General features: G+C 40.4%; 108 protein-coding genes, 1 tRNA gene and 1 pseudogene (2 of these 110 cut by a window edge). 58 read left to right on the top strand and 52 right to left on the bottom strand.

All coding sequences use genetic code 11. From position 1 onward, the window contains the following. Nucleotides 1-4,014, top strand: the 3' portion of a protein-coding gene (locus A33Q_RS21540) for a leucine-rich repeat domain-containing protein (RefSeq protein WP_016255041.1). Its footprint begins 708 nt before the window's first position; the window shows 4,014 of its 4,722 coding nt (coding positions 709-4,722); the start codon falls outside the window, past its left edge; it ends in the stop codon at nucleotides 4,012-4,014. Further along, nucleotides 3,992-4,498 (top strand): hypothetical protein, encoded by a 507-nt coding sequence (locus A33Q_RS09885; RefSeq protein WP_009034417.1) that lies wholly within the window; start codon nucleotides 3,992-3,994, stop codon nucleotides 4,496-4,498. The genes A33Q_RS21540 and A33Q_RS09885 overlap by 23 nt, the downstream gene beginning before the upstream one ends. Before the next feature lie 24 nt (nucleotides 4,499-4,522). Here A33Q_RS09885 and A33Q_RS22420 read toward each other — a convergent pair whose 3' ends face one another. Then, complete coding sequence (locus A33Q_RS22420; protein ID WP_009034416.1) at nucleotides 4,523-4,726, bottom strand: hypothetical protein; 204 nt, start codon at nucleotides 4,724-4,726, stop codon at nucleotides 4,523-4,525. A 130-nt stretch (nucleotides 4,727-4,856) separates the two neighbouring features. Between A33Q_RS22420 and A33Q_RS09875 the strand changes: the two genes are divergently transcribed. Both A33Q_RS09875 and A33Q_RS09865 read left to right on the top strand, forming a co-directional pair. Next, the gene (locus A33Q_RS09875; protein ID WP_235062792.1) at nucleotides 4,857-5,420 is read left to right on the top strand and encodes an REP-associated tyrosine transposase; all 564 of its coding nucleotides are present in this window, start codon (nucleotides 4,857-4,859) and stop codon (nucleotides 5,418-5,420) included. Nucleotides 5,421-5,691: 271 nt separating this feature from the next. Continuing rightward, nucleotides 5,692-5,934 carry a hypothetical protein gene (locus A33Q_RS09865; RefSeq protein ID WP_009034413.1) on the top strand — a complete coding sequence of 81 codons (243 nt, stop codon included), beginning with the start codon at nucleotides 5,692-5,694 and terminating at the stop codon, nucleotides 5,932-5,934. 79 nt (nucleotides 5,935-6,013) lie between these two features. Here A33Q_RS09865 and A33Q_RS09860 read toward each other — a convergent pair whose 3' ends face one another. Then, complete coding sequence (locus tag A33Q_RS09860) at nucleotides 6,014-6,217, bottom strand: hypothetical protein (protein WP_009034412.1); 204 nt, start codon at nucleotides 6,215-6,217, stop codon at nucleotides 6,014-6,016. Between the two features lie 677 nt (nucleotides 6,218-6,894). On the opposite strand from A33Q_RS09860, the gene A33Q_RS09855 reads away from it, so the two are divergent. The 3 genes from A33Q_RS09855 (at nucleotide 6,895) to bglX (ending at nucleotide 14,592) form a co-directional block, all read left to right on the top strand. Further along, on the top strand, nucleotides 6,895-9,774 hold the full coding sequence (locus A33Q_RS09855) for a glycosyl hydrolase 115 family protein (RefSeq protein WP_009034411.1): 2,880 nt from the start codon (nucleotides 6,895-6,897) through the stop codon (nucleotides 9,772-9,774). A 346-nt stretch (nucleotides 9,775-10,120) separates the two neighbouring features. Beyond that, nucleotides 10,121-11,998, top strand: a complete 1,878-nt coding sequence (locus A33Q_RS09850) for an outer membrane protein assembly factor BamB family protein (protein ID WP_009034410.1) — start codon at nucleotides 10,121-10,123, stop codon at nucleotides 11,996-11,998. A 302-nt stretch (nucleotides 11,999-12,300) separates the two neighbouring features. Continuing rightward, the gene (gene bglX / locus A33Q_RS09845; protein WP_009034409.1) at nucleotides 12,301-14,592 is read left to right on the top strand and encodes a beta-glucosidase BglX; all 2,292 of its coding nucleotides are present in this window, start codon (nucleotides 12,301-12,303) and stop codon (nucleotides 14,590-14,592) included. A 111-nt stretch (nucleotides 14,593-14,703) separates the two neighbouring features. Here bglX and A33Q_RS09840 read toward each other — a convergent pair whose 3' ends face one another. The 20 genes from A33Q_RS09840 to A33Q_RS09745 all read right to left on the bottom strand — a co-directional run bounded on the left by A33Q_RS09840 (nucleotide 14,704) and on the right by A33Q_RS09745 (nucleotide 33,531). After that, the gene (locus A33Q_RS09840; protein WP_009034408.1) at nucleotides 14,704-14,979 is read right to left on the bottom strand and encodes a hypothetical protein; all 276 of its coding nucleotides are present in this window, start codon (nucleotides 14,977-14,979) and stop codon (nucleotides 14,704-14,706) included. Next, nucleotides 14,976-16,292 (bottom strand): hypothetical protein, encoded by a 1,317-nt coding sequence (locus A33Q_RS09835; RefSeq protein ID WP_152527400.1) that lies wholly within the window; start codon nucleotides 16,290-16,292, stop codon nucleotides 14,976-14,978. The genes A33Q_RS09840 and A33Q_RS09835 overlap by 4 nt, the downstream gene beginning before the upstream one ends. Before the next feature lie 6 nt (nucleotides 16,293-16,298). Continuing rightward, a complete protein-coding gene (ric, locus tag A33Q_RS09830) occupies nucleotides 16,299-17,021 on the bottom strand; it encodes an iron-sulfur cluster repair di-iron protein (protein WP_009034406.1) in 723 nt (240 codons plus the stop codon). 39 nt (nucleotides 17,022-17,060) lie between these two features. Further along, a complete protein-coding gene (locus tag A33Q_RS09825) occupies nucleotides 17,061-17,492 on the bottom strand; it encodes an RrF2 family transcriptional regulator (protein WP_016255038.1) in 432 nt (143 codons plus the stop codon). Between the two features lie 89 nt (nucleotides 17,493-17,581). Then, nucleotides 17,582-18,496 carry a bifunctional molybdenum cofactor biosynthesis protein MoaC/MoaB gene (gene moaCB, locus A33Q_RS09820; protein WP_009034404.1) on the bottom strand — a complete coding sequence of 305 codons (915 nt, stop codon included), beginning with the start codon at nucleotides 18,494-18,496 and terminating at the stop codon, nucleotides 17,582-17,584. A 330-nt stretch (nucleotides 18,497-18,826) separates the two neighbouring features. Further along, the gene (locus A33Q_RS09815; protein ID WP_009034403.1) at nucleotides 18,827-19,273 is read right to left on the bottom strand and encodes a molybdenum cofactor biosynthesis protein MoaE; all 447 of its coding nucleotides are present in this window, start codon (nucleotides 19,271-19,273) and stop codon (nucleotides 18,827-18,829) included. A gap of 165 nt (nucleotides 19,274-19,438) precedes the next feature. Next, nucleotides 19,439-20,002, bottom strand: a complete 564-nt coding sequence (locus A33Q_RS21535) for an HNH endonuclease (protein WP_009034402.1) — start codon at nucleotides 20,000-20,002, stop codon at nucleotides 19,439-19,441. A 489-nt stretch (nucleotides 20,003-20,491) separates the two neighbouring features. Then, nucleotides 20,492-21,577 (bottom strand): HesA/MoeB/ThiF family protein, encoded by a 1,086-nt coding sequence (locus A33Q_RS09805; protein WP_009034401.1) that lies wholly within the window; start codon nucleotides 21,575-21,577, stop codon nucleotides 20,492-20,494. 3 nt (nucleotides 21,578-21,580) lie between these two features. Then, the gene (locus tag A33Q_RS09800; RefSeq protein WP_009034400.1) at nucleotides 21,581-21,808 is read right to left on the bottom strand and encodes a MoaD/ThiS family protein; all 228 of its coding nucleotides are present in this window, start codon (nucleotides 21,806-21,808) and stop codon (nucleotides 21,581-21,583) included. Between the two features lie 39 nt (nucleotides 21,809-21,847). Beyond that, complete coding sequence (locus A33Q_RS09795; RefSeq protein ID WP_009034399.1) at nucleotides 21,848-23,350, bottom strand: MFS transporter; 1,503 nt, start codon at nucleotides 23,348-23,350, stop codon at nucleotides 21,848-21,850. A gap of 41 nt (nucleotides 23,351-23,391) precedes the next feature. Beyond that, the gene (gene mobA, locus A33Q_RS09790; RefSeq protein WP_009034398.1) at nucleotides 23,392-23,979 is read right to left on the bottom strand and encodes a molybdenum cofactor guanylyltransferase; all 588 of its coding nucleotides are present in this window, start codon (nucleotides 23,977-23,979) and stop codon (nucleotides 23,392-23,394) included. Next, a complete protein-coding gene (locus A33Q_RS09785; protein ID WP_235062791.1) occupies nucleotides 23,976-24,731 on the bottom strand; it encodes a sulfite exporter TauE/SafE family protein in 756 nt (251 codons plus the stop codon). Before A33Q_RS09785 ends, mobA begins: the two co-directional genes overlap by 4 nt. Further along, complete coding sequence (locus tag A33Q_RS09780) at nucleotides 24,715-25,890, bottom strand: molybdopterin molybdotransferase MoeA (protein ID WP_009034396.1); 1,176 nt, start codon at nucleotides 25,888-25,890, stop codon at nucleotides 24,715-24,717. The genes A33Q_RS09785 and A33Q_RS09780 overlap by 17 nt, the downstream gene beginning before the upstream one ends. Before the next feature lie 458 nt (nucleotides 25,891-26,348). Then, complete coding sequence (gene moaA, locus A33Q_RS09775) at nucleotides 26,349-27,329, bottom strand: GTP 3',8-cyclase MoaA (protein WP_014772543.1); 981 nt, start codon at nucleotides 27,327-27,329, stop codon at nucleotides 26,349-26,351. A 7-nt stretch (nucleotides 27,330-27,336) separates the two neighbouring features. After that, a complete protein-coding gene (locus A33Q_RS09770) occupies nucleotides 27,337-27,591 on the bottom strand; it encodes a DUF6755 family protein (protein ID WP_009034394.1) in 255 nt (84 codons plus the stop codon). A gap of 5 nt (nucleotides 27,592-27,596) precedes the next feature. Further along, a complete protein-coding gene (locus A33Q_RS09765) occupies nucleotides 27,597-28,109 on the bottom strand; it encodes a QcrA and Rieske domain-containing protein (RefSeq protein WP_009034393.1) in 513 nt (170 codons plus the stop codon). A 12-nt stretch (nucleotides 28,110-28,121) separates the two neighbouring features. Beyond that, complete coding sequence (locus A33Q_RS09760) at nucleotides 28,122-28,694, bottom strand: 4Fe-4S dicluster domain-containing protein (protein ID WP_009034392.1); 573 nt, start codon at nucleotides 28,692-28,694, stop codon at nucleotides 28,122-28,124. 12 nt (nucleotides 28,695-28,706) lie between these two features. Then, on the bottom strand, nucleotides 28,707-30,938 hold the full coding sequence (locus A33Q_RS09755) for a molybdopterin oxidoreductase family protein (protein ID WP_009034391.1): 2,232 nt from the start codon (nucleotides 30,936-30,938) through the stop codon (nucleotides 28,707-28,709). Nucleotides 30,939-30,962: 24 nt separating this feature from the next. After that, nucleotides 30,963-32,018: a hypothetical protein gene (locus A33Q_RS09750; protein WP_009034390.1), complete on the bottom strand. Its 1,056-nt coding sequence runs from the start codon at nucleotides 32,016-32,018 to the stop codon at nucleotides 30,963-30,965. A gap of 172 nt (nucleotides 32,019-32,190) precedes the next feature. Next, nucleotides 32,191-33,531 (bottom strand): MFS transporter, encoded by a 1,341-nt coding sequence (locus tag A33Q_RS09745; protein WP_009034389.1) that lies wholly within the window; start codon nucleotides 33,529-33,531, stop codon nucleotides 32,191-32,193. 159 nt (nucleotides 33,532-33,690) lie between these two features. Here A33Q_RS09745 and queD point away from each other — a divergent pair, with 159 nt between their 5' ends. Both queD and A33Q_RS09735 read left to right on the top strand, forming a co-directional pair. Continuing rightward, the gene (gene queD / locus A33Q_RS09740) at nucleotides 33,691-34,098 is read left to right on the top strand and encodes a 6-carboxytetrahydropterin synthase QueD (RefSeq protein ID WP_009034388.1); all 408 of its coding nucleotides are present in this window, start codon (nucleotides 33,691-33,693) and stop codon (nucleotides 34,096-34,098) included. Next, complete coding sequence (locus A33Q_RS09735) at nucleotides 34,061-35,107, top strand: COX15/CtaA family protein (protein WP_200862456.1); 1,047 nt, start codon at nucleotides 34,061-34,063, stop codon at nucleotides 35,105-35,107. The genes queD and A33Q_RS09735 overlap by 38 nt, the downstream gene beginning before the upstream one ends. A gap of 11 nt (nucleotides 35,108-35,118) precedes the next feature. Here A33Q_RS09735 and A33Q_RS09730 read toward each other — a convergent pair whose 3' ends face one another. Together A33Q_RS09730 and A33Q_RS09725 are read right to left on the bottom strand one after the other, a co-directional pair. Then, nucleotides 35,119-35,598, bottom strand: a complete 480-nt coding sequence (locus A33Q_RS09730; RefSeq protein ID WP_235062790.1) for a CHY zinc finger protein — start codon at nucleotides 35,596-35,598, stop codon at nucleotides 35,119-35,121. Between the two features lie 261 nt (nucleotides 35,599-35,859). Then, nucleotides 35,860-36,087, bottom strand: coding sequence for a hypothetical protein (locus A33Q_RS09725; protein WP_009034385.1), 228 nt, complete (start codon nucleotides 36,085-36,087; stop codon nucleotides 35,860-35,862). A gap of 346 nt (nucleotides 36,088-36,433) precedes the next feature. On the opposite strand from A33Q_RS09725, the gene A33Q_RS09720 reads away from it, so the two are divergent. Beyond that, nucleotides 36,434-36,931, top strand: coding sequence for an SH3 domain-containing protein (locus A33Q_RS09720; protein ID WP_160169348.1), 498 nt, complete (start codon nucleotides 36,434-36,436; stop codon nucleotides 36,929-36,931). 422 nt (nucleotides 36,932-37,353) lie between these two features. On the opposite strand, the gene A33Q_RS09715 is transcribed toward A33Q_RS09720, so the two are convergent. Together A33Q_RS09715 and A33Q_RS09710 are read right to left on the bottom strand one after the other, a co-directional pair. After that, nucleotides 37,354-37,668, bottom strand: a complete 315-nt coding sequence (locus A33Q_RS09715; RefSeq protein WP_016255034.1) for a hypothetical protein — start codon at nucleotides 37,666-37,668, stop codon at nucleotides 37,354-37,356. Nucleotides 37,669-37,672: 4 nt separating this feature from the next. Further along, nucleotides 37,673-38,308, bottom strand: a complete 636-nt coding sequence (locus A33Q_RS09710) for an HPP family protein (protein ID WP_040490300.1) — start codon at nucleotides 38,306-38,308, stop codon at nucleotides 37,673-37,675. 60 nt (nucleotides 38,309-38,368) lie between these two features. Between A33Q_RS09710 and A33Q_RS09705 the strand changes: the two genes are divergently transcribed. Beyond that, on the top strand, nucleotides 38,369-38,833 hold the full coding sequence (locus A33Q_RS09705) for a hemerythrin domain-containing protein (RefSeq protein ID WP_009034380.1): 465 nt from the start codon (nucleotides 38,369-38,371) through the stop codon (nucleotides 38,831-38,833). Between the two features lie 150 nt (nucleotides 38,834-38,983). Here the strand turns inward: A33Q_RS09705 and A33Q_RS09700 are convergent, their stop codons facing one another. The 4 genes from A33Q_RS09700 to A33Q_RS09685 form a co-directional block, all read right to left on the bottom strand. Next, nucleotides 38,984-39,574 carry an SCO family protein gene (locus A33Q_RS09700; protein WP_009034379.1) on the bottom strand — a complete coding sequence of 197 codons (591 nt, stop codon included), beginning with the start codon at nucleotides 39,572-39,574 and terminating at the stop codon, nucleotides 38,984-38,986. Between the two features lie 7 nt (nucleotides 39,575-39,581). Beyond that, nucleotides 39,582-40,370, bottom strand: coding sequence for a formylglycine-generating enzyme family protein (locus tag A33Q_RS09695; protein WP_009034378.1), 789 nt, complete (start codon nucleotides 40,368-40,370; stop codon nucleotides 39,582-39,584). Beyond that, nucleotides 40,367-41,845 carry a copper-containing nitrite reductase gene (nirK, locus tag A33Q_RS09690; protein WP_009034377.1) on the bottom strand — a complete coding sequence of 493 codons (1,479 nt, stop codon included), beginning with the start codon at nucleotides 41,843-41,845 and terminating at the stop codon, nucleotides 40,367-40,369. Before nirK ends, A33Q_RS09695 begins: the two co-directional genes overlap by 4 nt. Before the next feature lie 166 nt (nucleotides 41,846-42,011). Next, a complete protein-coding gene (locus tag A33Q_RS09685; RefSeq protein ID WP_016255031.1) occupies nucleotides 42,012-42,674 on the bottom strand; it encodes a Crp/Fnr family transcriptional regulator in 663 nt (220 codons plus the stop codon). A 242-nt stretch (nucleotides 42,675-42,916) separates the two neighbouring features. Here A33Q_RS09685 and A33Q_RS09680 point away from each other — a divergent pair, with 242 nt between their 5' ends. The 10 genes from A33Q_RS09680 (at nucleotide 42,917) to A33Q_RS09635 (ending at nucleotide 53,025) form a co-directional block, all read left to right on the top strand. Next, nucleotides 42,917-43,357: a c-type cytochrome gene (locus tag A33Q_RS09680; protein WP_009034375.1), complete on the top strand. Its 441-nt coding sequence runs from the start codon at nucleotides 42,917-42,919 to the stop codon at nucleotides 43,355-43,357. Nucleotides 43,358-43,471: 114 nt separating this feature from the next. Beyond that, nucleotides 43,472-44,827, top strand: a complete 1,356-nt coding sequence (locus tag A33Q_RS09675; protein WP_009034374.1) for a cbb3-type cytochrome c oxidase subunit I — start codon at nucleotides 43,472-43,474, stop codon at nucleotides 44,825-44,827. Between the two features lie 130 nt (nucleotides 44,828-44,957). Further along, nucleotides 44,958-45,737: a CbbQ/NirQ/NorQ/GpvN family protein gene (locus A33Q_RS09670; RefSeq protein WP_009034373.1), complete on the top strand. Its 780-nt coding sequence runs from the start codon at nucleotides 44,958-44,960 to the stop codon at nucleotides 45,735-45,737. Nucleotides 45,738-46,065: 328 nt separating this feature from the next. Continuing rightward, a complete protein-coding gene (locus A33Q_RS09665; RefSeq protein WP_009034372.1) occupies nucleotides 46,066-47,832 on the top strand; it encodes a nitric oxide reductase activation protein NorD in 1,767 nt (588 codons plus the stop codon). A gap of 1 nt (nucleotide 47,833) precedes the next feature. Beyond that, the gene (locus A33Q_RS09660) at nucleotides 47,834-48,799 is read left to right on the top strand and encodes a DUF438 domain-containing protein (RefSeq protein ID WP_009034371.1); all 966 of its coding nucleotides are present in this window, start codon (nucleotides 47,834-47,836) and stop codon (nucleotides 48,797-48,799) included. After that, a complete protein-coding gene (locus tag A33Q_RS09655) occupies nucleotides 48,790-49,377 on the top strand; it encodes a cytochrome c oxidase subunit 3 (RefSeq protein WP_009034370.1) in 588 nt (195 codons plus the stop codon). The genes A33Q_RS09660 and A33Q_RS09655 overlap by 10 nt, the downstream gene beginning before the upstream one ends. Nucleotide 49,378: 1 nt before the next feature. Next, nucleotides 49,379-49,624, top strand: a complete 246-nt coding sequence (locus A33Q_RS09650) for a cytochrome C oxidase subunit IV family protein (RefSeq protein WP_009034369.1) — start codon at nucleotides 49,379-49,381, stop codon at nucleotides 49,622-49,624. Nucleotides 49,625-49,698: 74 nt separating this feature from the next. Next, nucleotides 49,699-50,136, top strand: a complete 438-nt coding sequence (locus tag A33Q_RS09645; protein WP_009034368.1) for an RrF2 family transcriptional regulator — start codon at nucleotides 49,699-49,701, stop codon at nucleotides 50,134-50,136. A gap of 70 nt (nucleotides 50,137-50,206) precedes the next feature. Further along, complete coding sequence (locus A33Q_RS09640; protein ID WP_009034367.1) at nucleotides 50,207-52,555, top strand: nitric-oxide reductase large subunit; 2,349 nt, start codon at nucleotides 50,207-50,209, stop codon at nucleotides 52,553-52,555. A gap of 20 nt (nucleotides 52,556-52,575) precedes the next feature. After that, entirely contained in the window at nucleotides 52,576-53,025 is a 450-nt protein-coding gene (locus tag A33Q_RS09635; RefSeq protein ID WP_009034366.1) for an OsmC family protein, read from the top strand. A gap of 50 nt (nucleotides 53,026-53,075) precedes the next feature. Here the strand turns inward: A33Q_RS09635 and A33Q_RS09630 are convergent, their stop codons facing one another. After that, the gene (locus A33Q_RS09630; protein WP_051394841.1) at nucleotides 53,076-53,798 is read right to left on the bottom strand and encodes an anaerobic ribonucleoside-triphosphate reductase activating protein; all 723 of its coding nucleotides are present in this window, start codon (nucleotides 53,796-53,798) and stop codon (nucleotides 53,076-53,078) included. Continuing rightward, nucleotides 53,746-56,049: pseudogene (locus tag A33Q_RS09620) on the bottom strand (ribonucleoside triphosphate reductase). Before A33Q_RS09620 ends, A33Q_RS09630 begins: the two are co-directional and overlap by 53 nt. Nucleotides 56,050-56,311: 262 nt before the next feature. Between A33Q_RS09620 and A33Q_RS09615 the strand changes: the two are divergent. From A33Q_RS09615 to A33Q_RS09565, 11 genes are all read left to right on the top strand, one after another. After that, nucleotides 56,312-56,911 carry a uracil-DNA glycosylase family protein gene (locus A33Q_RS09615; RefSeq protein WP_009034362.1) on the top strand — a complete coding sequence of 200 codons (600 nt, stop codon included), beginning with the start codon at nucleotides 56,312-56,314 and terminating at the stop codon, nucleotides 56,909-56,911. A 98-nt stretch (nucleotides 56,912-57,009) separates the two neighbouring features. Beyond that, the gene (locus A33Q_RS09610; protein WP_040490309.1) at nucleotides 57,010-58,815 is read left to right on the top strand and encodes a hypothetical protein; all 1,806 of its coding nucleotides are present in this window, start codon (nucleotides 57,010-57,012) and stop codon (nucleotides 58,813-58,815) included. 387 nt (nucleotides 58,816-59,202) lie between these two features. Beyond that, entirely contained in the window at nucleotides 59,203-60,300 is a 1,098-nt protein-coding gene (locus tag A33Q_RS09605) for a hypothetical protein (RefSeq protein WP_009034360.1), read from the top strand. Between the two features lie 17 nt (nucleotides 60,301-60,317). Beyond that, nucleotides 60,318-60,758, top strand: a complete 441-nt coding sequence (locus tag A33Q_RS09600; RefSeq protein ID WP_009034359.1) for an RrF2 family transcriptional regulator — start codon at nucleotides 60,318-60,320, stop codon at nucleotides 60,756-60,758. Between the two features lie 460 nt (nucleotides 60,759-61,218). Beyond that, complete coding sequence (locus tag A33Q_RS09595; RefSeq protein WP_009034358.1) at nucleotides 61,219-62,052, top strand: MotA/TolQ/ExbB proton channel family protein; 834 nt, start codon at nucleotides 61,219-61,221, stop codon at nucleotides 62,050-62,052. Nucleotides 62,053-62,110: 58 nt separating this feature from the next. After that, nucleotides 62,111-62,440, top strand: a complete 330-nt coding sequence (locus tag A33Q_RS09590; protein WP_009034357.1) for a hypothetical protein — start codon at nucleotides 62,111-62,113, stop codon at nucleotides 62,438-62,440. Next, the gene (locus A33Q_RS09585; protein ID WP_009034356.1) at nucleotides 62,440-63,081 is read left to right on the top strand and encodes an ExbD/TolR family protein; all 642 of its coding nucleotides are present in this window, start codon (nucleotides 62,440-62,442) and stop codon (nucleotides 63,079-63,081) included. The genes A33Q_RS09590 and A33Q_RS09585 overlap by 1 nt, the downstream gene beginning before the upstream one ends. A 1-nt stretch (nucleotide 63,082) precedes the next feature. After that, nucleotides 63,083-63,544 (top strand): ExbD/TolR family protein, encoded by a 462-nt coding sequence (locus tag A33Q_RS09580; RefSeq protein ID WP_009034355.1) that lies wholly within the window; start codon nucleotides 63,083-63,085, stop codon nucleotides 63,542-63,544. Nucleotides 63,545-63,615: 71 nt separating this feature from the next. After that, nucleotides 63,616-64,938 carry an MFS transporter gene (locus A33Q_RS09575; protein WP_009034354.1) on the top strand — a complete coding sequence of 441 codons (1,323 nt, stop codon included), beginning with the start codon at nucleotides 63,616-63,618 and terminating at the stop codon, nucleotides 64,936-64,938. Then, complete coding sequence (locus A33Q_RS09570; protein WP_009034353.1) at nucleotides 64,931-66,403, top strand: bifunctional ADP-dependent NAD(P)H-hydrate dehydratase/NAD(P)H-hydrate epimerase; 1,473 nt, start codon at nucleotides 64,931-64,933, stop codon at nucleotides 66,401-66,403. The genes A33Q_RS09575 and A33Q_RS09570 overlap by 8 nt, the downstream gene beginning before the upstream one ends. Nucleotides 66,404-66,505: 102 nt before the next feature. Beyond that, a complete protein-coding gene (locus A33Q_RS09565; protein ID WP_009034352.1) occupies nucleotides 66,506-67,753 on the top strand; it encodes an MFS transporter in 1,248 nt (415 codons plus the stop codon). A gap of 49 nt (nucleotides 67,754-67,802) precedes the next feature. Here A33Q_RS09565 and asnS read toward each other — a convergent pair whose 3' ends face one another. After that, nucleotides 67,803-69,254, bottom strand: a complete 1,452-nt coding sequence (gene asnS / locus A33Q_RS09560; protein ID WP_040490308.1) for an asparagine--tRNA ligase — start codon at nucleotides 69,252-69,254, stop codon at nucleotides 67,803-67,805. 192 nt (nucleotides 69,255-69,446) lie between these two features. Between asnS and rpoN the strand changes: the two genes are divergently transcribed. Together rpoN and A33Q_RS09550 are read left to right on the top strand one after the other, a co-directional pair. Beyond that, nucleotides 69,447-70,904, top strand: coding sequence for an RNA polymerase factor sigma-54 (gene rpoN / locus A33Q_RS09555; RefSeq protein ID WP_040490299.1), 1,458 nt, complete (start codon nucleotides 69,447-69,449; stop codon nucleotides 70,902-70,904). Further along, nucleotides 70,905-71,522 (top strand): phosphatase PAP2 family protein, encoded by a 618-nt coding sequence (locus A33Q_RS09550; protein ID WP_009034350.1) that lies wholly within the window; start codon nucleotides 70,905-70,907, stop codon nucleotides 71,520-71,522. 95 nt (nucleotides 71,523-71,617) lie between these two features. Here A33Q_RS09550 and A33Q_RS09545 read toward each other — a convergent pair whose 3' ends face one another. Next, nucleotides 71,618-72,787 (bottom strand): baeRF7 domain-containing protein, encoded by a 1,170-nt coding sequence (locus A33Q_RS09545; protein ID WP_009034349.1) that lies wholly within the window; start codon nucleotides 72,785-72,787, stop codon nucleotides 71,618-71,620. 126 nt (nucleotides 72,788-72,913) lie between these two features. On the opposite strand from A33Q_RS09545, the gene A33Q_RS09540 reads away from it, so the two are divergent. Then, entirely contained in the window at nucleotides 72,914-73,222 is a 309-nt protein-coding gene (locus A33Q_RS09540; protein ID WP_009034348.1) for an HPF/RaiA family ribosome-associated protein, read from the top strand. Between the two features lie 32 nt (nucleotides 73,223-73,254). Here the strand turns inward: A33Q_RS09540 and A33Q_RS09535 are convergent, their stop codons facing one another. The 3 genes from A33Q_RS09535 to rnr are packed head-to-tail and all read right to left on the bottom strand — an operon-like array spanning nucleotide 73,255 to nucleotide 77,048. After that, nucleotides 73,255-73,884 (bottom strand): rhomboid family intramembrane serine protease, encoded by a 630-nt coding sequence (locus A33Q_RS09535; protein WP_009034347.1) that lies wholly within the window; start codon nucleotides 73,882-73,884, stop codon nucleotides 73,255-73,257. A 10-nt stretch (nucleotides 73,885-73,894) separates the two neighbouring features. After that, nucleotides 73,895-74,881, bottom strand: coding sequence for a polyprenyl synthetase family protein (locus A33Q_RS09530; protein WP_009034346.1), 987 nt, complete (start codon nucleotides 74,879-74,881; stop codon nucleotides 73,895-73,897). Next, the gene (rnr, locus tag A33Q_RS09525) at nucleotides 74,856-77,048 is read right to left on the bottom strand and encodes a ribonuclease R (protein WP_009034345.1); all 2,193 of its coding nucleotides are present in this window, start codon (nucleotides 77,046-77,048) and stop codon (nucleotides 74,856-74,858) included. The genes A33Q_RS09530 and rnr overlap by 26 nt, the downstream gene beginning before the upstream one ends. A gap of 156 nt (nucleotides 77,049-77,204) precedes the next feature. Here rnr and A33Q_RS09520 point away from each other — a divergent pair, with 156 nt between their 5' ends. Further along, nucleotides 77,205-77,696, top strand: a complete 492-nt coding sequence (locus tag A33Q_RS09520) for a hypothetical protein (protein ID WP_009034344.1) — start codon at nucleotides 77,205-77,207, stop codon at nucleotides 77,694-77,696. 4 nt (nucleotides 77,697-77,700) lie between these two features. Here A33Q_RS09520 and A33Q_RS09515 read toward each other — a convergent pair whose 3' ends face one another. The 4 genes from A33Q_RS09515 to lipB form a co-directional block, all read right to left on the bottom strand. Beyond that, entirely contained in the window at nucleotides 77,701-78,861 is a 1,161-nt protein-coding gene (locus A33Q_RS09515) for an ATP-binding protein (RefSeq protein WP_009034343.1), read from the bottom strand. Between the two features lie 404 nt (nucleotides 78,862-79,265). Then, the gene (locus A33Q_RS09510; RefSeq protein WP_009034342.1) at nucleotides 79,266-80,015 is read right to left on the bottom strand and encodes a 3'-5' exonuclease; all 750 of its coding nucleotides are present in this window, start codon (nucleotides 80,013-80,015) and stop codon (nucleotides 79,266-79,268) included. A gap of 74 nt (nucleotides 80,016-80,089) precedes the next feature. Beyond that, nucleotides 80,090-80,491, bottom strand: a complete 402-nt coding sequence (locus A33Q_RS09505) for a hypothetical protein (RefSeq protein WP_009034341.1) — start codon at nucleotides 80,489-80,491, stop codon at nucleotides 80,090-80,092. Nucleotides 80,492-80,879: 388 nt separating this feature from the next. Beyond that, nucleotides 80,880-81,593 carry a lipoyl(octanoyl) transferase LipB gene (gene lipB, locus A33Q_RS09500; protein ID WP_009034340.1) on the bottom strand — a complete coding sequence of 238 codons (714 nt, stop codon included), beginning with the start codon at nucleotides 81,591-81,593 and terminating at the stop codon, nucleotides 80,880-80,882. A gap of 109 nt (nucleotides 81,594-81,702) precedes the next feature. Here lipB and A33Q_RS09495 point away from each other — a divergent pair, with 109 nt between their 5' ends. Continuing rightward, nucleotides 81,703-82,059 (top strand): YraN family protein, encoded by a 357-nt coding sequence (locus tag A33Q_RS09495; protein ID WP_009034339.1) that lies wholly within the window; start codon nucleotides 81,703-81,705, stop codon nucleotides 82,057-82,059. A 53-nt stretch (nucleotides 82,060-82,112) separates the two neighbouring features. After that, the gene (locus A33Q_RS09490; protein ID WP_160169347.1) at nucleotides 82,113-82,571 is read left to right on the top strand and encodes a hypothetical protein; all 459 of its coding nucleotides are present in this window, start codon (nucleotides 82,113-82,115) and stop codon (nucleotides 82,569-82,571) included. A gap of 34 nt (nucleotides 82,572-82,605) precedes the next feature. Here the strand turns inward: A33Q_RS09490 and A33Q_RS09485 are convergent, their stop codons facing one another. From A33Q_RS09485 to A33Q_RS09465, 5 genes are all read right to left on the bottom strand, one after another. Then, entirely contained in the window at nucleotides 82,606-83,577 is a 972-nt protein-coding gene (locus A33Q_RS09485) for a c-type cytochrome (RefSeq protein WP_009034337.1), read from the bottom strand. A gap of 98 nt (nucleotides 83,578-83,675) precedes the next feature. Further along, nucleotides 83,676-85,235: a LuxR C-terminal-related transcriptional regulator gene (locus tag A33Q_RS22520; protein ID WP_009034336.1), complete on the bottom strand. Its 1,560-nt coding sequence runs from the start codon at nucleotides 85,233-85,235 to the stop codon at nucleotides 83,676-83,678. Between the two features lie 686 nt (nucleotides 85,236-85,921). Then, nucleotides 85,922-86,003, bottom strand: a tRNA-Leu gene (locus tag A33Q_RS09475). Nucleotides 86,004-86,073: 70 nt separating this feature from the next. Beyond that, nucleotides 86,074-86,367, bottom strand: coding sequence for a putative quinol monooxygenase (locus tag A33Q_RS09470; protein ID WP_009034335.1), 294 nt, complete (start codon nucleotides 86,365-86,367; stop codon nucleotides 86,074-86,076). Continuing rightward, a complete protein-coding gene (locus A33Q_RS09465) occupies nucleotides 86,364-87,152 on the bottom strand; it encodes an SAM hydrolase/SAM-dependent halogenase family protein (RefSeq protein WP_009034334.1) in 789 nt (262 codons plus the stop codon). Before A33Q_RS09465 ends, A33Q_RS09470 begins: the two co-directional genes overlap by 4 nt. A 104-nt stretch (nucleotides 87,153-87,256) precedes the next feature. Between A33Q_RS09465 and A33Q_RS09460 the strand changes: the two genes are divergently transcribed. The 13 genes from A33Q_RS09460 to A33Q_RS09400 all read left to right on the top strand — a co-directional run bounded on the left by A33Q_RS09460 (nucleotide 87,257) and on the right by A33Q_RS09400 (nucleotide 99,293). Next, nucleotides 87,257-88,252: a PhoH family protein gene (locus A33Q_RS09460; protein ID WP_009034333.1), complete on the top strand. Its 996-nt coding sequence runs from the start codon at nucleotides 87,257-87,259 to the stop codon at nucleotides 88,250-88,252. Next, a complete protein-coding gene (locus tag A33Q_RS09455) occupies nucleotides 88,203-88,652 on the top strand; it encodes a GNAT family N-acetyltransferase (protein WP_009034332.1) in 450 nt (149 codons plus the stop codon). Before A33Q_RS09460 ends, A33Q_RS09455 begins: the two co-directional genes overlap by 50 nt. Nucleotides 88,653-88,807: 155 nt before the next feature. Then, entirely contained in the window at nucleotides 88,808-89,347 is a 540-nt protein-coding gene (locus A33Q_RS09450) for a hypothetical protein (RefSeq protein ID WP_009034331.1), read from the top strand. A gap of 90 nt (nucleotides 89,348-89,437) precedes the next feature. Then, complete coding sequence (locus tag A33Q_RS09445; RefSeq protein WP_009034330.1) at nucleotides 89,438-91,399, top strand: ComEC/Rec2 family competence protein; 1,962 nt, start codon at nucleotides 89,438-89,440, stop codon at nucleotides 91,397-91,399. Nucleotides 91,400-91,472: 73 nt separating this feature from the next. Beyond that, a complete protein-coding gene (locus A33Q_RS09440) occupies nucleotides 91,473-92,249 on the top strand; it encodes an enoyl-CoA hydratase/isomerase family protein (RefSeq protein WP_009034329.1) in 777 nt (258 codons plus the stop codon). Nucleotide 92,250: 1 nt separating this feature from the next. Continuing rightward, complete coding sequence (locus A33Q_RS09435) at nucleotides 92,251-94,161, top strand: RecQ family ATP-dependent DNA helicase (protein WP_009034328.1); 1,911 nt, start codon at nucleotides 92,251-92,253, stop codon at nucleotides 94,159-94,161. Next, nucleotides 94,162-94,755 (top strand): hypothetical protein, encoded by a 594-nt coding sequence (locus tag A33Q_RS09430; protein WP_009034327.1) that lies wholly within the window; start codon nucleotides 94,162-94,164, stop codon nucleotides 94,753-94,755. A 1-nt stretch (nucleotide 94,756) separates the two neighbouring features. Then, nucleotides 94,757-95,308: an NUDIX hydrolase gene (locus tag A33Q_RS09425; RefSeq protein ID WP_009034326.1), complete on the top strand. Its 552-nt coding sequence runs from the start codon at nucleotides 94,757-94,759 to the stop codon at nucleotides 95,306-95,308. 18 nt (nucleotides 95,309-95,326) lie between these two features. Continuing rightward, on the top strand, nucleotides 95,327-95,767 hold the full coding sequence (locus A33Q_RS09420; RefSeq protein ID WP_009034325.1) for an acyl-CoA thioesterase: 441 nt from the start codon (nucleotides 95,327-95,329) through the stop codon (nucleotides 95,765-95,767). 131 nt (nucleotides 95,768-95,898) lie between these two features. Next, nucleotides 95,899-96,519 (top strand): tetratricopeptide repeat protein, encoded by a 621-nt coding sequence (locus A33Q_RS09415; protein WP_200862458.1) that lies wholly within the window; start codon nucleotides 95,899-95,901, stop codon nucleotides 96,517-96,519. Continuing rightward, the gene (locus A33Q_RS09410; RefSeq protein WP_009034323.1) at nucleotides 96,519-97,481 is read left to right on the top strand and encodes an L-threonylcarbamoyladenylate synthase; all 963 of its coding nucleotides are present in this window, start codon (nucleotides 96,519-96,521) and stop codon (nucleotides 97,479-97,481) included. The genes A33Q_RS09415 and A33Q_RS09410 overlap by 1 nt, the downstream gene beginning before the upstream one ends. A gap of 86 nt (nucleotides 97,482-97,567) precedes the next feature. Continuing rightward, nucleotides 97,568-98,767 carry a phosphoglycerate kinase gene (locus A33Q_RS09405; RefSeq protein WP_009034322.1) on the top strand — a complete coding sequence of 400 codons (1,200 nt, stop codon included), beginning with the start codon at nucleotides 97,568-97,570 and terminating at the stop codon, nucleotides 98,765-98,767. A 187-nt stretch (nucleotides 98,768-98,954) separates the two neighbouring features. Next, entirely contained in the window at nucleotides 98,955-99,293 is a 339-nt protein-coding gene (locus A33Q_RS09400; protein ID WP_009034321.1) for a hypothetical protein, read from the top strand. Between the two features lie 43 nt (nucleotides 99,294-99,336). Here A33Q_RS09400 and A33Q_RS09395 read toward each other — a convergent pair whose 3' ends face one another. Continuing rightward, entirely contained in the window at nucleotides 99,337-101,670 is a 2,334-nt protein-coding gene (locus A33Q_RS09395) for a glycoside hydrolase family 3 protein (RefSeq protein ID WP_009034320.1), read from the bottom strand. A gap of 197 nt (nucleotides 101,671-101,867) precedes the next feature. Here A33Q_RS09395 and A33Q_RS09390 point away from each other — a divergent pair, with 197 nt between their 5' ends. Then, nucleotides 101,868-105,323: a ThuA domain-containing protein gene (locus A33Q_RS09390; RefSeq protein ID WP_009034319.1), complete on the top strand. Its 3,456-nt coding sequence runs from the start codon at nucleotides 101,868-101,870 to the stop codon at nucleotides 105,321-105,323. Nucleotides 105,324-105,402: 79 nt separating this feature from the next. On the opposite strand, the gene A33Q_RS09385 is transcribed toward A33Q_RS09390, so the two are convergent. From A33Q_RS09385 to A33Q_RS09370, 4 genes are all read right to left on the bottom strand, one after another. Then, nucleotides 105,403-106,152: an NIPSNAP family protein gene (locus A33Q_RS09385; protein WP_009034318.1), complete on the bottom strand. Its 750-nt coding sequence runs from the start codon at nucleotides 106,150-106,152 to the stop codon at nucleotides 105,403-105,405. A 6-nt stretch (nucleotides 106,153-106,158) separates the two neighbouring features. Next, a complete protein-coding gene (locus A33Q_RS09380) occupies nucleotides 106,159-106,542 on the bottom strand; it encodes a transmembrane 220 family protein (RefSeq protein WP_009034317.1) in 384 nt (127 codons plus the stop codon). Between the two features lie 112 nt (nucleotides 106,543-106,654). After that, entirely contained in the window at nucleotides 106,655-107,590 is a 936-nt protein-coding gene (locus tag A33Q_RS09375) for a hypothetical protein (protein ID WP_009034316.1), read from the bottom strand. A 75-nt stretch (nucleotides 107,591-107,665) separates the two neighbouring features. Beyond that, nucleotides 107,666-108,568, bottom strand: a complete 903-nt coding sequence (locus A33Q_RS09370) for a mechanosensitive ion channel family protein (RefSeq protein ID WP_009034315.1) — start codon at nucleotides 108,566-108,568, stop codon at nucleotides 107,666-107,668. Between the two features lie 159 nt (nucleotides 108,569-108,727). Here A33Q_RS09370 and A33Q_RS09365 point away from each other — a divergent pair, with 159 nt between their 5' ends. The 4 genes from A33Q_RS09365 to A33Q_RS09350 are packed head-to-tail and all read left to right on the top strand — an operon-like array spanning nucleotide 108,728 to nucleotide 113,387. Continuing rightward, nucleotides 108,728-110,269 carry a bifunctional GNAT family N-acetyltransferase/carbon-nitrogen hydrolase family protein gene (locus tag A33Q_RS09365; protein WP_009034314.1) on the top strand — a complete coding sequence of 514 codons (1,542 nt, stop codon included), beginning with the start codon at nucleotides 108,728-108,730 and terminating at the stop codon, nucleotides 110,267-110,269. Then, nucleotides 110,217-110,822 (top strand): KdsC family phosphatase, encoded by a 606-nt coding sequence (locus A33Q_RS09360; protein WP_316929410.1) that lies wholly within the window; start codon nucleotides 110,217-110,219, stop codon nucleotides 110,820-110,822. The genes A33Q_RS09365 and A33Q_RS09360 overlap by 53 nt, the downstream gene beginning before the upstream one ends. A gap of 2 nt (nucleotides 110,823-110,824) precedes the next feature. Continuing rightward, nucleotides 110,825-111,667, top strand: coding sequence for a 3-deoxy-8-phosphooctulonate synthase (gene kdsA / locus A33Q_RS09355; RefSeq protein ID WP_009034312.1), 843 nt, complete (start codon nucleotides 110,825-110,827; stop codon nucleotides 111,665-111,667). A gap of 43 nt (nucleotides 111,668-111,710) precedes the next feature. Further along, complete coding sequence (locus A33Q_RS09350) at nucleotides 111,711-113,387, top strand: L,D-transpeptidase family protein (protein ID WP_009034311.1); 1,677 nt, start codon at nucleotides 111,711-111,713, stop codon at nucleotides 113,385-113,387. Between the two features lies 1 nt (nucleotide 113,388). Here the strand turns inward: A33Q_RS09350 and A33Q_RS09345 are convergent, their stop codons facing one another. Continuing rightward, complete coding sequence (locus tag A33Q_RS09345) at nucleotides 113,389-114,084, bottom strand: murein L,D-transpeptidase catalytic domain family protein (protein ID WP_040490306.1); 696 nt, start codon at nucleotides 114,082-114,084, stop codon at nucleotides 113,389-113,391. A gap of 266 nt (nucleotides 114,085-114,350) precedes the next feature. Here A33Q_RS09345 and A33Q_RS09340 point away from each other — a divergent pair, with 266 nt between their 5' ends. Continuing rightward, nucleotides 114,351-114,764, top strand: a complete 414-nt coding sequence (locus tag A33Q_RS09340) for a 6-pyruvoyl trahydropterin synthase family protein (RefSeq protein ID WP_009034309.1) — start codon at nucleotides 114,351-114,353, stop codon at nucleotides 114,762-114,764. Next, on the top strand, nucleotides 114,721-115,343 hold the 5' portion of the coding sequence (folE, locus tag A33Q_RS09335; RefSeq protein ID WP_040490298.1) for a GTP cyclohydrolase I FolE. The gene runs 73 nt beyond the window's last position; 623 of the gene's 696 nt are visible here — the first part of the coding sequence; its start codon is at nucleotides 114,721-114,723; the stop codon falls past the right edge of the window. The genes A33Q_RS09340 and folE overlap by 44 nt, the downstream gene beginning before the upstream one ends.

Here is a 115,343-nt window from a genome sequence, read left to right as displayed (position 1 = left end):
AACGATATGTCAGGAACACTGCCTGAAAATTTGGGTAACCTCACCAAGTTGACCCATTTCTATATCAATCGAAACTCCTTTACAGGTCCAATACCTTCATCAATAGGGAACATGACCAATATACAGGAACTGTACCTGTATTCAAATCAATTATCAGGTCATATTCCTCCTTCAATCGGTAATCTAACCGAATTGACGGGGTTGCATTTAAATGTAAACCAGCTAACGGGTCCTATTCCCTCGAGTTTAGGTAATCTCAAAAAACTGATGTACCTGTGGTTGTCAGATAATCAGCTCTCCGGGCAGATACCAGGAACAATGGGGGGGATGACCCAACTGAGTTCTTTTTATATCCAAAGAAACAACCTATCCGGTAATCTGCCTGCTTCGTTGGGAAATCTTTCCAATCTTTGGAGATTCAGGGTGGATGGGAACGATATACATAGCAGGATACCGGAAACATTTGGAAACCTGCTTAACCTAAGAGACTTGTATTTGGACAACAATAGGCTGTATGGGATAATCCCTCCTGGACTTTGTAATCTGCCGCATCTGAATGTACTTACCCTCCATAACAACAATCTGGAAGGCGATATTCCCAATTGTCTCTATGACAGGAATATGTGGTCATTTACTGTCAGGTATAACCATTATTTCTGGGAGAATTTAACCTATGCCAGGCAAAAAGTAGGGGATTACTTCCAGTATGCTCCCCAGATCCTTCCCGGTGGAATTGATTCACTTTATGTGGTGCCGGGATCCCAGCTCACCCTTACTGCAAATGACGGCAATTATCAGGGTACTCCTTCGACCTACCGATGGAGAAAAGACGGGGTGCCTCTACATGATGCTTCTTCGGCCCATAAATCTATCACCATAAACTGCCTGTCCATACCAAACCAACCTTGCCATTCTGAGTGTGAAGGCATGTATACGGTAGAAATCAGGAACACGGATTTTCCTGGACCTTTTCTCGACGGACAGGGGCCCCGGATCGCAATAGTGCCCGGAACTGAAGTGAGGGTCTGCACCGAATACCAGTTGGATCCTGAGTTCAATCCCTGGCTGGCAGGTCTTGTTTTTGAGAGGCCCTGGATTGAAATTGTAGCCCAGTGTATGGCCGAGCAGGAGGTTGTAATAGAAAAAATACGGGAAGCTGTAGTGGCCCGGATTGAAAAGACATGGCTGGAGCGCTATTATGACAGCGGGACAACACAGTGCCTGGACGGGGCAGAAGAAAGCCTGACCATGACGGTGATCAATAAAGAGTACCACTATACCCTGTATTACTACGACCAGTCAGGCAACCTGGCACAAACCGTACCGCCAAAAGGGGTTAAGCCACTTAGTACGGCCCAGGTAAATCAGGTTATATCAGGGACTTCACTATATCCGTCCCATGAGCTGGTGACCAGCTACCGTTACAACAGCAAGAACCAGCTGGTATATCAAAACAGCCCCGATGGAGGGGAGGGTAGATTCTGGTATAATGCCATCGGTCAGCTAAGGCTATCCCAGAATGCACGGCAACAGAACTCCAACCAATACAGTTACACCAAATATGACCCAATCGGAAGGGTACTCGAAACAGGTGAATTGATGTCAACGGATCCACTGGATTCACTTGTTTCCCGTATCAGAACCCCGGACTTTCCGCAAAGACCCGTCTATACCTGTACTGACATTACCTTGACCGGCTATGACCGGGAAAAGAGCGGAACCAGCCCTTATCTGGTACAGGAGAACCTTCGAGGCAGGGTGAGCTGGACAGCCCAGCTTGAAAAGGGGAAATCGGATACACTGATGACGGTGTATAGCTATGACCCACATGGCAATGTTAAGACCCTACTGCAATATATTCCCGGGATGGCCCCCAAGAAGACCGAGTACCAATATGATCTGGTAAGCGGCAATGTAAACTATGTGGCCTATCAGCCTGGCACAACCGAACAATTGATCCACAGGTACCGCTATGATGCGGACAACAGGATTGAGCAGGTATTGACCAGTACCGACGGACATGTCTGGTCCATAGATGCCACTTATTACTATTACCCCCATGGACCGCTGGCCAGGGTAGAGCTGGGTGAGCACAAAGTTCAGGGGTTGGACTATTACTACACCCTGCAGGGCTGGCTGAAAGGGGTAAACATGCCTGGGGGAGGAGATCCCGGTGCTGATGGAATCGGCAGCAAGCGGACAGGAAAGGATGCCATAGCCTTTGCCCTGGGATATTTCAATGGAGACTGGACCCCGATCACCTCAACGGTGGTCAGGACAGACACGAGGGATGCCCTCTGGTCGAGGACTTCCACGATCAACTCCAATACAGGACTCTTCAACGGAAACATCACCTGGATGAATACCGAGCTGGCTGGTTCGCAGGATACGTATGATATGCAGGCTATGGTCTATAAATATGATCAGCTGAACCGTATTGTCCAGTCCAGAAGCTTAAGAGAATATACCACCAGCTTTGTGAGCAGGACAGCAGCCGCTGCAAAGGCCTATGATGCTACCTATACCTATGATGGGAACGGAAATTTACTTACCTTACAGCGCAGGAATGGGGCAGCAGCCATACAGGACAATTTTACTTATGGCTATTATGCGAATTCCAACAAACTGAGGCAGACGGCCTCAGCACAGGGTAACAACTATGAATATGATGCCATCGGAAATCTGATAAAAGATGTGGCAGGAGGGGTGACCAACATTGAATGGACGCCTTCAGGCAAAGTCCGTAAAGTGACCAAGTCATCAGGTTCTCCTATCGAATTCCGTTATGATGCCTCCGGAAACAGGGTGGAAAAGAAACAGGGTTCAAACATAACCAGATATATCCGGGATGCATCAGGTAACGTGATGGCTGTTTATCAGGATGATACGCTGTCAGAACGTCCGGTCTACGGATCTTCCAGACTTGGGAACGTAGCCAATGCTTCCGCTCCGGGTTACCGAACGGTAGGTCACAAGCAATATGAGCTGAGCAACCACCTCGGCAATGTACTTGCCGTGGTGTCAGACCGCATCCATATGAATGGAGACAGTACTTGGGCAGAAGTGCTGAGCAGGACTGACTATTACCCCTTCGGTCTGGAAATGACAGGTAGGACGGAAAGTAGTGGGTATAGGTATGGCTTCAACGGCAAGGAAAAAGACCCAAGCGGACAGTGGGGCAATCAGAGTCACTACGACTACGGCTTCAGGATCTATAATCCGGAGATTGGGAAGTTTTTGAGTGTTGACCCGTTGGCGGACCATCCGAAGCAGATTGGAATGTCTCCTTATAGTGCCTTTTGGAATAATCCAATACGATACAATGACCCTGATGGAAGGTGTCCCGAATGTGAGGAAAATGTAATAGACCCCACGGACGGTCAGAGCTATACATCCACGGGAGGTGCTGAATATAGTTTTGGCAACGGGGAGTGGACACGTAACGGAGGCATGCTTGATGAAGTCACTGTTACAGCTTCTAGGTCTGGGAACGAAGGGATGAGTTTGAATAGTCCGTCCCAATTTGGAGGGGGAGTGAACTTGGGTCCTCTTAAGGATATTGGAAGCGGAGCGGATTATGCTTCAGGAGTTATCGGATTAACTCAGGTCGGTATGTTGGAATACCGGATGTCTTTGCCTGTATCAAATAAAATAGGAACGTTTTCGAGTTTTAGTAGAACATATCAGGGGCTGGGCGTTGCTTCTAAAACTTTAGGTCGTGTTGGTTATGCTGGTGCAGGTGTAGGAGTTTATCTTGATTATAAATCAATGCAAAGTGGTGAGATAAGTGCTGGTCGTTTTGGTTACCGAACAGGTAGTCTAGGTGTTTCAGTAGGAACTGGTGCTGCGGTTGGCGGACCTTGGGGGGCGGCGGCAGGTGCTACGGTTGGAGGTATTTCTATCGGGGCAGAGTATGTGTACGATAATTTCTTAGTTCCTGTGGGGCGAGAAATAAGGTACCAAATTTGGAACTTTGAAAATGCATTAAAGAATGGCTGGTATCCTGGAAGATAAATTGCTTAGAATAAGAGCTTTTACTCATTTTTCATCATTGTTATCATTATTAATTGTTGGTGTGCTCTTTTGCGGTATTTTGATTTGGTTAAGGTTTGAGCAAGATGCATTGAAAATTTTTGGGATATTGTTTTTAGTTGATGCTATTCCTGCTTTATATCTTCATTTTGAATATTGGTTAAAAAATAAGGGAGAGGAGTACGAGGTGCGGGATACTGAATTAATCAGAAGAATAGGCGGTGAAGAAACTTATTATAGGAATGATGAGATTGAAAAGATAATAGTTTACTTATCGCCCAGTCTTTACAAGAACAGTAATTTTCATTTATTAGCAATAGAAAGTTATCATTATGCTGTAGTGAAATTAAAAACAGGGGAGGAGCTGGTATTAACTTGTTTGCTTGCTCCTAGGGTAGATAAGGCATTAAAAAAAATGAGAGGTGTTTTGTTTGAGAAAAGGAAAAGACTATTTTGTATGATATGATAAAAGCCCGGCGAGTCCGGGCTTTTATCCTTTTACAAAAGCCTGTTTTGTTTTAAAGTTCTGGATGTAGGTATCAATGACGTTGAACAGGACGTTTTTGGTGCCTTCGTCCATTTTTTGGATGTTGTTGATCCTGTCCACTGTTTCTTTGTCGTAAGAGGCGTTTTCGCCTTCCCCAATTAAAAAATCCACTGTAACCCCAAAGGCTCTGGCCATCTTGGCCACCATCTCGATAGAGGGTAAGTTTTCGTTACGCTCATACTTTCCTATAATCCCCGCCTGGGTGAAGAATGGCGTAGGCGCTAGGTGTAGTTTGTAACTACACCTTTTTATTACTTCGAATTTGTAATTCGATTTTTTGATATTAGTTTTAGTTATGGGCGATGCTTTTCAGATAAGAGACCAAGAAATGCCATACTTCCTGACCTTCCAGGTAGTAGGATGGGCTGATGTTTTCTCGAGGATAGGTTACCGGGACTTTATACTCGAAAACTTGACATTTTGTAGGAAAGAAAAAGGACTTTACCTGTTCGGTTATGTGATCATGACCAATCATATCCACTTGGTTGTCCAGCAGAAAGAGGGGAAGCTGTCTGATTGGGTACGTGATTTCAAGAAGTTTACCAGCAAGAAGCTATTGGCGATGATTATGGAGAATCCACAGGAGAGCAGAAAGGAATGGCTCAAAATGATTTTTTCCTATCATGCAAATTCAAACAAAAGATCGGGAGAGATGCAGTTTTGGACCCATGAAAATCATGCGATTGAACTATTCAGGCCGGAGATGATTGAGAGTAGGATGAACTATATTCATGAAAATCCGGTCAGGGCGGGCTGGGTCGAAAACGCCGAAGAATACCTTTATTCCAGTGCCAGAAACTATTCAGGACTAAAGGGTTTGATTGAAGTGGATTATTGGTAGTTTTGGTTGGTTTCCAATTACAAATTGTATTTGATAATAGGGTGTAGTTGCAAACTACACCCAGCCACCACCGAAAGTCTATACTACACTCAGGGGAGGAAAATATTACGAATGCCAATTTTTTAGAAATAGGAACCTTACGACCGGGAAACAATTTTATAACAAGACCCGCTCCTAATGCACCTGGGGGGCCACAGGGTGGGGGTGGTGGAATAGAGGTTGTAACACCGGCTAGTGGGGTTAAGCTTGAATCCTTTAACACGATTAACAAATGAATTACTTATTAAAAATAGATCATATAATAGAAGTTTTGGCAGGAGCCAACGAATTGGGGTGTTCTGAAGAGCTCACTGAGCTAAAGTCATCAGTTAGCACAGGATCGGAATTGTTGATGGCGGTCACACACAGGTTAAAGCAGATGATCGAACAGGATGAAAAAATAGAGGGATTGATAGGGGAGGAAGTTCGTGACTTGGTGTTTTTTTGCGACTCTATTGGGCTTAGTATAAAATAAGGAAGCTCTTTAGATGGGCGCATAAGAGAAAAGCCCCGGATTCCCGGGGCTTTCTTGATTTACAGTGCGTTGATGTTTTTCAGAAAGCATAGGCTTTTTTGGCCCTTGCGTCCCTGAGGAAGGCATCCATGAGTGCCATGAGGTGGCTTTTGTCCTCGGGTGTCAGGTTTTCTATCTCCTGGAGTCTTTTGACGGTGAGTTTGTCGAAGGTGGGCGTGGCGGTTTCGTCGACCAGGTAATCGACGGTGACTCTGAAAGCATCCGCTATTTTTTGCCATCCCACATGGGTGAAGATTTTTGAGGGCTAGGTGTAGATTATCCGCCCTGCATTCAAGCTGCTCGCTAATTCCGATAGCTCGGAATCACTGAAGCTATTCCATATCAGGCCTGTTCGGCAGACATGCTCGCCCAAATTTTCTTGTTTTTGGATCATGTACAGTAGTAGGGGTAATTCCAGTTTTTAGGAATTATTATTAGTTATTGGGTACCCTTATCAACCCAGTAGCCATTGGGGAGACTAGAATTGCTTATTTTTTTATTTCGAGTAATTCTGATAAATATTTAAAACAAAATAATATAAATGATTTTTAATTTATGACATTATTTATTTAACTTTACGTGTAAGTTTACTAATAAAAAATTTGGTGAGTCTTTCGGTGAGTGTTAGCTGCATTTTATTTGTAAAATATTGAAAGTCATTTAGTTAAGGGGTGGGTTCATTTCCCTTCCTCTCTGCTAATTCAAATCCTAACTTGCTAAAAATGCGCAGGTTAGGATTTTTTTTGATATTGGGTGTGAGTTACTTTTCGAAAGTACTGTTTTGATTGAAATCCATTTGTATGATTCCTGGAAGCCTTTTAAACTTAAATTTTCTATTTTTACTATTTCAGTTAATCTCAAACCTATATAGTTTTCCAATGTCTGAGAGCATACATTGGGAAATACCTATTCAATAATCAAATGAAAAAATTACTGTTCTTTTTGATCCTTTTGCCATGTTTTTCCCAAGCACAAATCAATGTGCATTTTAAAAGCGGCAAAAAAGCCAATCAATTTACCATCTCGACCAAAAGCAATGCAAGCACCATCGTTTATGACCCAACGGAGAATAAATTGATTGGTAGGTCGGCGAATTTTCTTGCTGAGGACATTGAAAGGGTCACAGGCAAAAAACCTGCAATTTCTACAGGTGATAATATTCAAGACAAAAATGTGATCATCATTGGAACGGCAGAAAACAGCGCTTTGATCAAAAAACTGATCACGGAAAAAAAGCTGGAAGTGGACAAAATCCAGGGTGATTGGGAACGGTTTGTGATCAAAACAGTAGATAAGCCATTCCCTGGTGTTGATCAGGCGCTGGTCATTGTAGGCAGTGACAGGCGAGGTGCCGCTTATGGGGTGTTTACCCTTTCCGAAAAAATAGGTGTTTCCCCTTGGTATTGGTGGGCCGATGTGGCGGTGGAAAAACAAGAGGAAATCTATCTTGAAAAATGCCATTTTATCTCAAAAGGCCCGGCAGTAAAGTATCGCGGCATATTTATCAATGATGAGTCCCCAGCATTCAGGAACTGGGCAAATGAAAAGTTCGGAGGAACCAACCATAAAGTATATGGGCATGTCTTTGAACTCTTGCTGCGCAACAAAGCCAATTTCATGTGGCCTTCCATGTGGCCGCCGACCATGTTTTATATTGATGATCCTTTGAATCCAAAATTGGCAGATGAATATGGCATCGTCATGTCCACCAGCCATCATGAACCCATGACCCGGGCGCACCATGAGTGGGAATTGTTTGAAGGTGGTGAGTGGAATTACCTGACCAACAAAGAAAAACTTCAGGAATTTTGGCGTGGGGGATTTGAGCGTGTGGGAGACTACGAAACGATGATCACTGTTGGGATGCGAGGTGATGGCGATGATGCCATGTCTGAAGAAACAGCCGTGGATTTGTTAAAAACCATCATAGCAGATCAGCGTGAAATTATCAGCGATATCTCCGGAAAACCGGCCAAGGAAACTCCTCAGGTTTGGGCGATCTATAAAGAAGTACAGGATTACTTTGACAAAGGCATGCGTGTGGATGACGACATCACCGTGATGTTCAGTGATGATAACTGGGGCAATATCCGGTACCTGCCCAACCCAGAAGAGACAAATCCCGATTCCAAGTTTGGGATGTATTACCATTTTGATTATGTAGGTGCCCCCATATCCTACAGGTGGCTCAACGTCACCCAGATCGAACGGGTGTGGGAACAAATGAAATTGACCTACGAACATGGCGTGAACGAAATTTGGATTGCCAATGTAGGGGATATCAAGCCTATGGAGCTACCTATTAGTTTTTTTCTGGAATATGCATGGGACCCTGATGCCATTCAAGCGAAGGATTTACCTGACTTCTATGTGCGTTGGGCAAGGCAGCAATTTGGCAACCAACATGCGCAAGAAATTGCCGAAATGCTTTCGCTATATACAAAATACAATGCCCGCCGAACTCCTGAAATGCTGACAGCAAGTACCTACAGTGTAGAAAACTACCGTGAGGCAGACCGTATAGTCGAAGAATACACGCAGTTATTGGAAAAAAGTACCAGCGTATATGAAAAGCTTCCTGAAGCCCAAAAGGTGGCCTTTTATCAGTTGGTTCATTCTCCCATAGAAATGAGCGCCAATATCAATGAAATGTATGTGGCGGCAGGCAAGAACAGGTATTATGGTGTACGGGGAGCTGCATCAGCCAATTTTTACGCGGATAGAACAAAGGAGTTGTTTGAGAAAGACGCGGAACTTACCCAGGAATTCCATGAACTTAAAGAAGGCAAATGGAACCACATGATGTCCCAAACGCACATGGGATATACTTACTGGAATCACCCTCCGCTCAATATGATGCCTGCAGTCGCTTATGTTCAGGTGCAGCAACCCGCTGAATTGGGTTATTTCATTGAATATGGTACCCCTCCTCGATGGGGATGGTTAGATGTAGAGGCCGATTGGGCATTCAGTAAGGAAATGCCTGTTTTTGATCCTGTCAACGATCAGGACTATTATATCGATATCATTAACCGCGGACAGGAAAAATTGAGCTACACCATTAGACCAAAAGAAGATTGGATAAAAGTTTCTTCTGAAGGAGGTGAAACCCTTTTCAATGAAAAAGTTTATGTGAGCATAGATTGGAGCAAGGCTCCTGAAGGAACAGCTAAAGGTGAGCTTTTGATTGCCGGAGCGGGAAATGAATACCTTGTGGAGGTACCCATTCGAAATGAACAGATAATGGGATCCGGTTTTGTAGAAAATAATGGCGCAGTAGCATTTGAAGCACCTCATTTTACAAAAAAAAGTGACTCAAAGAATCGGTATTGGACTGTGATCCCAAACTTGGGAAGAACAGGTTCTTCGCTGATTATAGAACCAGTAACTGCGGAAAATGAAGCGGAACTGAAAGATGCTCCGATGGTGGAGTATGAATTCACAACTACCAGCTCGGGGAATTTTAAAGTGGATACATACTTGTCTCCAACTCAAGATTTCAAGCATCAGGGAGGTTTGAAGTACGCCATAGCCATAGACGATGAAGCACCTCAAATTATCAATATAAATGAAGGTGAAACCGTACCTGATTACAAATATGCCGAATGGTGGATGATATCAGTCGGAGATCATATAAAAATCAAGACTTCATCCCACAAGGTGGAAGCACCGGGCAAACATGTGCTTAAAGTTTGGGCAATAGACTCAGGGATTGTTTTTCAACGATTTGTCATTGATACCGGTAGCTTAAAACCCAGCTATTTAGGTCCTGTAGAAAGTGTACAAGTGGAAGCTAAGTAGTGGTTTAGTGTCATCATCAGAAATTACCCCGACCCATTGGATTATCCCTTTAATCACTGCGCCTTCATGAATCTTGACTTTGTTTAGAGCTTTTGCGTAGCAGATCAACGGAAAAAACAATATTGCTACCGGTACGACTTTATGCATGTTTAAGACATTTTTTCATGAACAGAAAGATCATAATCACCAATTTATGGGTAAAAAGTAGTGAAAGTATTTCATAAAGAGGGTATTAGGTGTTACATTTAAGAAATTGATGAAATTTATATCTCTTACAAGATCAATTTTAATTTTTGGTAAAAACACCTTTTTAAAGCTTAATATTTATTGTTAAAAAATAATTTACATGAAATTAGCAAAATTACTTTCGTCCGTTCTGGATTTTTCATTCCGGGAAAAAATTTTCTTTCTAAACATATCTAAATCCAGGAACTGTTTTCTGTTTTCGGTTTTATGTAGTATTATTTTTGGAATCCTGCTTACTTTTTCTGGCCCTCAAGTCTTTGCCCAAAATGATCCTGACTGGGTGATTTCTACTGATTTCACTCCAAAATATACTTCTTTTTCCAATGATGGTAAGTATATCGTTCTTGAAAATGAGAATCAATACCAGGTATGGAACCTAGAGAGCAAGCAGCAGGTACTCCAAGGTAAATACCGCAACAAAGTGGGCAGAAGTATTCCTGGGGTAGGTGTGACTGAAGGAAGTGCTTTCCTTTTATTTGAGCAGGAGGAAATCTTCTTGCAGTTTGATTATACCTTGACTTATACAACAGCTACGGCATTTGACTTGAAGAACGGGGAAGAGCAATGGGTGAAAAATGACCTGGATATTGGCATTTCAACCGTGGAATCCATTTATCAGATATTGTCAAATGCGCAAAGGTTAAGGCAGGATGAAGAGACACTTTCTGAAGCAACTTTTTCTGCTGCCACAGGTATGAATACCATATCCAAAAAGAACAATATTCCTGTCTCTTATGTAGGACACGATGAAAGGCTGAATAAACTGATCACGTATTTGCCTGAAAAAAATGCAATCGCAGTGAATGGTAAAGATGGGCTTCAGTTATTGGGGGTCAAGTCAGGTGAAGTCTTATGGCAGCAAGCAGAATTAAATGGAGGATTGGGAGAAGTATTTTACGAGCCGAACAATGACTTGATTATAGCCATCAGGGTAAGTCAGACTGAGCTTCAAAACATTGCGGGAAGACCCGAAGTACAAGCTTTGAATGCCGAAAATGGGGATTTGCTTTGGAGTTTGAAATACAGTGGTGATTTTATCCCAGGGACAGCTTTTGTGAGGGAGAATGTATTGCTTTTACCCTATTTTGGATTGACATTGATTGATATCACGACAGGAGAAGAAATGGAGGGTGATGTCAAGGAAGGCATGCAAAGACATCGGAGAATGTACAGAAACATGTCTGTACTGGGAGCAGGTGGTGAAGAAGGAAATACTTTAGGTGACAACAGTTCTTACCCTTTGGTAGATGAAAATGGCATTATTCACTACGTAGTGGGTATGCAGGGAGGCAAACACATAGATCCCGACGGTAGCCGAAAGTCTTATTTACAGATTGATTTCAATACAGGGGAAATTGTTCTTCAGGAAGACAGAATAGCAAGGCAGAACAACCGTGTCATTCAAGAAGAGCTTACAGAAGATTTACTGTATCTGAAGATGACCAATGGACTTTCAGGTTCATACATCGTGGCCCTTGATACAAAGACCGGGCAGATTGCCTTTGAAACAGAAAAAGTGAGCAATAGATTGGGGACAGACTTTGATCCATTCGTATTGGATGGGGATAAAATTGTCGATGCCTCCTCAAAAGGAATCCAAACCTATGATTCCAAAACAGGAGGGAGTATTTCCACAGTCAGTTATAAGAAATTTGAAGTTGGGAGATTAAAAAATCAGATTGCTTTTGACAATGGGTTGATTTTGATCGGAACAGATGGAGTAGCCATTGCAGACAATGAAGGAGATGTGCAGACTATGTTCGAAGGAGTAAAGGAAATCAAAGACCTCAGGCTCACAGACAAAGAAATCTGGATGGTGGAAAAAGACAGATTTTTTAGGGTTGGAACCGCACCCATTGAAATTTTGGAAGAAGTGAAGTTTGAGAAAGATGAAAATGTGTTTTTCAGTCCAGAAGGGACATATTTGGTTAGGGTAGATGCTACAGGCCGTGAGCTGAATATTTTTCAAATGGAATGAGTGAGGATATCAAAAAAAGGTTCAATTTTTAGTTTTGCAAGGCAATTCCCTTTATTCTAAAATCTCCGATTCTGTTCTTACCCAATCCATTTGAGTTTTTGGTCTCTCTGGTCGTATCAATGGGTTTATATGTTTGATTTTTAAAATACTGATATTCAGTATAAAAAAATCTTTTGTAGTATAGGTTGAGAAATTTTTGATGTAGTCTTCAATTATTTAAATTGATACAATCTTTGCTAATTGGGATCGAAAAAAAACCTGTAGTAATCATTTGTCGATTTAGAAGTACAAACAATAAACCTATGAAAAAATATTTTCCAGTTCTGATGCTCTGTTTTTTTGGATTGATTTCCTTCAAAACAAGCCAACCTACACCGGTTCCCAGCGATGAGTATGCTGCTAAGGCTGATTCTATTATTTCTCTGATGACCTTGAATGAAAAATTAGGCCAACTGAACCTGCCCGTTGGTGGTGACATTACCACTGGTGAGGCGGGCAGTTCTGATGTACTCAATAGCATCAGGGAAGGTAAAGTTGGGGGATTGTTCAACCTCAAGTCAGCTGAAAAAATCAAAGAAGCCCAAAGGGTAGCCGTAGAAGAAAGCAGGCTTAAAATACCTTTGTTGATAGGGATGGATGTAATCCATGGCTATGAGACACTTTTTTCAATTCCATTGGGTCTTTCAAGTACCTGGGATATGGAATTGATCGAAAAATCCGCTAGGATAGCCGCTATTGAGGCGAGTGCTGATGGCATCAATTGGACTTTTTCTCCTATGGTAGACGTGTCAAGAGATCCGAGATGGGGCAGGGTTTCGGAAGGCAATGGTGAAGATCCCTTTTTAGGAGCAAAAATCGCCCAGGCCATGATCAGGGGGTATCAAGGAGATGACCTGACCGCTTACAATACCATCATGGCATGTGTAAAGCATTTTGCCTTATATGGAGCCCCTGAAGCGGGGCGTGACTACAATACTGTAGACATGAGCAGGCAACGGATGTACAATGAGTATTTTCTGCCCTATCAAGCAGCAGTGGAGGCTGGAGTGGGCTCGGTGATGACAGCCTTCAATGATGTGGATGGTATTCCTGCATCAGCTAATAAATGGCTGATGACAGATGTATTAAGGGAGCAGTGGGGTTTTGATGGATTTGTGGTGACCGACTACACAGCGATCAATGAAATGACATCCCATGGCCTGGGAGATTTGCAGAATGTATCTGCACTTGCATTATTGGCGGGAGTGGACATGGATATGGTAGGGGAGGGGTTTCTTACCACTCTGGAAAAGTCTTTGGAAGAAGGGAAAATATCCGAAAGCCATATTGATACGGCTGTAAAAAGGATTCTGGTAGCCAAATACAAATTGGGGCTTTTTGATGATCCATATCGCTATTCAGATTTGGGCAGGTCCGAAAAGGAAATTTTTACCCAAGAGCACAGGAAGACGGCCAGGGAAATCGCAGCACAATCATTTGTATTACTCAAAAATGAAGGGAGCATTTTACCTCTAAAAAAATCGGGTAAAATTGCCTTAGTTGGCCCAATGGCAGACAACAGGGAAAACATGTCAGGGACTTGGTCCGTAGCGGGGAGGTTTACGGAAGCCATTTCCTTGAAAGATGGATTGGAAAATGCATTGGGAAATGAGGTTACCTTGCTTACAGCCAGAGGTGCAAATGTGGTGGAGGATGCAGAATACGAGGAAAGGGTAAGTATTTTCGGGAAGCCTACCTACAGAGATGAAAGGCCAGAGGAGACTTTGATCAGCGAGGCATTGGAAATCGCCAGGGAATCGGATGTGATCATCGCTGCAATGGGAGAGTCGGCCGAAATGAGCGGGGAGGCAGCGAGCAGATCGGATATTGAATTGCCTGCCAATCAAAGAAGGTTGCTGGAAGCACTTTTGGATACAGGGAAGCCTGTAGTATTGGTCTTGTTTACCGGAAGGCCATTGGCGATCAAGTGGGAAGCAGAGCATGTCTCAGGTATCTTGAATGTTTGGTTTGCGGGATCTGAGGCTGGAGATGCAATAGCAGATGTGCTTTTTGGAGATGTCAATCCTTCAGGGAAACTTACAGCTACTTTCCCACAAAATGTTGGACAGATTCCGATTTTTTACAACCATAAAAACACCGGAAGACCACTGCCTGAAGGTCAATGGTTCCAAAAATTCCGGTCCAATTACCTTGATGTTTCAAACGAACCTCTTTATCCATTTGGCTATGGGTTGAGCTATACGGAGTTTGACTACAGCGGACTTCAGCTGAGTGCAGAGGAACTCAGTGGAGATGAAACCTTGCAAATCACGGTTGATGTTCGCAATGCAGGATCTTTGGACGGATCAGAAGTGGTTCAGTTGTACGTGAGGGATTTAGTGGCAAGTATCACGAGGCCTGTTAAAGAGTTGAAAGGCTTTGAAAAGGTATTTGTAAAGGCCGGTGAGACCAGGTCAGTGACTTTTGAACTCACCAAAAGAGACTTGATGTTTTACAATCAGGATGCGGAATTTGTCTGGGAAGCAGGGGAATTTGAGATCATGGTAGGCGGTAATTCCCAAGACTTGATCAAGGCAAAAATCAATTGGAAGTAAGTAAATCTAAAGGCTACTGAGTTTTAGGATCCTGATGGCTTGACCAACATCCGGTTTTATCAACTAGGTTTTTCTAAGTATGGCAGGGTTTGCAAATGGTAAACCCTGTTTTTATTTTTCCCGATTTTCACTCTGATTTTTATCCTTAAGCCTTTCCTGTTGTTCTTCTTTTACTTTGAAAATCCTTTTTCTGAAAATCAAAAATGCGATAATGATGATTGCAGGAATCACGATAAAAATTATAATATTGTTAAGTTCAGAAAAGTCGATTGGCCCTCTAGGTTGGGGAATATCAGGTTGGTTTTGGGCAAAAGTAGCCACACTGAATAATAAGGTAATGAACGTACTTAAAGGGACTATAAGTTTGTTTTTGAAGAAAGACTTCATGATATAAGTGATTTTGGTTTCAATATTGGGCAAAATACCGTTAAGTCGGCAGTTTTTTCAACCCAAAAAGAAACGAAAATCATGCCCAAGCCAATTGGGAAAAAGGCAGAAGCATAAAATATTAAATCCAAATAAAAGGGTATACTCCCAAGTTTTGTCCAATTAAGTCCCCCTTCTACAAAGAGCAGGAGTTCGGAAATTACAAATCCCAAGCCCAAAAGCGCCCATCCAATTTTAGCCATTGCATTATTCGGTAAAATTCTTTCCTTTGAGGCAATTCCCCCTATACCAAATGTAATAGCACCCAATAAGACTAAGTGTATGAAACCTACTACCAAGTTTCTGATATGATGTGAAACATCTAAAGCAGGGCCGTATATCATCAGTAATTGCACAAATGCTTTTGTGGATAAGCTGATAAGACCCAAGAGGATTAGTCGTTTTATCCAATTTTGATTTTTTGGACTGTTAATTAGGATAAACTTAAATGCGGGTTGCAATATCCAAAGGTAAACATAAGCCTGAAGTATGACACCCAGTAAATTAAAATAATATAAAACTGGCCATCCAGTACTGGTAAATACTGTGGAAGAAAAGGTCAAGACTAGTGAAAGGTGGAAAAGGAATAATTTACCATTGGCTTTTTGAATAAAGACCTTTTCCTGCTTGAGCCAGAATGTCAAAATTCCCAACATACCATAAACGAACCAACCGTTCAGTTGAAAGTGTAAGAACCATTGAACACTTAAATGATAAAGCGGATGTGTTTTGCCTAAAACGCTTCCTATAGGAGCAATTGCCCAGAGTCCAATGGTGGAGATCATCATCCAGATTAGAGCCCAACTTACAAACTGGATATCCAGACCGGGTTCGCTTTTTCTTAAATCGCGAAATAAATTGAATGCGAAGAAATAAGACACCAACAGATGTAGCGTTGAAAAAATAATGCTGTAAAGACCATAGCCTTGTACCGGAAAACTTAGTGCCATACCAATATTGGCAATGACAGTGATAATGAGCAATGTTTTATATGTTTTCAAGCGGGCTTTTTCTTTGATATAAAAAAAGACCATAGCTCCTGAAACCAATAGGTATCCCCATCCCAGTAATGCTGCATGTGAATGCGCATGTAAGATGTTTTTGTAATCAATTGATTCAGGCAAAGTTCCTACTAAGGCATAGCGCATCAGTAGACCAAACAGAGAGCCCAAAAGGAAGAAAAAAACCGCCCAACGCATCCATGGTTTTGTCAATTGTGCGGTAGAGCAATGAGCATCAATCACTGGGGGGATATGCGTTACGGCGGTTTTCACTTTTTATTATTTTTTATTCACAATCTCGTATAGAGCCTTTGCTTTAGGGAAAAGGATATTGTTTTCCAAGTGTATGTGAGTGTGTAAATCCTCCTCAAACTCTTTTAGCATGGCAAAAGCCACTCTATATGTCTGACAACCATCTGCGGGAGCGTTATAGCCATCACTGAGTTGAGAGATTTGTCTAAACCTTTCCCCTTCAGTATCATGTTCATGTTCCATCATAGCAATTGGATTGTCTATATGGCCGAAGTGGGGGGCTGAGAGTGGAAAACCATTTTCATCCGAAGCTTGCATTGCTTTGATGTAAGGGAAAAGTACAAGCTCTTCTTTTTTCATATGTACTGTAAGCCCGTCAGAAGCTTCAAAAAACAGTTCTTTGATCTGATGAAGCTCAGGATGTCGTTCTCCGTGTACAAGTGCCAATTTTTGAAGATATGCCTTTAATGGAGGGATGTTGTTTTCTACGTAGGAGTGATGAACAGATATGATATGATCGATAAGATCACTTATGCTAAGCGATGTGTATTTGCTTTCAGGTGCTGTTGAGGCTACTTTCATCAAGTCGTCTACAAGGTGCTGAACCGGGACACCGTTTTTTTCGCATGCTGCCTCCAAGCTTATACCTCCTTTGCAGCAGAAGTCGATCCCATATTCTGTAAAAACTTTTGCTGTTCTAAAGTTTTCGGCGACTATTCCTCCAACTTTTCTTTTTTCTATTGCTTCCATTTTATATAATATTTAAATACCTTTAAATCCTTTATTTTTCTAGTATTTTAGAAAACTTATTCCATTGTTTACTCTATCCGCCATGTCGGTAAGATTGGTAGAGTGGAGCATCCCTGTAAGATGTTCACGGATTGCCTTGAATTTGTAATGTACTGCACAAGGATGTTCTTCTGCACATTTTTTCAATCCAAGAGCACAACCGGTAAAAAGCAAGTTTCCATCAATGCTGTCTACTATCTGAGCCAGGTAAATTTCTGAGGCTTTGCCATTTATTGAGAATCCGCCATGAGGTCCTTTGACGGATATAAGTAAATCGTCTCTTACTAATGCCTGGAGTATTTTTGCTGTGAATGCCTCAGGAGAATTGATAGCTTTTGAAATGTCTTTCAAGCTAGCCCTCTCATTACCTATTGGTAGAGAGGCCACATAAATCATGGCATTGATAGCGTATTTACAGGTTTTTGAAAACATCTCTTCATTTATTACAGAACAAATATATCCTTTATTAAATTAAGGACAAAAATATCCTTAATTATTTTTTGGACACAGGATTAAAAAAATCAATGCCTATACTTCGGCCCTTCCAAAACTTTGAATAGATGTAAAACCGCTGGAAAAATAGCGTCCATAGATTCTTCGGCGCCTTTGGTTGATCCTGGAAGGGCTAGTACGAGGGTATTGCCGATCAAGCCAGCAACAGACCTGGAGAGCATGGAGTAGGGCATACGGGCTTGTCCATAGCTGCGGATAGCCTCTTCTATACCGGGTACTTCTCGCTCTATCAGCGGTCTGATGGCCTCAGGGGTTACATCTTTCGGTGAAAGTCCTGTACCTCCTGAAAAGATGACCATGTCCATGCCTGCCTCAACAAATCCTCTGAGCTTGCTTTGGATCTTTTCTTTTTCGTCAGGGATGATGGAATAATCTTCAATGCTGACTTTTGAAGCTTCTAATTTTTGGATAATTACCTTGCCTGCCCTGTCTTCCTTTTGCCCTGAAGCTATGCTGTCCGAACAGACAATAACAGCGGCTTTGAGGTTTTGCTCCTTGTCTTTGGCATAATCTGTTTTTCCCCCTTTTTTCTCGATCAATTTGATCTGCTCTATGCTGATGTTTTTGTCTATGGGTTTGAGCATGTCATACATGGTCAGGGCCACCACAGATGCAGCATGCATGGCTTCCACCTCCACGCCTGTTTTGTAGATGGTGTGGATTTCTACCAAGACATAGATGTCCAAACCTTTGATTTCGTAATTCACGGAAGTGAACTCCACAGGAAGAGGATGGCAATCCGGAATCATGTCAGCAGTACGCTTGGCAGCAAAAAGTCCCGCCACCTTGGCCATTTCAAATACATCTCCCTTGGGCACTGTTTTATTGACCACAGCAGCGATGGTTTCTTCCGAGCTCACTTTAACAATGGCCTGCGCTATGGCTTTTCTAAGGGTGGTGGATTTATGGGTGATGTTGATCATTGTATTTTTATTTTAGAGCGGATTGAATTAAGATAAAGCTGAAATAAGGTAGAAATAGGGTTAAAGTATGGTTTAGAAATAAGGTGGAAATAAAATAGAAATAGGGTTGGAATAATGTGGAATTATTTCGTAGAACCTGTTTGCCAGTAGGAATGGACATGTTTCTGCTAAACTCAATCTGCGCCACTTTAGTCGAGGCTTCACCGTTTAATCTAATTTTAAGGTGGATATTTCAACTATATCCCGAATCACTTCGCTCTCGGGATCTCCGCTTCACTACGATTTCGCGAAGTATATTTCTACTATATTTCGCCGAAGGCATATATCTTTTTAAGTATTCACCTTCCACTCAGATTTTTCATTATCCAGAATTTCTTTTCCCCAGATGGGCAACTCTTTTTTGATGCGCTCGACGAGTTCTTCACAGGCATCGATGGCGGCTTTCCGATGTTTGGAGGAAGTAAAGACAAAGAGGCAGATTTCTCCTGTTTTGACCTCGCCCAAGCTATGGTAAATATGCATGCAGGTCAATGGATATTTGGCAAAGATGGCTTCACGGATTTCGAAGGCCTGTTGCAAAGCCATGTCTTCATAGGCTGTATATTCAATAGCCACGACCGAGCCCTCTTCTTTTTCATCAGCTCTAACCTGTCCGAGAAAGATGCTATGTCCGCCAATATTTGTTTTTGTGCTATGATTGGCGATGGATTTCGCGATTTTATCAGGAGAGATCGCTCCTTCTACAAATATGTTTTTTGGTGTTCTTTTCTTTTCCATGGTTTTTTTATTTAGGCCACAAAGGCGCTAAGACACTAAGGTAATATTGGTTTTGGCTCTTTGGGGCTTGTTTTTGATAGAAATATGGTGGAAATATTATAGAAATATTGTTGAAATAGGGTTTGTCTTAGTAGTTCACATGATAGATTTAAATTACTAAGTATATTATTGATTTTCCACAATGTTCAAAGTTAAGGAGTCTGGTTTTGGGAAGGTTGTAGGTATCAAATCTATTCTGAAAGGAAGATTAAGATCTTTTATATCTTCTATTTTATGATCTAAAATAGAATTTTGGACGCAATAGCTGTGAACTAGTTTTAAATATCTTCTGATGATCATCAGTGGGAAGAATTTGTTTTGGAATAGCATCCATTCGATCAAATCTTTTTTACCTTTTGAACTATTACATTTCTTACAGGCAAAAATTAAGTTTTCAGCAGCATCAATTCCAACAAGTTTTTTTGGAAGTATGTGATCTAATGCAAGGTTTTCTTTTGCGCCACAATAGTTGCAGATTTGACCAGTCTTAAGTTTGATTTTTTCATCGTCAAAAATTGTTCTGATGTTCATTGTGCCATCTTTTAAACCCTTAAAGAGTTTGGCCCTAATGATATAATGAAAAGTTCCATATTTCGAATGCTTGCGCTCCACCGCTGCATGTGCCATTGCAAGATTGGCATAGGAATAAAAAATTAATTCTTTGACTGTTTCATATTTTGGCTTTTTCATAATCCATTTTTTTCTCAGTTTCTAAAAGGGTAGTGATATTTTGTTCGCTGTACTAATAATATTCCAGCCTGATTTTGAAATCTATATCTTCACTATGGCAATCTATATCAGAAAGCTCTCAGCCCCCGCTTTCGAATTTCTGTTTGATTTATGCTTTTCGAAGCATATTTCCATTCTATTTCTACTATATCTTTAATCGCTTCACTCTCGGGACTTCCGCTAAAGCTCCAGTTTATACAATATTTCGCCGAAGGCATATTTCTATATCCTAATATCCACCAATATCCAATATCCAATTATATCCATTCTTCTATATCCCGAATCAATTGTCTCTTCTGGTTCGCGCTAAAACTCTGGGTTGAAAATATTTCGCCGAAGGCATATTTCTAATTATTTCGCAAAGCATATTTCTTTAATATAATATCCACCAATATCTATTTCAACTATATTTCTACCATATTTCGCGAAGCATATTTCAATATCCAATATCTACTTTAAATCCCCAAAATATCTAATAATTCCCCCTTCAACAGATTGAATATTTTTATCAGGAAACTGACTTTTGAGCATGTCGACGGCTTTCAGGCTTCTGCTTCCTGATTGACAGAAAAGGAGGATGTTCTGAAAGGATGCTAGCTGACTTCTGGAATTGGGTAGGTCAGCTAAAGGGATCTGGAGGTGCTCAACATCGTCCAGTTCCGGTTGTTCCCCATGTTCCCGAACATCCACCAATACGGACTGATTGGCATTTTTCAAGAAGCTCAAAGCAGCTTCCCAATCTGTTTGTGTACTCAAGCCACAGAAGTCCTGATAGTCCATTTCTTGGAGTTCGGAATGGTTTTTTGGTCTGCTTTGATTGCTGTCTTGATTTTTGGCAAGTTGAACCTGATAGGAATTGTGGTTGAGCAGGTCATAGAAGAGCATTTTGTCTTCAAGCGAGTCCCCATATCCAGTCAGGTATTTGATACATTCTGCAGCCATCCACGTTCCGATGATCCCTGGTAGCACACCTAATACGCCTATTTCATTGCAGTTGGGGACTTCACGTGCTGATGGTGGTATGGGGTAGAGGTCCCGGTAATTGATAGAATGGGGTCCCTTGGCATTGAAAATAGCTACTTGTCCCTCGTGCTGATAGATGGCTCCGAAAACCAAAGGTTTGCCAGCGATCAGGCAAGCATCATTGACCAAATACCGCGTGGGGAAATTGTCCGAGCCATCTAAGATCAGGTCGTAGTTTTGGATGATGCCCAGAATGTTTTCTTTCGTCAGGAAATATGGGATAGCTTCTACCTCTATGTCATCGTACTTTTTCTGAATGATTTCGGCAGCAGATTCAGCTTTGTTTTTTCCGAGATCTTCTTTTCCGAACAGGACCTGTCTGTTAAGGTTGGAAAGTGAAACCAAATCTCCATCTATGATGCCGATTTTTCCTATTCCTGCTGCGCTGAGGTAAAGCAAGGCCGGGCAACCCAAACCGCCGGCACCTATGATCAGAACTGAAGTTTTTCTGAGTTTTTGTTGTGATGCGGGACCAAATCCCGGGAGTATATATTGTCTTTCAAATCTATCCATGGATCACCCTCCGGAGAATGGTGGCAGCAAAGCTACCTCAGCACCTGTGGTTATGCTTACATTTCCGTTGACTTGTTTTTTATCTATGGCAATGCTGAATTTAAGGTCTTTCAATGCGGGGTATTGTTGTTGCAAATAGCCCACTAGGATATCCGTATTTGGGAAATTCTCAATTTCTATCTCCTGCTTTCCAATGATCTCTGCTATTTTTCCGAAGGCTAATAGTTTCATAATAATGTTACTTGGCTTTTTTCAAAGATAAACATTCTTTCACTCCACCCGATCAATTTTATGGGCGATTTCTGGAGATTCAGTTTTGACTATGTTTCTTGTGACTCTTAGCATCCAAAACAAACACACTACAGAAAGGATAAACATCAGGATCCAACTGCTGGTCCAAAGGCCTGTCCAGTCCAACAAATAGCCAAATAGGATGGGACAAACAAAACCTCCCAAACCTCCGATTACCCCAACCATACCACCAACGGTTCCCACTTCATTGGGGAAATAGTCTGGAATAAACCTGTAAACTCCCGCTTTGCCTATTCCCCAAACTATCCCAATCAACAATACCAATACGGCATACACCCACATGTTTGCTTCAAAAGAAATCTGTGTAACCCCTTTTGCTAACAATTCTTTTTTTCCAACTTCCTGTCCAGGCCTTACTACCGGTTCTTGCCAGCTATATTTATGTGGTAAAAAAGAAGCAGCAGCGGATGGATCATTCATTCGCTCCATTGCGTCATCTTTTGAAGCCAGCGCATAATTTCTATTCCCCACTTCAATTGCTTGGTCTGTAACTCCACTTACTTCACCAGCCTGTGTAGCCATGATGCCCTTTCCAGGTGTAATGATGTCCATTTTGGGAACCATCAAAAGAGCCGCTAAGATAATCGACCATCTAAAAGTCCCCAACATGACTCTTCTTGCACCTAACTTGTCACTCATCCACCCACCAAGTACACGAATCACTCCGGAAGGAAAGGAGAATAAGGAAGCAAATAGTCCGGCTACAACCAAGCTTGCTCCATATACATTGACAAAGTATGGTACGAGCCATTGGGCAAAAGCTACGAAGCAACCGAATACCAAGAAGTAATAAAAGCCAAATCGCCATACGCGGATGCTTTGAAGCGGTTTTAATATCACTGCCATGGTTCGTGCAGGGGCGTTTGATTTTTTATTGACTGAAAAGAACATAAAAACCAATGCCATCACAACCAAAACCCCGGCATAGTACTGAGGCAAAAGCCTCCAGTTTTCAGGATTTAATCCATTAGCTGTGAAATTATTCAAAAGGGTAGGAGCCAATAGGGTGGTCAATGCCGCTCCTGCATTCCCTGCACCGAAAATCCCCAGTGCTCGACCTTGCCAGCTTTTTGGGAACCAGACAGAAGTATAGCCTATACCAACTGCAAATCCAGCACCGGCAAATCCAAAGAAAAAACTGAGGACTGCGTAAAACATGAAGCTGTCCGCAAAAGAAATCAGGTACATGGGGATGGCGCAGAATAGTAACAAAGCAGCAAAAATCCATTTCCCTCCATATTTATCCGTAAGAATTCCCAAGGGAAGTCTGAAAATTGCTCCTGTCAAAATCGGGATTCCCAAAAGCCAGCCAATCTCTACAGGACCCCATTCAAAAATTCCATTGTCGGTCAGGTAAGTCACCATGACCCCGTTGAAAGTCCAAACAGCAAAGCAGATAGTGAATGCCAAGGTATTCAAAAAAAGCATTCTGTAGGAAAGAGAGTTGATTTGTTCCTGCATAGTTTTGAGGTTTTAGTTTTTTCCTTTACCGTTTAAGATAATCAATGATTTTTCTTCAGCCAAGTTGCAGCTTGGGCTATGTCTGTTGGCGTGTTGATATTTATAAATTCTATAGGGCTTAATTTATGGCGTTCATCCAAAGCGAAAAATTGATGGGGCTTTTCTTGGATGAAACTTTGAAGTTTTAATTTATCGTTGACCACATGCTCTTCAACGGCGGAAATTAAGCTTTCTGGGTATACTCCTGGAAAGGGGAGTGTTCTGTCTTTTAACCTTGAAACTGTGATGTAGTTTTCTCTGGATTGAGTGATCAAAGCATTCAAAGTTTCTGTCTTTAAAAAAGGCATATCACAGCTTAAAAGGCAAACGTTATTTCCCTTAGCATTAGTCAAAGCGGTTAATAACCCTCCAAGTGGGCCTTTCTCTGGGATAGTGTCTTCAATAACTTTCAGGTCAAACTGCCGATATGCAGGGTCATGTGCGATTATTCGAAGAGGGTAGGGAAGAGTACCTATTGATTCGATCAAATACTGAATCATAGGCTTACCAGTGATTTTGACCAGACCTTTGTCACTGCCCATTCTACTGCTTTTTCCGCCTGCCAAAATGTAAATTTCTAATTCTTTCATGCCCAAATTAATTTTATAGCAGCAAAGAAAAGGACGGTTGTAAGGATGTATTTTACAACATTTACATTGAAGCGCTTTGCTCCCAAATAAGCGCCAATCGCTCCTCCAGCTACAGTCAAGGGCATCAAATACCAAAGCTTAGCATCGATGGAAATATTTACTGCATCAGCTCCTATGTATCCAGCTACTGAGTTGAAGAAGATGAATAAGGCACTCAATGCAGCAGTTTCTTTCATTGAGGTCCAACCCAGCATTAGCAAGATGGGAGATAGGATGATACCACCTCCTATGCCGATCAAGCCAGAAAAGAAACCTATCGAAATGCCTAATATTGGTGCCATCCACCATACTCTTTGAATTACCCGCTCTTTGGCTATTGGGAATACATTTAAAAAACGTAGGATTGGGAAGAACAAAAGCATCCCTAATATTTGCTTGTATAGAACAGTATCGACTAAAATCGTTCCCCCTAGGTATGCAGCAGGGATAGAAAAGATAATTAGAGAAAGGAATAGGTTAGTAGGAAATGCAACTGTTTTCCGATATGCTAAAAATGCAAGCAGGGATACCACCATATTCAGCATCAAAGCTGTAGGTCGAATCTGCTCTGGAGCAAAATTAAAAAGTGCCAAAAACATCAGGTAGCTACTGGCGCCACCATGCCCAACTGCCGCATAGAGGAATGCAGCCAAAGGCATCAAGACGAATAGCATAATCCAAGCCTCGTCCATGTTATTACCAATGATACACATTTATCAAAGAGCCTGCCGCCATCTCTTCAGTTTCTTCTGCAACTTCAGCAAAACAGTCAGCTGCTCCAAAGGAGATCAGATTGAATGATTCCTGCCCAGTCAAGATGTGCACCTGGTTATTTTCAATCTTGGCTTTTAGGAAGAAAGTGAGTCCCGCTTTTCTTTTTAGAGGTTCGGCCAAAGGAAGCTTTGCTGTAGGTTGCCAGGAATTCTTATGCCCCATGTATTGTAAAAGTGATGGCTTGACATATTGATTGAAACAAGTAATGACAGAAGCAGGGTTACCTGGTAAGGCGAAGATTAATTTTTCACCCAAAATCCCAACGTAAAGGGGCTTCCCAGGTCTTTGTTTTATTTTGTAAAATAATTCCTCAACTCCTGCTTTTGTTAATCCTGTTTTTACATAGTCATAATCTCCGACAGAAATACCGCCAGAAAGAATCAGGATATCAGCGTTTGCAAGGGAGTTTTCTATGGCTTTTTGCAATTCATGTGGTTCATCAATGGCTTGCGTACTCTGCACCTCCTCTACACCTAAGGTATTTAAGTAACTTTGCAGAACAGGTCCATTTGAATTGTAAATTTGGCCAAAAGATAGGGGCTTTCCCAGCTCTTGCAATTCGTTTCCAGTGATAATTACCGCAACTTTTGGAGGGCTGTACACAGGAATTTCAGCAATCCCCACAGATGCTAAAAGACCTATGCCGCCGGGGTTGATTAGCGCACCTTTTTTTAAAATAATACCTCCAGCTTCCGTCTGAGCTCCTTTTAGACGAACGTTGCTGCCTCTTGTGAAGCTGCTTTTGTCAAATGTAATTTGATTTCCATCTCTTTCAACCCATTCTTGTGGGATTACAGTATCCGCTCCTTTAGGTATCGGGGCTCCGGTAAAAATTCTACTGGCTTGGCCTTTTTGCAATACATGAAATTCACCATCTCCAGCAGCTACTTCTGATACCACTTGCCATGGCTCTTGCTGATCATCCCAGCTAATAGCGTAGCCATCCATCGCTGAATTGTCAAAAGAAGGAACTGCAATCGGGGAATGAATGTCTTTGGTGCAGATCAAGCCTATGGCTTTTTCGAGCGGTAAAATGTTAGATTTCGCTGAAGGGGTGTGCTTTTGAAGTATTGATTTAGCCTGATTGACTGAGATCATATTTGTATTTTACTAAAATGGGCTTCTTCTATTTTTTCTTTTTGGAACTTCTTTGACTGATTAGTCTTACTTTGTCAAAGTAGCAGATTAGATCAACCTGCCAGGTTTATAAGCTAAAGCAGGGTTAGAGGTTAGAACTACATCTTTTCAATCATATATCCATCATTTTCCAAAACCAACTTTACCCAAAATATCCAATAGTATTTCTATTTCTAAATATTTCAATTGTATTTCTACCATATCCCGAATCACTTCGCTCTCGGGATCTCCGTTTCACTCCGATTTCGCTAAGCATATTTCAATATCCCAATATCCAATATCTCTTAATATCCATTAATGTCATTTATTTCGAAGAATATCTATTTCTAAATATTTCAATTGTATTTCTACCATATTTCAAAAACAAACTTCCCCTCAAAATATCCATCAATATCCACTAATATCAATTAATATCCTTTTTATCCCCCAATCTTAATCATACTACGATTTTCGATTTTGTCAGCTTCAGCCTTTTGGTAATCAGGGGAAAATTGACCGCCTAATGCAGCATGTTTGTTGTATAGAGAGAGTCGAATCAGTGGTTCAATTTCCTTACCCGCTCTCAGGGTACCGAGAAGATCCATTTCTTCTTTTCCGAAAAGGCAGTTTTTCATTTTGCCATCAGCAGTGATTCGCATACGATTACAACTACCACAAAAATGCTCGCTCATAGTCGTAATAAAAGCAAAAGTGCCTTCATGACCAATTGCTTTGTATTTTTTGGCCGTGGCATGGGGTTCGTCCTTGAGTTTGACTACATCAAACTCTTCTTTGACCATATCTAACATTTTCTGAGCAGTCAGCACCTTCGAACTATCCCAAAGATTGCCAGCAAAGGGCATAAACTCTATGAACCTTACATGAAGGGGAAGTTCTTTGGTGATTTTTACAAAATCCAAAAGTTCATTTTCAATAATACCATTAAGTGCAACTACATTGATTTTTATACGAAAATCATGTTTTAGAAGTAATTCTATGTTGTCCCAGACTTGTTGGAATTTATCCCTTTTGGTTAGCTTGAAGAATGTTTCTTGCTTGAGAGAATCCAAGCTTACATTCAATGACCGGATACCGGCTTTTTTGAAAAGACCTAAATATTGATGAACCAAGACCCCATTGGTTGTAAGGGTGAGTTCTACAGGAAGTTTTGCCAATCGTTCTACAATTTCGGCAAACTCCTTGCGAACCATTGGTTCTCCTCCTGTCAGTCTGATTTTTTTCACACCTAGTGAAACGAATATTTTGGCAATGGTCTCGATTTCATCCGGCTGCATCAGATGTGCATTGGGCATGCACTGGATATTTTCCTCAGGCATACAATAAGTACAACGGAAGTTGCAGCTATCTGTCAGAGAGATTCTTAGGTAATCATGTACACGTTGAAACCGATCTTGGAGCATGTTGCTTTTATTCTTTGATTTTGGGTTTTCTTGGCTCAGGTAAATAGCGTAAAAGCCAAGCTGCTGCTATAAACAATACCGATGAACCGATAAATGTTCCCAATGCAATATTGAAATTATCTGTCAGGGCATTGTTCAATGCCGAATATAAGAACCAAATCTGAATACTGACCAATAGAATCAGTAATAGCGTGATGCCTGTCATCAGGGTATTGGTTTTATTAGGGTGTGCTTCTTTTTGGGAATATCTGAAATTACTCATATCGTTTAGGCTTTATGGCTTTTAGCTTTGACAAACACTTTCCCATTTTCAATCACTACTTCCAATTGAGGCAAAGGTCTAGGAGGTGGACCCTGGGTCACAACACCAGTTTTGGGATCAAAATAGCCCTTGTGACATGGACACTCAATCAAATTTAAATCTTTTCGGTAAATGACTGCACAGGCCAAGTGCGTACATTTCTGTTCAAAGGCCCTCCATTCTCCATCTTCCAAATGGATCAGAATATAAGGAATGACCTTATCGCCCTCAATCTCAAATTGGAGCATTTCGCCCATAGGAACTTGACCTTCTTCACAAATGAAATGCTGGCCTTCCAGTTCTTTTTCAGGAAAGGCGATGCTTTTGAGCACAATAGCTCCATTTCCAAGGGCAAGTGCGCCGGAGAATAGGGTGAGGAACTTGGCAAACTCTCTTCTGGAAACGTGGGTAGCTTCCTCCTTGTCTATAGGGAAATCATTTTTCCACTGTGGTGTTTCACCTGCTTTTTCTTCTTTCATAGTACTGGCTGATTATTGCACTTTGAGGTAATTGCTGCCTTTCGGCATCATAATTTTTACTTTGGTCTTTACTTCCTGCTCCCCGAAGAAAAAGGTGTCAACAGGAACACTGTCAGGTCTCTTTTTCTCGATTTCTTCTCTGGTTCCATAAAACAGTGCCTGTGAAGGGCAAACTGTAGCGCACATCGGTTTTTTACCTGCTGAGGTACGGTCATAACACATGTTACACTTCATCATCAGTTCAGCTTTTTCCTGTTTTTGCGGAACTCCAAAAGGACAGGCCAACACGCAGTTAGAGCAACCGATACAGCGGGATGTCTCTGCGGTATGAACTACACCAAATTCGTCTTTGGAAATGGCATCTGCTGGACAGACATTGGCACAGGCAGGGTCTTCGCAATGCATACAGACTTGAACGGTAGTCTGCGTAGAAACAGCCCTTTCCACATAGTGAATATGGATCATGCTTTCTTGGCCGTTGGTTTCACATTCAGCGCAGGCCATTTCGCAGGCATGGCAGCCGATACACCGCTGCATGTCAATGAAAAATCCCATTTGCTGGTCATATTTTGTACTACTAGGCATAATTGATGTGGTTTATGGTTTTAGGGTTTCGTGGCTTTGAAATGCCAATGAATCAGTGGCTGGGGCAGCCCATTTTTTGAGCGGCTCCAATTTGCAGGCACAGACTTTAAATTCCGGAATTTTGGATACAGGATCCAATGTGCCAATGGTCAATTGATTGGCAGATTGGCTGCCTCCCCAGTGGTAGGGAATAAAAACTGTGTCGGGCCGGATAGTCTCTACAATTTGGGCAGGGAAAACGGCTTCTCCTCTTCTGGTAGATACCCTGACCAATTCCCGCTCCTTGATGCCAAACTGCTGGGCCAAGCTTGGATGGATCTCCAAAAGCGGTTCAGGGTATTGGTCTACAAGTTTGCCGATTCTTCTGGTTTGCGTTCCAGACAGATATTGGGACACTACCCTTCCTGTGGTGAGGGTCACCGGGAATTCTTTATCGGTCACCTCAGAAGGTTCCCTGTAGGGTACTGCATTGAAGTGAGCTTTTCCATCAGGGGTTTTGAATTTTTTATCTTCCCAAAGTCTAGGGGTTCCTGGATGGTCTTCGGATGGACATGGCCAGAAAATGCCCATGTTTTCCTCGATTTTTTTGTAGGTAATGCCGTAATAATCCGCCGTGCCTCCTTTGGAAGCTACCCGGAGCTCGTTGAAGATGTCTTCAGCTTTGCTGTAATTAAACTTGTCACCTGCACCTAATCTTTGTGCCAGTTCTATCAGGATATCACTATCTTTTCTGGCTTGGCCTGGAGGAGTGATGGCTTGGTTGATTTTTACTACCCTACCTTCGGCTGTGGTTACCGTGCCGTCTTCTTCTTCGTGTAACGAACCCGCCATGATGACATCCGCATGCCGGGCAGTTTCATTGAGGAAAAAGTCTATGCACATATAATACTCCAGTTTTTCCAGTGCTTCTCTCACAAAATTGTTATTAGGAAGAGAAACGAGGGGGTTGAAACAGATGGAAATCAATCCTTTGATTTCTCCTCTATGAATGGCCTCTATAATTTCGTAGGCAGAGAGACCTTTGCCGGGAATTTCTTTTTCTTCTACGCCCCAGACTTCAGCGATGTATTTTCTGTGCTCGGGATTGGTGATGTCTCTATTGCCAGGCAATTGATCACATTTATGTCCATGCTCGCGACCTCCTTGCCCATTCCCTTGACCTGTAATGGTTCCATATCCGCAATATGGCTTTCCAATACGGCCGGTAGCCAATACAATATTGATACAGCTGACCACATTATCCACCCCTTTGGTATGGTGCTCAATGCCTCTGGCGTGTAGCAGAAAGGAAGTATCTGCTTTGCCCCACCATTCGGCGGCCAGTCTGATTTTTTCTTTATCTATGCCTGTAGTCGCTTCTGCCCAGTCCAGATCATATTCTTTAACTGCGTCTATAGCTTCTTCAAAACCACTTGTATGGTAATCTATAAAGTCGTGATCTAGCCAATCATTGTCTACCAATTGCTTGAGAATGGCTCCAAAAAGTGCCGAGTCTCTGCCAGGTTTAACGGGCAGATGCAGATCAGCAGTTCTGGCTATAGGCGTAACTCTTGGATCCACCACGATCAATTTAGCTCCATTGTCCCTAGCTTCCCATATGTAGTGGGTAAGGGTAGGGAAGCACTCACTGATATTGGTTCCTGCTATGATGATCACTTTGGCATGCTTCAAATCTGCCCAGGAATTGGAAATTCTATCCAAGCCAAAAGCTTTATTGTTTCCTGCCCCCGCTGAAACCATACAAAGCCGGCCATTATAGTCAAGGTTTTTGGTTTTGAGTGCCAATCGGGCAAATTTACCCACCATGTAGCTCTTTTCGTTGGTCAGAGATACGCCGGATAGCATGGCAAAGGCATCATTACCATAGGTAGATTGAATTCTTTTGATTTCATTGACGGTACGGCCCATGGCTGATTCCCAGTCAATGGGTTCAAAACCTTTGCCTTCTACGCGTTGAAGAGGGCTTAATATTCTATCCGGATGGTTGTTTTGCAGGTAGCGTTGTACACCTTTGGGACAGAGCCTTCCTTCGTTGAAAGGAAATTCCATCCAGGGTTCAAAGCCTGCTATCTGATTGTCTTTTACCTTGAGCTGTATACCGCACTGCATCCCACAAAAGCAGCAGTGGGTTTTGACCAATCGGTCAGGTTCATTGGATCCTTCGAAACCACCCAATGGGGTGTAGTTCTTTTTGGGACCGTATTGTTTTATGATTTTTTCAGCGGAAACTGGTAGTTTGGCCATAATGGGATTATTCAGAATTATTGTTTAACCGAAGAATTTTCCAGAAGCTTGTCTGGCCTCGAAATGTGCTTTTGCCAGGGCAGACCTTTTTCCTTCGGGAGAGAGGTCTAAATGGCTGCTGCCATCAGCAAGTGTAAAGTCAAAGCCAACTTCTTTGGTAACTCTTTTGAGATCATTGATGTGTGTTTGAGTGGCAAACTCTTCTTTGGTATGTGGGCAGACTGCCATGCCTCGTTTTTTTCCTTCAATTTTATACAAGTTTGCTCCAAGTTGGGCCAGCCTCTGGAAAATGTGAAAGAATTTTCCGAAAGGCATCCAAATCAAAAAGAGAATCACTGTGATGGCATGGGTTACGGCCATAAACTGGTGCGTCCTTCCATCCAAAAAGGTGTAATCGTAACCTATACCCAATCCTGTTACCGAAATAGCGATCAACAAGACCAAGGGAAGCCAATCGCCTTCCAATGACTGGGTTGCGATTACTCCACCATCTTTCACTCTTCTTTTCATCATGATCACTGCTCCGATGATGACAGGGAAAGAAGTCAGGAATAAGGCTTTGAAGGCTAATATTGATATTAGTCCTCCCAATTCAAAAGAGCCTACTTTGAATCCGAAAAAATTGGCATTGTAGATTTCATAGCTTCCGGGCTCCAAGGTGAAATGTATCCATCCAAAAGTCAATGGGACGGTTATGGCAAAAGACAACAGACATCCTGTGGCCAATAAAAAGTGTCCCCACCATCTGGTTCTGCTTCTGTAGGCTATAAAACGCTGAAAAAGGATGTTTCTAAATAGAAGATACACGGATCTGCTGGCATAAGTGATAAAATCCTTGCTGAATAAAAACTGCATACTACGTCTCCAGTAAAGCCGAGTGGGTGGTCTTTGTAACCACACAGAATAACGGTAAGCTATTCCAAAAACGGCAAAGATGGTTCCGAACAGGTAGGCGATAAGCGCTGCATCAAAATTTTGCAGATTCCTGGAACCAATAAACACCAAAATCACCACTGCCAGAGCGGCAATGGTGGCTTTGATAAAGGCTACCCGGTTTAGCGTTTGAAATAATTTCAGCATAGTGTGGTTCTATTAATAATGATTTTGTGAGTATTATAGTCTAGTAAAGAAATTTATATTTTGACAAATCTTTTCGAAAGCCCCGATATCAATCAATTGCTAGAATCCATTACTTTCAAACATTCTGGACATCATTTGGCTTCTTGAATTCACTTTACACCTAAAGCATTTATTATGAAGGTCTCTCAGCTCCTTTTCTATCGTAGAAATACCAGTTGATAACTGTCGCGAGGACCAGGAAGATAGCAAGTATCCAGAAGAAGCCTTCTGCATGGCCAGTGCTCCCGATAAAGGCACCAAGGGCCAAGGAGAATATAAATGGGCCATATGCCGCAATTGCCGCTGTCCAACCAATTACCCCGGCCGCTTGTCTAGGGTTATGCTTAAATATAATAGGAAATTGTCGAAAAGTCGAGGCATTTCCGATTCCTGTGAAAAAAAACAAGGCCATCATGGTGCCCACAAAGAGTGGAAACTGCTCCATTCCCGTTGGATTGACCAATCCAAATGAAAGCAAGACGATCACTCCGCCTAAGAGTCCTACACCTGTTATAGTAGTCAAAACAGCCCCGCCGGTTTTATCTGCCACAAATCCAAAAAGAATTCTGGATGCAGAGCCCACTAAGGGCCCGTAAAAAGCATATTTCAATGGATCCAAGCTGGGGTCAAAGCTGCCATAAAGTACCTTCATCAGCAAGGGGAAGGCAGCTGAAAGTCCAGCAAAAGTACCAAAGGTCATAAAGTAGGTGATGGTACAATACCATGTATGTTTGTCTCCAAAAATATCCAACTGTTCTTTGAAAGAGGCTTTGATTGGAATACTTTTTAGGTATTTCCAACTAATGATACCCATGATGATCAAAAGAGGAGCATACCAAAAAGCACCACTTTGCAGGTAAATCTCTTTTGAAACCACTTCTCCTGTTGCCTTATCTACACTTTGGAAAAGCTGAGGTGCTCCATATAAGGCTACTCCGATCATGACAGGGGTCATGAACTGGGCTATGCTGACACCAAAATTACCGATGCCTGCCTGAATTCCCAAAGCTGTTCCCTTTAACCTGGCTGGGAAAAACATATTGGTCGATGGCATAAAAGAAGAGAAATCTCCTCCTCCAAATCCTGCCGTAAGGGCAAGAACTACAAATACCCAGAAAGGTGTTCCAGGATTCATCACTGCCAAACCAATCCCAATCACCGGGACAAGTTTAAGTATTGTAGCTACTGTAATGGTATGTCTGCTGCCATAGATCGGGATCAGGAATGTATGGACAATCCTTAAAGTTCCTGCAGCCAGTCCGGGGAGAGCAGCAAGCCAAAACAGTTGGTTATCTGTGAATGAAAAGCCGATACCCGGTAGTCGGGTGACGATAGCGGACATCATAAACCAGGTACAAAACGACAGGGTCAATGCGATAGTAGTGATCGTGAGGGTACGCCAAGCGATTTTTTTACCGTTAGATTCCCAGAAATTATTGTCTTCGGGATTCCATTCTTTGAGCCAAGTAGCCATAATTTTTTTGGATGGTTACGACAAATGTCGGTATAATGAATTGCCAAAAACATGACCAAAATCATAAAACGATATGATTCAAGTTGCAATGAGAAGAGGTAATAAAGGATAATATTGTCGCCTAATTCTATTCGTCATTTACCTACTACCATTTCCTACATGCTTAGCATCACCAAAATCTTTTCCTTCGAATCTGCCCATAGTATTTCCGATTATGAGGGGGCTTGTAGCAATCTTCATGGGCATAGCTATGTACTTCATGTTACTGTATCAGGAGAAGAACTTGAGAAAGACATGTTATTGGATTTTAAGGCTCTGAAAAAAATCGTGAAGGAGGAGATTATTGAAAAACTCGATCATACACTGGTATTAAAAAACACTGAAAATCACAAAAGAGATTTTCAGCAGATGTGGCAGAAAATCTTTTGGATGGAGCATGAACCTACTGCGGAACGCATGTTGCTATGGATGAAAGATAGGATAGTTCCAAAACTTCCATCCCATGTAAAATTAGAAAGCCTGACCCTCTATGAAACCGCTACTTGTTATGCCTGCTGGAAAGGTTAGGAACAGAATAAAATACAGATCTGCCGTCCACAGCTGGCTGATGACAGGCGTTATTTTAGTTTTGTTAATGGTGGTAATTGGTGGGATTACCAGATTGACCCAATCGGGGTTATCCATGGTCCGCTGGGAACCCATTACGGGGGCCATCCCTCCATTGACTGCTGAGCAATGGCAACATGAGTTTGAAGAATACCAAGGCAGCCCAGAATTCAAAGCTTATAATTATCATTTTACCTTAAATGATTTTAAGCAGATTTATTTTTGGGAATACCTGCATCGCTTGGTTGGTAGAGTAGTAGGCTTAGTCTTTTTATTTCCTGCTATTTTCTTTTGGATCAAAGATGTTTTTGATGTTAGGATGCGGAAACAGGTTCTTCTGATTTTCTTAGGAGGGTTGTTTCAAGGAGTGCTGGGATGGTATATGGTAAAAAGTGGCTTGGTGGATAAGCCTCATGTCAGTCATTATAGATTGGCGGCGCACCTATCTACGGCTTTGGCTTTGGCAGGATATATATACTGGGTGGCATTAGAATGGAAGCCTTTAAAAAAAGTACCATCAAAGGCAATCAATCGGGCTACTATTGTGCTTTTGTCCCTTCTCAGTATACAGATTGTTTTCGGAGCTTTTGTAGCAGGATTGAAAGCTGGTAAAATGTTCAATACATTCCCAAAGATGGGATTAACTTGGTTCCCTTCAGACTTAAATACAGCATTTGAATTGAGCGGTGGTTTTGCAATTTTTGAAAACGGGATTGTAGTCCAATTTATTCATCGCTATTTGGCCTATTTGATCGTATTTGGAGTGATTTGGCTTTGGTGGGGGATTAAGAAATATGCCTTTAAACTTCTTCCCTTGGGCAATTTCCTATTGGTAATGGTTGGGGTTCAGTTTTTATTGGGGGTGCTAACCCTGATTTGGGCAATACCGGTGAGTTTGGGGGTATTACATCAATTGGGAGCGGTAATTGTATTTCTTACCTTGATTACCTTGTTGAAGAGAACAAGTTAAACTTAATTATTCTAAAGGGTAGATGAATTTTTATAAAAAGCCTTAATTCCAAAATAAGATTTGGTCTTGTTTTTTTCTGGCATATCAAAATACAAGTGGTAATGATTGCTACAACCTGGATTGAAACTGGCCTCACATTTAGGACAAGTGTTATCAGCATCCATGTATTCCTGGATGCTTAACTCATGTCCGCATACACCACACAGGATGGCTTTTTGGTTAAATTCAGATTTGGGCCAAACTTGGTGTTCATGGTCTGCTTCCTCCTCATGACAGGAAAAACAGGGGTAATATTTATCGCAGCATTTGAATTTGATCGCAATAACATCCAATGCCGAGTGCCAATGGACACAGCGGGTTTGATGGTCAACGGATTTACCGAACACACGAACACCTTCGATCTCAACTATATTGAATACCTCTGGGGCTGCTTCTTGGGCCAAGCTAAGGTTAAAAGCCAACAGCATTAAACAAATTAGTATTAATCGCATTCCTTTCATTGAGATGATTGGGGGTGATTGTTAGGATACTTAATTAGGTAAGCAGGTTCGAAAATAAAAAAATATTTTTTGTATTTACTGTATTTTTAAGATTGGGTCTGAACTGGGAAGAGAAAAATTACGGAAAATCAACAGAGATAATGCATTTTTATGCATCAATAAGCCTTTGATTGTGAATTATTAAAATAAAGAATAACCAGGAAAATGGTGGCTCCAAATTCATGGATAGAATATGGAGACAAGATTAATCCATTAAGCACTGGCAAACTGATTGCATCCAAAGTTGGCTCCGGTTATAAACTCAATGGCTTTGGTGTTGGGGTCCATTGGTTTGCCATCATTCAAGACTGGAATGATGTAATCAGGATCCATTTTTGATTCAATATGACTCAATTTATTGCATTCGCCATAGTTTTTTCTTTTGGCTACCACGGGTGCATTTGGCTCCCAGTGGTTGCAGTTTGAACATGTTTTTTCCATCTCGCTAGTTTCTTTTGATTATACTTAAATATATACAAAATAAGGTTTAAGGTTTTGAAAAACAGTAATTTGAAATTAAACTGAATAAGGTTTCGTTAAAATCTGGTATTAGCTAAGTTCACTGATGATCTTTTGATTGCAGATCAATGAAGAAGAATTCATTTTGTTTGGCATAAAAATTGATTTTTGGATGAGTAAATAATAACTAATTTATGTGGTTGATCTTATCATTTTTTTTAAAAAAAAGAGTGTTTTCACTTCTATAAAATCCTTCATCTGGGGTAAATTATTTCTCTTAAGTTTCATTGTATGCTTCTTTTTTGTTTCCGTTTCTATGGCTCAATCCATGTACGATAGCTCTACTGTTGGGGCAAACTTAAGAAATGGTACAGGTACTGAACACAGTGTGGTCAGTACAGTGGGTTATAATGAACAGGTGAGAGTAGTCAGCAATGAAGGTTCCTGGAAAAGAGTAGAATATAGAGGCAAAACTGGTTATATCAGTTCCTCCTTGCTCAGCGAAAATCAAGGCAGAACATCTCAAAATAATTCTTCTAATTATGGTAGGGGAAGTACAAGTTCAAGAACCTCAGGTAATTCAAAAGGTGGTGTGGCAGGTGCTTCCGGATATACTACAGCTATTGGATTAAGAGGTGGATTTACTTCAGGAGTTTCTTTGAAACATTTTACCAGTTCGAGAGGTGCTTTGGAATTAGTTGTTGGTTCTCGATGGCATGGAGTTTCCCTATCAGGGATGTATCAGATGCATCAATCCGGAGCATTGGGAGTGCCGGAGCTTTCATGGGTTTATGGACTTGGTGCCAAGGGTAGGTCATTACGATAGGTATTACTATTATTATGGGTATAGAGGCCCTGGTAATTGTCAAGATCCGAATAATCCAAGGTGTTATCCCTTCTATACCCGCTATCGTACAGGTGGGTTTACGGCAGTGGGATTACTGGGGATTGGAGGATTGGAATATAAATTTAGGGATATTCCAATTACGCTCGGGATAGACCTCATTCCTTACTTTTATTTCAACCATTGGGGAGGGAGTTTTATAGATGGAAGTATTTCAGTACGTTATATTTTAAAATAGATACCGGAAGTTAGGGCTACTCAGCTGCCAGCTATTCGGGATTTGCAATCCCGAACCTAGATAAATAGGATTTGAAATCCTTATTTCCGGTTTAGGGTAGATTGGAATTAAAAATCCCTTTTATCTGTACTCGAAATTTCAAATTTCGAGGAGCGAGGATAATGATTCAAGTTTTCCCGGAACCAATTCTGATACTTTCCCAAAATTTCTCGGTTGACTTTGGAATAGCTGAATTAATACCATTCTTAACTTTCTCTTCAAAATCAATTCCTAAAAGGTAAAATGCAAGATCCAGGCTTGAAAAATGGGTTCGGTATTCATCCCGAATCTCTGCCACTTCTCTAAGACAAAGATTGGCTGTGGGGTTGTTGTCAGGAAGGTATGTCAAGTTTAATTCTTTTTGTATTGAATTGGTCATATCCTGAAATTCCCCTGCCTGAATTTTTTGAAGTAGATTTTGAAGTTCAGAGGTATTAGCCATTTGCTTAAAATTCAGTCTGTTTGGTTTCCTTTTTCCAAAAATAGACTTTCTCTCCATATTTTAAAGGCCGGATTTCTTCATCTCTGTATGGATAAACCCTGTTTTTGGATAAATTATTGAATAAAATGGCCATTACAAAAAGAATGATGATACCGGTCAGGATCGGGTTGATGACATAAAAGTATCCCATTGATTTGATTTCATCCGAACCGATATTTGCAATTAGTGCAATGGCACCCCCAGGAGGATGTAAAGTTTTGGTGTATTGCATGGCCAGAATAGCCAATGAAACAGACAATGCCGGTGAAAACCAGATCATGGATTCAATGTAAAAAAACTTATAAACTGTAACTCCAATAACTGCCGAGATTAAGCTTCCCAAGAATAAATTTCTGGGTTGAGCAAATGGACCGTGAGGATTGCCGAATAATATGACTGAGGTGGCTCCAAATGCTCCAATCAAAAATAAAATATCCGAATTGTCATCAGTGTGGAAGAGTCCTTGAAGGATGCCTATAGTACTTAAACCTAAAAAGCCACCAAAAAAAGACCATGCATTGTCTGTAGGATTGTGCCTTGTTTCCTTATATACAATGTATCGGGCTTTTTGTAAGGACTTTTTCAGCTTTTTCTTTTTCATGGATGCAAAAATAGGCAAATTGCCTTATGTCATGTTTTAAACCATCTTAGATTTCAAAAAATGACCAAGCACCAACCCATTAAACGTCACCAAAGCCTGCACGGACTCAGTAAAGACCATCATCAGGGATTGTTACTTTGTTTTAAGATCCGACAGGGTATAAAAATGGGAGTAGAGGAAAAAAGAATCAAAAAGTATTGCAACTGGTTCTGGAAGGAACACTTGGTGCCGCATTTTCAGGAAGAGGAGCGGTTCGTTTTTCCCGTGCTGGGTAATGATCACGAAATGGTAAGACAAGCACTCGAGGAACATCAAATCCTGAAAGATCTTTTTAATGCTTCAAAGTCGGATTATGATCACCTCAATCAATTGGAAAGGCAATTGGAAGCCCATATCAGATTCGAAGAAAGGGTCTTATTCAATGAAATTCAGGACACAGCAACAGCAGATCAGCTTACAATCATCGCCCAACACCATGGCAAAGCCACTTCCTGCGAAGTATGGGAAGATGAATTTTGGAAGTAGGGTAGTTGTTGGGGATTTGCCAATCTTTTCGGGATTTGCAATCCCGAACTCTTGATGAATAGGATTTGCAATCCTGAATTCAGTTTAAGGTTGAATGGAATTGGAAATTTCTTTTATCTGTACCTCCAAATTGCAAATTTCGAAGAGTGGTTAGTTTTTAGCCACAGCCACAATCTTATTTACAATCTCTTCGCCAACCAATCCAAGCCCTTCTTTTTGGTACTTCATTACCCCTCGGCGGTCAAAAACAGAGATGATGTTGGAGTGGGAAAAATCTATGGGATTGATTTGCTTGTACTTGACGGCCATGATATTAGCAAAGTCCCTGACGCCATCTTCGGTGCCTTGTAGGAAAAGCCATTCCGGGCCTTCCATCTGGTTGTCCTTTGCAAATTGCTTCAGTTTTTCAGGGGTATCATTGATAGGGTCAATACTGACCATCACGTATTGGATATCTCTCATTTTTTTGGATGAAACTCTTTCCTCGATCATGCGCATATCGGCTACCAATCTAGGACAGGCTGTTCTACAGGCCGTATAGATCATCACTACGACCAATGGCTTCCCTTTGAGGTCTTTGAACTCGATGGTCTGCCCGTCCTGGGTATTCCATTCAGAAGGAAGCTGATAAATAGAGAGGTCATCCATGGTATCTTCCATATTTTCAGATTGTTCTATTTGGGTATTTTCCTGACAAGAGAAAAGGAAAAAAGATAGAAGGATAAGGCTGAAGTAACGCATGATCGTTTTATTTAAATGTGAGTTGATTTTGTGGCCCAGCATCTTTGGCACATCTGAACCCCAGGGTTGTTAGGGAGAAATTGGCCTTCAGGCTGGAGCGCATGGCGAAGCGCATAAATGCCGCATAGTTCATCATGTCTTTGGCACCGATGGCACCTGCGGCGCAAAAGAGCCCTGCATCGGTGTTGCCGTTGTTTCTGGATTCTCCGGTCAGGATGATGGAGTTGAAGTCCTGAGTCCATTCCCAGACCATGCCATGCATGTCTTGGACACCCCAGTAATTTGATTCTGAGTTCCCTACAGTTTTCATGTAGGTTTTGGGTTGTTCATAGCTTCTGAGTATGGATACATTATAGAGGCTGTCTGAGCGGGCATCTCTTTTGGAAGTTGAGGCCATGGCAGCATATTCCCATTCATCCACTGTAGGAAGTCTTTTTCCCTGGCATTCGCAGTAGGCTTTGGCAGCAAACCAAGATACCATGGTGATGGGTTTGTCCATCAAGTTAGCGGGCGCTTTCAGGTCATTTTCCCAATTGGATAAATACCTGCTGTCGGCAAATAACTTGGTGACATTGGATTTTTGCCATTTGGGATGCTTTCGGACAAATTCCTGAAAATCCGCATAAGTGACTGGGAGTTTGTCCAAATAGAAGTCCCCTACAGAAGTTTCTGATTGTTCACCCACTCCGTAGAGGGGGGTATAATTCCCCCCTTCTATCAGAGCCATTTGAATTGTTTGGGCTGAGGCATTGCTGATTAGAAAAAAGCCTGCCATCAGTAAGATTAACTTTCTCATTTCTTTCTTCTTTTGTTCACCATTTCAGGGGTGACTTCGGAACCGTTATTTCCCCAGCTGTTGTACACATAAGTCAATACTGCTGCCACCTCTTCATCCTTGAGCTGCTGGGAAGGCATGATGCTGTTGTATTTTTTTCCGTTTACTGTGATTTCACCGGAAAGCCCATGAAGTAATACATCTATAGAGCGATTGACATCAGCATTCAGGTAGTCGGCATTGGCTAGGGGAGGGAAGGCATTAGCTACCCCTTCACCATTGGCTTGGTGACAGGCAAAGCAGGCCTGCATGTAGATTTTCTTTCCTGTATCGATCAGCTCACTTTTGGTCATGGTTACAGGAGGGCTTACAACATTGCCATCTTTGGGCATTTTTTGAATGGTACTGCCTTCAGGGAGATAGATGCCTTCCATGATTTCTCCGGCAAAGATTTTTTCATTTTCTTCACCAGTTACACTTAAGATTCCCAAAGCACCTTTGTTGAATGCCCTGAAAATGGAGTGATCTACGAGGACAAGGTTAGAGGGTACATCAGCTTTGAATTCCAGGATCGCAGCTCCACCTGCCGGGACCAAAGTAGTACCTACATTGGAATTGATCTGATCACCACCGTCTACATAGACTTTATCGAAAATTTCTCCGATGACGTGGAAGGAAGAAGCCAGGTTAGGGCCACCGTTTCCAAAGAAGATCCTGATGGTTTCACCTGCTTTTGCTTGGAGTGCATTTTCTCCGCTGAGCCCATTGACGCTACCGTTGAATACCACATAATCAGGTCTTTCGTCGTAAGCTTTTTGCATGTCGAAAGGCTGTAAACCAGGTTCTCCAAATCTACCTTCAGTATAAAAGTCTCCTTGCATCACATAGAACTCTTTGTCTACTGGAGGTAAACCGCCTTCTGGTTCTACGAGAATCAGTCCATACATTCCGTTGGCGATGTGCATGCCCACTGGAGCTGTAGCACAGTGATATACATAAAGCCCAGGGTTGATCAATTTGAAAGAGAAGGTTTTTTCATGGCCTGGTGCAACAAATGAAGCTTCGGCGCCACCTCCCTGACCTGTCACCGCGTGAAGGTCAATGTTGTGTGGCAGTTTATTGTCAGGGTGGTTCTTGATTTTGAATTCTACTTCGTCACCCACTCTGGCGCGGATAAATGAGCCTGGCACTGTACCGCCAAAGGTCCAGAAAAGGTAGGATACCCCGTCGGCCATTTCCATTTCTTCTTCGGTTATTTCCATTTCCATGTAGAGTTTCATGGCTGGTCTGTTTCCAACAGGTGGAGGTACATGGGGAGGTGCAGTCAGTTCTGCTACCATTTCTCCGAATACTTTGGTTTTGCTGTAATCCTTTGTGTAGCTTTTGGCACCTGTGTTCCTAGACTGGCTTTGGGTGCAGGCTGTAAAAGCTAAAGCTAATATAAAGAGTAAAGGATAGAAATATCCTTTAATTGGGCGAATGTTTTTGTAGTTCATGGTTTCGTATTTTTTAATTTCATGGATTTACTTCGTTGACTTCAAAAGGCGATTAGGCTTTTTGTCACTACAAAGAAAATAGATAAGCTATAGAAAGCTCATGATTGGAGTCAATCCGATTTAACTATTTTGGCAGAAAAATATCTGCGAAATCGCAGGTTTGGGTTTAATATTGTGTTGCAAAAGCATAGTGGCTGATAACTTCTTTCAGTTTTCGGATATCACAGAGCAAAATTGCCCTTTCATGGGTTTCTATCAGGCCATCTTTTTTGAGAGAAGAAAGAACCCTGCTGACCTGTTCGGAATTGGTACCTATGATCTGGGCAATTTCCTGTCTGCTGAGATTGATCTCTACCTGATTATCATTTGGATCGGGTAAGTAATTGTCAGCTATGTACAATAAACCTAAAATTACCTTCTCTTCATTGTTCATCAAGGCAAGACATTTAGTTCTGATTTCACTTTTTCTTAACTCTCTTGAATAAAAGCGCATCACCTCAAAAGTGAATTTGGGATTCTCCATAAATGCAGCCTGCAAAGTTTGATTATCAATAAAGCAAACCTGAGAATCTGTCAGGGTAACAGCGCCAATACTGTATTTTTCCATACCTATGGCGGTATGCCCCAGCATATGGCCTTCACGGGCCAATCGAACTGTATGTTCTTTTCCGTCCAAGCTGGAACTGATGACTTTGACTTTTCCTTTCAAGATAAAATAAGCACCCATCACCAAACTCCCTTCCATAAAAATAAACTGCCCTTTGGGGTAAATAGGGGAGTTTTTGGCAAGGGATAATTTCTCCAGCCATGCATCGCTACAATTTTTCACAAGGCAAGAAGAAGTTATACATACTTTACAATTGACTTCCATAATTTGAAGATGCAAGTAAACTTTTGTTGAAGCTTTTTTTTCTGACCTGCGCCAAGTCTAAACCTGATCTACATCAGGTTTTTTTCAATTTGGTAATTTTTTTTCAAAATCCTATTTGATTTTTCAATTCTGGTTGTACCTTCGCTTCAATAAAAGATAAAAAGGTCTTTTAATACTAAAATATTTAAACCCGGTTATATATGCTATCAAAATCACAGGCAAGGACATTCTTTCTGGGTGGTACGGTGGTGACCTTTCTGATATTTATCGGATTGACCATTTATTCCATGGCTCCTAGCAATGACCAGTCCAATCATCAGAACATTACCGAACAGGTAATTAAAGGCAAGCACATTTGGGAAACCAATAATTGCATGGGTTGCCACGCTATTCTGGGAGAAGGGGGCTACTATGCTCCTGAGCTTACCAAAGTCATCGATAGAAAAGGAGCCCCAATGGTAAAGGCTATCCTTCAATCCCCGATACCTTGGGCACCCAACGGAAGGAAAATGGTTGCTTACGAAATGAACGACGAAGATGCAGAAGCCATGGTTGAATACCTCAAGTGGATTGGGGAGATCGACCTCAATGGCTTTGAGAGGATTGTTTCACCATTGGCAAAAGACAAAATAAAAGACTAGAACTATGAAATCGAGCATGTCAAAAATCTCTTTTAGAGACAAAATGCTGTCATGCGAGATTCCACCCCGATTATCGGGGCAGGTTATGACCATTGTAAACAAAAAAACAAACACATGAAATATAAATCACAACAGGTAGCCTACTGGTTTTTTGCCTTATGTATGCTGCTCTTCGCTCTACAGATCGTCTATGGATTTATCATGGGATTTGCCAGAATCGGCATGGATGGACTCCATGACTGGATTCCCTTCAATACCGCGAGGGCGGTTCATACCAATTTATTGGTTGTTTGGTTGCTGACCGGATTTATGGGTGCAGCATATTACATCATTCCGGAAGAAGCACAAAGGGAACTCGTCAGTGTAAAACTAGCATACGTGCAGTTGATTTCTCTGGCTGTGGTTGGGGTGGCTGCCATCACAGGCTACCACTTTAATATCTGGGAAGGAAGAAAGTTTTTGGAAATCCCCCGAGAACTGGATTATCTGGTGGTCATCAATGTACTGCTGTTTTTGGGAATAATCTTAGCTACTTTGTTTAAAGGGAAAAGACAGACCACCACAGCTTTAGTCATGACCATGGGGCTGGTATTTGCTGCGCTTTTGTATCTCCCTGGAATGATCTGGTTTGATTCACAGGTGACCGACTCCTTTTTTAGATGGTGGGTAGTTCATCTTTGGGTAGAAGGAGTTTGGGAATTGATCATGGGCGGAATATTAGCCTTCCTTCTGATCAAATTGACAGGGGTAGATAGAGAAGTCATTGAAAAATGGCTTTATGTGATCGTTGGTTTGACCTTCCTATCAGGGATCCTAGGTACAGGTCACCACTATTACTATATAGGAGTGAATAAAATCTGGTTAATCGTAGGGGGAGTATTCTCTGCCTTGGAGCCACTTGCATTCTTGGCCATGGCATTGTTTGCAGTCTATATGTACCGCAAAGGTGAGAAAAACCACCCCAACAAAATAGCCCTTTTCTGGACTATCGGAGCGGCTATTGTTTCTTTTATCGGTGCAGGGTTGCTGGGCTTTGCCCATACACTTCCACAGACCAATCTCTACACCCACGGTACTTTGGTAACGGCTATGCATGGGCATTATGCTTTCTGGGGTGCTTATGTGATGATTGTATTGGCCATCATCAGTTATGCCATGCCTAATATCACCGGCAGAAAACGACATGACAAAACCAACGGACATCTTGCTTTCTGGCTGTCAAATATCGGTATGCTCGGGATGGTGGTAGCACTTGGAGTTGCAGGTGTAGTACAAGTCTATCTGGAAAGAAGACTCAGCATGGATTTTATGGTGGCTCAGGAAGAAGTCAAAATCCACTTTGTGGTGATGCTGCTTTGTGCTACCATGTTTGCAACCGGAATCGGAATCTATATTTATGAATTTATCAAATATGGTAGGCCTACTGATGAAGCACTAACCAAAAATGAAGAAGCTGTTTTGGTTAGTTAAAGCCTTCATTTGAATTCTCAAACAGGAAAATAGGCCATCGGTTTGTTTCTTTATCAGATTTGCCGATTCCTGGATTTAGCTGGGTTGCCTCTTCTGGCAGCCCGGCTTTCAAAACTCAAAACTCAACATTATGGTCATCGAAGCACCTTATTATCATCAGACACATCAGGAGTCTGAGGTTTTTTTACAAACCTTCCAAAACCGCATGCCTTTGCTGCTAAAAGGGCCAACAGGAAGTGGAAAATCCCGATTTGTGGAATATATGGCACACACCACCGGTCAAAAACTGATCACTATTTCCTGCCATGAAGAAACATCCTCTACGGATTTGATAGGTAGGTTTATCATCAAAGGAGCTGAAACGATATGGATTGATGGCCCATTGACCACAGCAGTCAGGGAAGGGGCAATCCTTTACCTGGATGAGGTGGCGGAGGCTCGGCCCGATGTGATAGTGGCTATCCACTCGCTGACAGATCACAGAAGGGAATTGTTCATTGATAAACTCGGAGAGACGGTCAAAGCCCATAAAAACTTCATGTTGATTGCTTCCTTCAATCCAGGTTACCAAAGAGGTTTCAAAGAGCTGAAACCTTCCACACGGCAACGATTTGTGGCTCTGAGCTTTGGTTATCCAACAGCAAAAATTGAGACAGAAATCCTTGTCAACGAAACTGGAGTGGAGCAGGATATTGCCAAAAAGCTGGTGGCTATAGGTGGTAAAATCCGGAATCTTACCGAATTGGGTTTGACAGAAACGGTTTCTACCCGCTTGTTGGTGGATGCGGCTAAATTGATTCAATCCGGACTTCCAAAAAGGTTGGCCTGTCATGTAGCTATTGTGGAACCCCTGAGCGATGATACACAGACCATTGAGTCTATGAAGGATTTGGTGGATTTAATGATATGATATTGGAATAGGGTTGATATATAATAGAAATATGCTGTGCGAAATCGGAGTGAAACGGAGATCCCGAGAGCGAAGCGATTCGGGATATTGTAGAAATATAATGGAAATATGCTTCGCGAAATATATGGAAATAGATATTGGTGGATACTGATTGATATTTATGGATACTGGCTGAAAGTGATCTTGGGTATTGATTATTGAAATACACTTCGTGAAATAAAGTTGAAATATGCCTTCAGCGAAATATTTTCAAACCAGAGCTTTAGCGCAAACCATAAGAGAGAAGTGATTCGGGATAAAATTGAACTAAATAGAAATAAATCAGAAAATGGGACTGGATATAGATGAATGGGTATATGGCAGGTTGGTTCGGTATTTTAAAAAAAGTCGACTGAAAGCCGAATTGGAAATGCACCAGAAGGTGGATTTGGAAGTAATCCGGCCAAGATTGACTTTTTTGGCCAGGGCCATTACCGGGAAAGCAATTGACATTTATCCTGCTGAAGCAGAGGGAGGTTTTAAAAATAATAATTTCTTCCTTCCAATTTCTTTTGCCGAGTTTCCCACTTGGGAAGAAAACCTCTATTTCTATTTTTTTAGAACACTTTACCTGAGTGCACAACAAGACTTAGGCTATAATTGGACTAAGGAAACGGACGATCTGATCCTTTCCCGTCAGATGGCCGAACAGACGGCTCCTGCCGTCATGGAAAAGTTAGCTGAAGAGTTTAGGATTGCTGTGCAACTGCATGATAAATTAAAAAACCATTTTGAGTCCAAGGCCAAGTCCGGAGAGCAAGCGGATTTGAGTTTACTTTATGGAAAATGGATGTATGTTGACCCTTTGGCTGAGGAAGATGATCCCCTTCAGAATTTTGACGATCGAACCAAAAAGGGCAAAGAAGAAAACCCAACAACCACATTAATGGCAAAAGCGGTGGAGGAAGTCAAAAACCTCACCATCGATAAAAAACAGCAGGAAGACTATGTTTTACTGCACAACTTTGAAAAGGTGGAAACGGCTGAAGAATCCAATGGGGTTTGGCGGGATTTTGATGGCAAAGACGATTTGGAAGACCATCAGGATGCATTGGAAGAGTTGAGCATGAAATTTACTGTCAGGGTGGATGACCCTGCGCATTCGGTTTATCAGGCAGAATTTGTAGAAAATACTACCGTCTCTGAAAGTGCTGAGCGGGATGAAAAAGGCTTCCATTTGCTTTATGATGAATGGGATTTTAAAAAGCGGATTTATAAACCTGATTTTTGTAAAGTGTATCCCCAAACTTTGGTGAAAACTGATTTGGACTATTACCGAAATACCATTTCCAAGCATGCAAATACCTTGTTGGGTTTACGTAAAATACTTACTTCCGTCAACAACAAAATGCAGCAGCAGCGCAGGCAGAATCAAGGGGATGAGTTTGATATAGATGCTTTGACGGATTTATTTACAGATGTACATGCCCGGAAAACTCCTGCTGAAAATATTTATCTCTCCAAAAGGAAAAAAGAGAAGGACCTTTCCATATTACTTCTTTTGGACGTGAGTTTATCCAGCGATGGTTATGCTGCCAATAATCGGGTGATTGACGTGGAAAAAGAAGTCTCCATTCTTTTCGGAGAGATTTTGAATGAATTTAATATCGATTTTTCCATTGATAGTTTTTATTCCAAAACCAGAAATTACTCCACGTACCTTACCCTTAAGGAATTTGACGAAAGCTGGAATTTAGGCAAACAAAGAATTGGGGCGGTCGAACCTCAAGGCTATACCAGAATTGGGGCTGCACTGCGTCATGCCGGTGCCAGGCTAGATCAACGGAAGACCAAAAACAAATGGGTAATCCTGATATCAGATGGCAAGCCCAACGATTATGACCGATATGAAGGGAAATACGGCATTCAGGACATCAAGCAGGCGCTACGGGAACTTAACGAACACCAGATAAACTCCTACGCTCTTGCGATAGAAGCTCAGGCCAAATATTACCTGCCCCAGATGTTTGGACAAAACCATTACCAGATTCTGACGACACCTGTAGAACTGCTCAGTTCTTTGGTGAAACTATATGAAAGAATAAAACACCAGTAAAATGAACACTTACGAACAAGAAATAGACCTTCCTAAGGGTCACCCCATCCATACTTATTTGCAGGAAACTGCCATGATTCATCAGCTGATTGATGAATTGGAACAGTGCGATATTGAAAATGATTATCAGGTATTCTACAACCTCTTTAATAAACTTCAAACAATTGAAAGGCGTTTTGAACGCAAAGAAAACCAACTTTTCTCCTTTCTTGAAAAAAGTGGTTGGAACGGACCTTCCCAAAATATGTGGTCTTTTCATGACACCATTCGCAGTATTTTCAAGTTTGTCAGGGAAAAAGTGGAAGCCAGGGATATCCGTGGAGTCTATGAGAATTTCCATCATTTAAGCAATAATATCCGAAGGCTCATGCTGGTGGAGGAGACAGTTCTATTCCCCAATTCCCTGAAAATACTTAAAGAAGAAGACTGGCATCAAATGCGGAAAGGAGAGGAGGAGATAGGGTGGATGCTATCAGAAAAGCCTGCTGCTTATCCTGAACAGGCCTATGTGCACCCATCAGAAGATTTTACACAAAGAGATTTAAGTTTTGCTAAGGCTGAAAGTCAGCATTATGATGAAGGCTATATGACGGTAGAACAGGTCAACCTATTACTTCGTACGATGCCTTTGGATATTACATATGTGGATGAAAATGACAAAGTGATTTTTTACAATAGAGGAGAGGAACGGACCTTTCCAAGAAGTGCAGGAATTATTGGTAGGGAAGTCAGGTTCTGTCACCCGCCCAAAAGTGTGGATACTGTCCTGAGAATACTGGAGGAATTCAGAAAGGGCACGCAAAATGAAGCTTCTTTTTGGATCAATTTTAAAGGCAGGTTGATCTATATCCGGTATTTCGCTGTACGGGATGCGGATAAAAATTACCGTGGGGTCATAGAAATGTCACAGGATATCACAGATATCAAGCATATAGATGGAGAAAAAAGACTGTTGGAATGGAAATAAAAGCCCAGAATATAGATCATAAGGATATCTTTTACCCTCCGGGTGGCATCCTGTTATGGATAATCATCATATTGGAGCTGATCACCTTCGGATTGGGGATCGGAGGCTTGGTTTATTATGGCAAATTAGAGCCCGAACTATTCCATCAATCCAGGATTCAATTAAATACTTCTATCGGAACCTTGAATACCTTAATTTTATTGGTCAGTGGGTATTTTATGGCCAATACTGTCCTGAAACTTAAATCAGGGGCTATTGAATCAGCTAAAAAATACTTGGTTTGGACCATGTTGGGCGGGTTGCTTTTTGTAGGATTGAAAAGCTATGAATATGTTGAAAAATTGACAGGCGACCTATACATGGGGGATAACATGTTCTTTACCTTTTATTGGCTAATGACCGGATTCCACCTTGCGCATGTTTTGGTAGGTCTGGTGATTTTGGTATTCAGTTGGTGGCAGATAAAAACCAGACCCAGATCTCTTCAGGTGACAGATTTGGAATCTGGGGCCGCTTTTTGGCACATGTGTGATTTGATCTGGCTTTTATTATTCCCTTCCTTATACCTGATATTCTAAGATGGAAAAGAAAAATTTATTAATACTCTTCATTTTGATTGGGATGACCCAAGTCTCTGCATTTCTTGGTGTTTTCAATCTTGGAGTTGTAAATTATTTGACTTGGCTGGTGATGGGTTTAGCTGCTGTTAAATTCTTCCTGGTTGCCTTTGTATTTATGGAATTGCGTAAGGCCCATTTCTTCTGGAAGTTTGCAACTGTCCTTATAGGATTGCTGGTGGTAGTGGTAGTTGGGTTTTGGGCTTAAAAACTTTCTCTTAAAATTTGATTGTCAAGAAAAAAATACTTTAATTTCAGAGTTAAAAGTCTTAATTAAAAAGTATGAAAGTATTATCCCAAACGAGTAAGTACGGCATAAGGGCTCTATTGTATATGGTGAGTAATCCAAGTACAGGAGAATATGTCAGTATTGGGGAAATAACAAAAGAATTGAATCTTTCCTTTCATTTTCTAACTAAGATATTTAGAGAGTTGACCAATAAAGGCATATTGTACTCTTATAGGGGACCTTCAGGAGGGATTGCATTGGCCAAACCATCAGATCAGATAATGCTTATAGACATTGTCTTGGCTTTGGAAGGAGAGGATTACTTTGACAATTGTCTTTTAGGTTTCCCTGGCTGTGGTGTAGAAAAGCCTTGTCCTGTCCACAATTTTTGGAAAGGCATCAAAGAGGACATAAAATCCCATCTCTGTAATACGAGCCTTGCCCAATTAGGAGAAAAGATACTTGCTGAAGAAGTACGGTTATTTGATTAAAAAAAATTTCCTGTTAATTAAGAATTAATACTCTTAAATATGAAATAAATCTACCTTAAACCATTAACCCATGAAACCGGATACTAAATTCCTGAATTACATCATGAAACAAAAGAACTGGTGGCTTCCTTTTATGGTCATCTTTGTCATCAGTATAGTAGGTATTTTGTTCATTGCCTATCAGACTTACGAGGAAGCGCCTCCTATTCCGCATTATGTAGATGAAAAGGGAGAAGAAATCATCACCCAAGAGCAAATATTGAGAGGACAGGAGGTTTTCCATCGCTATGCTTTGATGGAATATGGAAGTATGTTTGGTGACGGCGCATTAAGGGGTCCTGATTTTACAGCTCAGGCCTTGAATGAAAGAGCCAAATCCATGTTTCGTTTTTATCAGGAAAGCTTGAAAGAGAATGGAAGCAGGAGTGAGTTTGAGTCAGAGGGTATTTTAAGAAAAGTTCAAAAAGAAATTAAGGAAAATACATACGATGAGAATAACAATCAGGTTTACATTTCTTTCGCTCAGGTAGCTGCCATTCGGGATTTGGAGGGCTTTTATCAGGAGATGTTTCTCAATCCTGATTTTCATGAGGCATTTAAGCCAACTGGATATATTTCCGATCCCACAGAGATCAAGGATTTAAGTGCATTCTTTTTTTGGGGATCCTGGGTCTGTAGTGTAGAGCGACCTGGTGAAAAATACAGTTATACCCATAATTGGCCTTATGATGAATTTGCAGGAAATGTCGCTACGCCTTCCACTTTAATTTGGAGTATTGTGGGCCTTTTGGGGCTGGTATTGGGTTTGGGAATTGTTCTGTATTACTATGGACAATTTGAACAACTGAGTGAGGAGTATTATGCAAAAGGTGCATCAGAAATGGTCACTGAAGAAAAATTACAACAATACAAACCTACGCCGACCCAAAGAGCCACCTTTAAGTTTTTCTATGTTGCGGTAATCCTGTTTTTGATTCAGGTTTTGGCTGGAGTTCTGACTGTTCATGATTTTGTTGGGTTTACCAAATTCTTTGGTTGGGATATTCAGGAAGTATTACCTGTTACAATTTCAAGGAGCTGGCATGTTCAGTTATCTCTGTTTTGGATTTCAGCCTGTTGGGTTGGGATTTCCTTTTTTATCCTACCCTTGTTGGCAAAGAGTGAACCTAAAGGTCAGCTATTTTTGATCAATTTGCTCTTTGGGATATTTTTTGTCATGGTAGGCGGGTCTTTTGTGGGAATCTTCATGGGACCAATGGGGATGTTGGGGGATTATTCCCGTTGGTTAGGGCATCAAGGTTGGGAGTTTGTGGAATTAGGCAGACTATACCAATATTTCCTTTTGGCCATCTTTGCACTATGGGCGATTATTGTATATCGGGGGGTTAAAAACACCCTTAGACCTGGTATGCCCTGGGGCCTACCCAATTGGTTGGTGTATTCCATTGTCTGTATTTTACTTCTTTTATTATCGGGCTTTGTAGCGCGACCTGAAACCAATTTCGTCATTGCTGATTTTTGGAGATGGATGGTAGTGCATATGTGGGTGGAAGCATTCTTTGAAGTGTTCACCACGATAATAGTAGGCTACATGATGGTGATGATGGGTTTGGTCAACAGGCAAGCTGTCGTGAAAGTAGTGTATATCGCAGCCTTACTGTTTTTGGGTTCAGGGCTATTGGGGATTTCACATAATTTCTATTGGAATGCCAAACCTGTAGGAACGCTTGCTCTGGGAAGTGTATTTTCGACCTTACAGGTGGTTCCGCTGATTTTGTTAACCTTGGAGGCATGGAGGATGCAACGTATGCCTTACCTATTATCGACAAAGCAAAAAGAAAGACACCGATCCTCTCTATTTGCCATGCCTGGAGTATTCCTGTTTATCATTGGGGTTACTTTTTGGAATTTCTTTGGTGCAGGAGTCTTTGGTCTGATCATTAACCTTCCCATAGCCAATTATTATGAGCATGGAACTTACCTGACAGTCAATCATGGGCATGCAGCACTCATGGGGGTTTACGGTAATTTATCCATAGCAGCCATTCTTTTTGCTTTGAGATTTTTACTAAAGCCTGAAGCATGGAACACCCAATTAGTGAAAACGGCATTTTGGTCAATCAATATTGGACTTTTATTGATGGTGACTTTGGATTTATTCCCTGCAGGAATCCATCAACTTGTTGCAGTGATGGAGGAAGGGTATTGGTTTGCCAGGTCTCAGGAGTTTATCCAAAGTGTACCTTTTCAGGCAATGACCTGGTTAAGGATTGTAGGGGGAGCGGTTTTTTGTATCGGCGGCCTCTTTCCTCTGACCTGGTTTGTGTTGAAAAGTGCCAAGCATCTCAAACCAGCCTATGAAATGGAAAAGATTGATCATCACCTTGAGGAAGTAGAAGAAGAAATAGAAACAGTTTAAACCAATTAGAATTTTAATATATGTTTGAATCATTTACCTATGAAGTCAATGTCCATTGGCAAAATGGAAGAATCGGAAAGATGAGTTCTCCTGAACTTGAACATTCTTTTTCATGTGCTACGCCTCCCGAATTTCCGGAAGGTGTTCCGGGAATCTGGTCTCCTGAGCACCTGTTTACTGCAGCAGTCAACAGCTGTTTTATGACGACGTTTCTTGCCGTGGCAGATAATTACAAATTAAAATATGAACATTTCTCCAGTCAGGCATTTGGAAGGCTTTCCAGAGAGTCAGGCAAATGGATGATGACAGAAATAGTGCTTAAGCCCGAGTTGACCATTTGTACAGAGGAGTCTGAAAGTAAGGCGTTAAAAGTATTGGAAAAATCTGAAAATGCTTGTCTGATTTCTAACTCTATTAAGACCATGGTCATCATGGAACCTCAAATTTTGGCTTCAGAAATGTGTGTGTAAATCATGTGTTTTCGGTGAATGAAAGGGTGAGGTTCTTGACTTCACCTTTTTTAATTCCTCCAAATGGTTTTCACCGGAAAATCAATTTTCTCATGGGTATATACTTTCTTTATACTTTCCGGTAGCTTGGAAATGCTGCCTTTGTCTCCGACATAATGCTGAAGGTAGTAGTTGCCTTGGTATCCTTTTTCCTTAAGGAACTTGGTCATATTAAAAAGGTCTTCCTCACTGATTAGCCAGCTGTGGAGGGTGGTTCTGACTTCAAAATTGATGTTGCTGTACAGCAGGATATCCAGACTTTCTACAAATTCACCGTAAAGCTGGGAGGCTGTTATTTTCTGATAAGCTCCAGGCAGGGCTTTAAAGTCCAAAGCGACGTAATCTACCAGTTTCTCTGCGATGAGGTTTTCCAAAACGTGCGGTCTGCTGCCGTTGGTGTCGATCTTCACCTTCATGCCCAATTCTTTGATTTGATGGGCTAACCACAGGACATCCTGATGGAGGGTGCATTCCCCACCACTGAATACAACCGCATCCAGAAGATTTTTTCTTTTCTCCAAAAACTGAAGAATATCCCCATAGCTAAGTTTCCCTTTGCCTGCTACAATTTCAGGATTGTAACAGTATCCACAACGCATGTTACAGCCTGCAAACCAAAGGATGCAGGCCGTATGGTCAGGATAGTCCAATAATGTAAAAGGGGTAATGCTATAAATGGGTCTAGCAGTATCTGTCCTTTTCTTCTTTGAAATGTTCCCGTTGCTTGTGTTCACCTTTTTTTCCAATGTTAAAACTTTCTACTGGCCTGTGGTATCCCATTACCCGGGTATAGACCAAACATTTGGTTCTTTTATCCCTGTTGGCTTCCAGCCAGGTTTGGGTTTCAATTTTTTCAATTGTTGCTTCATTTGTTTGCATAACTTAAGAGGTTTTATGGTTAATTTGATCTAATAGAATTTCATCACATTTTGGGCAATATTCATGTTCACCATTCAGGTATCCATGTACAGGACAGATGCTGAATACAGGAGTTACCGTAATGTAAGGGAGTTTAAAATTGGAGAGGACCTTTTTGACCAGATTGCGACAAGCTTCCGGCGTGGAAAGTTTTTCCCGCATGTACAAGTGCAGGACGGTTCCCCCTGTATATTTACACTGTAATTCATCCTGAAGCATCAAGGCTTCAAATGGATCATCTGTGAAATCCACGGGTATTTGAGAACTGTTGGTATAATAGATGTTTTCGCCAGTCCCAGCCTGAATAATATCCACGAAGCGTTTACGGTCTTCTTTGGCAAAGCGATAAGTAGTACCTTCGGCCGGGGTGGCCTCCAGGTTGTAAAGGTTTCCAGTTTCTTCTTGGAATTCTTTCATCCTATTTCTGATGTATTCCAGAATTTCAGTGGCAAACTGCTGCCCAAAATCTCCTGTTATATCTTCATTTTCAAAAGTGAAATTCAATATCATTTCATTCATTCCATTGACTCCAATGGTGGAGAAGTGGTTTCTGAAATGTGGTAGGTACCTTTTGGTGTAAGGGTAAAGTCCTCGATCGTACATTTCCTGAATAAAATTTCTCTTTTTCTCCAAGGTAGATTTAGCAATGGCCATTAAGGTGTCCAGTCTGTCGTAAAGCCCTTGTTTGTTTCCCCTATAGATATATCCCAATCGGGCCATATTGATGGTGACTACTCCAATACTTCCGGTCATCTCTGCTGAGCCAAAAAGACCATTGCCCCGCTTCAATAGTTCCCGCAGGTCCAACTGTAGCCTACAACACATACTGCGGACCGCATTGGGCTTATAGGCTTCGGGGTTTTCTATTTTATTTCCATTTTCATCATACATGTATTGACTTCCAATAAAGTTTTGGAAGTAGGAAGAACCAATTTTGGCAGTATTCTCAAAAAGCAAGTCTGTATTTTCTCCATACCAATCAAAGTCCTCCGTGATGTTGACGGTTGGAATGGGGAAAGTAAATGGCTGACCATTGGCATCACCTTCTGTCATTACAGTGTAGTAGGCCTTATTGATCATGTTCATTTCCTTTTGAAAATACTTGTAGCTCAAATCTTCCAAGTTGTTTACGCCTCTACTTTTGGCGATTTCCAGTAGTTTTTCATCTTGGATAAATTTGAACAAATGAATGTCATTTTTAGTGGGTATCTGATCTTTTAAGTCCTCAGGAACTACCCAATCCAAAGTGATATTGGTAAATGGAGACTGTCCCCACCGGGCAGGTACATTGAGGTTGTAGACAAAAGAGCGAATGGCTTTTTCTACATCCTTCTGTGAAAGTTGGTCTTTGAAGACATAGGGCGCCAGGTAAGTATCAAATGAACTGAATGCCTGTGCTCCTGCCCATTCACTTTGGAGGATTCCAAGGAAATTGGCCATTTGACCAAGTGCCTCTCTGAAGTGGGAGGGAGGCTTGCTTTCCACCCTGCCTCTTACACCATTGAAACCTTCATTGAGCAAAACTCTCAAACTCCAACCTGCACAATATCCAGTCAGACAATCCAAGTCATGGATATGAATGTCTCCATTGCGGTGTGCATAACCTTCTTCCTTGCTATAAACCTTATCAAGCCAGTAATTGGCGATGATTTTTCCCGCTACATTATTGACAAGTCCTGCATTGGAGTAGGATGTATTGGCGTTGGCATTGATCCGCCAGTCGGTTTGATGGATGTATTCTTCAATAGTCTGCGTGCTGTCCACGTAGGTTGTGTCTTCGTTGAGTCCTGCCACATGCTCCCGTTGCATTTTGCGGGTATGCCTGTATAGCATAAAGGAGCGCATGACATCAAAATACCCGAATGCATACAGTTCCTTTTCGATGATATCCTGAATTTCCTCTACTGCCCAGGTCGTTTTGGATTGTAAATGGTGAAGGACTTTTTTAAAAGTGAGGGAATGATAGGGTTGATGCACACTCTGAAATGCCTTCATCAGGGCATCTTCTATTTTGAAAGGTTCAAATGGGGCGTATTCCCCGTTTCTTTTGATGACAAATTGATTCATATTTATGCTAAAGGTTATGGTGTTATAAATTAAAATCATCTCCAATGTAGGGAATCGGGCAGCTTTGCAAGCGGGGAATTGTCATGAGTTGAAATGACTTAAATCAGGGAAAAAATCAGGCTGGAAATTTGGGTGAAACCTAAAAAAAAGATAATTTTGTCCTCTAAATTTGAATCATATTTTTAAGATGAAAGGCAGTTTGAAAGTTTAAAAAAAGATAAAAGTCTGAATTTTTATATGTTTATGTATTGCAAAAAAAGCTATGCTGGAAAGATTGTTAAAGGAAATCAGTAATTGTGAAATCTGTAAAGAAAAACTGCCGTTTGCTCCAAGGCCTGTTTTACATATTTCCTCCGAAAGTAAAATTCTGATAATAGGCCAGGCACCTGGGACAAAGGTACATGCATCGGGGATTCCTTGGGATGATCAAAGTGGTAAAGAACTCAGGAGATGGCTGGGAGTGGATAAGGAGACCTTTTATGACACATCGGTTTTTGGAATTATGCCGATGGGGTTTTGCTATCCAGGAAAGGGGAAAGGTGGGGATTTGCCTCCTAGGCCAGAGTGTGCTCCTGCCTGGCATCGATCTGTTTTGAATTACCTTCCTCAAGTAAAACTGACTTTTTTGATCGGGCAATATGCTCAAAAGTATTATATCGGTTCAGAGGTAAAGAATAACCTTACCGAAACTGTCAGAAACTTCCATGACTACCTACCGGATTTTTTTCCTTTAGTTCATCCTTCTCCCAGAAATAAAATTTGGCAAAAAAGAAATCCTTGGTTTGAAGAAAATGTGGTTCCTGAGCTTAGGGAGGTTGTGCTAAGAATAATAGGAGAGGAGTTTATAAAAGGCGAATCCTGATCAAAATCATATTTTTTAGACTTCATCAAATTACAGTTTGAGAATTGGGTCAGGTACCTTTGGAGGAAATTTCAGTTACCTATATTATAAAAATTCCAATGACCACAAATCACGCATTTCATATCCCAGTAATGGGATTAGGCTTCACAGTCGACTCTCCTTTAAAGGTAGCCAAATTTGGTATCAGCTCTGTAGTTTCTATTATGGATGACCATTTGCTGGAAGACATGAGACGGCTCCATTCCAGAAAAAGAAATATTCCTTATATACCAATAGAACCCAATACTCCAGATTACAGAGCCGAGCGGATTAAAAGTTATCTTAATCTTTTGCACGGTATAGTATCGAGACAAATCAATGAGGTCAAATCTCAGGCATTCAGTCCAGGTAGTGTGTTGTTTAAGTATTTTGAATTGCTTCACCCTCAGAATTCTCTTTATTTAAAATTCAAAAAATACTTGAGTATCCCTGAATCTATTGAAAAATCGGAACTGGAACGAGAATTAATCGAAGCTGTAAGACCTGGGGACATAGATGTCAACATCATGACTAAAGTGGATAAAATAAACTTCGATAAGGAAGGGAATGAATTGCCTAGAACTTATTCGGACGCCTTGTCTGCATTGCGTGGATTTGCTCAATCTTCACTTCAAAGTTCTGTTGTATTTTCTGCAGGCATGAACCCAGCCCTTTACAGCTATATAGAAGAGTTCGATGACTTTTTCCCTGATAGTCAGGGGAGGTTGAAAAAGAAGATTATTTTGAAAGTTTCTGATTATCGTTCTGCGATGATACAAGGAAGGTTTTTAGCGAAAAAAGGAATATGGATTTCAGAGTTTAGAATTGAATCCGGCCTCAATTGTGGAGGTCATGCATTTGCTACAGAAGGGGTGCTTATTGGTCCTATATTGGAGGAGTTTAAAAAAGAGAAGGCAAACCTTACCCAGATGTTGTTTTCTTCTTGTCAACAAGCACTTGAGACCAAAGGGAAAAATCCACTTCCAGAGAATTTTATTCCTAAAATCACTTATCAAGGTGGAATAGGTACTTCGGAAGAAAATGAATTTTTGATGACTTATTACCAACTCGATGGAACAGGTTGGGGAAGTCCGTTTTTGCTTGTTCCGGAGGCTACCTCAGTGGATAAGGACACCTTAGATAGGTTGATTCAGGCCAAGAACTCCGATTATTACCTCAGCCATGCTTCTCCTCTGGGGGTTCCTTTCAATAACCTCCGAATCAGTAGTGGAGAGGATCAAAGGAAAATGAGGATCGCTAAAAACAGACCTGGAAGTCCGTGTTACAAAAAGTTTTTAACCTTCAGTACGGAGTTTACAGAAAAGGCTATTTGTACGGCTTCACGACAATATCAGGATCTTAAAATCAAGCAATTTAACGCTGGAAATACCAGCAAAGCAGCGCTGGATGAAGTCTTGGAAAAAGATTGTCTATGTGAAGGTTTAAGTGCCCCTGCGATTTTAAATGAAGGAGGAACACCTAAAAGAAACCTAAAAGCGGTGACCATTTGTCCTGGACCAAATCTGGCTTATTTCAAAGGTGTTTTCACTTTAAGTGAAATGGTGGGCCATATTTACGGAAGGCTTCAACTGAAGGTCCAGGCGGAAAGGCCTCATGTTTTTGTAAAAGAGCTCCAATTGTATTTTGAGTATCTGAAAAAAGATATTCAAAAAAATCTACCCGATCCAAGCAAAAAATACGAGGCATACGTAGAGAAATTCAAATCAAACCTTTTGGGTGGGATTGAATATTATCAAAATTTGGAGTTGCAATTTTCAGAAGAAGCTGGAAATGTTAAGAATCAGTTTTTTCAACAACTGGATCAAATGAAAGAGGAATTAAATGGCTTGAATTTCTTCAAAAATGAGAAGGTATTGTCCATGTGATTTTCAAATATATGTATATCCGGAATTAGACCAGTAACCTATTTAATGTGGGGCTTGAATCAACCAGGCCCAGAGTCTTCGGGGTTGGTTACTCATTGATAACTTTTCCCGGTTTATCGGGATTGGATAGAAATCGTAGGCTTATTCTATTGTGAAAATTCCACTGGTTATAGAACGGATGATTATGTTCAAAGAGAATCTTAGAATAATAGATTATGTCAGATGACTTTATTTAAAAGGTGAAATTGTAAACGAAAATAATAAAGGATAAAATTGTCCTATAATATTTTTCTTTTACCTTTGTAATAAAGAAACAAAAATGAGGGAGTTCTTGCTCCCTTTTCTTACAATACAATAAAGGATAAAAAAGTCCTTAAATTGCTTACCATGAAAATAATTAAGCCTAACTATATTTTACCTCTGGTTCTATTGGCCTTACTGATGGGTATTTCCGGAGGATCGGTTAGGTTGGGGGATTTATCTTGGGTTGTTCCTGGCGCTGCCGCTCAGCATGGTTTGTTGATGGTAGGGGGGTTTTTGGGCACCTTGATTTCCTTAGAAAGAGCAATGGTCATGAAGCATAAAGGTTGGTTGGTTGTTCCTCTCCTGAGTGGGTTGTCTGTTCCGGTAATGTTGTGGATGGGCAATCCCACTCTCGGAGGTATAATGCTACTAATGGCCAGCATTGGACTGGTATTGATCATGTACTTTCAGAGTTTCCAACACCAGGTTTTGGAACAATATGTAATTTCATTAGGTGCTGTTTGTTGGTTGTTGGGCAATGCGATGGTACTGAAAACTGGATTTATACCTGCTGGGGTGTCTTGGTGGATCGGGTTTATATTATTGACTATAGTAGGAGAGCGGCTTGAACTTAGCAAGTTTTTACCTACTCCTCAATGGGCCAAAGTAATTTTATTAGCGCTGATATTTATTTTCTTCGTCAGTTTGCTCCTGCCTTTCCATGGATATGGAGCCCTTTTGCTGGGAATGTCGATGGTTTTAGCTGCATTGTGGCTATTTGCTTTTGATATGGCCAAAGTGGCAGCTAAAAAGGTGGGACAGTTTCGTTATATAGGAATAGGTTTGAGGTTTGGTTATATTTGGTTAGGACTGAGCGGATTGATTCTGAGTTTCTTTTCGCACAGTCCTTTTCATTATGACTTGTTTGTTCATAGTTTCTTTTTAGGTTTTACATTTTCTATGATTTGGGCACATGCCCCCATTATTTTACCTGTCGTATTAAATATTAAAGAGAAGCCCTATCATCCTATATTATGGTTTGGGTGGATTGTATTCCAAATGAGTTTAATAGGGAGGATTGTATTCAGTGCTTTGGAAATTCAAATAGGGAGGACCATGTTTGGTCTGATTAACGGCTACAGTATTTTGGCAATGTTTGCCTTGATGGCTTTGATTGTGCTTATCAAAAGCTTAAAGAAAAGGTCTAATTTTATTATTAAGACATTTTTATCCTTAATTTAGCTTCAAATCTATTTTATATGTTTTCAAAAGCTTGCCAATATGGCATCAAATCCGTCATTTATATCTGGAAACAAAGTCTTCTAGGGAATAAGGTAGGAGCAAAAGAAATTGCCGAACACGTAGATGCCCCTGAACCCTTCACAGCTAAAATCTTGCAGGAATTGGTAAGAAAGAAGATCATTGGATCACAAAAAGGGCCAACAGGAGGGTTTTATGCGGATGGAGCCCACGAAAGTTTTACATTAAGAGATTTGGTTGAAGTAATTGATGGGGATGGATTGTTTAAAGGATGCAGTCTAGGATTGAAAGAGTGTTCTGAAACCAACCCATGCCCTCTACACCATGAAATAAAGAAGGTCAGAACACATGTAGTGGATATGTTGACCAAAAAGTCTCTCAAGCAATTGGCCCAGGAGGTGGAAAGAGGGGAAACAGTATTGGCAAGATTTGATTTTTAATCTCCAACTAAAAGTCCTGGTATCTTCAAAAGCTATTCTTTTCAAATATTTTCCAGTCACAAGGCATATTATCCGTATTACACAATTTGCCTAGAGCTTTACTGGATGTTTACTATCCTTGAAGGCTCAGAGATTATTGCGGAATAATCCTGAAGGTCAAATCAAACCGTGTTTTTGACTTGTTTTGAAATTGAGAATGAGATTAAGGAGTTTTGGTGATAAAGGAGCATATATTAGTATAAGTGCTTTTTATTTACCCATTTATATATTTTATATAATCAGTTCATATTCCATAATTTAGCTTGCAAATGAAAACTGCAAGCGGGTAAGAATCACCCGAAATAAAAAAAATATGAATATTTCCTTTGCAATTTGAACCGAAAAAATGATAACTTTAAAATCTCAATATTAATTTAGAAACCGTTTAACCTTTATTTAAATTCTATTTAAAATCTACATTATGAAAAAGTTAATCGCTTTGTTCATGCTTGCCGGATTCCTATTCTCTCCGGTGATTACGAAAGCTCAGGACGCAGATGAATCTGCAGAAGAAACCACTGAAGAAGTTGTGGACCAAGATGAAGCAGAAGAGGAAGCTGCTCCCGCTCCAGCACCCGCTGCCCCGGCAGTAGTTGACGATGAAATCATCGACGAGGAGAAAGGATTCCACCAAATTATCAAAGAAAAGTTCATTGAAGGTGATCCAACCTTTATGTCTCCGGTATTGATCTGTTTGATCTTAGGTCTAGCCGTAGCATTGGAAAGAATCATTACCTTGAACCTTTCTACTACAAACACCAAAAAACTTTTAGCGCAAGTTGAAGAAGCATTACAACAAGGTGGTGTAGAGGCGGCAAAAGACGTCACTAAAAACACTAGAGGCCCAGTTGCATCTATCTTTACACAAGGATTGATGAGATACACTGAAGGTATCGAAATGGTAGAAAAGTCAATTATTGCTTACGGATCTGTGGAAATGGGTCGTTTGGAAAAAGGGCTAGTTTGGATATCACTATTCATTTCATTGGCTCCAATGCTTGGATTCATGGGTACTGTAATCGGTATGATCGGTGCATTTGATGCGATTGAAGCAGCTGGAGATATCTCTCCTTCTCTTGTGGCAGGTGGTATTAAAATTGCCCTTTTGACTACAGTAGCTGGTTTGATAGTTGCTATTATCCTTCAGTTGTTCTACAACTACTGTGTCGCTAAAATTGACTCTTTGGTTAATGATATGGAAGATGCTTCCATCACTTTGGTAGACATGCTTGTTAAGCACAAATTGACTAAATAATTTCTAGGGAGTTTTTACTCAGATTGGAATTATTCAATTAACTAAAGAAAAATTAATTATGGATTCTATAGACATCTTTTTATTCGTAGCAGAGGGATTGATCATCATCGGTGCAATCTTGGCGATTTTGATGCCATTAATCAAATCGCTAGGAGATCCGGGAAGTTTGGTCAAAACCGGTGCGGCGGTAGTAGCACTTGGTGTCGTCTTCTTTATTATGTATTCAATTGCAGATAATGAAGTAATTCCAAGATTTGCTGCAGACCCGTTTAATTTGACTCCTGGACTTTCTAAGTTTGTGGGAGGTGCACTTCTGACAACGTACACATTATTCTTTGTGGCCTTGTTGGGAATAATATTTACTGAAATCAATAAAGCAATCAAGTAATGGCAAGGAAAAAAGGTAGAATGAGTCAGGAAGTGAATGCAGGATCCATGGCGGATATTGCTTTCCTGTTGCTTATATTCTTCTTGGTAACCACTACAATTGCCTCTGATAAGGGTATCCTTAACTTCCTGCCTCCAAAGCAGGATCCAAACCAGCCACCACCTGAAATTTTATTGAACGAGAGAAATATTTTCAATATTCTCGTGAATGCGAATGACCAGCTTTTGGTAGAAGGTGAGTACATGGACAATACCAATACCCTTGCAGAGGAAGTTAAAAAGTTTCTCCTCAACTTCGGTGCTCCCGATGAGGAAGCAGTAGCATTATTCAACAGCTTACCCGCTTCCCTTCGTGAAAAAGCCCAAAGAGACCCTTCATCTTCTGATCACCCCATGTCAGGCGGTGCAGTAGTATCCATCAAAACTAATAGAGGTACCTCTTATGAGACCTACCTTGAGGTGCTGGATCAAGTGAAAAGGGCTTACTTTGAAATCTATGCTGAGCGTGTTGGTCTTACAGCAGATCAGTACAGAGCATTGACCGGAAGAAATCCTGCAGAAAAAGAATTGCAGGATAGAGGAAAAGAAGGTATACCAATGGCAATTTCAATTGCAGAACCAGATAAAATAGGAGGAAATTGATATGTCAAAGTTTAAGAAAAAAACAGGTACTTCTGAAAATATCCCAACTTCTGCACTACCGGATATTATCTTTATGTTGCTTTTCTTCTTTATGGTGACTACCGTATTGAGAGAGCAGGAGATTTTGGTTGAACAAAAAATCCCGCAAGCTACTCAGCTTCAAAAATTGGAAAAGAAATCCCTTATTTCTTACCTTTATGTGGGGAAACCGAAAAACACAGCTCTTTATGGTTCGGAACCAAGAATTCAAGCAAATGACGTGTTGATAACTACCAATGATATCGTTCTTTGGGTTAACCAAGAAAAAGATCAATTGTCGGAAGTGGAAAGGGATCAGATAACCATCTCTATGAAAGCTGACCGGGATGTGAAAATGGGACCAATCTCTGATGTCCAATTTGAGCTCCGTGAGGCTGACGCAAGAAAACTGCTCTATGCAGCAGTAGGTAGAGTGCAAAATTAAGATTCTACAAAATATTTATATTAAAAAGCTATTCCTGATGGGATAGCTTTTTTACTTTCAGAACCACGCACATGAAAGCAACTTGGTCAAAAAATAAGGTCCAAAATGCCTGGGCTATGTATGATTGGGCAAATTCAGTTTATAGCCTTGTCATTACCTCGACAATTTTCCCTGTCTATTTCAATAGTGTCACCAAATCCGAGGATAAAGGAGATTTGGTTTCGTTTTTTGGTTTTGAGATTGTCAATACAGTGCTTTACTCTTACTCTATATCTTTTTCTTTTCTGGTAATTGCATTTATTTCTCCTTTCCTTTCGGGGATAGCAGATACTGGAGGTAAGAAACTTACATTTATGAAAATATTTGCCTATCTCGGGTCGGTTTCCTGTGTAGGTCTTTTCTTTTTTGATGGGGATAATCTTGAATACGGAATTATTTGTGCCATTCTTGCAAGTATTGGATATGCAGGAAGCATTGTTTTTTACAACGCCTTTTTGCCTGAAATTTCCAAGGAAGAAGAATACGATTTTCTAAGTGCAAGAGGGTTTGCCCTAGGGTATATCGGAAGTGTGATATTGTTGGTTCTGAATCTACTGATGATTGAATTTCCCAATATGTTTGGCTTCCGTGATGGTGGACAGGCCGCGAGGTGGTCCTTTTTAATTACGGGGATCTGGTGGGCTGGATTTTCTCAAATTCCATTTAAATATCTTCCAGATAATCCTTACAATAAAAAAGTAGAAAGAGCCCTGCTCTTGAAAGGATATCAGGAAATCAGAAAAGTTTTTCAGATAGTTAGGGATAAGCCAGTGATGAATAGGTTTCTTGCAGCTTTTCTCTTTTATAGCATGGGAGTTCAGACTGTGATGTATTTGGCAGCTACTTTTGGGGACAAAGAACTGGGCCTACCAGGTGATAAATTGATCATAACTATTTTGATTATTCAATTAGTTGCGATTATAGGAAGTTATTTGTTTGCCTTTTTGTCAAAAAAATATGGGAATAAGAGTTCCTTGGTTATTATGGTATTTGTATGGGTATTGATTTGCGGAGGAGCATATTATGTTATAAATGAGTTTCAATTCTATGCTTTGGCTTTTGTAGTAGGTATGGTAATGGGAGGGATACAGTCACTTTCCCGTTCTACATACAGTAAATTGATTCCAGAGGATACGACTGACCATGCTTCTTTCTTCAGTTTTTATGACGTAACGGAGAAAATAGCCATAGTATTAGGTACCTTTTCCTATGGCTTCATTGAACAGCTTACTGGAAGTATGAGGAATAGCTCCCTTGCATTAGGTTTGTTCTTTATTGTGGGACTGGGCTTTTTATTATTAGTCAGGATCCCCAAACAGGATTTTCACAAAATAATCGAAATTAAAAATGCTTAGTATTTTATCTGGAAATCAAGTAGCAAAATTAGATAAGGCTTATATCCAATCTGAGAATATCAGTTCATGGGAATTGATGGAAAGAGCGGCTTTGAGTTTTGTAAGGGATTTTTTCAAAAGGTTTCAGAATAGCAAAAAGAAAATATTTGTTTTTGTTGGACCGGGTAATAATGGGGGTGATGGTCTTGCTATTGCCAGGTTGATAGCAGATCGGGGTTATAAGGTATCAGTTATTACTTTTTCGGAAAAGGAAAAATGCAGCAAGGATTATGTCATTAATTTTGAGAAACTTCCTGAAAATACAGGTGTCATTCTGGAAAAGGATTTCAATTATGAATTGGCAGAGGATGGGATTGTAATTGATGCATTATTTGGTGTGGGAATAAACAGACCTTTAGAAGGTGTTTTCTTAAAGGCGGTAAAAAGGTTGAATGAGCTTCATGCAAATAAAATAGCGGTTGATATCCCATCTGGATTGCCGGCTGACGAGTTGGTGGAAGGAGAGGCTTTCCTCGCTGAATTGACGGTAAGCTTTCAATTCCCGAAATTTTCTTTGCTCTTTCCTGAGCATGCTAAGTATATAGGGGAATTGTTGGTAGCTTCTATTGGTATACCTGAGGATTTCCTGATGAAATTTGAAAGGCGAAGATTTTTCATGCAGGAAAGCGACATGCTTCCTAGGCATAAAAAATTTCACGCATTTAGCCATAAGGGTGATTTTGGAAGGATTTTATTGATTGGAGGTAGACGAGGAAAGGCTGGTGCGATCATACTTAGTGCTAGGGCTGCTTTACGTACTGGATCCGGTTTGGTGCATGTATGGGCAGATGATAGTGCTGTCATACCCTTGCACAACAACTGTATTGAGGCCATGTATTTGGATGGGGAAAAGCTGGTGTCAATGGATGATTTTGACGCTTTGGGAATAGGGCCAGGCTTGGGTCAAGTTGATGTTTCTGAACTTGAAGGAATATTGAAGTCCTTTAGGAAGCCTCTTGTATTGGATGCTGATGCACTAAATTTACTTTCTGAGAATCCACAACTTTGGGCAAATCTTCCGGAAAACAGCATTCTTACACCTCATCTTAAAGAATTTGAGAGAATCAGTGGGAAAGCTAAAAACCAGATGGAAAGACTGGAAAAGGCTAGAAGTCTTGCGAGTGACAATAAAGTATATCTTGTTTTGAAAGGTGCGTTTACGTGTGTTTCTGCTCCTGATGGAACTCAATATTTTAATTCTACGGGAAATAAGCATATGGCTACTGCTGGCTCGGGAGATGTGCTTACAGGGATGCTTACTGCTATGCTTGGTCAAGGATATTCTCCGTTGGATGCCTGTCTTTGCGCGGTCTTTCATCATGGTTTGGCTGGACAAGTTGCATCGAAGACCAAAGGAAGAGGCACTATTGCCTCTGATATCATAGAGAGTATTCCTCAAACTTTTTTGGATTTGGGGATTGATTGAATATTTGAACAATGGCTTCGTTTATTCAAAAGTTCTGACAAATAATTTAACCCTTAGAACTTAATTTTTTCACAATGGGTTGTTAAGAAGAATTTTGTAAAAATGAATAAAGAAAAACTACTGCTATGGACTTTGGCAGCCATCAATTTCACTCATATTGTGGATTTTATGATTTTGATGCCCTTAGGTCCACAGTTGATGCGGATTTTTGAAATCAGTCCCAGAGAGTTTGGTCTATTGGTTTCCTCATATACTTTCAGTGCAGGATTAAGCAGCTTTTTGGGAGCATTTGTACTTGACAAGTATGACAGAAGGAAAATTATGCTTTGGGTATTTACAGGCTTCCTTTTGGGTACTTTGGCCTGTGCGCTTTCACCAAATTATCCGATCCTGTTGATTTCAAGAATCCTTTCTGGTGTTTTTGGTGGGTTGACTTCTGCTTTGGTACTTTCGATTATTGGTGATGTCATTCCAGACGCCAGAAGAGGGCGGGCCATGGGCTTGGTCATGGCAGCATTTTCCGTGGCTTCTGTATTCGGGGTGCCATTTGGTTTGTTTATAGCCAGCATTTCCAACTGGCACGCACCTTTTTTCTTTTTGGCAGCTTTGTCATTAATAATCCTTTGGATGATTTACAAATTTATTCCAAGCATTACAGCGCACTTAGTAGAGAAAAAATTGAAACCAAGTCCCATTCAAGTGGTAAAAAGAGTAACGGGTAATCCAAATCAGATGAGAGCGATTACTTTGACCATTATGATGATGTTGGGTCAATTTACCATCATTCCTTTTTTGAGTCCTTACATGGTGGCGAATGTAGGTTTTACGGATCTTGAATTGACATACATATATATGGCAGGGGGATTGTTTACAATATTTACCTCTCCTTGGGTAGGTAGGCTTACGGACAAATATGGAAAGGTAAAAGTTTTTACTGTCTTTATGTCTTTGAATATTGTTCCAATTGCAGTAATCACCCAATTAGGTGCAACTCCAATACCTTATGTCCTGCTCATCACCACGATGTTTTTTGTGACATCAAATGGCAGAATGGTTCCTGCTGCAGCCTTGATAACAGGGACTGCTAAGGCTGAGAATAGGGGGAGTTTTTTGAGTTTCAATTCAGCAGTACAGCAATTTGGTGCTGGAGTAGCATCTTTTTTTGCAGGCTTGGTTTTGACTGAGGGGGCTGGCGGTGAGTTGCAGAATTTTGATATTATCGGCTATATTGCCATAGTATTCAGTTTGATTTGTATTCCTTTGATCAGAAGGATAAAGGTGGTGGATTTGGAAGATAAGCCCACATTGGATGAAAAAATTAAGCCTGTTCTGAATAAGCAGGGAGTATAAAAAAGAGGCTGCCAAAAAATGACAGCCTCTTTTTTTCAAACGCTTTCCTCTAAAACTCAGCATTTCCAGGAGTTCGCGGAAAAGCAATCACATCACGGATATTGCCCATTCCGGTGACGAAAAGAACAAGTCTTTCGAAGCCCAAACCAAAGCCTGCATGTGGAGTACTTCCGAATTTCCTTGTGTCCAAGTACCACCACATTTCCTCAGTCGGTATGTCCATTTCTTCCATTCTTTGGGTTAGCTTATCCAGCCTTTCTTCTCTCTGCGACCCTCCTACAATTTCACCAATTCCAGGGAAAAGGATATCCATGGCAGCTACAGTTTTCCCATCATCATTTTGGCGCATATAAAAGGCTTTTATTTCCTTGGGATAATCCGTCAAAATAACCGGTTTTTTAAAGTGCTTTTCTACCAAATATCGTTCATGTTCGGATTGCAGATCAGCTCCCCAGCTTTCAATGAGGTATTGAAACTTCTTTTTCTTATTGGGATTAGAATTTCTGAGGATATCAATAGCTTCGGTATAGCTTAATCTTTCAAATTTATTGTCTACCACAAACTTCAGCCTATCCAATAAACCCATTTCGGCTCGTTGGTCTGCTTTCTTGGTGCTTTCTTCATCCTCAGCTCTTTTATTCAAAAACTCCAAATCATCCATGCAGTTTTCCAAAGCATAATTGATGACATACTTAAGGAAATCTTCAGCTAGATCCTGATTGTCTTCAGCATCGTAAAAAGCCATTTCCGGTTCAATCATCCAGAATTCAGCAAGATGTCGCGTGGTATTGGAGTTTTCAGCACGGAAAGTGGGTCCAAATGTATAAATATCAGCTAACCCCATAGCCGCCAGTTCTCCCTCAAGTTGACCTGATACTGTAAGATTGGTCTCTCTTTCGAAGAAATCTTGTTTGAAGTCAATGTTGCCTTTTTCATCCAAAGGAGGATTTTTGAGATCAAAGGTGGTTACTTTGAATGTTTCTCCTGCACCCTCGGCATCTGAAGCGGTAATGATCGGGGTATGTATATAGAAAAAGCCTTTGTCATTGAAATACTTGTGTACAGCATAAGCTAAAGCATGTCTTACTCTGAAGACAGCACCAAAAGTATTGGTTCTTACACGTAGGTGCGCAATTTCTCTAAGAAACTCCAAGGAATGCTTTTTAGGTTGAAGCGGGTATTTTTCAGGGTCAGCTTCACCCAGGATCTCTATGCCTGATGCCAGAAGTTCTGCTTGCTGCCCAGCCCCTTGTGATGCTACTACCTTTCCTCTAACCTTGATGCAAGCCCCTGTATTGCATTTTTTCAGTATCTCATCATCAATCTGATTTGGATCAGCTACCACTTGAAAATTTTTGATGGTAGAGCCGTCATTCAGGGCAATAAAAGAAACATTTTTGTTACTTCTCTTTGTTCTAACCCATCCCATCGCGCTGACTTCTTTGTTCAAGAAATCCTCTGTCAAGAGATTTTTTATTTTTACTCTTTTGTTAAAAGCCATATCAAATTGATAATGTTGGTGAAATATATAATTGCCTTTCAAAAAAGGACCTTTCGAAGGGATTGCAAAAAAACGATATAATAAGCTTTTTATCAATAAATAGTTCTAATTTCCTAAATTTGGAGACTTGAGATAGGAATTATTGAATTGAAAAATCAGTAATTTGAACTTCTTTTCTAATATCAGACATCTATGCAGAAATTAAATTTAAGCCAGGTTTTATCACAAAAGCTCTCACCGCAGCAGATCCAATTTATCAAATTGCTGCAAGTGCCTACTGCTGAGCTTGATGCTCGGGTAGAAGAGGAATTGGAAATTAATCCTGCGCTTGAAGAGGGGAGAGACGAAGAAAAAAAGGAGTCTGAAGATGAGAATTTTGAGGATAATTTCGAGGAGGAGCAAAGTTTCGACGAAAAAGACCTCAATATCGACGACTACCTCAACGATGACTATGGGGGATATAAAATGCAAGGTGATGGAAATTATTCCCCAGACGAGGAAGATCGGGAAATACCAATTTCCAGTGGGTCTTCATTGCATGAGCAATTGATTTCCCAACTTGGATTTTTGAAACTTGATGAAAGACAGAGAAATATAGGAAAGCAGTTGATTGGCAGTATTGAAAATGATGGCTATATCCGAAGAGATGTAGAAGCCATTATCAATGACCTTGCATTTTCCCAGAATATTGAAACTGATGCAGATGAAGTAGAGGAAATTCTTAGAAGAATTCAGGATTTTGATCCTGCGGGAATTGCCGCCCGGACTTTACAAGAGTGTCTTCTGATCCAATTGGAAAGAAAAGAACACCCTGATGATCCCACCACATGCAATTCTATCAAAATTGTCAATGATTGCTTTGAAGAGTTTACCAAAAAGCATTACTCTAAAATTCAGAAAAAACTTGAGATAGATGACGAGCAGCTCAAAGACGCTGTGAATATGATCATTAAACTCAATCCTAAGCCAGGAGGAACTTCTGATGGCTTGGTCAAAACGCAATACATCATCCCTGACTTTATCCTTACCAATGTGGATGGGAAATTTGATATTTCTTTAAACTCTAAGAATGCTCCTGAGTTAAGAGTTAGTCGTTCTTACTCAGAAATGTTTGATGCTTATGATAAAAGTGACAAGAAGGATAAAAAACTAAAAGAAACAGTCACCTTTGTCAAGCAGAAACTTGATGCTGCCAAGTGGTTTATTGATGCTATCAAGCAAAGGCAACAGACTTTGCTAAAAACCATGCATGCAATCTTGGATTACCAGACGGAGTTTTTCTACGAAGGCGATGAGACAAAATTAAAGCCTATGATCCTCAAAGATATTGCTGAAAAAATTGAAATGGATATTTCGACAGTATCCCGAGTAGCCAATAGTAAGTCCATTCAGACTGAATTCGGTATTTTTCCTTTGAAATACTTTTTCTCTGAAGGGATAGCGACTGACTCAGGCGAAGATGTCTCTAATAAGGAAGTCAAATCAGTTCTGCAGCAGATGGTGGACAATGAAAATAAAAAGAAACCTCTTTCTGACGATAAACTGGTGAAACTGCTCAATGACAAAGGCTATAATATAGCTAGAAGAACAGTAGCCAAATACCGAGAACAATTGCAGATTCCTGTGGCAAGATTAAGAAAAGAGCTTTAAGTGTACAGAGTATTCGCATTGTCAATTACTTACCTATTTCAGCCTTTGCTGATGCCCACATTTGTGGTTGCTTTTTTATTATTTAAGGCTGATGAGGTACCCAGATTCAGTTTTACCACAAATCTGCTCTTGGTGTTTATGGTATTTCTGACAACCTTCATTATTCCTTCTTTAAGTTTATTGACCATGAAACTCACCAAAAATATTCCTTCTCTTCAGATGAGAAAAAAGGAGGAGCGTCTTTTGCCTTTTGGAATGGTCAGTGCCTTTTTTCTATTGGCTACATATCTTTTTTCTACCAAGCAAGAACTGGATCCTACAATCATTCTGGCTCTTTTCCTCATTACTGCCTGTATTATTATTTTGACAGGGATTACATTTTTTTGGAAAATCAGTGCCCACATGACAGGTGCAGCAGGTCTGATGGGTTTTATTCTATACGGTCTGATCAATAATTCACAAGGTCAGCTTTTGCCTCTTTTTTTAATTTCCATGATACTGGTTGGAGCAGTAGGGTCTTCACGACTCTACCTGAACGCACATACGCCGGGTGAAATTTTGGGAGGATTTATTTTAGGGTTTTCGGTTTGCTACACCGGAATGTGGTTTTGGCTTTGAGAGGTTGAGGAATTGTTTTCCCCAAATCAGGGAATACAGTGCGCAAAAAAAAGGCAGGAAATCCTGCCTCAATTCATAAGCGACTCAATATCGATTTACAAAGGATACCTGAGAATTGCAGCTACTTGTGCATTTTCCGGCATTTGTTCTTCATCAGTAAGATAGACTTTTCCTTTGAATTCAACCACTTTTGCTGCAGCTTCATCTATCAGGCAATGTTGTTCGCTTTCTTGCTGCTCTGATACATTGATTTGATGTTTTTCTGTATCATAGGATCCGAAAAGATGTTTGTGGTTTCTGTTAATCAGTAATGTGTCTACACCTCCTGTCAATGCGGCTTTGATCACCTTGAGCTTGTCATTGCTTACAGCCAAGCCTTCAGCTGCTTTTTGTGAGAAACTCTCTTTTCTTTTTAGGCGCTCACTTTCGAATAGAGGAGCTGCTAGTTCCCAGGATTTTTGGTGGAGTGTCATCATGTCTTTTTCTTCAAAAGCTCCACTCACATGCCCCTCCATCAAATGATTGTATTTAGAAGCCTCTTTGAAAATCGGGACCAAATAATCAACTCCTGCTAAAACCAAGGGAAGCGGGTTATTATTAAGCTTAGGCTCAAGCATATTGGTCATCCTGTGGAAGTAATTGAGGATAGTTACTTTTTTCTCTTCATCAGATCCGCCTGCATGACCATGATACATTGCGCCTGCATTGCCCTTGCCGCCCTGACCATGGAGTTGTTTTTGGTTTTCATCTTCCTCCTCTTCAGCAGTGAATGAAACAGCCACTTCTTCAGGATCTAAGAGTATTTCCTGTACAGTATTACGGGTTGCTTCATACAACCTGATCTGATCAAGATTGAGTAAGAGTATGTAATAGTGACCATCGTCTGAAAGTGCCGGAAGCATGGGGAGCAGCATGGGTTTGCTGCCTATAAAATGCTGACTGTCTTTGATGTCAATTGGAAGTTTGTACATGTTGAGTCCTTCATGACTTATAAAGCAAGCAAGCATGTCGGAATTATGCTGCCAGAATTTGTGATTATCAAGGAGGTCATTTGCCGGAGCTAAAAAGTCGCTGATTTCCTTGTCCTCCATTTTATAATTCTCAGCCAGGGATTTTTCTATTTCTTTAAGCTGATTTTTGAAATGTGTCTGATCTTTCTTGTAGCCATCTGAACTTCTTCTTGAGGTAGGGCTGTATATACTCACTATCGGATTACCTGTTTTTTGGGCGTGTTCGATAAAATCATTTCTATTAAAAATTTCCATATCGTATTAATTTGAGGTTAAACATTTATTTTTGTCCACGATCGAAACGACTTTCCTTAAGAATCGTGTTATCTTAATATAATCAAAAATGCCGCCAAGGTCAATTAATAATCAAAATCCACTTTTATGAATTACACAGAAAATTATAGAGGAATCAAGATTGATGTACAATCAGTGAATCTAGATATCAGCGAAGCTGTACAGGCCGAGATAAGGGGTTCAATTGATAAATTATCCAGATTTACAAATGTTATCAATGCGGTAGATATTTATTTCAAAAATGAAGGTCAGGGAGCCAGTGCCAATAGGATAGTGGGTATGCGAGTAGGGATTCCCGGACCTGATGTTTTTTCTGAAGAAAAGGGTGATAACTGGATCTCATTATTGAAAGCAGTTACAGATAAAAACGTAAGACAACTTCAGAAAGGGAAGTAAATTAAATTTCTCTTAGAGTTTAAAGCTTCAGGTCAAAAAAGCCTGAAGCTTTTTATTTGGTCTATAAAATCGAATGCACTCTGCGGAGATAAAATCAATATGAATGCAATGCCAAATAATGCTCCGTATAAATGCGCATCATGATTGATGCCGTCGTCCCCTTTTTTGGCTTTGAAAACTGAGTAAAGTAAAAACATAATACCCAATGCAAACCCTGGTAAGCAAACAATTCCAAATAGACAGATATCTGAAAGGGGCATCAGGATAATGCTTGCAAAAACCGTTGCCGCCACTCCTCCTGAGGCACCCAAAGCTCGATAATAGCTATTGTTATGGTGTTTTAGGTAAGTTGGAATATCTGCGATCACAATTGCTGAAATATAAAAGAAAATGTATGTAACGATTCCCAAGCCGAATCCTAGTCTGTAGGTAAGGAACATTTCAATCACTCTTCCAAAGAAAAAGAATGTAAACATGTTGAACAGCAAATGCATGCTGTCTTTATGAATAAAGCCTGAGAGAATAAACCTGTCCCATTGCCCTCTGTTTTTAATGGCATAAGGGGTAAACATCCACCTTTCCATGATTGTAGGGTTTTTCCAAGCATAGTAAGAGGTGAGGACAGTAATAGCAATGAGTATTACCGTAGCTGATAGTTCCATAAGTGAGAGCTTACTTTTCTCTGTTGATTAGATCTTGGGTAATTTGCAGAAGGGCTTGGTATGCGTCTTTATGAGGGACATCAATTGAGTCTAATTGAGCAAGTCCTTTATCAAAATATTCCTGCATTTTCTTTTCTGTAAGAGCCTTGATTCCCAATTCGTCATAAATTTTCCTGACTGCCTTTACTTTTTCCTCTTTGTCGAATTCTTTTTGCTCTAGCCAATGCTCCAGAGTAGATTTTGATTCATCCTTTGCAAGCTCCGCAGCTTTTATCAAGAGGAAAGTTTTTTTATTGGCAATGATATCGCCTCCTACTTGCTTCCCAAATTTTGCTTTGTCTGCGTAGACATCAAGCAAATCATCTTTTAACTGAAAACCGATTCCAACATTGACACCAAACTCATAAAGTTTGTTAGAGTCCTTTTCAGATGCGCCGGCCATAATGGCCCCAAATTGAAGGGCAAAACCCAAAAGTACGGCAGTTTTTTGACGAATCATGTCCAAATAGGCAGCTTCTCCAACAATGTCCATGGTTTCAAAATTCATGTCATGCTGCTGTCCCTCGCAAACTTCGGCTGCTGTCTGATTGAACAACATGATACACTTGGGTAAAATGGTATGATCAACTTCCAATAACATATCGTATGCTCTTACCAGCATCACATCACCTGAAAGAATTGCTGTGTTGTCATTCCACTTTTCGTGAACGGTCGGTTTTCCTCTTCTCAGAGGAGCCACATCCATTATGTCATCATGCATCAGGGTGAAATTATGGAACACCTCAACAGCAGCTGCAGGAATAAGTGCCTTTTCATAATTCTCTTTGTAAAGACTGTAAGCTAGCAGTGTGAGCAATGGGCGGATTCTTTTTCCGCCCAAACTCATGATGTAAGCAATAGGTTCGTAAAGTTCTTTGGGTGATTCCCCGTAGGTGTACCCCTGTATATGGGATTCCAGGTCTTGTAAAATTTTATTTACGCTTGTCTTTTGATTCATTATCAGCAAATTCCAGGTCTATGGTTCTTCTGTCTATGTCTGTGTTCACTACACGGACTATCACTTTTTCACCCAAAGTGATCATTTTTTTATTTCTTGTCCCAATGAGACGCATATTTTTTTCATCAAACTCATAATAATCATCCTTCATGTCTGTCACACGTACCATACCTTCGCATTTGGTTTCGGTGATTTCTACAAAAACTCCCCATTCTGTAACTCCAGTAACGATACCTTCATAGTCTTTGTCCTCCGCTAGCGCCATGAATTCTACCTGTTTGTATTTGATGGAGGCTCTCTCCGAGTCTGCAGCCCTTTTTTCCCTTTCAGAGGAATGCAAACATTTTTCCTCCCATGGATCTGCTTCAGGAGATTTTCCTCCCTCTAAGTAATGTTGCAATAGCCTATGCACCATCATATCGGGATATCTTCGAATAGGAGATGTGAAATGAGTGTAATGCTTAAATGCCAGCCCAAAATGCCCTTTTGGCTCAGTGGTGTATTTGGCTTTGGCCATACTTCTGATGGCAAGCTGTTCCAGAACATTTTGTTCGGGCTTCCCGGCGATTTCATCCATGAGCTTATTCAGAGCTTTTGATATTCTCACTCCTTCCCCTATTTCTATTTCATGTCCAAATTTTTTGGCAAAGTTGGAAAACGTCTCCAGTCTTTCGCTGTCTGGATGGTCATGAATTCTATATACAAATGTATCAGCTCCTTTGTTTTTGTTGAAAATAAATTCTGCTACTGTTCTATTTGCCAAGAGCATGAATTCTTCAATCAATTTGTGGATGTCTTTTCGCTCTTTGATCATCAGTCCGAGAGGAGTACCCTTTTCATCCAATTTAAATTTGACTTCGACGGTTTCGAAATTTACAGCTCCCTTATCAAATCTCCTTTTGCGGATTTTCTTTGCAAGGTTGTTAAGTAAGGTTAATTCTGAATAGAAGTCGCCCTCTTGCTTGTCGATGCATTCTTGGGCTTCCTCATAAGCAAACCGCCTATCCGAGTGGGTTACTGTGCGTCCTATCCAATGATTGAGAACGTCAGCATTTTCATCCATTTCAAAAACACAGGAGAAAGTCAATTTATCTTCATTTGGCCTCAGCGAACAAAGACCATTACTCAAGCGCTCAGGAAGCATGGGAATTGTCCTGTCTACCAGATAAACAGAAGTAGCCCTATGGTAGGCTTCTTTTTCCAGCATGGTTTTGGGCTTGACAAAATGGGTGACATCGGCTATGTGTACTCCGATTTCCAAATTGCCGTTTTCCAGTCTTCTGTATGAAATGGCATCATCAAAATCCTTGGCATCTGAAGGGTCTATTGTAAAGGTAGGTATATCCCTCATGTCCCTTCTTTTGCTGATTTCTTGTTCGGGAATAGCTTCAGGGATTTCATTGGCTTCTTCTTCTACTTCTTTAGGGTATCCGAAAGGAAGTCCAAATTCTGCCATGATGGAGTGGATCTCTACTTCATGCTCTCCAGCTTTGCCGAGCACTCTTGTAATCTTTCCGGTTGGGTTTTTATCACCATCTCTCCATTCGGTCATCTTGACCACGACTTTCTGATTGTGTTCAGCGCCTCCAAGATCCCCTTTATGTACAAAAATATCTTGGTGCATTTTTTTGAAATCGGGCACCACAAAAGCGAAGCGCGGAGAAATCTCTACTCTTCCTACAAACTCATCCCTGTCGCGCTCTACAACTTCAAGTACCTTACCTTCCAGTCTTCCACTGCGTCCCTTGGATGGATAGACCATTATCCTTACTCTGTCTCCGTCCAGTGCGTTTTTCATATCAGCTGCTTTCACCTGAATATCTTCCTCCAGATTATGCTTGGCATCTGGAACGACATAGGCAAACCGTGGATTGACATAATCTACCTCTCCTTCAATAAATTCAGGGTCTTTGACAGATGAAAAGTAATTGCGGGGACTTTTGGAGATATTGCCCGCAGCAGCTAGTTTGTGCAAAACCGTATCTACTGTGCCTTTGGTCAGACTATCCCTGATTTCCAGTTTTTTGATGATTTGTTTGGCGTTGAATTCCTCTCCAAAATGATTGTCCAAAAAATTCAGGATTTTTCGAGTCAGTTGGGCTGAGTCAGTTATTTTTCCGCCTTTCTTTTTGCCCTGCGGGCTATTTTTATTTGATTTTCTTCCCATAAAAGTTTATTTCCAATTATTTAATTTCAGGCCATTGATATGTTTGAACTGGGCCTGTTTGTTTGTGATTAAAGTTACTAAAATCATTTGGGTTTCGAGGAAAATTTTTAACTTAGAGTTTAATTAAAGAGTGGTAGGTTATTAACCTCTAAAAAGATGGACTCGAATATCAGCATTTTTTTATTCTTCACCTGCTTTGCTTTTCAGATAAATGGGTTTTCTCAGAATTTTCAGGGTATTTATCAGAGCATAGACTTGGAGAACCCATTGGTTTTATCTGTTTCTGAGCAGGGTGAATTGCTAATGGGTAAACTTTACCGATCCGATTTAAGTTCCAAGGAGTTCGTCGGCAGGAAAAGTAAAAATGGATTTACAGGTGTTTTTGAGGTGGAAGGGGAAGCAGAAGAAGTCCATGGAGTACTTACCAAAAAATCACTGACCTTGACTTTGAAAGCTTCAGATTTTTTAGAAGCATCGCAAATGATGGCTTGGAAAATAGTAGGAAACAATATTCATATTTTTCCTTCACAATCAATTCCTGGTGCACCAAACTTTGTTCAAATTTCAAATGTTGATTTCGAGGATGGCAAAATGATTCTCAAAAACACCGAGTTTGGATGGATTGAGGTATACGAGAGGAAAGATTGAATTTTTATAATTCAACCCTCCTCCATGACACCAAATTTCCAGCACTTCTTTTTTGAGTTGTTTCTCCTCCATAAACCAATGACTTGTTTAGGTTTTGTATTTGGGAGATTTCTTCAAACTTGGCAAGTCCATCAAACATTTGGGTTTTTATAGTCTGGGAGGCTTTGAATTCTATGATATCAATTTTGTCGCCTTTGTCGACCAATAGGTCAATTTCATTCCCAGCAGCATCCCGCCAAAACCATAGATCTTGAGGATTGTTTTGATGGTGCATTTGTTTCACATACTCTGCAATCATCATGTTTTTGAATAAAGCACCTTTGATAGGATTTGTCAGTATACTTTCCGTTTTGCTGATTTTGAGCAAGTGACATAATAAACCTGTATCGTAGAAGTAAAGCTTAGGTGTTTTGACAATCCTTTTATTGAAATTTTTGTGATAGGGGTATAGTTGAAATGTAATGAAACTTTGTTCCAAAGCGGAAAGCCAGGCTTTAGCAGTAGGTTGACTGATGCCGCATTCATTAGCCAAGGCATTCAGGTTCAATAGTTGTCCTGCTCTAGTAGCGCAAAGGGCAAGGAAGTTTTGGAAAATCCTCAAATCCCGAATAGCAACAAGTTCACCGATGTCCCGGTTTATGTATGTTTCGATGTAATTGGAGTAAAAGACCTTTGAAGGGATATCCCGGTCATAAATGGCCGGGTAATATCCTTTGATCAGTGAATTCAAATAGTTCTTTCCCAATAATCCGGCATTGTTCAATTCCTTAAAATCAAAAGGGAACAACTTGAAAATCGCAACCCTTCCGGCTAAACTTTGGGTGATGCTGTGCATCAGGTGAAAGTTTTGCGAACCTGAAAGGAGATAAATTCCCATTTCCCCTCTTCTATCATCAACGATATTTTGGATGTAAGAAAACAGTTCGGGAACACGCTGAACTTCATCAAAAATTACATTTGTATGGAATTCTTTCAAAAAGCCATTAGGATCTGACTCAGCGAAGTTTCTGTTATCAGGATTTTCTAGGCTGACATACCTGTAGTCCGGGAATAAATTTTTGAGCAGGGTAGTCTTTCCGGATTGTCTTGGGCCTGTCAGTGCCAGAATTGGGTACTTGGGGCTAATCCTTTTTATCGCTGACACTATGTCTCTCGAAACCAGCATGTTTTTATTTCAAAGGTAAGTTGAATTTTGAAATTTCACAATGTTAACTTTGAAATAACAAGATATGAATTTTGAAATAACACGAGTTGAATTTTGAATTGACATGTGGTAGTTTAGTTTGAAAGCTAAAGAAAAGAAGGTAAAATACCTTAATTATCTTAGTAGAGAAAAATATCCATCAATATCGAAACCCCTATTCTAATCCTATTTCCATAATCTCCCAAATAGCTCTGGTCTCAGAATATCTGTTTCTTATAGATTTTCCCGCTATTCTATTTCTATTTATTTCAATTTTATCCCGAATCACTTCGCTCTCGGGATCTCCGTTTCACTCCGATTTCGTGAAGCATATTTCAATAACTAAAAATACCCACTAATATCAATAATCCTACTCTAATCATATATCATTCAGAATCATCTTTATTAATAACCTCCATCTCCACATCAGGAGGGAAGCACTGAAAAGCCAAATATATCTGTGCGGTCACCAATACATCCCTTAGGCAATATTCACGGATTTTTTGAAGGTTGTTTTCTACATAGTACGCCTCATTGACCTGAGAACCATCAATCCCATCTTTGGAAGTAGGAATGTCAAAAACTGCAGCCAGCAATTCCAATCTGGTGTAATGCTTGTAATCTCCGAATTTCCAAAGTTCCAGCGTGTCCAAATGGCGGATTTCCCAAGGTTTCTTACCTGCCATCTGAAGTGGCTCTGGTAATGGAATCCTATTGATCAGAATCCTCCTGCTCAGGTAAGGGAAATCAAATTCTTTTCCATTGTGGGCACAGAGAATCCACTTCTTTTTTTGTAGCAGCTCGGCAAAAGCAGATAAGGTGTCGTACTCATTTTCATCTGCAAAACTCTTGAGCCTGAATTCCAACTTGTTTTCTTCAGCATTAAAATGAAAATACCCAACTCCTACGGTGATGACTTTTCCAAACTCAGCATAAATGCCTGCTTTCTCAAAAAACAAACTCCCTGCATCGGGTTTTACTTCCTTCTCCTTATTGGTCCCCTGAGTGATAAGTTTTTCTTTTTTCAACCATTCTTCTTGCAGCCTCGGAGGCAAGTCTTCATAAGAGGATTCGCAAGAAGCTGTTTCGATATCAAGAAAAAGGATGTCTTTGAGTTCATTCAAAAAATTGTTCATTCGCTTTAATTATTAAGTTGGTAGCGATGAATTTAATTAGAAATCACGGATTTTAAAATTGAATTGTGATCCTTTTACCCATGCAAAACTCCCTCAAGGCCCAGTTCAGGAATGAATTTAACATTGCCGGGATCCATGCTACCATGGGGGAAGATGAATTTTTTGTCAAAAATCTGATCCATAATATAGTAACTCACCCAAAACTCATTGCTTAAAGCAAAAAGAGCAGGATCGATAGGTTCAATTTTAGCAATGGACTGCGCTCCCAATTCCTGTATCAAGTGACGCAATGTAGAGGTTTTCTTTTCTTCCCCATCCATTATTCCATAACCTTTTGAAGTGATCATCACTGTATTCAGCTCGATCAGGTTGAGGTTGATGATATATACTGCCCATTCTGTATTGCCGTTTACCTCTTCCTTGGCAATGGCTAGTTTTACCCCTGTTATGGGATGAAAGTTGATGTCTTTTTTCATTTTTTAGATTTGAGACAAGAGATTTGAGACATAAGATTTAAGACTCGTAATCTAGTATTTGACTTAGTTAAAATGTATGTCCACTAATATCCACTAATATCCACTAATATCCTTTCTTCTATATCCCGAATCAATTGTCTCTTCTGGTTTGCGCTAAAGCTCTGGGTTAAAAAATATTTCGCCGAAGGCATATTTCTAATTATTTCGCGAAGCATATTTCTGTATCATAATATCCACTAGTATCCAATATCCATTAATATCTATTTCTATTATATCCCAAATCGCTTCACTCTCGGGACTTCCGCTAAAGCTCCAGTTTCAATTATATTTCTACTTAATTTCTATTTAGGTCTGACCAGAAAATAACAATATCCATTTTTATCATAAATCATTCTTCCATTTCAAATAGATGAATAATGTGTCTTTTGACTTTTTCTTTGACTTCATCTAAGTCTAAAGGTCTGCCTAATTCCAGGTGCATAGAAGTCACTGCTTTGTCCGGAATTCCACAGGGAATGATGTTGTTAAAATAATCAATATCGGCATTGACATTGAAAGCAAATCCGTGCATGGTGACCCATCTGCTGGATTTGACTCCCATAGCGCAGATTTTCCTGGGATTCTTTTGCTCGATATGGTCTATCCATACACCCGTAAGCCCGTCAATCCTTCCTGCCTCGATTCCGTAATCTGCCAGAGTAAGGATAATAGCTTCTTCCAGCAATCTCAAGTACTTGTGAATATCCGTAAAGAAATTATCCAGATCCAGAATTGGATATCCAACAAGTTGTCCTGGACCATGATAGGTGATGTCACCTCCCCGGTTGATTTTATAAAATGTAGCTTGTTTCTCTATTAGCCCATTTTCATCCAGCAAAAGGTGGGATTCTTCACCGCTTTTACCCAAAGTATATACATGAGGGTGTTCTACAAAAATCAGGTAATTATCCGTGATTTGTTGTGCTTCCGGAGCAGCGTTTCTATTGGCAATTTTTAAGGATACAGTTTTTGCAAAAATCTCTTCCTGAAAATCCCAGGTTTCTTTATAGTCCTTGCTGCCTAGGTCTAGAAATTTTACTTTTTTATTGATAAATTCGTTCACGGGTTATCTTTAATGCGATAAATGAACGCTGATTTTTTTAGGTTAGTTCTTTCTTATTAAAGTGCCCATTGGTTTTTAATCAGCTTTTCAATTTCAAATGCATATAATTATGGCACTTCACAACGACAAAGGTAAGGAAGCCGAAGACTTGGTCAAAACTTGGCTGTCAGGAAAAGGCTATGAATTTCAGCATGCAAACTACAGATACGGACATGCTGAAATTGATCTCATTTTTATTTACAAAGGACTTCTCATTTTTGTAGAAGTAAAATACAGGAGCGGAACCGGTTATGGCTATGCCGAAGAATTTGTAGACAGTACCAAAAGAAAACTTCTGGTCAAAGCGGCAGATCATTATATCCATGAAAAAGACTGGCACAAGGATATCCGCTTCGACATAGTTGGTGTGTACAGGGATAGAAACGGAAATGTCAATTTCAAGCATTTTGAAGATGCTTTTTACTAAAGAGTATAAGTTTTTATTCTCTTTGGAAGAATTTGTTTAGTTTCGGAAAAATCATGCTTATGAACGTCCGACAGCTCCTGTTCCCAATTGTTGTATTTTTACTTTTCTCTTGCGAGTCAGATCCTTTGGTGGGAAAGGCCAAAAAGGATGCTGAGATTTTCCTGAAAAATGTGAGAACTCCAGAGCGCCTGATCAATCATCCTATGATGGAGCCGGAAGGTATTCCTTCATCAGTCGCTTTTCAAAACAAAAAGAGAAACCTGGAAAACTTAAAAGGGTCAGTCAATCAACTTTGTGGTAAATCGAGCAATTATAAATTGGCAAATACCTTTAAAAAAATTGGTGAGGACGGAGAGAAGTTTATCTATTTGGAATACGAATATTGTCAGGAAATCACTTTTGTATTAGGTTATGCCTTGAGAAGGGATGGAGTCATATTGCATAGTATTTGGCCTATGAATAAGGAAGATAGACCTGAGGACATGTTTCAGAAAGAAGCCAATTGGAATTGAAAAGAGGCAGCCGTGAAACTGCCCCTTTGATAATTTATTTTTTGGCCTGAAATTTTTCCACGTAGTTCTCTACAGGCTGAAGGGATTTGAGATAAGCATAGATGGCCTCTAGGTCTCTTTCCTCCATACCTGCGTACATGATCCATGGCATTATTGTCTGAAAGTCTCCTTGCTTGACCTTTTCAGGAACATAGTTTTCACCATACATTTTGAAACGCTGAACAAACATTTCCTTGGTCCAATTTCCGATTCCGCTTTCATGAGGGGTCAGGTTGGGAGTAACCAATAGGGCTTCCGGGAATTCAAATTCCCGTCCTCCAGCCAGCCGTTCGCCTACAAAGCTTCCATTTTCAAACCTGGTATGGCATTCAGCACAACCCGAAATGGTCGCCAAATATCCGCCATAAGCAATTTGATCTTGTTGTGGGTTAGGTCTTTTGCTTAGGCTTGCTTTTTTGGGCATGGTATTCAAGATGATGTTGAAGGGGAAGTCAGGCTTAGACTTTGGGTGGTTTGTTTCTACAGGGTCCAAAGTCCTGAGGTAAGCAATCACAGCTTTTACGTCCTCTGGGTCTGCCTTGGAATATTCTCCATAAGGCATCACTGGGAAGATAGCGGAACCGTCTTTTCTCACCCCAGTGGTAATGGCCCTGAAAATCTCCCCATCCGTCCAGTCTTTGAGGTTGAAGGGAGTCAGGTTCGGGGAAATAAACGTTCCGGGGAAACCTTCTTTTTTGTCGAAAACTTCTCCACCAGAAGCTAATGTGGATTGAATCGGCGGACCTGCAAAAAGTTCGAAATCACGGACAGAATGGCAGTCTACGCATAACATTACGTGATGGGCAAGATATTTTCCATGAGCTACCCGTTCCCCTGTGATTTCTATTTGCATTTCCTCAGGAGGGCCAACATTGGGGAGAGCGATGGAAATGTAAGCAACAGCCACAAGAATTAGGGAAAGGATTCCTGTGATGACGAAAGCAGAGATTTTCAAGATTTTCTTCATAATAAAAATTGGTTTTGAAAGCGATTGATTTTCTTGGTAAAATTCCAGGAATCTAACTTTACATCAATCACCCATTTGGGTGATTTTTCAATTTTTGATTAGTACCTATGTAAGCGGTGAATCAGGTCGGTCCTATTGTTGGCTTCGGTTTTCGAAAAAATGTTTTTTAGATGTGTTTTAATGGTGTTCTCACTCACAAAAAGTTGATCGGCTATTTCATTGTTGGATTTGCCTTTTTCGACCAATTTTATTATTTCAATTTCACGCTTGGTGAGCGGTGTCAACATTTTACCATTGACTTTTTGAAAATCAATACTTGAGTTGTGGATTGTATTCTTGAGTTCTTCCTCCTGTTTTTTCACACTTGCTCTCCACTTTCTGATGTAGAAATACATCCCGGTAGCAAAAGAGAAGAATGTAAGACTAAGTACTATACCAATCCATTTTTTCTTTGATTTTTCAGAGAAGAGAGCCAGTTCTTGTTGCTGGATTTTCTTGTCCTTGTCAATGGCATCAAATCTTGCCTGCATTTCTTCCATAGCCCAGGCCTTTTGCTCATTATTAATGCTATCATTAAGTATATTGTACTCTTTCCAGGCATTCACAGCGAGATTGTGTTTACCAACAATTTCATAGGCAGAGGCCATTTCTTTGTACAGCTGTCTCTGCAATTCCAATCTATCGGAATTTTCCAATAATTGATGGGCCTCAAGTAATCTGTCTAAGCCGTTTTTATCCAATTTTATTTCCAAAATCCCCAAATACGTAAGCGCTGCAGCTTTTTCATGGATTTTGTCTGGCTTGAGTTTGGGGACTTCAGCAAAAAGAAGGTCATACGCTTCATTGTCATTTCCAAGGTTGTACAGAGCCACAGCCTTTCCGATATTGATCTCAGCAAGGTTGTGCGAAGAAGGGGTGTTTAAGGATAATTTTTCTGCCAATTCGAATTCAGAAAAACTTTTTTTGAAGTCATTGAGGTAGGAATGAAGGAGCCCCAAATTATAGTGTGAATTGATCATGCCCACAGTATCTGATTGTGCTGTTTTGATTGCCAATGATTTTTCGTGTATTTCCAAAGCCCGTCTGAAGTTCCGCTGTTGCCTGTAAATCACAGCCAGATTATTCAAAGCATGGGATGCCCCTTCTTGGTAATTTAATTTTTCACTTAACTCCAAGCCTTTTTGGTAGTGGGAAAGAGCTTCATCATGAATCCCCTGATAATAATAAGCGACCCCAATGGCATTGGTGATTTTGGCAAGACTTATACTGTCCCTGTTTTGTATGGCTAAGCTTTTCATAAACGAAAAGATATCCATAGCCTCTTCAAAGCGATTGAGGTATTCCAGAGCCAAAGCTTTCTGGTAGAGACTCCAAATCTGTCCATAAGTGAAATTCAACTGTATGGCAAGCTTGCTGGCTTCCTCTGAAAAATAAAGGACAGAATCCAGGTTTTCTTCTTGATAATAAAAAGCCAAATCTCTATAGATCCAGACCTTATTGGTATCTCTTGGAGCTGATTCCAAGTCACGCTTCAGTTGACTGATGATGTCAGATTGGGCGAGACAATAAAAAGGGACAAGCAAAATGATCCCTAAGACCAAGCTTTCTTTAGCAAGGATTTTTAAAAGGGTATCTACCATTAATCCTTTACGCTTCATAGGTGTCGGGTGATTAAGCGTGAAAATGGTTGTCAATCAAATAATTGTAAGTTTGAATTTAAGTATTTTGTAGAGGAATGGAAAGGTGGTATAGGATTATTTGTTTCGGATAAAAGGAACTTTGATGTTACTCATTAGCGGGTGCGTGGTTTTTTTATTTCAACATTAAATTCATAAATAGTCCATATTGGGATATTATTTCTCAGTATTCTTTCTGCTAACCTAATTTTGTGTTTTTTTAATTTCCAGACTATGGATTAGTTTTCGGGCAATCCTGAAGGGTGTGATTTTAAGGAATTTTGTTCTTGTTTGAAGTGCAGAGAATAGGCTGAAAGTTATCAATGCTTTGACTGCAAAAAGCTTTTGACAGCTTTAGGATTCTGAACTCTGAGTTTAATTTATTGGTGATTTTAGAAGATGAATCTTACGGGTCACATATTGTGGTCTTAGAAACTTGAGGTTCCAATTAGGCGCCCTAAAACCCTTAACTTTTCCAAAGTTCTGAACTTTGGAAAAGTTTAACTATTATTCATTAATCTTACCGCAAAAATCAAAAAAAAATCCTGCATTTCTGTGAATATTTGTACCTAGGGCATGCATTCCCAAAATTATCGGGATAAACTTCTCCTCCGGTCTATGCCATAAAAAAAGCTCCATCTAATAAAAGAAGGAGCTTTGCATTGTTGTACCCAGGGCCGGAGTCGAACCGGCACGCCCGAAGGCATTGGTGTTTGAGACCAACGCGTCTACCAATTCCGCCACCTGGGCAGGTGAACTTTCCATTCCTTGCTGAACGGGATGCAAATATGAGTATTGTTTTTTTTCTCTGCAAGCCTATTTAAGGCAGTTCCTCAATTTTTTTTGCAGAAAAGGCGATAGGCTTTTCCAAAAAAAGCTGCTTAGTGTAGCTCCAGACAGATTTAAAGAGTTCAGAATCACGGTATTGATTCAATGCCTCTTCGTCTTTCCAATGACTGTAGGTCATAAAAATATTTTTGCTGTTTTCGTCCTGCCAGAGTTCCAAATGGCTACAGCCAGGGAAATTCCTGATCTGTTCCTTATGTTGATGAAAGTTTTTCAAAAAATCTTCCACTTTATCTTCCTCAAAAATCATCCTGACTACTCTGATCATTCAATTATGTTTGTTTCAGTGATAAATTCAACAAAGACTGGACTGTCATACCTCAATCCAAGTAAATCTCCCCCATGACCATGGTTGATACCGATTTCCAAAAGTCCTAGACTGTTGAAAAATGCAAAACAATCACCCGGCTCTACCAAATCATAGGTCTGATGAAGGTGTGTCAGAATTTCCCGGCTGAATTTTATCCGGAATTTTCCAGGGTTGAGTTTGTCAAAAACCGTTTTTTCTATATTGGTGATTAAATTCCCATAGTTATCAATCCTGATCACATGGCCTGTAATTTCTTTTTTGTTGGCTTTTACATGTCGGGGAACCATTTTCCTGAATTGGCCCAAAGGACCTCCAAAATCGTGAATAGCGGCCCCTGATGCTACTTTGGCCGCAATGGGAGCCAAGATGTCCTTAGCAGGGAATGTACTTTCTTTGAGATGTATATCTGCAAACTGAACCACGATACCTGGCTCTGTTTCAAAAAGTAAGGATAGGATTCCATTATTTGGTCCAAGGAAAATATGCTCCTCATGTTTGACTCCTATAAAACCATCTGTGATATTACTAGTTCCATTCATGGCAACCAAATGAATGGTGCCTTTGGGGAATTCCCTAAAAACTGATTTAAGCACAAAAGCAGCATGAGCGACATCATAATTCTCAATTTTGTGAGTGATGTCAATGATGGATAATTGAGGGTTGATCGACAACATCTTGGCTTTAACAGCGGGTACATAATAATCTCTGTCTCCGAAATCCGAGGTGAATGTTATCAATGCCATAGAAGCAAGTCCGTTAAAATTTTCTATTTTTGTACTAGGTGTTGGCAAAAATAGAAATTTATTCCGTACACCACAGGTTCAAATCGTAAATCAAATATATCAGATTGGTAGAGAAAGTAATTACTTTAGAAAATATCCCGCTGCTGGACTTTTTAGGTACAGAAAATGAAAACATACGCCAGATTGCAGTAGCTTTCCCACAAAGCAAAATTGTTTCCAGAGGAAATGAAATCAGGATTCAGGGGCGAGCTCCTGAAATTTTGAGAATCAACGATCTTCTGAATATGCTCCTTCAGCATTTCCATAGGTTTGGTCATGTGACACCTGACAATGTCAAGGAATATATTGCCCTGGAAGGAGCTCCTTTTGAAGAAAACAGGAAAGATGATGTGATCATTTTTGGGAATAAGGGCCTTGTCATCAAGCCCAAATCGCCCAATCAAAGAAAGCTGGTGGATGCATCTTTTAAAAATGATCTGGTTTTTGCCCTAGGCCCTGCTGGTACTGGGAAGACATACATTGCAGTTGCATTGGCGGTCAGAGCTTTAAAAAACCGAGAAGTCAAAAGGATTATAATTACCCGACCTGCAGTAGAGGCTGGAGAGAACTTAGGCTTCTTACCAGGGGACCTACAAGAAAAACTGGATCCCTACCTAAGACCGATTTACGATGCCTTGGCGGATATGGTTCCCTCGGAAAAGTTGAAATTTTATCAGGAAACAAGAGTAATAGAAATTGCACCATTGGCCTATATGAGAGGAAGAACGCTACATGATGCTTTTGTGCTTTTGGATGAAGCCCAAAATACCACATCAGAGCAGATTAAGATGTTTCTAACCAGAATGGGACCTAACTCAAAAGTAATCATCACCGGAGACCAGACACAGGTAGATCTTCCAAGCAGACAAAAATCAGGACTAAAGGAGGCTTTGGCCGTGCTAAAAGATGTAAAAGGTATTGGTGTAGTCAATCTCAGTGGAAAGGACGTGATCAGGCACAAACTGGTTAAATCCATCATTGAAGCTTACGAAAAAAGTGAAAATCAAAAATATGAAAGAAGAGAGCCCGGTAACAGTGACAAAGGTCAGGACAAAAGATGAGCTTGATACTATCTTTAAAATCAGAGAAGAAGTATTTGTCATTGAGCAGGAAGTAGATCCCTCTGAGGAATATGACGAATTTGAAGCCAGTTCCACACATTTTCTGGCAAAATCCGGAGAGACACCGGCAGGAACAGCCAGGTGGAGGTTTACAGATAATGGGGTGAAATTGGAGCGTTTTGCAGTTTTAAGCTCTCAAAGAGGTAAAGGCGTAGGTCAGGCTTTGGTGAAATCGGTAATTGATGATATTGCTGTCCAGCCCGAGGCAAAAGGGAAGAAGTTATATTTGCATGCTCAGCTTCCGGCAGTTTCACTTTATGCCCGATTTGGCTTTGAAAAGGTAGGCGATATTTTTGAAGAATGTAACATCCTTCATTATAAAATGGAACTGTATTTGTGATTCAGCCGTAATGAGATAAAATCAAAAGAAATAAACTTTAACCTGATCATTTGCTTTCTTTTGTATCACTCGTAATTGGTTGATATTCCTGGAAAAGTTTCAGGAACTGCTGACCAGCCGGGCAGTCTATAGCTTTTAAATTAAATGAATGAGAAATGAAAAAAATTGTAATTGCGATTGTCGCTTTGGTTATTTTACAAAATCCATTAAAAGCCCAGACTTCATTGGAGAATCCAAGAGGAGAAGTTAGATTAAATTTTTTAAATACCATTCTTTTAGGCTCGGTAGAAGTTGGTTATGAGCAATTTATCGCCAACGACCAATCTATAGGTGTTGAACTGCATCTCAATGACAGGTTTGGCTACAGAAGAGCCGGGGATGCGAGAGATTTTTCCGCCACATCTTTTTTGCTTTCCTACAATTTTTATTTCGCGGGAGATGATAGAGGCAAAATCCACGTTTCGCCTTTCTTCAAATATAGATTTGGTGAGTATACTGAGGCCATTGATAGTTCTATAACAGTCACGAGCCTGAACAGTGGGCAGATTGGATTGATGTCGGGATATAGGTGGAATTACAATAATTTTGCCTTTGGTCCCTTCGCTGCTATCAGCAGGGTGTTTTCTCAAGAAGTGGCCAATACTTTCTCAGCAATTGAATTTAAGGCTGGGTTTAATGTGGGATATAGGTTTTGATCAACTTATCCGTTTAATTTGATTCATAAGAGGGCTAGAGAGGCCCTCTTTTTTTTGTTTTTGTTTAAATTCAGAAAAACTTTTGAAAGAATGATTTTTTCTGAGTTTCCATTTTTAAGGTATCTGGCTTTTCTCATTTTAGGGATATTGATTTATCCTTGTCTGAATTTTATTGCCCAGGAAATCTTGGTTTTTGGCTTGGGGCTTTCATTTACAGTGTATTTGTTCCTTGTTTTGAGGAATCAGCAAAAGCGCTCTTTTAATTATAAATTTCTTATACCATCACTGGCCGCAGTTCAGTTGGCTCTTTTAGGATTGTTGATTTCGCATAAAAATGATCTGAAAAACTCTCCATTGCACCTCTCTAACCTCAACATGTCATTTGTTGCCTATACTGCCCAAGTTCTTGGAGAAGACGAAGCCAAGCCAAATTCCATAGCCAACAGGGTCAGATTAAAGCAAGGGTTTGTCAATGGGACTTGGGTTCCTGTAGATGGAGAGGTACTGATTTATCATCGTTCAGAAAAAGGACTGAATGTTGGAGACTTTTTAATGATCCCAGGATTTCCTCAAGCTATTCAGGGCCCCACTTTCCCTTATGAATTTGATTACAGGAAGTTTATGAGAAGGCAAAAAATCACCCATCAGCACTTTATAAATGAAAATTTTCAAAAAATCGGGAGTATCCATGACCAACCGGTTAATTTATTTTTTATCAGTCTTAGAAGAAATGTCATGGGTAACCTTGACCTGCTGATCCAAGACCCAAGAGCAAACCAAGTTGCCAAAGCACTGCTTTTGGGGCAAAAGAAAAATATGGAAAAGGAAATCAGTGAGGCCTACGCTACTGCAGGGGCAATGCATATTTTGGCTGTATCAGGCTTGCATGTCGGTATTATATATGGGTTCTTTTTTCTGTTCATTAAGCCCTATCGCCTCAAAAGGCACAAAAGAATCATTTATTTGAGCACTATTATTCTCCTGATTTGGGGGTATGCTATGCTTACAGGTATGTCTCCTTCGGTCATGAGGGCTGCAACGATGTTCTCTCTCATGGCATTGGCACAGATGAAGTCGAGGAGTCCATCTATTTTCAATGCAATAGCCCTCTCAGCTTTTATTCTTTTGATTTTTGATTCGGATTTGATCTTTGCAGTTGGGTTTCAGCTTTCCTATGTAGCATTGACAGGTATATTGCTTTTTCAGCCTGTCTTAGTTAGGCATTGGCTGCCTAAGAACAAGGTTTTAGAATACATTTGGCAGATTTCTACAGTTGGTGTTGCGGCTCAATTGGCTACCTTTCCGATTTCGGCTTATTACTTCCATACGTTTCCTGTTTATTTTATATTATCCAACCTGGTCGCTATTCCCGGTGCTTTTTTGATTATGAGTTTTGGAGTACCACTTATGCTATTAGGGGGAGTACCATTCTTGGGGGGTGTTTTGGCATGGCTGACCGAAAACTCGATTGCTGTGGTGAATTTTGCTGTATTCGGGATTCAGGATTTGCCCTTGGCCAGAGTAGATAATATATACTTTTCTACCCAGACCATTTTCTTTTACTGGATGATTCTGGCGCTTATTTTCATTGCCACAATAATTAGGAGGACTTGGCCTTTGTATTCCTTGATGTTTTTATTGGCTTTGCTATTGATTTTGAAGGGAGTGCGTTTTAACAATGATTTGAAACAGAAAGAGATGATTTTTCATGTAGGTAAAAAGGATTTTTCAATAGACTTGATTTTGGGCAACGCCCTGTATTCCTTTGACAACATGGATGCAGCAAGTCAAAATTTTAAATTAGCTCCATTTAGAAATTCACAACAAAAGAAAACTGTTCAGGATTTATTGCTATTGGAAAATGACAGTATCATTCAAGCAGTCTTGCCGAAAAATATTGGATCATTGATTATATCTAGCGGGAAAATGGATTTGCAGGGGATTACAAGTCCTTTTCAGAGTTATGTTTGGGAAGATGGGGAATGGCAGGAAGAGGTTTTGGATAATCAGGTTCAGGGTGAAGGGAAGACCTATAAATTGGCATTTTACTGATTCAAGACTTGTATCCTCATTTTTGGCACTCTATCTTTCATCATCAAACTATGAAAATAAACCCCAATATAAAATGAATAAGGCAGTTATAACTTCCATCAAAGACCGAGTAGGATACATTACCTTAAACAGACCTGAAAAAAGAAATGCCCTCAATGATGAGATGGTGGGGGAGTTAAAGCAAAGTTTGGGGGATTTTGAGAACAGTTCGGAGGTCAAAGTAATTGTGATCAGAGCTTCAGGAAAAGTATTCTGTTCAGGGGCTGATTTGGCTTATCTTCAGTCTTTGCAGACCAATACATTTGAAGAAAATCTTGCAGACAGCAGAAGTCTCAAAGAGCTTTTTTATAGGATTTATACCTCTCAGAAAGTTATCATAGCAGAGGTTCAAGGCCATGCTTTAGCCGGAGGGTGTGGTCTAGCGACCGTTTGTGATTTTTCATTTGCAGCAGAGGGAGCCAAGTTTGGTTATACAGAGGTCAAGATTGGTTTTGTACCTGCAATTGTCAAAGTGTTTTTGATCAGAAAAATAGGAGAGGGGAAGGCCAAACAGCTTTTGCTTGATGGAGATTTGATTGAAGCTGATGAAGCACGGGCTATGGGACTTGTCAATTGGGTGGTGTCACCTGAGGATCTGGAAGATAAGGTATTCGCTTATGCCAGGAAATTAATCGAGCAAAACTCATCACAATCTCTGTCGCTCACCAAAGAAATGATAGGGAGAGTTCAGGAGAAAAGCTTGGAAGATGGGTTGGACTATGCTGCCAGGATGAACGCCAAAGCCAGAGGGTCGGAAGACTGTCAGAGAGGGATTGCTGCATTTTTGAATAAGGAAAAACTAACTTGGTGAATTGAAAGCCCAAGCCCTACATATTCTCCAAAAGGTATTTGGATACAGTGACTTCCGCCCAAGTCAGTTGGAAATAGTATTGTCAGTTTTGGAAAAAAGAGACTGTATTGCTTTACTTCCTACGGGAGGAGGGAAATCAATCTGCTTTCAGGTGCCTGCACTTGCCGTTGAAGGGATATGTGTGGTTATCAGTCCTCTGATAGCATTGATGAAGGACCAAGTGGATAATTTACGGAAAAGAGGAGTGCTTGCTACTGCGGTTTACTCAGGTATGAGTAAAAGAGAGATTGACACTGTCCTGGATAATTGCATTTACGGGAATTATAAATTTCTGTACCTATCCCCTGAAAGACTCAAATCCGATCTTTTTATTGAGCGTTTTAAAAAAATGAATGTGAATCTCATTGCAGTAGATGAAGCACATTGCATCTCTCAATGGGGATATGATTTCAGGCCTCCCTATTTGGAAATTGCAAATATCCGTGAATTTCATCCGGAAGTCCCTTGCCTTGCCTTGACTGCTTCGGCTACGATTCAGGTAAAAGAAGATATCATATCCAAATTACAACTTCAAAACCCTGCTGTATTTGTCAAGTCTTTTTCCAGAGCAAACCTAAGCTATACTGTGAGATGGGCAGAAAACAAGCTTGAACAAGCCATTGAAATCTTAAAAAAGGTACCTGGTAGTGCCATCGTGTATGTCAGAAATAGGAAGGGTACCAAAGACATAGCTTCAGTATTCCAAAGGATAGGTATTGAGGCGACTTTTTATCATGCAGGCTTGGATAACACAACAAGGGAGCTCCGACAGACTGAATGGAAATCTGGAAAAGTCAGGGTAATGGTGGCCACAAATGCTTTTGGGATGGGGATAGACAAGCCGGATGTTCGGATGGTAATTCATGTGGATCTTACCGAAAACCTCGAAAATTACTATCAGGAGGCGGGAAGGGCCGGTCGGGATGAGAGAAAAGCCTATGCGGTCCTATTGACCAATGAACAGGATATCCAAACTTTGGAAGAAAGAGCGGCCATGGCTTATCCACCCCTGGAGTTTTTGAGAAAAGTTTATCAAAGCCTAGCTAATTATTACAGAATGGCAGTAGGTAGCGGGTTTATGGTGAGTTTTGATTTTAATATTTCAGAGTTTACAAGCAATTATAATCTAGATTTACTAAGTGTTTACAATGCCATCAAGGTTTTGCAGGAAGAAGGATTGATCGAAATGAATGAAGGTTTTTATGCTCCTTCAGCCTTAAAATTCTCAGTGGATCACAGTTCCCTATATGAATTTCAGATTGCCAATGCGCGGCTTGATCCCGTGATTAAGATGCTTCTCAGAACCTATGGAGGAGAGTTGTTTTCTGATTTTCTGAAAATTCAGGAAGGGAAGCTGTCAAAATCTCTAAATATTTCTGAAAATCAGTTGATCAAAATTTTAGAACAATTAGACAGTCAGGGAATCATTGCCTACTCTAAAAGGAAGGATCAGCCTCAAATAACATTTTTGACTGAAAGATATGATGCAGGCAAACTGCCCCTAAACAGTAAAAGGATTGAGGAAAGAAGGCAGAACGCTATTTCCAAGGCAAAATCCATGATCGCCTATCTCCGTGAAAAGGATGTCTGCAGGGCTACACAAATCTCCAATTATTTTGGGGAAGAAACAGAGGCAAGTTGTGGGATTTGCGATGTCTGTGTGGAAAGAAGAAAATCAAAGGAAGATCAGAGTGTCAAGCTTCGGAACAAAATACTCCAAACTTTAAGGCTGGGAACTTTGTTTTCTCTCCATAACATCCAGGAAATCCCCGGATTAAAAAAAGATGATTACACCGTTAGGGTATTGAGAGAAATGGAAGACGAAGGTTTGATTATTTGTGAGCCCAACGGTAATTATAAAATTAAAGACTGAATGGCCTCATTTATAGAAGACATATTTGGAAAGCTTTTTCCCAAAAAGGATCAACGCATTAACATCAAGGAGAATTTCACCCAGACCGAAGATCAAAAAGACGCTGTTGAGGAGTGGTTGGTTTCTGAGGAAGGAATAGAACTTCTGGCACTGATTGAGAAAAATTACCATTTCAAAAATTCAGGCATGAATAATAAGCCTGAAGTACATATTCTCAAATCTCCTTATGCCAATGGCTTTGCTGTTTCCTATGAAGAACCACTTACTGAAGAAAGTTTTTCCAATCTTTTCTTTGCATTTGGTAGACGAATGTTAGATTTGGGATATAGTAGGGTCAGCTTAGACCGGAAGATTGAAGAAGTCAACGACAATGTCAAGACGACCGAGAAGCAGTATTTCAAACCACCACTGAGTAACGCTGACTTTTCAAAAAAAATAGACCAGCTGTACGGCAACGTAAGTATAGAAAAAGTCAGTATCAACGATAAACCCAATTTTCTAAAAGTTCTTGTAACGGTGTATTCCGATCACCTGTATAAGAATGCAGATCCTTTTGAAGAGTTTATTGATAATGTCTTTCAAAACAAATCCTGAGATGAATAGAAAAATTTTAAGAGAAAACCTCGAAAATTACCGCACACCTTTTGAAGAAGAGGCTTCATTCATTCAGGATTTTATAGACCTGACGCATGATGATCTGGCTTTTCAAAGGGAGCGATTGCATGGGCATTTTACAGCCTCTGCATGGATTGTAAACAAAAGAAGGACACATACTTTGATGACCTTGCACAAAAAGCTTAATAAGTGGCTTCAATTAGGAGGGCATGCTGACGGTGTAGAAAATCTTCAAGAGGTAGCCATGAAAGAAGCAATTGAAGAAAGTGGGCTGTCGTCTTTGAGTTTTGTGGATTCCGGGATTTTCGATATTGATAGACATGTGATACCACAAAGAGGGGATATCCCTGAACATTTTCATTACGATGTGAGATTTTTGATTGAAGCAGAAATGAATGAACCCTTGATGATATCTGAGGAAAGTATGGACTTGGCTTGGATTCCTTTTGACACAGTCGAAGACTTGGTGGGAAGCAATATTTCAATTCTTCGGATGTTAGAAAAAACCAGTAAATCCGAAATTCTATTATAATTTTCAAAGAAGCAATAGATGGAAAAGTATTCTACAGAGGATGTCAAATCCTCTTTTTCTTTTTCTGTGCCTGTTCAGGTGCGGTTTTCAGATATTGATGGCTACATGCATGTCAATAATGGTATTTATTTTAGCTATTTTGAGCACGCAAGAGCATCTTTTCTTTATGAAGTATGTGGATGGGATGTTATGAAAATAGGCACTGTGGTGGCCAATATCAATATTGACTTTAGACTTCCTATATATGCATTGGATAAACCAGAGGTTTTTGTAAAAATCAAAAATGTAGGCAATACATCCTTTATAATGGAACAAATCATCATGGGTAAGGACATAGAAGGCAAAGAAAAAATATATGCCTCTGCTACTACTGTAATGGTTTCTGTTTCTATGGAGACAATGCGACCCGTACCGGTACCTGAAGAATATAGGCTAAAAATGGAATTGGCTTCTTCCTAAGCTCTTTAATTCCCTATCTTTGCGCAAAAAAACATATCAAAGTGAAAAACAAACTGCTTTGGCTTTTCGCCATCACAATACTATTAGCTTGTAGTCCTTCAGAAGAGGAGCTTTTTGATGAAGGAATCAAGATGTTGGAATCTGGGGAGTATCAAAAATCGATTGAATTTATGGACAGGGTGATTGATAAAAATCCAGAACATACTTCTGCTTATAACGCTAAAGGTGTGGCTTTTTATCAACAGGAGAAATACGACGAAGCAATAGAAGCTTTTTCTGCCTCGATTGACTTGGACGAGACTTCCTATAAGCCTTTCTTCAACAGAGGGAACGCCCACCTAGAGAAGAAGCAGTTCAAAGAAGCTGTTTTGGATTACAACAAGGCCAATGGACTTGATCCGCAGCAATCTGACATTTATTACAATAGAGGACTGGCCCTTTTGGGAATGGAAGAATATGAAGATGCTATTTTTGATTTTGATGTGATCCTTCAGGCCAATCCCAATCAGCCTTTAGTACAATTCAATAAAGCCAAAGCACAATTGGGTAATAATGATCCAGTAGCAGCGATAGAGTCTTTGGTCAATACTGTCAATATGGATAACAGCAATGGTCCAGCGTACTATTTGCTTGGAGTCACTCAGATGTCAGCCTTTGGCCAGAAAGAAGATGGATGTGCAAATCTTAAAATGGCTTTGAGTCTGGGTTTTTCAGAAGCAAAAGTCTGGATTGATGATTTCTGTAAGGACTGATGGCGGAAATAGGACAGGATATAGAAAGAGCAAAAAAACTCTTGGAATCAGGACATTTGGTTGCTATTCCTACAGAGACTGTGTACGGGCTGGCGGGCAATGCTTTGAATCCTGATGCAGTTGCCAAAATTTTCCAAACCAAAAAGCGGCCCACTTTCGATCCCCTGATAGTCCATACAGATGAACTTTCCAAAGTTCATCAATTTGTAAAGGAAGTGCCGGAACAGTTAAAGGTTCTAGCTGATAAATTCTGGCCTGGCCCATTGACTTTACTCCTGAAAAGGAAATCACTTGTTCCTGATCTGGTGACCAGCGGTCTTGAAACAGTTGCAGTAAGAATACCCAAACATCCTTTGACAAAAGCCCTGCTTGCCTCTTTGGATTTTCCTCTTGCAGCACCAAGCGCCAATCCATTTGGGTATATCAGCCCGACCCAAGCCTCACACGTGAATGCACAGCTTGGGTACCAAATACCATATATTTTGGACGGAGGACCTTGTGAAGTTGGACTAGAAAGCACTATTGTCGGATTAGAAAATGGGCAAGTGACTGTGTACAGACTTGGAGGGTTGGATATTCAGGAAATCGAAGAGGTAGTTGGTGATGTGCAAGTAATGGCACATTCAAGCAGCAATCCAAAATCTCCCGGAATGCTGAAAAGCCACTATGCACCTTCCAAACCATTTGTGTTGGGAGATGTTGAAATATTGAGTGCGGCATATTCCCGGCGGGGGGATCGCTTTGCGGTTCTAACATTTACCAAGGTTTTGCCAAATGTTCCAGCGGAACTTCAAAGACAGTTAAGCAGATCAGGAGACCCTGCTGAGGCTGCAAAAAAATTATTTGCAGCGATGAGGGCTTTGGATACCTTGGATGTTTCCGTAATTTTATCGGAGCTTTTACCTGACAAAGGGCTTGGAAGAGCGATCAATGACAGGTTAAAAAGAGCTGCGGCCAATTGATTTTGAATTTTGAAACATAATTGTTTTGGACATAACCCCGTAATCAATAGTCTGATTACATCAAAACCTTTTAAAAACTCATAACCATGAATGAAAGAATCAAAAGTGTAGACAACCTTGACTTCAAAGGAAAAAGAGCCCTGATCAGGGTGGATTTCAATGTTCCATTAGATGAACATCAAACTGTAAGTGATGATACCAGAATACGTTCTGCAATACCGACCATAGAAAAAATCTTAGAATCAGGAGGTTCTGTCATCCTGATGTCTCATTTAGGCAGGCCGAAAAGCGGTCCGGAGGATGTTTTTTCACTGAGGCACGTAATCAGTACTCTCCAAAAAAACTTAGGCAAGAGTGTGAAGTTTGCTCCGGATTGTATTGGCAGTGAAGCTGTAAATTTAGCCACGGGTCTGAAGCCAGGAGAAATATTGTTGTTGGAAAACCTAAGGTTTTACAAAGAAGAGGAAAAAGGAGATGAGGCCTTTGCAGAAAAGCTCTCAAAATTAGGGGATGTCTATGTCAATGATGCTTTTGGAACCGCACATAGGGCACATGCTTCGACTGCAGTGATTGCCAAATTTTTTGATACCAAGGCAGCTGGATATTTGATGCGCTCAGAATTGGAGAATGCTGATAAGGTAATGGAAAAGCCAGAAAGGCCTTACACAGCCATTATGGGCGGTGCGAAAATTTCTGACAAAATTCTAATTATCGAAAGGCTTCTGGAAAAAGTAGATAACCTGATCATAGGTGGTGGAATGTCTTACACTTTTTCCAAGGCAAAGGGAGGCACTATAGGAGATTCATTATGTGAGGAGGACAAGCTGGATTATGTCAAAGAATTGATGCAAAAAGCAGAAGCAAAAGGAGTGAAAATCATTCTGCCTCTAGATACAGTGACCTCAAAAGCATTTGCAAACGATGCAGAACAAGATCTTGCTACAGCAGGACAAATCCCGGATGGTTGGATGGGGCTTGATATTGGTCCTGAAACAAGAAAGCTTTTTTCTGATGTGATCAAATCATCGAAGACTATTCTCTGGAACGGGCCTATGGGAGTGTTTGAAATGAGTAGCTTTATTCATGGAACCGTAGCCGTAGCTGAAGCAATAGCTGAGGCAACTGAAAATGGCGCATTCTCTCTGATTGGAGGGGGGGATTCCGCAGCTGCTGTAAACAAGTTTGGTTTTAGCGACAAAGTATCCTATGTTTCTACAGGAGGTGGAGCCTTATTGGAGCATATGGAAGGAAAAGTACTTCCTGGTGTAGCGGCCTTGATGCCATAGAGGAAAATAAATTCTAGAAATTGAGTTAGTTTAAAGGACCGGAATATCGGTCCTTTATTTTTTAACACATGATCGAAAGTATTTCCAAATACCGTAGGTTAGGAAAGTTTTACTAAATTGGCCTTGTCTAAATCGGTGATTCCGGTTTAGCTTTAAAGTAATCATCCGAAAGTTTGCTTGAGATTTTATGTTAAAGATTTCCGGAACAGTGTTGTTGCTAGGCTTAATCCTGCTTACAGGGTGTATGGAATATGAAAAGATCAATTCTGTATGTGAGGTTTTTCTTCAGACAGAAGATGGCTCTGAGCGATTCTATGAAATTAATGAAGATATCAGAAGAAATAAAAAGACCGGAGTTTTTACCTACAGAGATGAAGATGGGAAATTATGGTCCATTTCTGTAGATGCGGATGGGAATTATTGGTCAAAAAGTACCGATGAAAGACCAATACGTGTTGAACGTATAGTATGTGGAAACAGTGTGTACCTAGAACAAGAAGAGGAACATAACGAAGAAGCCGGGTAAATTGCCCGGCTTTTCTTTTTCAATTATTTGGGCTAGGACCAGTTTATTTTTTGCTATATTTTCTAACCCTATTATCCTCAATGACTCCCGACCAATTCAGTCCAAAAGCAAAATCATATTTATTTCCCAATTCATCTATATGGCATTCCATATCATGGGGAACGTCCTCATGTTGCAATTCCACAGTTTCCATATCTTTTGGCATTTGTATGGGGAGCAATCCAGAGGGTTCCGCTTTGCCAGTCAAGATATCCAATACCGCTTGATCCTGTACTCCGAAGTGTAAGAGGATTCCATCAACTTGATTTTCAAATTCTTCGAAAACCAATGGATTACCAGTTTGAATAATTGAAATTACAGGTTTGTCACCCATTTCCTTCTTTGTGTCCCTTAAAGTTTCCAACTCCTTAAAGTTTGCTGCAGTAATGCTTTTGCCCTTGTAAGTCCTATTAGTGACTTCAGGTGCAATGACTGGATCTCCGGCAGCAATACTCTGGGCTCTTGCATGCTCTGCAGTATAAGGGCCATATTGCAAGCTGATGGGCACGTAGCCTGTACCTCCTTTTTCCCGGTCTTCAGGATCATATCCAGTACCTGATTCAGGGTTGCTCATAAAGACCAATGCAACTTGTGCTTCCTCTGGGGTGCTGACCATTTCAAAATAATTGGTAGCGATGGCTTGGTTGATAGCATCTACCCATTTTTCTTCGGATTTTATACCCCACCAATTAGTTGTCGAAGGGATATATTTTTGCGGTATATATACTTTCGTTTTTTCTTGTAGGGGGAGGATGGAGTTTTTGTTTTTAAGCATTACAATAGATTTTAGCTGAGCTTGATACCCTTCATCCATAAAATCAGGTTTACCGACCGTTTTCATTGTTTCGGAAGGATCCAAATATGGGTTTTCAAATAATCCCGCCTGAAAAATATTTCTTAATAGACGTACAGCTGATTTTTCAAAACGTGCCCGCATCCATTCTTCGCCGTGCTCTTCCACCCCTAATTGGAAAGCGGCGAGGACAGGTTTGATATCATTGTTTCCGCCAAACTGATCAGCTCCAGCCATGATAACCTGATAGTGTCGCTCATCCACTGTTTTCTCTTCCATACCCCAAGGTTTACCTCTGAAGTCTTCAGGATTTGGACCTTCATTTCCGGTTACTCCCCAGTCAGTACAAACTACCCCGTCATAGCCATATTCTCCGCGAAGGAGGTCGGTTATCAAATACTCATTGTAGGCATTGGCAGTGTTGAGCTTATTTTTCACATCCTGATTATATGAAATGGTGTAATAAGGCATTACTGCAGTAGCAGATTTGGTTTTGCCATTGAGCTTGAATGCTCCCTCAGTAAAAGGCTTTAAGTGATCTTTGAAGTTATCACCAGGGTAAACAGCAAATTTTCCATAGGAAAAATGTCCGTCTCTGCCCCCTTCTTCAGGTCCTCCTCCCGGCCAGTGTTTTACCATTGCATTGACACTGTGAAAGCCCCAGCCATTACTGGTTTCTTTACTTCCTTTAGATGTCTGAAAACCGTCAACGTAAGCTCTAGCCATATCTGTAGATAAGGTGGGATCTTCGCCAAAAGTCCCTTTTAGCCTATTCCATCTAGGCTCTGTTCCCAAGTCTATTTGAGGGGAAAGAGCTGTAGTCAAACCAAGCGCCCTGTATTCTATCGAAGCAACCTCACCAAACCTTTCCACTAAGTTAGGATCAAATGTGGCCGCCAAACCCAGCGATTCAGGCCACATGGAAATCGTGCCTCCAGCTCCGGCATTATACTCTGTACTTGCCACAGGACCATGCCTAGGGTCTGAACTGTTATTGGCGGGTATCCCAAATCCAAGTCCTTCTACAAAGGCTTGCGCTTGATTGTTCCATCTAGCAGCTATTTCAGGGCTCTCAACCCGAGTCAGCAAGACGTGCCTGAGGTTGTCTTCTGTCAAAAACTTCTTTTGTTGGTCGGAAAGCGAATAATTAGGCAATCCACTTTCTTCCAAGTTTTTACCATTATAAGTCCCGGCACCAAATCCTCCGGATGCAGATGGGATTGATTGGTGGGAACTGTACAGCATCAATCCCGCAATTTGTTCCACCGAAAGCCTGGATGCTAAGTCTATTGCTCTTTCTTCATAACTCAACCTCCAATCTTCAAAGGGGTCGATATGCCCGTTTTTGTCAAGGTCTTTGAATTTTAGTCCATCGAGATCCAATATCCTTACTCCTGAATTTTTGGAATACCCTAAAGATGCTCCCTTGCTTTGAGTGATCAGTACTATTCCATCTTCCTTTTCTGTTACCTGTACTTCATTGTTTTCGCAAGAAACAAAAATGAAGGCGGATAAAAGGAGAAGAACCAAGCTGTTTGTTTTCATGATTTTGGCTTTTTAGAATTCAAATATATCCCAAAATGTAAAAAATACATAATGATGTTTGCTAATTTAAGGGATTGAGTATTTATTTGAGCTTGAATTATTTATACTTACCAATCCTACAATGTATATTCCTTTAATAAGAATAATTGATCTACTAAAGGATATTTCACATTATCTTTCTCAAAACTATTAGACCTATGATAACCTCTAAATGCCTACCCAAGTACCTTCTGGTACTTTTGATTATCCCATTTTTATTCTTTTCCTGTAATAATAAAAGAAGCGGTGACCCAAAGGTTCTGATCTTCAGCAAAACAGCCGGCTTCTATCATGAATCCATTCCGGACGGAATAGCGGCTATAATGAAGCTGGGGGAAGAAAACGGGTTTTCTGTAGACACTACTACCAATTCAGCCTTGATCAATGAGGAAAATCTTCAACAATACGCAGCTGTCATCTGGTTGAGTACTACGGGGGATGTTTTGAATCATTATCAGGAGGCAGACTTTGAAAGATATATACAAGCAGGTGGAGGGTATGTTGGGATTCATGCAGCTACAGATACAGAATATCATTGGGGTTGGTACAATAGGCTCGCAGGGGCTTATTTCTGGAACCATCCAGGTATGGGAGACCCTCACCCGAATGTTCAGGATGGTTCAATCAACGTTACAGACAGAACACATTCCACGACCAGATTTTTGCCGGAGATCTGGAACAGAAGAGATGAATGGTATAGCTTTAAGCAAATGAACCCTGATGTCAACGTTTTGATGGACATAGACGAAGACAGCTATCAGGGAGGGTATGCCATGGGGCACCATCCGGTGGCTTGGTATCATGATTTTGATGGAGGAAGAGCATTTTACACTGCCGGAGGCCATACCACAGAGTCTTTTCAAGAAGAACTTTTTCTTAAGCATATACTTGAAGGAATCAAGTATGCCATGGGGGATAACAAAAAACTGGATTACAGCAAAGCTAAAACACAGCGAGTCCCAGAAGAAAACAGGTTTGAAAAGACCGCATTGGTAATGGGTGAATTTACTGAGCCTACTGAATTTACCATTTTACCCAATTTGGATATTCTTATTGCGCAAAGAAGAGGTGAAGTGCTTCATTACAAGAGTGGGGATACCACTGCCCGGGAAGTTGCAAAGCTTGATGTATACTGGAAAACAGACATCCAGGGAGTGAATGCAGAAGAGGGATTGATGGGGATGCAGAAAGATCCCAACTTTAAAAATAACGGACATGTCTTTGTCTACTATGCCCCAAGGGGGGATCAGGAAATCAATAGGCTTTCGAGATTTACTTTTAAAAATGACACCTGGGATATGGATTCTGAAAAAATTATTTTGGAATTGTACTCTCAAAGAAATATTTGCTGTCACACTGGCGGTTCCATTGCATTTGATAAAGACGGGTTGCTTTACCTGTCTACTGGAGATAACAGCACACCATTTGACCAATCCGACAGTAAATATGTCAATCGAGGCTATGCGCCATTGGATGATAGGCCTGGTTTTGAGCAGTTTGACGCCAGAAGAAGTTCAGGGAACTCCAATGATCTGAGAGGTAAAATTCTAAGAATCAAAGTAAATGAAGATGGCTCTTACGATATACCTGATGATAATCTTTATCCAAAAGGTATGGATAAAACTAGACCTGAGATTTATGTACAGGGGAATAGAAACCCTTATAGGATTACAATTGACCAAAAAACGGGATTTCTATACTGGGGAGAGGTAGGGCCAGATGCAAATCCGGATAGTTTGCAAACAAGAGGTCCTAGGGGTTATGATGAAGTCAATCAAGCCAGAAAAGCAGGAAATTTTGGCTGGCCATATTTTGTAGGTGACAATTATGCGTATGTAGAATATGATTATGGAACTGGTCAATCGGGCATCATATATGATCCTGAAAAACCCGTGAATAATTCAAGAAATAATACAGGACTTCGTGAATTGCCTCCGGCAGAGCCTGCATTTATCTGGTATCCGTATGGAGCTTCAGAGGAGTTTCCTCAAGTAGGAACAGGTGGACGAAATGCAATGGCAGGACCTGTCTATTACTCTGATATGTTCCCAAAAGAAACGAGATATCCGTCTTATTATGATGGGAAGTTATTCATCTACGAATGGGTAAGAGGGTGGATCAAAGTTGTAACCATGAAGCCGAATGGCGACTTTGATAAGATGGAGCCATTTATGTCCACTACCAAATTCAATGCCTTGATTGATATGGAGGTGGGGCCTGATGGCAAGATTTACATCCTTGAGTATGGCAATGGTTGGTTTACTAAAAATCCTGACTCTGGATTATTTAGAATCGATTTTAATGATGGAAACAGGACTCCCGTAGTCAATTCCATTGCAGTAGATAAATCATCAGGAGCTTTGCCATTTACAGCTACATTTACTGTAGACGCTTCAGATCCTGAAAATGATCCTTTGACTTATGTATGGAACTTAGGCAATGACGTAGTGAAGACTACAACAGAACCAAGATTAGAACATACTTTTGAGCAAAAAGGTGATTATGATGTTCAAGTGGAAGTCCAGGATCCAGCAAAACTTTCAGCAAAAAGCACTATAGTTTCTGTTTATGCAGGCAATATAGCACCGGAGGTAGCCATCAAAATACTTGGTAACCAATCTTTCTACTTCCCGGGCAAACCAGTGAAATATGAAATAAGTGTAAATGATCCTGATGATTCAGAGGCAGGAAATGATCTTTCTACCTTGTTTGTGTCAGCTGATTATATCTCAGGATTGGATCAGGCGGAAGCTTCCAAAGGACACCTGATCATGACTGATGCCATGACAGGAAAAAGTCTCATAACTTCTTTAACTTGTAAAACTTGTCACAAAGAAGATGAGGCATCCATTGGACCGTCTTATACAGAAGTTGCCAGAAAATACCGTAGAAATCCAAATGTTACAGATTATCTGGTTAATAAAATCCAGAAAGGAGGCGGTGGTGTCTGGGGAGAAACTGTGATGCCGGCAAATCCGGAACTTTCTTATGCTGATGCAAGCAAAATTGTAGCCTATATCACTAGTCTGGGCAGAAGAGGGGGTGAAGAAAAACCATCTTTACCAGCGCAAGGCTCGGTTGATCCTCTTGTAGGCAAGCCAGCCAGTGAGAATGGAGTATTTGTTCTTTCTGCCAGCTTTACAGATCGAGGTGGAGAAGGTATAAAACCACTTACCGGCAATGCAGCTGTTACTCTTAGAAATGCTTCCATAGACATTAGTAGTATCAAAAATATGGAGGGTATTTCCACCATGGCTTTCGGAGGAAGAACCTTTATGTTGTTGCCAAGTAGTGGTCAAGGTCATTTTGTCATTCCAAATCTCGACCTGACTGATATAAGTTCTATACAATTGATGGGCGGCGGTCAGGAAGCTACCAAAAACGGTTTCCAGGTTGAGGTCAGACAAGGATCCCTTTCGGGAACAAAATTAGGTGAAGGTATTTTCAAAACAATGGCAGGGGTTGGCCCCGAAGGCAGACCGGGAGGTATGTTGAGTGTTCCGCTTTCCAATCAGGACACTTCCAAACCACAGGATCTTTATATCATCAGTAATCCTTTGGAAGATGATGAGGAAATGGCGGTGTTCTATGTGATAGAATTTAAAGCAAAATAATCTTATAGGGCAAAATAAAAAGCGGGCTTCAAAATCATTTGAAGCCCGTTTTTTTATTTTATTTTCTGGCCCTTGTGCCTTATTTCAAAGGCGAGAATGGCAATGATCTGAGATAGAAAGAATCAATTTTTTCTACAATTTTACCGTCTTTTTCAGAGTCATCTCTGACTTTTACCCATTTAGGATCTTTTCCAAATTGACTGAAAGATTCTTTTGCAGCATGCTCACTTTGATGTGCTAAAAGATAAACCAGCTTGGACTGTTCTCCATTCGGTTCCTCTGTATACCAATACATGACATTGGTCATTCCATGATTTTGGAACAGTTCGCGGGTATGATCCCTGAATCTGGCATGAATATTTTCCACTCTACCTTCAAACATATAGTATTTTCTAAGCTCAAATATTTTCTCTCCTTTGGGTAGGTCTTTGACAATTTTGGGGCTCAGCTCACCCGATAATGTCATGAATGTCTGATCCACATTGGCTACGAGTGGTCCATTTGCTTCAGACGCTTGATGGACTTTCTTCCATTCTGGGTCATTGGCAAATGAATTCCATAAGGAATTTCTACTTTCTTTATCAGGATAGGCGAGGATAAAGAGCAGAAATTTCGGTTCGTCTTCAGTAGGTAAAAAATAAGCAATGTTTTCAATCCCATGTTTTTCAAAAAGTTTGAGAGTGTGGTTTTCAAATCTTGAAATCAAATCATCCATTTTCCCCTCATGGTTGGTGTATTTTCTCATTTCAAAATACTTTTTTTCGTCCTGCGCTAAACAAACGCTAACCAATGCCAGGACAAAGGTCATCAGAGATATTAGTTTTTTCATTGTTATTTAAGGTTTAGTGATTTGATGTTTTTTCCAGCCCAAATAGGCAGATACAGCTAATACAGCGGCAATTATCAATAAGCCGAAAGTTTCTCTGGCCTCTTCTGATTCTTGGGTTTTCATGCTCAGGTCTTTTTGTTCAACTTCGTAGGAAATCCATTCTGATACCGAATCAGGGAAAAAGTAAAAGGCTCCGATGAGGCAGGCAATGATGGCGATTGTCAGAGGGATCATAGGGTGTTTTCCTTTCACTGCCAAAGCAGAGAAAATTGCAGCAGCTATGTATATAGGAGCCCAGATTTCCGGATCAGGGTCATTGAGTTGCCAATAGGCAAATAATAAAAATGCAAAAAACCAGAAAATAAAGAAGTACTTGAAATAAGGTTTCATAGGTTTGGGTTTTGGATGATACAGCGAATTTAAAAAATATTCAGAGACCAAACCGTGAAATTATCTGTCTGGTAAAAAGAGAAGGTTTATATGGGCAAGGATTAAACAGAAACTACCAGAAACGGAAGCGTTTTTCGTATATCCTGTTTCTGAAGATCCAGTTGTCCCAAATGTCTTCAGATAGATATAATTCTACTCCAATATTAATTCCTAAATAGCCATCATATCTTTCAGTTAGTCCGGATCCACGTCTGACCCTCCCATTGTTTCTCAGGATTCTATCTACATCAGGTTCTCCATTTTCCCTGATAAAATCCGGATTTCTAATTGCCAGTCTCAAGCGGTCTGGGTTTGGGCCTTCCCCGTTTGTTCCATAATCCCTCACGAGATCCAAGTAAAACTCACTGACATTGAAGGCGGAAATATCATCCATGTAATCGGTTAAAGTCCAACGGTAGTTAATTTCCAAAAACAAATCTGCATACACGTTGGCTTTGTATTTCATTCCTATTCCTGTAGGGAATACAATAATGAATTTATTGTAAGGATTGTTTTCTATCTGCAAGGGTCTTAGTGGAACCCATTGATCACGCAATCTGGCTTCAGGGTCGTTGGTTGATACTCCTACGCCTGCAAAAGCATAAAAATTCAGAAAATCACGGGTAATGTTGTACTGACGGACCGGCTTGAGGTAGATTTCCCCAATGGCAGATGCCTCCCAATTTCTCGCCCGGAAATGAAGATTTCTGGGTTGTCTGAGACTTCGTGGATCTGCGGGAGGGTCTTGTCCCGATAATTCATAGTAAGTTCCTTCCACACGTCCTTTGATGTGTGTACCCAACACACGCCTTACCGCAAAGTTTACATTCCAATCAGGCTGGATGCCTTCATTATATTTCCACAAAGAATACAATTCACCAAAATATTGGGTAGGACCAATAGAAGCAGAAATGGACCAAGGGGTTTCAAACCTGTATCGATAAAAACTCTGGGATACTGCCGTATGCCCAAGCAGTATAAAAAAAACCAGTGTTAATACCCTTTTCATTGCATTGTAGTTAATGCATTTTTCTATTCCAAACTAATCAAAAGTCAAATGCGCAATAAATAAATGCAAAAAAGCTCAATTTTTCAATTTTTCGGGTGCACTTATAATATGTATGTCTCTCTGTGGGAAAGGAATTTCTATGTTTTCCTCTCCAAATCTTCTGAAAATCTCAAAATACAATTGACTCTTCAGAACCCTGGGCTTATTGACATAGTCACTGGTCCATACTCTAAGAATGAAGTTTAGGCTGCTGTCGTCAAACTCATCAAAAAGCACATCCGGAGCTGGGGTTTTCAGGACATTTTCATTTTTATCGGCTACTTCTAATAGAATTTCTTTAACCTTCTCTGGATCCTCCTTGTACGAAACACCTACCTCAAAATTGAAGCGAACTTTTCTGTCATTATGGGACCAATTGATTACTTGACTATCAATAAATTGTGAATTAGGAATGATCACAGAAATATTGTCGTTGGTGAGGACAGCAGTGGAACGTGCAGATATCCTTATCACATCCCCTACGATGTCGCCTACTTCTATTCTATCTCCAACCTTAATGGGTTGCTCGAAGAGAATAATCAATCCACTGATAAAATTATTGGTGATATTTTGAAGACCAAAACCAATACCTACACCCAATGCACCTGCAAGAATACCGAAAGCACTTAGGTCGATTCCATTAGTCTGTAGAATAGAAAAAAGGCCCGCAATCACAATGACGTACTTAACAATAGTACCTACAGATTGCCTTGTACCTCTTTCAATTTTATACCTGTTGAGTACGCGGTTGACAAGTAATCTTCTGATCCATTCTGAGATAAAAAACAATAAGACTACCGATAAGGCCAATGTCAGAAGAAGACCTATAGTCAATGAAGAGTCTCCGATTGAGAAGAGCTTAAAGCTCATGACTTCATTGAATAGATTTAAAAATTCGGCTAATTTTTCTTTTTTAAATTCCCAGATATCTTCACCCATATATTCCTAATTAAGATTGCTACCTTTAAATTTAAACTTTATTGAACATTATAAGGCCCTTGGCTAAATAATTGTTTTAAAAACAGTATATAGTTTTGTTTTCAAACCAGCACTTTGAGAATTTAAAATTATTGATTGAAAATTGGTTAATTTTGTATCATGAGTAAGCAAAGAGAAGAATTAGAACATAGATTAAAGTTAAGAAACATCAAGCTATCAGATTACGAGGATATCAGGGAAATAATGATATCCATCTATAAAGACCAAGGTGGTGCTTGGACTAAGCAAGAACTAAAAAATCAACTGAAAGCTTTTCCTGAAGGTCAGATTTGTATAGAAGATAATGGTAAAGTAGTCGCTGCAGCTTTAAGTCTGATCGTAGACTATGCAAAGTTTGGCGATAACCATACCTACGATCAAATTACCGGTTTTGGGAAATTTGATACCCATGACAATGATGGGGATACCCTTTATGGAACAGATGTGTTTGTAGACAAGGAATACAGGGGAATGCGTTTGGGAAGGAGGCTTTATGATGCCAGAAAGGAACTTTGTGAAAACCTTAATCTGAGGTCTATCATTGCCGGGGGACGTATTCCAGGCTATTCCAAGTACTTTGATCAAATGACTCCAAGGAAGTATATTGACCAAGTCAAAAGCAAGGAGATTTTTGACCCTGTCTTGTCATTTCAATTGGCCAATGAGTTTCACGTTAGAAAAGTAATCACCAAATACCTACCTGAAGATACTGATTCCCGGGCTTACGCTACTCTTTTGGAGTGGATCAATATTTATTATGAGAAAGATGAAAAGCTCATAGGGAATAAAAAGTCAATAGTAAGGTTGGGCTTGGTACAATGGAAAATGAGGCGCTTCAACAGTGTTGATGACCTGATGCAACAGGTTGAATTTTTTGTGGATACTGTTTCTGGTTACAAATCGGATTTCTGTTTGCTTCCGGAGTTTTTCAACGCTCCCCTTCTTGCGGAATTCAATGACATGGATGCTTCAGAAGCTATCCGTAATTTGGCGGACTATACCGATGAAATCATCAGCCGGATGAGTGACTTGGCCCTTTCATACAATGTCAATATCATTGCGGGAAGTATGCCCGAATATGACGGGAAAAAATTGAGAAATGTCAGTTACCTCTGCAGAAGGGATGGAACGACTGATAAGCAATACAAACTACACATTACCCCTGATGAACAAGCTTACTGGGGATTGCAGGGGGGGAATGGTATAAAGGTATTTGATACTGATGCCGGAAAGATCGGGATTCTGATATGCTATGATGTAGAATTCCCTGAATTGGGTAGAATCTTAGCCGAGCAGGAAATGGATATTTTATTTGTGCCATTCTGGACGGATACCAAAAATGCTTTTCTACGTGTTAATACCTGTGCAAAAGCCAGAGCAGTCGAAAATGAATGTTATGTGGCCATCACCGGTTCTGTTGGGAATCTTCCAAGGGTTGAAAATATGGATATCCAATATTCCCAATCTGCGATCTATTCCCCTTCTGATTTTTCCTTTCCACATGATGCAACAGTAGCCCAAGCAGCAGAAAATGCCGAGACTACAATTGTAGCTGATGTTGATCTTGATCTATTGACCAAACAAAGAAAAGCCGGAAGTGTAAGAAATCTTGAACAAAGAAGATTGGATCTGTATTCTGTGCAGTGGAAGAAAAAGAAATAAGATGGAAGAATATTTTAAGGATCTGAATCCGCAAATCAAGGAAAAAGCACTAAAGATAAAATTGCTGGTAACAGATGTAGATGGAGTGTTGACAGATAGTGGGATTATCTATGACAACTCCGGTATGGAGTACAAGCGCTTCAATGCAAAGGATGGTTTTATTGTGCTTCCTTTGAGGAAAAACGGGATTTTAGTTGGGGCTATCAGTGGGAGAAAATCCAAGGTGGTTGAGGATAGGTTTGAGGAGCTTAAATTTGATTTTCACTATCATGGTATTTGGGACAAGGATAAAAAGCTTCGGGAGATTTTGGAAGTTTTGGAAATCTCTTATGAGGAGGTGGCCTACATAGGAGACGACATGATAGATTTACCTTTGTTGGATAAAGTAGGACTAGCCTGTTGTCCAAATGATACTTTGCCATACATTAAAAATAAGGCTGATTTTATTTCTTCTTTTCCAGGGGGGCATGGCGTGTTCAGAGAAGTGTCGGATATGATTCTTCACTCCAAAGGTTTATTAGTAGAGGTGATTGAAAGATATACTAAAAAGTAACTATGAAGCTTTTTGAAAGTGCTATTAGGATTAGCAAGTCCATCTTGCTGGGAGATAGGAGGCCTGTGATTTTTAGTGGTCCATGTGCTATAGAAAATGAGCAAATTTGTATGGACATTGCGGGCACTTTAAATGAAATTTCCCAAAAACTTGACTTTGACCTGGTTTTTAAGGCTTCTTTTGACAAGGCCAATAGGACTGCTGTCACTTCATTTAGAACCGCCGGAATTGAACAGGGGCTTGGGATACTTTCAAATGTAAAAAAATCATTTAGCCTCCCCGTTTTGACAGATATTCATGAAAGTGATCAAGCCGCAACTGTTGCTGAGGTGGTGGATGTTTTACAGATTCCGGCATTTCTTTGCAGGCAGACAGATCTTTTACTTGCTGCAGGAAGAACAGGCAAAGCTGTCAAAATAAAAAAAGGTCAGTTTATGGCTGCGGAAGATATGCAATATGCCATTGAAAAAGTAAAAAGCACTGGCAACAACAATGTTTTCTTAACTGAGAGAGGGACTTCTTTTGGTTACCATGATTTGATTGTAGATATGAGAAGTCTTCCGGTCATGAGGCAATATGCCCCTGTAGTATTTGACGTGACCCATAGTGTTCAACAACCGGGAGCACAGGGAGGAAGCAGTGGAGGAAACCGAAGTATGGCTCCTTTCTTGGCCAAGGCAGCAGCAGCCTCTGGCGTAGATGGCTTTTTTGTAGAGACCCACCCAAATCCAGATAAAGCATTAAGTGATGGTCCCAATATGATACCTTTGGTCAAAATGCATGAATTTTTGGAAATGCTCCTGGATTTTTGGAGGCTTGAAAAAAGAAGTTCTTTTGAAATTTAGTTTTATACCCTGCCATCATTCATTTGATTCACTATCTTAGGTTATGAAGAATTTTGTAACTCTCATTTTCATTTTTATCACATTAGGGATTTCGGCTCAAGATGTCCCGGTTCAAGACGAAGAATTATCCAATCAGATACGGAATTTTCTTGAAAATGACAGTCCAGAGGAAATCAGAATGGTCATGGGTAGGCGCTTATTTAGTTCTGTGGTGATGAAGAGGTTTTATACCTCAAGAGGCTTTGAGGCTGCTTGGAGTGAAGACAGAAAGCTTAATGAGATAGCCTACGAAATGCGCTATGAAATTCAACAATCAAAATTTGACGGACTCACCCCAAATGATTATCACCTAAAGACAATAAATGAGCTTTTTTCATTGATTGAAGAAGACAAAAGACTTGGGCAAGCAAGCGACTTTCAAGCCCTTGCTTCACTGGATGTCCTTTTGACTGACGCATTTATCATGCTTGCTTCACATTTAAGTTTAGGAAAAGTTGACCCAGAAGCATTGAAAACCACTTGGAATATACAGCGTAATGCACCCCAGCTCAGGTTTGATGAAAAGTTAGCAGAAGGTTTAGAAAGTGGAAGACTTAGAAAAACCATAGAGGAGTTTTATCCAAACCTCTCCATTTATAAAAAAATGAGAGATGGCTTGAGGGAGATGTATGATTTTGAAGCAAAAATGAAACTTAGTACAAGGCTATCTTGGAAGACACTAAAGGCTGACAAATCAATCAAACCGGGAGAAAATCATAGTGAAATCCCTGAAATTAGAAAAAGGCTGATTTTTTGGGGCTATCTGAATGATTCAAGCCAAACAGATAGGGTATACGATGAGCAAATGGAGGATGCGGTAAAAGCATTACAAAGCAGACATGGATTAGAACCGGATGCCGTGATAGGAAGGGGGACAATGAATGCCATCAACCAATCACCACAAGATCTTGTTGCCACCGCTTCGGTTAATTTGGAAAGGCTGAGGTGGTTGCCTGACAATGTTAAGGATCAGGAACTGATTTTGGTCAATACAGCCAATTTTCAACTAGACCTAATTCTAAACAGGGATACAGTATTGACTTCCAGGGTTATTGTAGGCAGGAGTTATCACTCTACTCCACAATTTAGCGCAGAGATGTCTTATTTGGTTTTTAGCCCTACTTGGACAGTGCCCAACTCTATTACCAGGAGTGAAATTATTCCGGCTGTTAGGAAAGACCCTTCCTATTTTCAAAAGAAAAATATGAAGTTGTTGACTTCAGATGGAACAGAAGTGAATCCTGCGAATATTGATTGGAACAAAGTCAACCCGAGAAGTTTCCCCTATACAGTCAGGCAAGAGCCAGGGGAGCAAAATGCGTTGGGTTTGGTAAAATTTATGTTTCCTAATAAATATAGTGTCTACATTCACGACACGCCTTCGCGAAGCCTTTTTGCCAGAGAAGACAGGGCCTTGAGTCATGGATGTATTCGGGTTCAAAAGCCATTTGAACTGGCCAAGATCTTACTTTCTTATGATCAAAAATGGACAGATGAGCGGATCCGTAACGCCATGCGTCAGGACAGGGAGCAAACGGTACTGCTCAACAGGAAAATTCCAGTAATTATCCTCTACCTCACCTATTGGTCAGATTCCAAGGGGACAATCAATTTCAGAAATGACCTATATAATAGAGATCAAGAGGTTTATACAGCTCTTTTACAGGAAAGGAATCAATAACTTAAAAAAAGGAAGAGTTTGAAAAATATTCAGGATCTTCTGCATAAATGAATATACAGCTGTTTTCTTTGATGATATCGATGAGCTCTGATGCCGACTCATTGGGTAAGGCTGGGCAACCCAAACTTCTGCCCAGTCTTCCTGTCTGAACAATGAATTCTTCCTTTGCATAGTCTGCACCGTGGATGACGATTGCTCTTTCTCTTGCTTTGTCATTAATTCCTTTTTCCAAGCCATCTAATCTCAGAGAATATCCATGTTTGCCATGGTAGGTTTCAGCAGTCAGATAAAAACCCAAGCTGCTTTTGTAAGATGAATTGGTGTTGGAAAAAGACTTTGCATACAAATCTCCTGAATTTCTTCCATGACTCACATAATCATGAAAAAGTATAAGTCCTGTTTTTGTGTTGATTACCCATAATCTTTTTTCAGTCGAAGGGAGAGAAAAATCAATTATAGTCAAAGGCCTGTCAGGTTCTAAAGCCTTCTGCCGGACCAGTGCACTTTGTCCTACTAGAGCCTTTTGAATCAATTCAGAAGCTGGTAGCGGAACGTTTTTATTATTACCATTCTGATAGATCAAGACAGACAGGTCGTCTCTCGAGTCAGAAAAATCTGACTCAGTAGTTCTTTCAGGAAATAATTTTCCAGGTAATAGAATCAAACAAATAAGAGTAATGACGAGGGTGAATCGCATTTGAGTTAAATTCAGATTTGGCAAATTAAGTTCCATTGGTATGAATTTGCAAATCAAAGCATTAAGATTGTAGCTGAAATCCATTTGATCGGTCGATGGATACTGGGAACTGTTTAGAGTATGGCTTATGTTAATGAAACTGTTGCCAATTTAATTGCAAAATAAAATGAATGTGAATTGGATTGTAATTCAGTCACTTGACTATTTTGTTTAAAGAAAAAAATAAAAAATTAAACAAAAAATCAAAATAAGGGGTTTGATAGACAATGAAAGTAGCAGTATACAGAAAAGAGCATTTTAATGCAGCCCATAGGTTGCACAATCCTAATTGGTCAGATGAAAAGAACGCTGAGATATTTGGGAAGTGCAATAACCCCAACTTTCATGGACATAATTATGAGTTGATTGTTAAACTTATAGGCCCAGTGGATCCAGAAACTGGTTATGTGTATGACATGAAAATTTTGAGTGATTTGATCAAAAAGGAAGTATTAGACAAATTTGACCATAAAAACTTAAACCATGACACAGATGAATTTAAAAACCTTAACCCAACTGCAGAAAACATTGCGGTGGTTATTTGGAATATTCTAAGGGAAAAAATCGATATAAAACACGAGTTAATCATACGACTATATGAAACAGAAAGAAACTTTGTTGAATACGATGGGAATATCTGATTCTCATCAAATAGATGAAATCGGCGATGAACACATTGGCACCTCACATGATACTCCTTTACGGGAAGACGCTTTTGAAATGGATGACGATCTCAAAATGGAGATCATTGAAAAACATTTTAAGGAAATCATGCATGTCTTGGGCTTGGACCTATCAGATGATAGTCTTAAAGGTACACCAAGAAGGGTAGCTAAAATGTACATCAAAGAAATTTTTAGTGGGCTGAATCCAAAAAATAAGCCTGATATTAAACTCTTTGAAAACAAATATAAATACAAAGAGATGCTGGTTGAGAAGGACATTACCTTCTACTCCAATTGTGAGCACCATTTTGTGCCAATTTACGGAAAAGCTCATGTGGCCTACATTTCAAATGGTAATGTGATTGGTCTTTCCAAAATCAACAGAATTGTACAATACTTTGCCAAGAGACCGCAGGTGCAGGAAAGGCTGACGATGCAGATTGGAAATGAATTGAGAGAAGTACTGGGTTCTGACGACGTTGCTGTTGTAATAGATGCACACCACATGTGTGTTTCCACACGTGGAGTACAAGACGTCAACAGTAGTACTGTCAC

The sequence above is a fragment of the Indibacter alkaliphilus LW1 genome (assembly GCF_000295935.2).
GTDB lineage: Bacteria > Bacteroidota > Bacteroidia > Cytophagales > Cyclobacteriaceae > Indibacter > Indibacter alkaliphilus.
Note: the sequence above shows the minus strand (reverse complement) of the source record. Positions and strands in the feature narration are given on the sequence as shown.

Bases quoted from the DNA above. Each gene is read 5' to 3' on its own strand.
- A33Q_RS09610 (WP_040490309.1), top strand. From the start codon at position 57,010: ATGACCACAAATCACGCATTTCATATCCCAGTAATGGGATTAGGCTTC.
- A33Q_RS09600 (WP_009034359.1), top strand. From the start codon at position 60,318: ATGTTTTCAAAAGCTTGCCAATATGGCATCAAATCCGTCATTTATATC.
- nirK (WP_009034377.1), bottom strand. From the start codon at position 41,845: ATGAACTACAAAAACATTCGCCCAATTAAAGGATATTTCTATCCTTTA.
- A33Q_RS09765 (WP_009034393.1), bottom strand. From the start codon at position 28,109: ATGAAAGAAGAAAAAGCAGGTGAAACACCACAGTGGAAAAATGATTTC.
- A33Q_RS09695 (WP_009034378.1), bottom strand. From the start codon at position 40,370: ATGAGAAAGTTAATCTTACTGATGGCAGGCTTTTTTCTAATCAGCAAT.
- A33Q_RS09780 (WP_009034396.1), bottom strand. From the start codon at position 25,890: ATGATCTCAGTCAATCAGGCTAAATCAATACTTCAAAAGCACACCCCT.
- A33Q_RS09590 (WP_009034357.1), top strand. From the start codon at position 62,111: ATGGATTCTATAGACATCTTTTTATTCGTAGCAGAGGGATTGATCATC.
- A33Q_RS09410 (WP_009034323.1), top strand. From the start codon at position 96,519: ATGGCGGAAATAGGACAGGATATAGAAAGAGCAAAAAAACTCTTGGAA.
- A33Q_RS09495 (WP_009034339.1), top strand. From the start codon at position 81,703: ATGGCACTTCACAACGACAAAGGTAAGGAAGCCGAAGACTTGGTCAAA.
- A33Q_RS09365 (WP_009034314.1), top strand. From the start codon at position 108,728: ATGAGTAAGCAAAGAGAAGAATTAGAACATAGATTAAAGTTAAGAAAC.
- A33Q_RS09585 (WP_009034356.1), top strand. From the start codon at position 62,440: ATGGCAAGGAAAAAAGGTAGAATGAGTCAGGAAGTGAATGCAGGATCC.
- A33Q_RS09675 (WP_009034374.1), top strand. From the start codon at position 43,472: ATGAAATATAAATCACAACAGGTAGCCTACTGGTTTTTTGCCTTATGT.
- A33Q_RS09655 (WP_009034370.1), top strand. From the start codon at position 48,790: ATGGAAATAAAAGCCCAGAATATAGATCATAAGGATATCTTTTACCCT.
- A33Q_RS09540 (WP_009034348.1), top strand. From the start codon at position 72,914: ATGAATTACACAGAAAATTATAGAGGAATCAAGATTGATGTACAATCA.
- A33Q_RS09640 (WP_009034367.1), top strand. From the start codon at position 50,207: ATGAAACCGGATACTAAATTCCTGAATTACATCATGAAACAAAAGAAC.
- A33Q_RS09415 (WP_200862458.1), top strand. From the start codon at position 95,899: ATGTTGGAATCTGGGGAGTATCAAAAATCGATTGAATTTATGGACAGG.
- A33Q_RS09605 (WP_009034360.1), top strand. From the start codon at position 59,203: ATGAAAATAATTAAGCCTAACTATATTTTACCTCTGGTTCTATTGGCC.
- A33Q_RS22420 (WP_009034416.1), bottom strand. From the start codon at position 4,726: ATGGTGGCCAAGATGGCCAGAGCCTTTGGGGTTACAGTGGATTTTTTA.
- A33Q_RS09430 (WP_009034327.1), top strand. From the start codon at position 94,162: ATGGCCTCATTTATAGAAGACATATTTGGAAAGCTTTTTCCCAAAAAG.
- A33Q_RS09395 (WP_009034320.1), bottom strand. From the start codon at position 101,670: ATGAAAACAAACAGCTTGGTTCTTCTCCTTTTATCCGCCTTCATTTTT.
- A33Q_RS09720 (WP_160169348.1), top strand. From the start codon at position 36,434: ATGTACGATAGCTCTACTGTTGGGGCAAACTTAAGAAATGGTACAGGT.
- A33Q_RS09490 (WP_160169347.1), top strand. From the start codon at position 82,113: ATGCTTATGAACGTCCGACAGCTCCTGTTCCCAATTGTTGTATTTTTA.
- A33Q_RS09580 (WP_009034355.1), top strand. From the start codon at position 63,083: ATGTCAAAGTTTAAGAAAAAAACAGGTACTTCTGAAAATATCCCAACT.
- A33Q_RS09390 (WP_009034319.1), top strand. From the start codon at position 101,868: ATGATAACCTCTAAATGCCTACCCAAGTACCTTCTGGTACTTTTGATT.
- A33Q_RS09815 (WP_009034403.1), bottom strand. From the start codon at position 19,273: ATGGAAAAGAAAAGAACACCAAAAAACATATTTGTAGAAGGAGCGATC.
- A33Q_RS09570 (WP_009034353.1), top strand. From the start codon at position 64,931: ATGCTTAGTATTTTATCTGGAAATCAAGTAGCAAAATTAGATAAGGCT.
- ric (WP_009034406.1), bottom strand. From the start codon at position 17,021: ATGGAAGCAATAGAAAAAAGAAAAGTTGGAGGAATAGTCGCCGAAAAC.
- asnS (WP_040490308.1), bottom strand. From the start codon at position 69,254: ATGGCTTTTAACAAAAGAGTAAAAATAAAAAATCTCTTGACAGAGGAT.
- A33Q_RS09715 (WP_016255034.1), bottom strand. From the start codon at position 37,668: ATGGCTAATACCTCTGAACTTCAAAATCTACTTCAAAAAATTCAGGCA.
- A33Q_RS09855 (WP_009034411.1), top strand. From the start codon at position 6,895: ATGAAAAAATTACTGTTCTTTTTGATCCTTTTGCCATGTTTTTCCCAA.
- A33Q_RS09660 (WP_009034371.1), top strand. From the start codon at position 47,834: ATGAACACTTACGAACAAGAAATAGACCTTCCTAAGGGTCACCCCATC.
- A33Q_RS09745 (WP_009034389.1), bottom strand. From the start codon at position 33,531: ATGGCTACTTGGCTCAAAGAATGGAATCCCGAAGACAATAATTTCTGG.
- A33Q_RS09680 (WP_009034375.1), top strand. From the start codon at position 42,917: ATGCTATCAAAATCACAGGCAAGGACATTCTTTCTGGGTGGTACGGTG.
- A33Q_RS09370 (WP_009034315.1), bottom strand. From the start codon at position 108,568: ATGGGTGAAGATATCTGGGAATTTAAAAAAGAAAAATTAGCCGAATTT.
- rnr (WP_009034345.1), bottom strand. From the start codon at position 77,048: ATGGGAAGAAAATCAAATAAAAATAGCCCGCAGGGCAAAAAGAAAGGC.
- A33Q_RS09425 (WP_009034326.1), top strand. From the start codon at position 94,757: ATGAATAGAAAAATTTTAAGAGAAAACCTCGAAAATTACCGCACACCT.
- A33Q_RS09595 (WP_009034358.1), top strand. From the start codon at position 61,219: ATGAAAAAGTTAATCGCTTTGTTCATGCTTGCCGGATTCCTATTCTCT.
- A33Q_RS09825 (WP_016255038.1), bottom strand. From the start codon at position 17,492: ATGTTTTCAAAAACCTGTAAATACGCTATCAATGCCATGATTTATGTG.
- A33Q_RS09405 (WP_009034322.1), top strand. From the start codon at position 97,568: ATGAATGAAAGAATCAAAAGTGTAGACAACCTTGACTTCAAAGGAAAA.
- A33Q_RS09615 (WP_009034362.1), top strand. From the start codon at position 56,312: ATGCTGGAAAGATTGTTAAAGGAAATCAGTAATTGTGAAATCTGTAAA.
- A33Q_RS21535 (WP_009034402.1), bottom strand. From the start codon at position 20,002: ATGAAAAAGCCAAAATATGAAACAGTCAAAGAATTAATTTTTTATTCC.
- A33Q_RS09535 (WP_009034347.1), bottom strand. From the start codon at position 73,884: ATGGAACTATCAGCTACGGTAATACTCATTGCTATTACTGTCCTCACC.
- A33Q_RS09730 (WP_235062790.1), bottom strand. From the start codon at position 35,598: ATGCGATTAATACTAATTTGTTTAATGCTGTTGGCTTTTAACCTTAGC.
- A33Q_RS09705 (WP_009034380.1), top strand. From the start codon at position 38,369: ATGACCAAGCACCAACCCATTAAACGTCACCAAAGCCTGCACGGACTC.
- A33Q_RS09670 (WP_009034373.1), top strand. From the start codon at position 44,958: ATGGTCATCGAAGCACCTTATTATCATCAGACACATCAGGAGTCTGAG.
- A33Q_RS09440 (WP_009034329.1), top strand. From the start codon at position 91,473: ATGAATAAGGCAGTTATAACTTCCATCAAAGACCGAGTAGGATACATT.
- A33Q_RS09520 (WP_009034344.1), top strand. From the start codon at position 77,205: ATGGACTCGAATATCAGCATTTTTTTATTCTTCACCTGCTTTGCTTTT.
- A33Q_RS09650 (WP_009034369.1), top strand. From the start codon at position 49,379: ATGGAAAAGAAAAATTTATTAATACTCTTCATTTTGATTGGGATGACC.
- A33Q_RS09710 (WP_040490300.1), bottom strand. From the start codon at position 38,308: ATGAAAAAGAAAAAGCTGAAAAAGTCCTTACAAAAAGCCCGATACATT.
- A33Q_RS09865 (WP_009034413.1), top strand. From the start codon at position 5,692: ATGAATTACTTATTAAAAATAGATCATATAATAGAAGTTTTGGCAGGA.
- A33Q_RS09760 (WP_009034392.1), bottom strand. From the start codon at position 28,694: ATGCCTAGTAGTACAAAATATGACCAGCAAATGGGATTTTTCATTGAC.
- A33Q_RS09735 (WP_200862456.1), top strand. From the start codon at position 34,061: ATGAAACCGCTACTTGTTATGCCTGCTGGAAAGGTTAGGAACAGAATA.
- A33Q_RS09770 (WP_009034394.1), bottom strand. From the start codon at position 27,591: ATGAGTAATTTCAGATATTCCCAAAAAGAAGCACACCCTAATAAAACC.
- rpoN (WP_040490299.1), top strand. From the start codon at position 69,447: ATGCAGAAATTAAATTTAAGCCAGGTTTTATCACAAAAGCTCTCACCG.
- bglX (WP_009034409.1), top strand. From the start codon at position 12,301: ATGAAAAAATATTTTCCAGTTCTGATGCTCTGTTTTTTTGGATTGATT.
- A33Q_RS09750 (WP_009034390.1), bottom strand. From the start codon at position 32,018: ATGCTGAAATTATTTCAAACGCTAAACCGGGTAGCCTTTATCAAAGCC.
- A33Q_RS09565 (WP_009034352.1), top strand. From the start codon at position 66,506: ATGAATAAAGAAAAACTACTGCTATGGACTTTGGCAGCCATCAATTTC.
- A33Q_RS09510 (WP_009034342.1), bottom strand. From the start codon at position 80,015: ATGAACAATTTTTTGAATGAACTCAAAGACATCCTTTTTCTTGATATC.
- A33Q_RS09795 (WP_009034399.1), bottom strand. From the start codon at position 23,350: ATGCAGGAACAAATCAACTCTCTTTCCTACAGAATGCTTTTTTTGAAT.
- A33Q_RS09455 (WP_009034332.1), top strand. From the start codon at position 88,203: ATGAAAGAAGAGAGCCCGGTAACAGTGACAAAGGTCAGGACAAAAGAT.
- A33Q_RS09485 (WP_009034337.1), bottom strand. From the start codon at position 83,577: ATGAAGAAAATCTTGAAAATCTCTGCTTTCGTCATCACAGGAATCCTT.
- A33Q_RS09345 (WP_040490306.1), bottom strand. From the start codon at position 114,084: ATGCGATTCACCCTCGTCATTACTCTTATTTGTTTGATTCTATTACCT.
- A33Q_RS22520 (WP_009034336.1), bottom strand. From the start codon at position 85,235: ATGAAGCGTAAAGGATTAATGGTAGATACCCTTTTAAAAATCCTTGCT.
- A33Q_RS09785 (WP_235062791.1), bottom strand. From the start codon at position 24,731: ATGTGTATCATTGGTAATAACATGGACGAGGCTTGGATTATGCTATTC.
- A33Q_RS09840 (WP_009034408.1), bottom strand. From the start codon at position 14,979: ATGAAGTCTTTCTTCAAAAACAAACTTATAGTCCCTTTAAGTACGTTC.
- A33Q_RS09470 (WP_009034335.1), bottom strand. From the start codon at position 86,367: ATGATCAGAGTAGTCAGGATGATTTTTGAGGAAGATAAAGTGGAAGAT.
- A33Q_RS09885 (WP_009034417.1), top strand. From the start codon at position 3,992: ATGGCTGGTATCCTGGAAGATAAATTGCTTAGAATAAGAGCTTTTACT.
- kdsA (WP_009034312.1), top strand. From the start codon at position 110,825: ATGAAGCTTTTTGAAAGTGCTATTAGGATTAGCAAGTCCATCTTGCTG.
- A33Q_RS09505 (WP_009034341.1), bottom strand. From the start codon at position 80,491: ATGAAAAAAGACATCAACTTTCATCCCATAACAGGGGTAAAACTAGCC.
- A33Q_RS09530 (WP_009034346.1), bottom strand. From the start codon at position 74,881: ATGAATCAAAAGACAAGCGTAAATAAAATTTTACAAGACCTGGAATCC.
- A33Q_RS09850 (WP_009034410.1), top strand. From the start codon at position 10,121: ATGAAATTAGCAAAATTACTTTCGTCCGTTCTGGATTTTTCATTCCGG.
- A33Q_RS09665 (WP_009034372.1), top strand. From the start codon at position 46,066: ATGGGACTGGATATAGATGAATGGGTATATGGCAGGTTGGTTCGGTAT.
- A33Q_RS09340 (WP_009034309.1), top strand. From the start codon at position 114,351: ATGAAAGTAGCAGTATACAGAAAAGAGCATTTTAATGCAGCCCATAGG.
- A33Q_RS09755 (WP_009034391.1), bottom strand. From the start codon at position 30,938: ATGGCCAAACTACCAGTTTCCGCTGAAAAAATCATAAAACAATACGGT.
- queD (WP_009034388.1), top strand. From the start codon at position 33,691: ATGCTTAGCATCACCAAAATCTTTTCCTTCGAATCTGCCCATAGTATT.
- A33Q_RS09800 (WP_009034400.1), bottom strand. From the start codon at position 21,808: ATGAAACTATTAGCCTTCGGAAAAATAGCAGAGATCATTGGAAAGCAG.
- A33Q_RS09380 (WP_009034317.1), bottom strand. From the start codon at position 106,542: ATGAAACCTTATTTCAAGTACTTCTTTATTTTCTGGTTTTTTGCATTT.
- A33Q_RS09635 (WP_009034366.1), top strand. From the start codon at position 52,576: ATGTTTGAATCATTTACCTATGAAGTCAATGTCCATTGGCAAAATGGA.
- A33Q_RS09515 (WP_009034343.1), bottom strand. From the start codon at position 78,861: ATGCTGGTTTCGAGAGACATAGTGTCAGCGATAAAAAGGATTAGCCCC.
- A33Q_RS09420 (WP_009034325.1), top strand. From the start codon at position 95,327: ATGGAAAAGTATTCTACAGAGGATGTCAAATCCTCTTTTTCTTTTTCT.
- moaCB (WP_009034404.1), bottom strand. From the start codon at position 18,496: ATGATCAACATCACCCATAAATCCACCACCCTTAGAAAAGCCATAGCG.
- A33Q_RS09350 (WP_009034311.1), top strand. From the start codon at position 111,711: ATGAAGAATTTTGTAACTCTCATTTTCATTTTTATCACATTAGGGATT.
- A33Q_RS09545 (WP_009034349.1), bottom strand. From the start codon at position 72,787: ATGGAAATTTTTAATAGAAATGATTTTATCGAACACGCCCAAAAAACA.
- A33Q_RS09450 (WP_009034331.1), top strand. From the start codon at position 88,808: ATGAAAAAAATTGTAATTGCGATTGTCGCTTTGGTTATTTTACAAAAT.
- A33Q_RS09700 (WP_009034379.1), bottom strand. From the start codon at position 39,574: ATGCGTTACTTCAGCCTTATCCTTCTATCTTTTTTCCTTTTCTCTTGT.
- A33Q_RS09575 (WP_009034354.1), top strand. From the start codon at position 63,616: ATGAAAGCAACTTGGTCAAAAAATAAGGTCCAAAATGCCTGGGCTATG.
- A33Q_RS09385 (WP_009034318.1), bottom strand. From the start codon at position 106,152: ATGAAAAAACTAATATCTCTGATGACCTTTGTCCTGGCATTGGTTAGC.
- A33Q_RS09445 (WP_009034330.1), top strand. From the start codon at position 89,438: ATGATTTTTTCTGAGTTTCCATTTTTAAGGTATCTGGCTTTTCTCATT.
- A33Q_RS09375 (WP_009034316.1), bottom strand. From the start codon at position 107,590: ATGAAAAGGGTATTAACACTGGTTTTTTTTATACTGCTTGGGCATACG.
- mobA (WP_009034398.1), bottom strand. From the start codon at position 23,979: ATGAAAGAATTAGAAATTTACATTTTGGCAGGCGGAAAAAGCAGTAGA.
- A33Q_RS09645 (WP_009034368.1), top strand. From the start codon at position 49,699: ATGAAAGTATTATCCCAAACGAGTAAGTACGGCATAAGGGCTCTATTG.
- A33Q_RS09400 (WP_009034321.1), top strand. From the start codon at position 98,955: ATGTTAAAGATTTCCGGAACAGTGTTGTTGCTAGGCTTAATCCTGCTT.
- A33Q_RS09725 (WP_009034385.1), bottom strand. From the start codon at position 36,087: ATGGAAAAAACATGTTCAAACTGCAACCACTGGGAGCCAAATGCACCC.
- A33Q_RS09805 (WP_009034401.1), bottom strand. From the start codon at position 21,577: ATGGATAGATTTGAAAGACAATATATACTCCCGGGATTTGGTCCCGCA.
- moaA (WP_014772543.1), bottom strand. From the start codon at position 27,329: ATGCTCCAAGATCGGTTTCAACGTGTACATGATTACCTAAGAATCTCT.
- A33Q_RS09465 (WP_009034334.1), bottom strand. From the start codon at position 87,152: ATGGCATTGATAACATTCACCTCGGATTTCGGAGACAGAGATTATTAT.